Genomic DNA, 110078 nt, shown 5'->3' with positions numbered 1-110078 from the left:
ATCTCGGCCAGGTTCTCCTTCATGATGACGGTGCTCTTGACCAGCAGGCCGGACATGCCGATCGCGTCGGCCCGGTGCTCCTCGGCCGCGTCGAGGATCGCGTTGATCGGCTGCTTGATGCCGATGTTCACCACGTCGTAGCCGTTGTTGGACAGGATGATGTCGACCAGGTTCTTGCCGATGTCGTGCACGTCGCCCTTCACGGTGGCGAGCACGATCCGGCCCTTGCCGTCGTCGTCCGTCTTCTCCATGTGCGGCTCCAGGTAGGCCACCGCGGTCTTCATCACCTCGGCGGACTGGAGCACGAACGGCAACTGCATCTGGCCGGAGCCGAACAGCTCGCCGACCACCTTCATGCCGTCCAGCAGCAGGTCGTTGATGATGGACAGCGGCGTACGCCCCTGCGCCATCGCGGTGTCCAAGTCGGCCTCCAGGCCGTTGCGCTCCCCGTCGATGATCCGCCGCTTGAGCCGCTCGTCCAGCGGCAGCGCGGCCAGTTCCTCGGCGCGCGTGGCCCGCGCCGACGCCGCGTCCACGCCCTCGAACGCCTCGATGAACCGCTGCACCGGGTCGTAGCCCTCGCGGCGGCGGTCGTACACCAGGTCGAGCGCCACCTCGCGCTGCTCGTCCGGGATCCGCGACATCGGCAGGATCTTGCTGGCGTGCACGATCGCCGAGGAGAGCCCGGCCTGGGCGCACTCGTGCAGGAACACCGAGTTGAGCACCTGCCGGGCCGCCGGGTTGAGCCCGAACGACACGTTGGAGATGCCGGCGGTGAAGTTGACGCCCGGGTAGCGCGCGGCGATCTCCCGGATCGCCTCGATCGTCTCGATGCCGTCGCGGCGCGTCTCCTCCTGCCCGGTGGCGATCGGGAACGTCAGCGCGTCGATGAGGATGTCCTCCCGGCGCATCCCCCACCGGCCGGTCAGGTCGTCGATCAGCCGGCCGGCCACCCGTACCTTCCACTCCCGGGTGCGGGCCTGGCCCTCCTCGTCGATGAGCAGCGCCACGACGGCGGCGCCGTGCTCCTTGACCACCGGCATGATCCGCGCGTAGCGGGACTCGGGACCGTCGCCGTCCTCGAAGTTCACCGAGTTGACCACGCACCGGCCGCCGAGCATCTCCAGCCCGGCCTCGATCACGGCCGGCTCGGTGGAGTCCAGCACGATCGGCAGCGTCGAGGCGGTGGCGAACCGGCCGGCCAGCTCGCGCATGTCCTGCGTGCCGTCGCGGCCGACGTAGTCGACGCAGAGGTCCAGCAGGTGCGAGCCGTCCCGGGCCTGACTGCGGGCTACCTCCACGCAGGCCTGCCAGTCCCCGGCGAGCATGGACTCACGGAACGCCTTCGAGCCGTTGGCGTTCGTCCGCTCCCCCACCATCAGGATGCTGGCGTCCTGGGCGAACGGCACGTGGTGGTAGATCGACGAGACCCCGGCCTCCGGCTTCGGCTCCCGCGCCACCGGCGCCCGCCCGCCGAGCCGCTCCACCAGTACGCGGATGTGCTCCGGGGTGGTGCCGCAGCAGCCGCCGATCAGGGCCACGCCGTAGTCGGTGACGAACTGCTCCAGCGCGTCGGCCAGCTCGTCCGGGCTGAGCGGGAAGTACGCCCCGTCGGCGGTCAGCACCGGCAGGCCGGCGTTCGGCATCACCGAGATCGGGATGCGGGAGTGCTGCGCCAGGTAGCGCAGGTGCTCGCCCATCTCCGCCGGGCCGGTGGAGCAGTTCAGCCCGATCAGGTCGACGCCGAGCGGCTCGATCGCGGTCAGCGCGGCGCCGATCTCACTGCCGAGCAGCATGGTGCCGGTGGTCTCCACCGCGACCTGACAGATGATCGGGACGTCCCGGCCGGCCTCGGCGCGCGCCCGCTTCGACCCGACCACCGCCGCCTTGACCTGGAGCAGGTCCTGGCAGGTCTCGATGATCAGCGCGTCCGCGCCGCCGGCGATGAGGCCGGCGGCGTTCTCCTGGTACGCGTCGCGCAGCGAGGCGTAGCTCGCGTGGCCGAGCGTGGGCAGCTTGGTGCCCGGACCCATCGAGCCGAGCACGAACCGGGGATGCTCCTCCGTCGCGTACGCGTCGGCTGCCTCCCGCGCGATCCGCGCGCCCGCCTCGGACAGCTCCCGGATACGGCCGGGGATGCCGTACTCGGCGAGGTTGGGCAGGTTGGCGCCGAACGTGTTGGTCTCCACGCAGTCCGCGCCCGCGGCCAGGTAGGCGTCGTGCACGCCGCGGACCACGTCCGGCCGGGTGACGTTGAGGATCTCGTTGCAGCCTTCGAGGCTGTCGAAGTCGTCGAGGGTGAGGTCGGCGGCTTGGAGCATCGTCCCCATCGCGCCGTCCGCAATCAGGATCCGATCGGCCAGCAGTTCACGCAACGAGGTAGGCACATGCTCCAGGGTAGTGCGCCCGAGTACGGCAGAGTCACCCGAACCGGGCCTTCCCACATGCTGCCCACCGGGCCAGCGTACACCTTTGCGGCGGTTCGCCCGGGTGGTCCGGCCCGGCGACCGGCGCGGCCGACGGGCCGGGCCCGGCGGCGGCACGTAGGCTGACGGACGTGAAGGACAACAGGGGTGCGACAGTGCGACGGGGCGGCGCCGCGCCCGACGAGCAGGGTGAGGTGACGGCGTGACCGAGTTCGACGGGCTGCCGGTACTGCGCTCGCCGGTCGCCATCGCGGCCTTCGAGGGCTGGAACGACGCCGCCGACGCCTCCACCGCCGCCGTGGAACACCTGGAGCAGGTCTGGCAGGCCCGGGAGGTGACCGAGCTGGACCCGGAGGACTTCTACGACTTCCAGGTGAGCCGCCCGACGATCACCATGGCCGACGGGGAGACGCGGCGCGTCGAGTGGCCCACCACTCGGTTCATGGTGGCCAGCCCGGAGGGCACCGAGCGCGACGTGGTGCTGATCCGCGGCATCGAGCCGAGCATGCGCTGGCGGACGTTCTGCGAGCAGGTGCTGGAGATCTGCCACAGTCTGGAGGTCGAGCGGGTGGTGCTGCTCGGCGCGTTGCTGGCCGACGTGCCGTACACCCGGCCGCTGCCGATCAGCGGCAGCGCGTCGGACGCCGACGCGGCCAAGCGCTACCAGCTCACCCCCACCCGGTACGACGGGCCGACAGGCATCGTCGGCGTGCTGCACGACGCCTGCACCCGGGCCGAGGTCGACGCGGTGTCGTTCTGGGTGCACGTGCCGCACTACGCCAACAACCCGCCCTGCCCGAAAGCGACCCTCGCCCTGCTGCACCGGGTCGAGGAGGTGCTCGACCTGCCGGTGCCGATGGCCGACCTGGCCGAGGAGGCAGCCGAGTGGGAGCAGCGGGTGCGCAGCGCCGCCGAACAGGACGCCGAACTCGGCGAGTACGTGCGTGAGCTGGAGGAACGGGTCGGCGACGCCGGCATCACCCCGTTGACCGGGGACGAGATCGCCCAGGAGTTCGAGAAGTACCTGCGCCGCCGCGGTGGTTCCGCCGGGCCGACAGCGGGTTCCTGGTAGCACCTTTCCGTCGGAGCCGGGCTCCCCTGCCGGGGCCCGGCTTCTTCGTGTCCGGGGTGGCGCTGTCACACTCTCTAGGGCATCCTAGGAACCTAGCTGTTCTGAGGAGGCGGGCATGCAGATCAACCCGGGCGCGGCCGAGTTCCCGCACCGGCAGATCGCCGCGCAGCTCAAGGCCCAGGTGCGCCGCGGCGACTGGGGTCCGGGCGAGCGGCTGCCGTCCATCCCGGCCATCGCCGAGATGTTCGGCGTCGCGAAGCAGACCGTGCAGCGCGCCGTCGACCAGCTGCGGGTCGAGGGGATCCTGATCACCAAACCCGGCTCCGGTACGTACGTCCGGGGTACCCGGCGCCGCCTCAACCGCCTGTCCCGGGGCCGGTACGGCGGCTTCCGCGGCTACCACACCGACCTGGCGGCCCGGTACCGGCAGCAACTCGTCTCGGTCGGCCGCTCCCCCGCCCCGGCCGAGGTGGCCGACGCGTTCGGCGTCGCCGACGGCACCGAACTGCTCTGCCGGCGGCACCTGGTACGCACCGACGACTCCCCGGTCGAGGTCGGCGCGTCCTGGTTCCTGCCCGCCGACACCACCGGCACGTCACTGGAGCGCGCCGAGGCGTTCGGCCGTCCGCTCTACCAGGAGGCGGAGGAGGTCACCGGCCGGCGGTACGTGACCGCGACCGACACGATCAGCGCGCGCCAGCCCAGCCGGGAGGAGGCGGAGATCCTCCAGATCCGCCCCGACACCCCGGTGCTTCACCTGCTGCACGTCGCCTACGACGAGCGGCACAAGCCGATCGAGGTCGCCCAGGCCACCTGGCCGGGCCCGATGACCACGCTCACCGAGGAGTACAGGATCCCCGCCCCCGCTCCCGACCAGGACCCCGACCCCGGCCTGGTCCTGGGCTGACCCGCCACCCCGCCACCCCGCCACCCCGCCACCCCGCCACCCCGCCACCCCGCCACCCCGCCACCCCGGCGATCTTGCACTTTCCGCCCCGGCATCGAGGGCATTCACGACATCGCCGGGGCCACAACTGCAAGATCACCGAGGGCTGCGAGAGCCGGGCACACCTGAGTGGAACGCCACGGGTGTCAAACCGCCCTCGACACACCCATCACGTTCCACCCGCGCCACGCCCGCTCCCCCGGATGGCGCGATCTTGCACTTGCCCGCCCTGCGAACCCCACAAAAGGGGCGAAGTTGGGGCCGCAAGTGCAAGATCGACGCGCGAGCGCTGGGCCCGGGGCAGGCGGGCAGGGCAGGGTGGTGCGGACGGGACAGGGCAGGGTTAGAGGGCGATGCCCAGGAGGGCGTCCACCGTGTCGGCGAAGAGGGCCGGAGCGGTCTCGTCCTCGGTCACGCCGGTGAGGACTCCCTCGGCCCAGCGGTCGGCCGCCGCCAGGGCACCCGGCGTGTCCAGGTCGTCGGCCAGGCGCTCGCGTACCTCGGCCAGCAACGCCGCCCCCGACGGCCCGGCCGGCACGGCGGCAGCCCGCCGCCAGCGGTCCAGCCGCTCCTGCGCCTCGGTGAGCAGCTCGTCGGTCCAGGAGCGGTCGCTGCGGTAGTGCCCGCTCATCAGCGCCAGCCGGACCGCCATCGGGTCCACCCTGTCGGCCCGCAGCCGGGACACGAAGACCAGGTTGCCCTGGGACTTCGACATCTTCTCGCCGTTCAGGCCGATCATGCCGGCGTGCACGTAGTGGTCGGCGAACGGCGCCTCGCCGGTCAGCCGCTCGGCGTGCGCGGCGGAGCACTCGTGGTGCGGAAAGAGCAGGTCGTTGCCACCGCCCTGCACGTCGATCCGGTCGCCGAGCAGGTTCAACGCGATGACAGCGCACTCGATGTGCCAGCCGGGACGGCCCGGGCCCAGGTCGCCGCCGGGCCACGACGGCTCGCCCTCGCGGGCGCCGCGCCACAGCAGCGGGTCGAGCGGGTCACGCTTGCCGGCGCGCTCCGGGTCGCCGCCGCGCTCGGCGAACAGCTCGATCATCTGCTCGCGGGACAGGTTCGACTCGTAGCCGAACCGGGGCGCGGCGGCGATGTCGAAGTAGACGTCGCCGGTGCCGTCGTCGAGCCGGTACGCCGCGCCGTCCTTGAGCAGCACCAGCACCTTCTCGGCGATGTCCGGGATCGACTCGACCGCGCCGACGTAGTGCGCCGGCGGGATCATCCGCAGCGCCTCCATGTCCTCGCGGAACAGCGCGGTCTCCCGCATCGCCAGGACCTTCCAGTCCTCGCCGTCGCGCTCGGCGCGCTCCAGCAGCGGATCGTCGATGTCGGTGACGTTCTGCACGTACCGCACGTCGAGGCCGGCGTCGCGCCACATCCGCTGCACCAGGTCGAACGTGATCATGGTGGCGGCGTGTCCGAGGTGCGTCGCGTCGTACGGGGTGATGCCGCAGACGTACATCGAGGCGGCGCCCTCGGGCCGGCTGGGGTGGGCGTCCTGCCGTGCCGAGTCGTACAACCTCAGCGACACGCCCTCACCGGGCAGCCGTGGCACCTCGTGTCCCGCCCAAGACTCCATGACCGCCAGCCTAACGATCCGTCAGACGCTCGGGTGTCGCCCCACGGGTGATCAACGCGACAACGGCTCACATCGGTGGCCAGGGCATCGCCGGCCACTCCTGCGGCGGCAGCGGGAACCGGCCGCTCTCGCCCAGCCGCTCGACCCGTTCCGCCAGCGCGGCCAGCTCACCGATGGTCAGGTGCTCGGCCAGTTCGTCGCCGAGTGGCCCGCGCAACTGCCCGGCCAGGCCGTCGAGCATCTCCACCGCGTCCGGCGGCAGCTCGCGGCCGGCCCAGCCCCACAGGACCGTACGCAGCTTCTCCTCGACGTGGAAGCTCACGCCGTGGTCGACGCCGTAGATCCGGTCGTCCGGGCCGACGAGTACGTGCCCGCCCTTGCGGTCGGCGTTGTTGATGACCGCGTCGAGCACGACGAGCCGGGCCAGGCGGGGGTCGTCGGCGTGCGCCAGCGCGTACGCCGCCCCGTCGTCGTCGCGGGCCGCGGCGACCGGGAACCAGCGCGGCGGGATCTCCCGCGCCGGCACGAAGCCGACCAGCGGCTCGGCGTCGTCCGGCTCGTCGATCCAGAGCTGGCACGACCCCGGACCGAACGGGCCGTCGCGCAGCACGGTCGGGGGCACCAGATCCCAGCCGGTGGCCCGGGACACCAGGTAGGCGGACACCTCCCGGCCGGCGAGCGTTCCGTCCGGGAAGTCCCAGAGCGGGCGCTCACCGCGTACCGGCTTGTAGACACAACGTGCGGTCACGTCCCCGAGCGCGATCACGCCGCGGAGTGTGGTGTTGGAGGCGTCGACGAGCCGCCCCTCCAGGGTCAGCTCACCGTCGGCGAGCAGCCGCAGCGCCTCGGCGCCGTCCTGTCGGGGCTGCAGTTCCGACGAGGTCACCGGTGATAGCCGTTGTGCCGGGGGCAGAGGTGACCGGCCGGGTCGAGCGGCTGGCCGCACAGCGGGCAGGGGGGCCGGCCGGCGTTCACGACGCGCTTGGCCCGTTCGATGAACTCGCGGGTCGCCTCCGGCGTCAGCCGCACCCGGAGACGGTCGAGGTCGTCGTCCGGCTCGTCTGGATCCTCGTCGGCGTCGTCGTCCGCGTCGCCCAGCTCGACCTCGACCTCCGCCTCACCGACGGCGATCGCCTCGATCACCACGGTCGCGGTGTCCACGTCGAAGGCCAGGCCCAGTGTGCCGACCCGGAACTCCTCGTCCACAGGCGTGTCGAGCGGCTCGTTGTCACCGGTCACGGTGGTGACCGGCTCCGGCAGCTTCACGCCGAAGCGGCGCTGCGCCTCGGCGAGCAGCTCCTCGAGCTTCTCGGCGAGCAACGACACCTGGACCTTCTCCAGCGACACGCTGACCAGCCGGCCGCCGCCGCGCGCCTGGAGGAAGAACGTGCGCTCCCCCGGCGGGCCGACCGTACCGGCGACGAACCGCTCCGGCGGCTCGAAGGCGTGCACCTGGTGCGTCATACCCACGACCCTATCCGGCGTGCGGAAGCACCGCGCAGCCCACCGACGCCGAATCCGCCCAGAGCGAACGCGCCGCGTACGCCCGGTTCACCCGGCCGCGCCCGCGCCCCCGCCGACCGCCGCGTCGGACTCGGCCGCCCGCGCCGGGCGCCGGCGCCGCTTGCGCGGCGGCGGGACCAGCGCCGACAGGTCGCCGCCGGTGTCGTTGAGCCGGACCAGGAACGGCCGCAGCGGGGTGTAGCGGATCGCCGTCACCGACGCCGGGTCGGCCACGATCCGCTGGAAAAGATCAAGGTGTACGCCGAGCGCGTCCGCCACGATCGCCTTGATCACATCGCCGTGGCTGCACGCCAGCCAGACCGCCTCCGGCCCGTGCTCGGCGGTGACCCGCGCGTCCCACGCCCGTACCGCGGCGACCGCGCGCGCGGACATCGCCGCCATCGACTCCCCCTGCGGGAACGCGGCCGCGCTCGGGTGCTGCTGGACCACCGGCCAGAGCGGCTCCTTGGCCAGCTTCTTCAGCGACTGCCCCTCCCAGTCGCCGTACCCGCACTCGATCAATCCGTCGTCGGTCACCGGCTCGGCGCCCGGCACCGCCAGCTCCAGGGTCTGCCGGCAGCGGATGAGCGGGCTGGTCACCACCGCCGCCAGCGGCAGTCCGGCGAGGCGCCCGCCGACCGCCGTCGCCTGCGCCCGGCCGGTGTCGTCCAGCTCGACCGGTTGCCGCCCGGCCAGGCCGCCGTCGGCGTTCGCGGTGGTCCGGCCGTGTCGCAGAAGCAGAAGGGTCGCCACGCTGACCACCCTAGGCGGTACGTCCCCCCGATGATCGTCCCGCCACGACACCCGACCGCCTCCCCGCCCCCGCACGCCCGTCCCCGCCCTGCACCCGTCGCCGTCGATCATGAAGTTGGCTCGGACAAACCGGACACCAATGCCAGTCAACCTCATGGTCGACGCCCCGAGGCAGCGGCGGCCCGTGCCACCCCAGGGGGCACGTTCGGCGGCAGGCGGAGATCTTGGAAGGAAAGGGCCCTCATGGGGGCCGCTTCCTTCCAAGATCTCCCGTGGTAGGTGCGCCGGAACCTGCTGAGGTTCGCCGGGGGGCCGGTTGCGCCGACATCCGCCCTGCGCCGATGCTCGTCGCCGCCGCCGGATGGAGACCTTGGTGAGTTCCCGCCCTCATGCGGGCCGTTCCGTACCAAGATCTCCCGCGCACCCGTCAGGCCCGTCCTCGCAGCGTCGATCATGAGGTTGGCGGTGACATACCGGACACGGGATGCCGTCAACCTCATGATCGACGCGGCAGAGGGCGGGGCGGGCGAGCGGGCGGCAGCGGGCGGATGGGGCGGTGTCCGGCGGTGGGGCGGGTGTCGGGTTTCGGGGTGGTCGGGGACACCCGGGTGGCGGAATCGGGGGCGGTGGCGGGGCGTTATACCTGGTGAACGACCGCAGCAGCATCCCCCACGGGCGGGGCGGCAGCCGCCGGGAATGACCCCGCACCCGCGGTCGTTGTCCATGCCTCCGGCGCCCCCTACCACGGGCAGCGAGCCGGACCCCCAAGTCTTCTTGAGCGCCTGACGGTGCTCGCACCCGCACCGAACCCCCTCGGCGCGGGCGTCGACCCCCGAACGGAGCCCTCTCATGAACACGATCCTGCGCAAGAGCATCCTCGGTATCGCCGGTCTGACCGTCGCCGGTGGCCTCGCCGCCGGCCCCCTCAACCACGACACCAGCACCCCGGTGCGCGACACGGCCGTGACCACCACGCAGGCCACCGCGAAGCTGGACAGCGCCGCGCTCATCCCGCACGGCGTGCAGGGCGCCCAGTCCCACATCGACCTCAACGACGAGCAGACCGCCAATGTGAAGGCGATCATCGCCGCCACGAAGAAGGCCGGCATGGACGAACGCGCCGCCGTCGTCTCCATCGCCACCGCCCTGCAGGAGTCGAAGCTGGAGAACCTCGGCCACCTCGGCGACCGCAACGACCACGACTCCCAGGGCCTGTTCCAGCAGCGCCCCTCCAGCGGGTGGGGCACGGTGGAGCAGATCACCGACCCCGAATACTCCACCACCGCGTTCCTCACCGGCCTCAAGCAGGTCGACGGCTGGCGCGACATGCCCCTGACCGTCGCCGCCCAGACCGTCCAGGTCTCCGCCTACCCCGACCACTACGCCCAGTGGGAACAGCAGGCCGCCGACCTCGTCGCCCAGCACTGGAACAGCTGACAAGAAAAAGCTGAAGGCCGGCACCCCGAACCAACGGGGTGCCGGCCTTCTCGCGTGCCAGGAGACAGCGTCAGGTGGCGCTGATCGTGCCGGTGGCGAGCAGGCAGATCACCAGGCTGCCCAGCGCCACCCGGTACAGCACGAAGACGTACAGCGTGTGGTGTGCGACGTAGCGCAGCAGCCAGGCGATGGCCGCGTACCCGACGGCGAACGCGATGAGCGTCGCGATCACCATCTGCGCCACGCTCGGCGCGGCCGTGCCCGGCGCGGACGGCTCGAAGACGTCCGGGAGGCTGAACAGGCCGGAGATCACCACGGCGGGGATGGCCAGCAGGAACGAGTAGCGGGCCGCGGTCTCCCGGGTCAGGTTGAGCAGCAGGCCCGCGGTCAGGGTGCCACCGGACCGGGAGACGCCGGGGACGAGCGCCGCGGCCTGGGCGAAGCCCATGATGACGCCGTCGCGCATCCGGAAGTTCTCCAGCGTACGGGTCTGCCGGCCCCAGTACTCGGCGAAGGCCAGCAGCACCGCGCCGATGATCAGCGTGCAGGAGATCAGCCACAGGTTGCGGCCGGCGGTGCGGATCTGGTCCTTGAAGATCAGCCCGAAGATGCCGATCGGGATGGTGCCGACGATGACGTACCAGCCCATCCGGTAGTCGAGGCTGGACCGCACCGAGCGGTCGACCAGGCCGACGAACCAGGTCCGGACGATCCGCCCGATGTCCTTGGCGAAGTAGATCAGGACGGCGGCCTCGGTGCCGAGCTGGGTCACCGCGGTGAACGACGCGCCCGCGTCCCGGCCGAAGAAGACGGCCGACGTGATCCGCAGGTGCCCCGACGAGGACACCGGAAGGAACTCGGTCAGTCCCTGGACGAGCCCCAGGACGATGGCCTCGATCCAAGTCACTCGCCGACTCCGGACAGCTCCAGCGCCTCGGCGACGGTACGCAGGGTCTGCACCCCGCTCTCCCGGTCGGCCACGAACAGCGACACCGACAGCGTGGTCACGCCCGCGGCGGCGTACTCCCGCATCCGCTCGGCGATGCGCTCCTTCGGGCCGAGCAGCGAGGTGCGGTCGATGAACTCCATCGGCACGGCGGCGGCCGCGTCGCGCTGCCGCTTGGCCAGGTAGAGGTCCTGCACCTCGCGGGCCGCGTCGCCGTAGCCCATCCGGGTGGCGAGCTGGTTGTAGAAGTTCTGCTTGCGGCTGCCCATGCCGCCCACGTACAGCGCGGCGTACCAGCGCACCAGTTCGGCGCAGGTGGCGATGTCGTCGCCGACCACCACCGGCACGGACGGCACCACGTCGAAGCCGGCCAGTTCCTTGCCCGCCGCCGCGCGGCCGGCCCGCACCGAGGCGAGGTGCTCCTCGGCGAACTCCGGGGAGTAGAAGACGGCCAGCCAGCCGTCGGCGATCTCGCCGGCCAACTCCAGGTTCTTCGGGCCGACGGCGGCCAGGTAGATCGGGATGTGCTCGCGCGGCGGATGGAAGCCCAGCCGCAGCGCCTTGCCGGGGCCGTCGGGCAGCGGCAGCGTGTAGTGCTCGCCGTCGTACGCGACCTCCTTGCGGGCCACCGCCAGCTTGACGATGTCGACGTACTCCCGGGTGCGGGCCAGCGGCTTGGCGAACCGCACGCCGTGCCAGCCCTCGGAGACCTGCGGGCCGGACACGCCCAGGCCGAGCCGGAAGCGGCCGCCGGAGATCGTGTCGATGGTCGCGGCGGTCATCGCGGTCATGGCCGGGGTACGGGCCGGGATCTGCATGACCGCGGAGCCCACGTCGATGCGCTCCGTCTGCCCGGCGATCCAGGCCAGCATGCTCGGCGAGTCCGAGCCGTACGCCTCCGCGGCCCACACCACCGAGTAGCCGAGCCGGTCCGCCTCCTGGGCCAACGCCAGGTGGTCGAACGGCGTGCTCCACGCCGTCTGGTATCCGAGGTTGAGCCCGAGTCGCACTGATCCTCCCACCGTCCGCACCACAGGTCGCATCAGGTTACGCAATGAGCGTGGCACCCTCGACGTCCGGCTCGCCCCGAACACGTCACACCGGTGGAGGTCGCGCGGGAAGTTGACTGCGGCGAGGATATCCGTGACGCCGGGTTCCGAAATAAGGTTCACCCATGCAACAGCGACCGCTCGGCCGAAGCGGGCTGGCGGTATCGCGGCTCGCGCTCGGCACCATGACCTGGGGACGGGACACCGATGCCGACGACGCGGCCGCCCAGCTGAAGAGCTACCTCGACGCGGGCGGGAACCTCGTCGACACCGCCGACGTGTACGCCGACGGCGACGCCGAGTCGGTGATCGGCTCGCTGCTGGGCAGCCTGGTGGACCGCGACGAGCTGCTGATCGCCACCAAGGCGGGCCTGCGGCCGGGCAGCCGCCGCCGGGACGGCTCGCGCGGGCACCTGCTGCGCACGCTGGACGCCTCGCTGCGCCGCCTGGGCACCGACCACGTCGATCTGTGGCAGGTGCACGGGTACGACCCGGACACCCCGCTGGAGGAGACGCTCTCGGCCCTGGACCACGCGGTGTCCAGCGGGAAGGCCCGTTACGTGGGTGTGTCGAACTTCTCCGGCTGGCAGACCGCCCGGGCCGCCGCCTGGCAGGCCGCGTGGCCGGGGCGAGCCCCGGTGGTCGCCGCGCAGGTGGAGTACTCACTGCTGGAGCGCGGGGTGGAGCGGGAGGTGCTGCCCGCCTGCGCCGGGATGGGGCTGGGCGTGCTGCCCTGGTCGCCGCTGGGCCGGGGCGTGCTCACCGGCAAGTACCGCAACGGCCGCCCGGCCGACTCGCGGGCGGTGTCGCCGCACTTCGAGCGTTTCGTCGCGACGTACCTGGAGCCGCGCTGCTCCAGCATCGTGGAGGCGGTCGCCATCGCGGCCGGCGGGCTCGGCGTGTCGCCGCTGGAGGTGGCGCTGGCCTGGGTCCGGGACCGGCCGGGCGTGACCGCGCCGATCCTGGGCGCCCGGACCGTCGGGCAGTTGCTCGGCGCGTTGCAGGTGGAGCGGATGACGCTGCCGGCGGAGATCGTCACGGCGCTGGACGACGTGTCGGCGGTCCCGGTGGGCTACCCGGAGCGCGACGGTTGAGCCGCGCCGGGGCGATCCGGGTCACCCGCAGGGGGTGGCGGAGGGCCCGCGACCTGGGCAGCATAGGGGAATGGACTACGAATACGCGCCGCTGCGGTTGCCCTCGAACGTCGATCGGCTGACCGCCGCGGCGCAGCTGGCGATCCAGGCCGAGTTCTCCGGCTGGGAACTGGCCCGGGTGCGGCTCTACCGGGACGGCACGCGGCAGGTGGTGCTGCGGCGCCGCCTGGTCAACCAGCCGCAGCCGGGCCTGTCGTACTGACGGCGGGCCCGTCCCCGGGGCCGCGCGACGCGGCGCCGCCCCGGGGACGCGTACGCCTAGTGCGCGTGGTCGTGCTCCTCGTCGAGCTCCATGAACGGGTGCTCGTCGAGCCGGCCGACCAGCCGGTCGTCGGCGGCCGGCTGGAACGGGCCGACCGGGTCGTCGTCGTCGAACGACTCCAGGTCGACGGGGGTGCCGACCTCGCTGACCATCACCACACCGTCCAGCGGCTCCAGCTCCGGCACGTCGAGCGCGGACAGCGAGCCGTCGCCGCTCTGCAGCAGCTCCAGCACCGCCTCGCCCACGCCCTCCACCGGCGCCGGCTCGTCCTCCTCCGGGGTGCCCTCCCGGCGGGCCGCCTCGGCCGCGCGCAGCAGCGCGGCGACGCTCGGCACCCGGTAGTCGCGCCGCTGCCGCACCGAGATGACCCGCGGGTGCGGGTCGGTGGGCTCGCCGCCCTCGACGGCGCCGAAGCGCTCGTCGGCCTCGTCCGGGTCGATCGACTCCACATCCCAGGGCGTCACCTCGCCGAACGCGTCGAGCAGCTGCTCGTCGTAGGCGAACGAGGCGTTGTTCAACGCGACGTACGCCTGCCAGACGGCGTCGTCGTCGATCCGGCCCTGGGCGGCCCGGACGGCGGCCAGGTGGGTGCGGGCCGCGTCGATCACCCGCTCGAGGGCGGCATCCAGCTCACCGTGCAGGTCGGTCATGTGTGGCAGTCCCTTCGCGATGGGGGGAGGTTCCGCGCCGGCGGCGCCGCGGCGGGCGCGGTCAGCAGGTACGGAGGAAGCGGTCCAGAACCCGCACGCCGAACTGTAGTCCGTCCAGCGGAACCCGCTCGTCGATGCCGTGGAACAGGCCGGAGAAATTGAGGTCGGCGGGCAGCCGCAGCGGCGCGAACCCGAAGCAGCGGATGCCGAGCTGGGAGAACGCCTTGGCGTCGGTGCCGCCGGAGAGCATGTACGGCACCGGGTGCGCGCCCGGGTCCTCAGCGCGCAGCGCCTCCGACATCCGCGCCACCAGGTCGCCGTCGAACGTGGTCTCCAGGGCCGGCTGGCGCTGGACGTACTCGATGGCGATGTCCGGCCCGACCAGCTCGCGCAGCTGCCGTTCCAGCTCCTCGCTCTGGCCCGGCAGGCTGCGGCAGTCGATGGTGGCGGTGGCCCGGCCGGGGATGACGTTGTCCTTGTAGCCGGCGGCGAGCCGGGTCGGGTTGGCGGTGTTGCGGATCGTCGCGCCGATGATGTTGGCGATCGGGCCGAGCTTGGCGATCGCGGTCTCCGGGTCGTCCGGGTCGATCTCGATGCCGAGCACGTCGGCGACCTCGGCCAGGAACGCCCGTACGGTGTCGGTCATCACCACCGGGAAGCGGTGCCGGCCGATCCGTGCGACCGCCTCGGCGAGCGCGGTGACGGCGTTGTCGTCGTGCACCATCGAGCCGTGGCCGGGCCGGCCCCTGGCGTGCAGGCGCAGCCAGTCGATGCCCTTCTCGGCGGTCTCGATCAGGTAGAGGCGGCGCTGCTCGTCGACCGAGTAGGAGAAGCCGCCGACCTCGCCGATCGCCTCGGTGCAGCCGTCGAACAGGTCGCGGTGGTGCCGGGTGAGGAAGTGCGCGCCGTAGTCGCTGCCGGCCTCCTCGTCGGCGGTGAACGCGAGCACGACGTCGCGCCGGGGACGGACGCCGGAGCGCTGCCAGTCACGGACCACCGCCAGCACCATCGCGTCGAAGTCCTTCATGTCGATCGCGCCGCGGCCCCACAGGTAGCCGTCGCGGATCTCGCCGGAGAACGGGTGCACCGACCACTCGTCCGGGTCGGCGGGCACCACGTCGAGGTGCCCGTGCACGAGCAGCGCGTCGCGGCCCGGCTCGGTGCCGGGGATGCGGGCGACCAGGTTGGCGCGGCCGGGCGCCGACTCGTGGATCTCGGCGTCGACGCCGACCTCGGCGAGCTTCTCCGCCACGTACTCGGCGGCGCGCCGCTCCCCCGCGCTCGTGTCGTTGTCGCCGGTGTTCGTGGTGTCGATGCGCAACAGGTCGCGGCAGAGGTCCACGACCTCGTCGGTGGGATCGGGTCGGGCGGGGGCGGCGTCGCTCGTCATCGCTTCCTTATACCAGCAGGTGAGGTGGCCGGGGACCCGCGGTGCTCCGGCGGCGGTTTCGCGGATCGTCCGGCCGGGTACCGCCGGACCGCCCGGACATCGACTCCGGCCGTCACGAGGAGGGCACCATGACCGTCCCCCTGCCGCCGCTGCCGCCCGCCGCCGACGACGCGTACCGGCCGGGTGGGCGCAGCGTCGCCGACCTCGTGGACACCGAGCACCGGGCGCTGCTGGGGCTGGCCGACCGGGTCACCGACCCGGCGCTGGACGCCGCCGGCCGGCGCGAGGTGCTCGACGTCCTGACCGCCGCGGTGTCCCGGCATCTGTCCGCCGAGGAGCAGTACCTGTTCCCGGCGGCCCGCGCCGCGATGCCGGACGCCGCCGAACTGGTCGAGCGGGAGATCGAGGCGGACGCCGGGCTGCTGACCGCGCTCAAGGAGCTGTCCGGCGCGGACGACCCGGCGGTCGCGGACGTGGCCGACCGGGTACGCCGGCACGTCAGCCGCGTCGCGGCGCTGGTCACGCCGCTGCGGGAGGTGGCCAGCGACGCCGAACTGATCCGGCTGGGCAACCGGTGGGAGATCGCGGAGGAGGCGGCGCCGACCCGCCCGCACCCCGGCACGCCGGCCACCCCGCCCTGGAACAAGATCGTCGAACCGGCGGTCGGGGTGCTGGACAAGGTGCGCGACGCGGTCACCGGACGGCGTACCCGGCTCAGCGACCTGGAGCATCGCCGCGAGGGGTGAGCCGATCGCCCCTTCCGCGTATCGGTTCGTGGTCCTACCGTCACGGTATGGATCTGGAGCTGCGACACCTGCGTGTGGTCTGCGCGATCGCGGAGACGGGGAGCGTCACCAAGGCCGCCTCGGCGCTCGGCCTCGCCCAGCCGGCGCTGACCGCCCAGCTTCAGCGGATCGAACGGGCGCTGGGCGGGCCGCTGTTCGAACGGGACCGCCGCGGCGCCCGGCCCACCGCGCTGGGCGAGCTGGTGCTGGACCGGGCCCGGGTGCTGCTGCCGGCGATGAAGGGCCTGCGGGACGAGGCGGCCCGGATGGCCGGTGCGGGCGATCCGCTGCGCCGGTACCGCTTCGGCGGGGTGAACAGCCCGATCCTGGGCCGGCTGGTGCACCGGCTCGCCGCCGAGCGGCCGGACGCGCAGATCACCACGTACGGCTCGTGGTCGGTGGACGAACTGGCGCAGATGGTGGCCGGTGGCCGCCTCGACTTCGCGCTGACCGGCGTGTGCGGCGACTCGACGCCGTCGGCGGGGTTCGGGCTGAGCTGGCGGGAGGTGGCGGTCGAGCCGATCTGCGTGCTGCTGCCGCAGACCCACCCGCTGGCCGACCACGCCGAGGTCGACCTGGTCGGCCTGCGGCGCGAGCGGTGGGTGGCCGCGCCGGGCGACGGCTGCTTCGGCGACTGCTTCGCCGCCGCCTGCGCCCGCTCCGGCTTCACCCCGAAGAAGGTGTACGAGGCGGACGTGCGGGCCGCGCTGGACCTGGTGGACGCGGGCGAGGCGGTGGCGTTGTGCCAGGCCACGTTCCGTCCGGTGGCCGGGCTGGTCACCCGCCGGCTGGCCGGGACGCCGCTGCGCTGGCGGCTGCTGCTGGGCTGGCATCCGGACGTGCCGGCCGCGGCGGTGGCCGAGCCGGTGCTCGCGGCGGCGGTCGCGGCGTACACGGACGCGCTGGCGAACCATCCGGAATACCTGGGCTGGCTGCTGGCGCACCCGGAGTTCGGCGTGCAGCCCAACGGCTCGGGCGGGGTGCGAATCGCCTGAACCCGGGTATCACCGGCGACATGACTGATCTGTATCCGGCCGCCGACCAGCGGGAGCTGCTGCGCCAGGCGGCCACCGCGCACACCACCGCCTCGGCCGAGGTGGAGGCGTTCCTGCGCCGGTTGCCGGAGGTGCCGGGTCCGGCCGACGTGACCGAGTACGCCAACCTGCTCAGCCGCGAGGAACGCGCCCGGGCCGACCGGCAGGCCGCGGCGGACGCGGCCGGGCTGCGGCTGCCCAGCCTGGAGTCGGAGTAGCGGGCGGCGCCCGGGCGGGTGGTCCGCCCGGGCGCCGCCGTACCGGCTCAGCGTTCGACGAGCACGTCGTGCCCGAGGTCGAGCAGGGCGTGCCGCCACTCGTCGTCGGCGTTGCCCCGGCGTGGCCGCTGCGCGGTCAGCTCCCGGATCCGGCTGATCGCCTCCCGCATCACCTCGATGTCCTCCGGTGTGAGGTCCACCTTGCGCTTACGCAGCACGGCGAGGATCTGCCGGCCGGGCTCGGGCAGGTCCAGGTCCGGGCCCGGCCCGAACGCCTCCTCCCCCGAGCCGCGGGTCAGCAGCCACTGCCGCAGCGTCTCGGAGGGCACGTTCACCTCGGCGTGGAAGTCGTCCCAGATCACCTCGACCTCGGGGTCGAGTCGCGCCTCGCGTACCATCACGCCTCCTCTCCCGGCGGCGGCCCGGGTGCCGGCTCGCCCTCGTTGGGTGTGTGCTGCTGCAGGCCCTCCGGCGGCACCCGGACCCGGGACGGGTTCGCCGTCGGGGCCGCCTCGATCGGTTCGCCGGCCCCCGTGTCGTCGCGGGATTCCTCGGGTTCGGTCATGTCCCCCTCCGGTCCTTCGCTGACGCAGTGGTCCGTCCCGGCCGGGACGGACCGGTCATCGGGGATGGGACGTGGTGGCCGGCGCGTAGCCCCGCTCACCGGCGGCGACGTCGAAGACGAGCTTGTCGTCGCGGGTGTCGACGGTGACCTTCTGCCCCGGTGAGACCTCGTGCTCCAGCAGCATCCGGGACAGCCGGTTGTCGACCTCGCGCTGGATCACGCGGCGCAGCGGGCGGGCGCCGAACTCGGGCTGGTAGCCGTGCTCGGCGAGCCAGTCGACGCCGGCGGTGCTGAAGTCGACCTGGATGTCCTGGGCGTGCATGCGGCGGCGGGTCTCCTCCAGCAGCAGGCCGGTGATCTGGCGCAGCTGCTCGGCCTCCAGCCGCTGGAAGATGATCACCTCGTCGATGCGGTTGAGGAACTCCGGGCGGAAGTTCTCCTGGAGGCGGCGCATCAGCCGCTCCCGCAGCTCGTCGCTCTCCTGCTCGCCGGGGGCGCCGGTGGCGAAGCCGACGGTGCGCTGGGTGCCGGTGATCAGCTCCGAGCCGAGGTTGCTGGTCATGATCAGGACGGTGTTCTTGAAGTTCACGGTCCGGCCCTGGCTGTCGGTGAGCCGCCCGTCGTCGAGCACCTGGAGCAGGATGTTGAACACGTCCGGGTGCGCCTTCTCGATCTCGTCCAGCAGCACCACCGCGTACGGGCGGCGGCGGACCGCCTCGGTGAGCTGACCGGCCTCCTCGTAGCCGACGTACCCGGGCGGGGCGCCGACCAGCCGGCTGACCGTGTGCCGCTCCTGGAACTCGCTCATGTCCACCCGGACCATCCGGTCGGCCTCGCCGAACAGCGCCTCGGCCAGCGCGCGGGCCAGCTCCGTCTTGCCGACGCCGGTGGGGCCGAGGAACAGGAAGCTGCCCATCGGCCGGTTCGGGTCGGCCAGTCCGGTACGGGACCGGCGTACCGCCTCGGCGACGGCGCCGACCGCGTCGTCCTGCCCGATCACCTTCTCGTGCAGGTGCCCCTCCAAGCGCAGCAGCCGGTCGCGTTCCTCCTCGGTGAGCTGGGTGACCGGGATGCCGGTGGCCCGGGAGACCACCTCGGCGATCTCCGTCGGCCCCACCTCGGGCACGTGGTTGGGGCCCTCGTCGCCGCGGGCGCGGCGGACCTGGTCCTCCAGTTCGGCGAGCCGGTCACGCAGCGCGGAGGCCCGCTCGTACTGCTCGTCGGAGACCGCCTGCTCCTTGTCCCGGCGCGTCTCGTCGAGCTGCTGCTCCAGCTCGCGCACGTCCTCTGCGGGAGTACGGGTGCGCAGCCGCACCCGGGCGCCGGCCTGGTCGATCAGGTCGATCGCCTTGTCCGGCAGGAACCGGTCGGTGACGTACCGGTCGGACAGCTCAGCCGCGGCGACCAGCGCCTCGTCGGTGAACCGGACCTGGTGGTGCGCCTCGTACCGGTCGCGCAGGCCGCGCAGGATCGAGATGGTGTCGTCGACCGTCGGCTCGGGCACCAGCACCGGCTGGAACCGGCGGGCCAGCGCCGCGTCCTTCTCGATGCTGCGCCGGTACTCGTCGAGCGTGGTCGCGCCGATCACCCGCAGCTCGCCGCGTGCCAGGGCGGGCTTGAGCATGTTGGACGCGTCCATTCCGCCCTCGCTGCCGGCGCCGCCCGCGCCGACCAGCGTGTGGATCTCGTCCAGGAAGATGATCAGCTCCTCGCGGTGGGCGCGGATCTCGTCGATCACCTTCTTCAGGCGCTCCTCGAAGTCGCCCCGGTAGCGGGTGCCGGCGACCAGGCCGGACAGGTCGAGCTGGATCACCCGCTTGCCGATCAGCGTCTGCGGCACGTCGCCGTCGCAGATCCGCTCGGCCAGGCCCTCCACGATCGCGGTCTTGCCGACACCCGCCTCACCGATCAGCACCGGGTTGTTCTTGGTCCGCCGGGACAGGATCTCCACGGCCTGCTCGATCTCGTCGGTCCGGCCGATCACCGGGTCGATCTGGTCCATCCGGGCCAGCTCGGTGAGGTCCTGGCCGTACTGGTCGAGCGTCGGGGTGCCCCGGTCCGGGCGCGGGGCGTTGGACGCGCCGCGCTCGGCGCTGGCCGCCTGCAGCGACTCGGGCTGGATCCGGCCGGCGGCGAGCATCCGGCCGGCCGGCGACTCGGGGTTCAGCGGCAACGCCATCAGGATGTGCTCGGGGCCGATGTAGTTGGCGCCCATCGCGCGGGACAGCTGGTGCGCGTCCAGCAGCGCCCGCTTCGCGGCCGGGGTCAGCGACAGGTTCGGCGGCACCTCGCCCCGCGGCGCGCCCTCACCCGGCCCGCCCAGCGCGCCTAGCAGCGACTCCGGGTCGGCGCCGGCCCGGCGGACCAGGTCACGCAACGGCTCGCGCTGCAACGCCGCCCAGAGCAGGTGGTCGGTGTCCAGGTCGTTGCTGTGCTTCTGGGCGGCACGGCGGGCCGCGTCGGCGAGCATCTCCCGGGCGTCGGCGGTCATCAGGCGCGTGATGTCGACCCGGTGCGCCGGCCGGCGTCCCCCCTCGCCCCGGCCGAAGTATCGGGCCAGGAACTCGTCCCAGGGGTCGTTGCCGAAGTCACCCGGTCCCATCATCTCGTCCTCCGCAGTCAGTCGGCACGACCGGCACCCGGCACGCGCGGCACGGTCGGCGGTGGCTACCCGGCGGTCGGCGCGACAAACGCGACCGGATGGCAGGCTGGGAGCATGGAGAGCAGACCGCTGCTGATCGTGGACGGCGCGAACGTGGTGGGCTCGCGCCCGGACGGCTGGTGGCGGGACCGGGCCGGCGCGGCGGTCCGGCTGCGCGACGCGCTGGCGCCCCTCGGGGAGGCGGGCCTGCCGCCGGAGCTGCCGCCACCGGTGCAGGTGGTGCTGGTGGTGGAGGGCGCGGCCCGGCACGTGCTGGCCGCACCCGGTGTGGAGGTGGTCTCCGCGCCCGGCTCCGGCGACGACACGATGGTCGAGCTGGTCGCCGCCGCGCCGGATCGGCGGCGGGTCGTGGTCACCGCCGACCGGGGGTTGCGCGAGCGGGTGACCGCGCTGGGCGCGGAGGTACGCGGCCCGCGCTGGCTGGTCCGTTAGGTCACCCGGTCCCGCCGGCGGGACCGAGGAATCCGCCGACGGGACCAGCGGCGCGGTCTTCGCGCACGTCAGGGGCGGAACCGGACACCGGGGCCGCAACGCCGCGAGGGTGGATGTTCGCCCACCCGCCGCCATGGGTTGTAATGGAGATCTCTTCCGCCCCCAGGAGGTCCCCGTGGCGAGCGTCGCCGAGCTGAAGGCCGCCATCGATGTCGCTCTCCAGCAGATCGGTGACGGCCAGACAGCGGTGCAGGCAGCCGGCGAGAAGCTGGCCGAGGCGCAGCAGACGCTGGCCGGAGCGCTGGAGGGCAGCGGCCACGAGACGGTCGAGGCGGCCCAGGCCTCGCTGACACAGGCGGGCCAGGAGCTGGAGGAGTGCCTGGCCGCGACACTGGTCGCGGTGGAGCAGGCACAGCTCTACGTCGCGACGCTCTGAGGCCCGGCCGTGTCCATCGTCGAGGACATCGGCGCGCAGGTGCGCGCCGCCGCCGAGGAACTGCCGCTGGCCCAGCTCGCCGCCGCGCTGGAGAAGCTCGGCCAGGCGCAGGAGCGGCTACGCTGGGTGCGCCAGGAGTCGTCCGACCCGATGGGGGTGCCGGAGCTGTCCTCGGCCACCGAGCACGCCGAGACCGCCGGCTACGCGCTGCGCGTGGCGCAGGAGCAGCTCACCGCGTACCTGGCCGCCATCGGGCTGGCCCCCGACGGCGCGCGGCCGGCGCCGCCGGGCGAACGGCCGCCCCGGCACGACACGCCCCGCGGCGAGGAGCCGCCGGCGGAAGGCCCGGCCGCCGAGCCGGGCGAGCAGCCGGCGGTGCGGCGCTGGTGGGCGGTGCGGGTGGCGGAGCTGACCGGCGGCCGGGAGGGGGCCCCGGACGAGCCGGACGAGCGCGTCGAGGACTCCCACGAGCTGCTGCGCCGGGTGGTCGCCGGGATCCGCTCCGGCGACCGGGACCGGCTGCACCGCGAGCTGCGCCGGGCGCACGCCGACGTGGGGCTGGGGCTGGCCGCGATCACCCCGCCGCTGCTGCGCGAGCTGGCCGGTGAGCTGCTCGGTCATCCGCCCCGTGCGGACGACCTGCCCCGGCTGCGCGGCGCGCTGGACTCCCGGGTCCGCGACCTGTTGCCCGGGCTGCCGCGCCCGGTGCTGGACACGCTGCTGACCCGGGTGTGCCGGATGCCCCCGCCGCGCCGCGACGACGACGCCGAGCAGCCGCACGCGGCCGACCCGGCGGTCACCGCGGGCGTGCTCACCGGCGTACTGCTCGACCGGCTCGGCCGGGACCTGCCCAAGGACACCGACGAACGGGAGCCGTCCCGTGGCTGACGTCCGCGCTCGACTGGCGACGCGGGTCCGGGGGATGCTCTCCGAGGCCCTCGGCGCCACCCGTACCCGGCTCACCGCCGCCGAGGCCGAGCTGGCCGCCGGGCGCGACCGGCTGACCCGTACCCGCAAGGCCGCCGCCGCCGTGCCCGCCCGGGTGGGCGCCGCCCGCGACCGGCGCCTGGCCGAGATCGACGCCCGGCACACCACCCGCCTCGCGGAGCTGGCCCGCCGGGCCGCCGCCGCGGCACAGCGGGAGGCGCCGGGCGCGGCGTCCGAGCCCTGGGACCGCTGGCAGGCCACGCCCGCCGGCCGGTCCGAGCCGCCCGGCGCGTTGCGCGTCGGCACGGTACGCCTCGACGGCGCCGAACCGGTGCCGGCGCTGGTCCCGCTCCTGGACTCCGGGCACGCGCACCTGGCCGGCGGCGACCGGGACGGGCTCGCCGCCGTGGTGCCCGCGCTGCTGCTGCGCTCGGTCGGGCGGGCCGACCCGGGCGCGGTGCGGCTGTACGGGTACGACCCGGAGCACCTGGGCGGCGGCCTGGCCGGGTTCGCGCCGCTCGGCACGGCCGGGCTGCTCACGTTCGTCGGGCCGGGCGGACTGGGCCGGCTGCTCGACGACCTGGTGGAGCAGATCCGCCGGATCAACGCCACTGTGCTCGCCGGTGAGCACGGCTCGCTGCGTGAGCTGGCCGCCGCCACCGGACGCCGCCCGGAGCCGTGGCGGGTGGCGGTGCTGCTCGGCGGCGACGAGCTGTCCCGGCACGAGCGCGGCCAGCTCGACCGGGTGGTACGCACCGGAGCGGCCTGCGGCGTGCACCTGGTGGTGCGCGGCATCGAGCTGCCCGACGACCCGACCGTCACCCGGATCACAGTGGAGCCGGACGACGCCCGGGTGGCCGGGCTGCCGGTGGTGCTCGACGCGCCGCCCCCGCCCGCCCTGGTCACCGAGACGTGCCGCACCGTCGCCTCCCGGGTGGCCGCCGGCCCGCCGCCGACCCCGTTCACCGACCTGCTCCCGCCGCCGGAGGAGTACTGGCGGGAGGACTCGGCGCACGGGCTCAGCGCGCCGGTCGGCGAGGGCCCGCACGGGCGGCAGGTGCTGCTCACGCTCGGCGACTACCCGCCGCACGCGTTGATCGGCGGCCCGTCCGGCACCGGCAAGACGAATCTGATCTTCGCCTGGATCGGCGCGCTCGCCGCCCGCTACTCCCCCGCCGAGCTGGAGTTCTATCTGCTGGACTTCAAGGAGGGCGTGTCCTTCGCCCGGTTCGCGCAGGGCCGGCGCGACCCGAGCTGGCTGCCGCACATGCGGCTGGTCGGCATCAACGTCAACACCGACCGGGAGTTCGGGCTGGCGCTGCTGCGCTTCCTCGCCGAGGAGCTGCGCCGGCGCGCCGACGCGGCGAAGAAGCACGAGGTCACCAAGCTGGCCGAGCTGCGCGCGGTGGACCCGGACGGGCACTGGCCGCGCATCGTCGCGGTGGTCGACGAGTTCCAGGCGCTGCTCGCCGGCCGGGACGTGGTCGCCCGGGAGGCGGCCGACCTGCTGGAGGACCTGGCCCGGCGGGGCCGGTCGCAGGGCATCCACCTGGTGCTGGCCTCGCAGGACGTGCGCGGCATCGAGGCGCTGTGGGGGCGGCCCGCGCTCGTCGCCCAGTTCACGCTGCGGATCGCGCTGCCGAAGGCGCTGCGCATCCTGGCCGAGCGCAACGACGCGGCGCAGTCACTGCCCCGCCACCACGCGGTGATCAACGCCGAGTCGGGCCTGGCCGAGGGGAACGAGGTGGCCCGGATCCCGTCGGCGAGCGACTGGGAGACGTGGAGCGAGCTTCAGCACCGGCTGTGGCGGATGCGCCCGCAGGACGCCGCGCCGGCCCGGCTGTTCGACGGCGACGCGATCCCCAGGCTGGCCGACGCACCGGACTTCCGCGCCCTGACCGCGCCGGAGCAGGGCATGCCACGCAGCCCGGTGGCGCTGCTCGGCGAGATCATCGACGTGCAGTCCCGCTCGGCGGCGCTGCGGCTGCCCCGCGCTCCCGGCCGCAACCTGGCGGTGCTGGGCACCCGGGTGGACGAGGCGTGCGCGGTGCTCGACGCCGCCGCACGGTCGCTGGCCCGGCAGTACCGGCCCGGCACCGCCCGGTTCTCCATCGCCTGCCTGGACCCGGACGCCGACCCGGCCGCCCGTGCCCTGTACGAGGACCTGGCCGGCGACGCCTCCTGGTACGACGAGGAGACGGTGCCGGAGCTGATGGCCGAGGCAGGTGACGGACTCGGCGCGCCGGGTGCGGCGCGTACCCCGCACTTCCTGCTGCTGTACGCGGTGGACGCGGCCGCCGCGGCGCTCGCCGGCAAGGCCGGTACGCGCACCGGGCTGGAGCAGTTGCGCCGGATCCTGCACGACGGGCCGGAACGGCGTACGCACGTGCTGGCGTGGTGGCGTGGGGTGGCCCGGATGCGGGTCGACCTGGGCGGCGCGGGCGCGCGCACGGATCAGATCGGCGCCTGGGTGGCGCTGGACGTGCAGGGCGGTGAGCTGGGCTCGTCGCTGTATCCGGGCAGTGGCGGGCCGGACTGGTATCCGCGGCCGTGGCGCGGTCTCTACTTCGACCGGGCGGTGCACCGCACCGGACAGGTGATCATCCCTTATGGTCCCTCCCGATGAACGAACCGGTTGCCAGTGAGACGTACGACGCGCAGATCCGCCGGCTCGCCGAGCTGACCGCCCGGGTGTCCGCCCAGCGGGCCGAGGCGCACACCTGGTACGCCCAGCAGGTGGCCGCCGCCGACCGGGCGGTCGCCGAGGCGGCCGAGCAGGTGCGGCAGGCCGAGGCGGAGGTGGCCGAGGCGTACCGGCTGGTGGAGCGCGTCGACGGCGAGGTCACGCACCTGTGGGCGCAGCTGCGGGCCCGGCTCGGCACGGGCGCCCGGCGGCTGGGTGACCCGCCCGGCCCGGTGCGCGGCACCGCCGGTGACCCGGTTCCGCTGCTGCGGGCGGTCCGGGAGCTGCTGGAGCGCACCGGCGCGCCGGGCGAGCTGCCCGGCTCGGTGAACCCGCTGCTGGTCGCGTGCGGCATCGGCGGGGCGCTGGTGGCGTACGCGCTGGGGGTGGGGGCGCGGGCGCTCGCCGCCGGTTCGAGCGGTGACCTGGCGGTGGGCCTGCCGGTGCTGGCGCTGGTGGTGACGCTGCTCGGCCCGGTGATCGGGCTGGCGCCGGCCCGGCTGCTGGCCGACCGCCGCCACGCGGTCCTGACCCCGCGCCCGATGATCCTGGTGGCCGCCTCCGGCCTGGTCACGACCCTGCTTCTGCTGACCGTGACCTACACCCGCTGACCGCCGCCCTCCCGCCCGCCGGCTCCCCCGGCGTCGATCATGAGGTTGGCGGCGCGACACGCCGTAGCGCAGCCGGTCAACCTCATGATCGCGCAGGTCAGGCGGGGGTCAGGACCGCCTCCTTCAGGAGGCGGCGGGTCAGGGTCAGGCGGTCGGCGTCGTCGTCCAGGCCGGGCAGGTCGCCGACCCTCGTCACCTCGCCGGTGAGCAGCGCGCGCAGCGCCGCCTCGCAGGTGCCGGGCAGGGTGAGCGTCCGGTCGGGCACGCGCAGCGTGACCCGTCCGTCGGCGGCCGGGGCGAGCTGCCAGCGCAGGCCCCCGCGCACCGCGACCTCGCTGTCCGCTGTCAGCCGGGCCAGTGCCTGCGCCTGGGCCAGCGGCCGGATCGGCGCCGGGCGGGAGGCCGGCCAGACCCGGGCACGCAGCCGGCCGGCCACCGCAGCCGGATCGGCCCGCAGCAGCCAGTCGCGCAACGCCTCGACGGTCTCGGTCAGCTCCGGCTCGATCGCGTCCGGGTCGGCCAGGTCGAGCCCGAACGGCAGGCTCGCGCGCAGCCGTGCGTCCTCGGCGGCGAGCGCGAGCAGTTCCTCGACCACGGCGTACCGGGTCAGCGCCCGGATGCCCACGGTCAGGTGCAGCGAGCTGGACTCCTGGGCCTGTGCGCTGTGCAGCCAGCCGCGCGGCAGGTAGAGCGCGTCGCCCGGTTCGAGCACCACGTCCAGCTCGGGCCGGCCCTCGGCGGTCGCGGAGACCTCGTCGGCCCGGCCGCCCCAGGGCTGGCGCTCCAGCGGGTCAGCCAGCACCGGCGGGTGGATCCGCCAGTGCTTGCGCCCGTCCACCTGGAGCACGAACACGTCGTGGGTGTCGTAGTGGGTGGCGAAGCCCTGGCTGCCGGCCGGGGTCAGGTAGGCGTTCACCTGCAACGGCTGGGCCAGCGCGGTGCCCAGGTCGCGGGCGAAGCCGACGATCGCCGGCCAGGTGCGGTGCAGGCCCTGCAGCACCAGCGTCGCGCCGTCGGCGTACAGCGCCAGCACCTTCTCGTCGAGGACCTGGTCGCCGATCTCGGCGCCCGCGCCACCACCGCCGGTGTAGCGCGCCGCCGGCACCAGCTGGCCGTCCTTCGCGACCCGCAGGAACGGGGTACGCAGGCCGCGGCGGCTGAGCAGCTCGTCGGCGTCGGCAGGGCTGAGCAGGTCGGCGAAGCCGTCCGGGTTGGGCAGTTCGGCGGCGCGGGACAGCAGCGGGCTACGCCCCCAGTGGTCGGCGGCGAACTTGGCCGGCTCCACCGCCACGCACCGGGCCAGCGCCTCGGTCGCGGCGAACGGAACCGCCGGGCGGCCGTGGCCACCCGGCGGGTCGACGTGCGTGGTGCTCATGTGTCAGGCGCTGCCGTCGGCGCCGCCGTCGTGCTGACCGGGGGTCGCGCCGCCGTCGGCCGGCCCCTCGGCGCTGCCGTCCGCGCCACCGTCGTGCTGACCCGGGGTCGCACCGCCGTCAGCCGGGCCCTCCGCGCCGCCGTCCGCGCCACCGTCGTGCTGACCCGGGGTCGCACCGCCGTCAGCCGGGCCCTCCGCGCCGCCGTCCGCGCCACCGTCGTGCTGACCCGGGGTCGCACCGCCGTCAGCCGGGCCCTCCGCGCCGCCGTCCGCGCCACCGTCGTGCTGACCCGGGGTCGCACCGCCGTCAGCCGGGCCCTCCAGGCCGCTGCCGCCGCTGCTCTGGATGTCGTCGTCGTTCAATGCCATGGGTGCTCCCTCGGTGTGCCGCCCCGCGTGGTGCCGGGGTCCGTGTGCAGCGGGTGGTACCCCACGCCCGATCTTCTCTAACCACACCGTAGACGCCCGGACGCCGTCGTACGGACGGTTCGCGGGGCAAGCGGCCGGGACTGGTGGATGCCAGGATGACGGGAGGACGAGACGCGAGGAGGCGCACGTGACGCAGCCGGAGCCGCTCACCCCGCTGACCGAGGACTGGCAGCGGGCGCTGGCCGTGGTGGCCCACCCCGACGACCTGGAGTTCGGCGCCGCCGCCGCGGTGGCGCGCTGGACCGGGCAGGGCAAGGAGGTCGTCTACTGCCTGCTCACCAGCGGCGAGGCGGGCATCGACGGGATGCCGCCGGAGCGCGCCCGGGTGGTACGCGAGGAGGAGCAGCGCGCCTCCGCCGCGGTGGTCGGGGTGTCCGCCGTCGAGTTCCTCGGCCTGCCCGACGGGCTGCTGGAGTACGGTGTGCCGCTGCGCCGGGCGATCGCCGAGGTGGTGCGCCGGCACCGGCCGGACGTGGTGCTGACCAACAACTTCCGGGAGACCTGGGACGGCGCGTACGCGCTGAACCAGGCCGACCACATCGCCTGTGGCCGGGCCACGCTGGACGCCGTCCGCGACGCCGGCAACCGGTGGATCTTCCCGGAGCAGCTCACCGACGACACGCAGCCGTGGTCGCGGGTGCGGGAGGTGTGGGCGGCCGGGTCGCCGGTGGCCCGGCACGGGGTGGACGTGACCGACACGTTCGACCGGGGCGTGGCGTCGCTGCGGGCGCACGGGGCGTACCTGAGCGGGCTCGGCGACGGCGGCTTCGACGCCGAGGAGTTCCTGGAGGGCATGGCCCGGCCGGCCGGCAGCCGGCTCGGCGCCCGGTTCGGCGCCGCGTTCGAGGTCTTCCTGATCAACCTCCAGTAGGGCGCGGCGATGTTCCTGGTCGGCACGTCGGGCTGGCAGTACCGGGACTGGCGGGAGCGGTTCTACCCGGCCGGGCTGCCGCAGCGCCGCTGGCTGGAGCACTTCGCCGCACGGTTCGCCACGGTCGAGGTGAACAACGCGTTCTACCGGCTGCCCGAGCGGGACACGTTCTCCGCGTGGCGGGAGCGTACGCCCGGCGACTTCTGCGTGGCGGTGAAGATGAGCCGCTACCTGACCCACGTGAAGCGGCTGCGCGACCCGGCCGAGCCGGTTGCCCGGTTCCTGGACCGGGCGTCCGGGCTGGGTGACCGGCTCGGGCCGGTGCTGGTGCAGCTCCCGCCGACGCTGCGGGCCGACCCGGACGCGCTGGCCGGCGTGCTGCGCCGGTTCCCCGCCGGCGTGCGGGTGGCGGTGGAGCCCCGCCACCGGTCGTGGTGGACCGACGACACCCGCCGCGTGCTGGAACGGCACCGGGCGGCGCTGGTCTGGGCCGACCGGCTCAGCCGGCCGGTCACCCCGCTGTGGCGCACCACCGACTTCGGCTACCTGCGGCTGCACGAGGGCCGAGCACGGCAGTGGCCACGGTACGGGCGGGCCGCGCTGGCCGGCTGGGTGCGCCGGCTCGCCGAGGCGTTCGGCGACGGCGAGCCCGCGTACGTCTACTTCAACAACGACCCGGGCGGCGCGGCGATCGCCGACGCGGTCGCGTTCGCCGGGCTGGCCCGGCGGGCCGGGCGGCCGGTGTCGCGGACGCCCGCGGCCCGCCCCGCCGAGGGGGCGGGACGGGCCGGTCCGGTGCCGGATCAGGGAATCATCTGACGCAGGTCACGTGGCATGGTGGCCTTCACATCCTCCCACTCGCCCTGGGTGACGTGCCGGCGCAGCGTGTCCAGCACGACCTGCACCACCCGCTGCGCGCCGCCCTCGACGTCGTACGGGAAGCCCTGGCGCACCTCGTACAGGAAGTCGTCGCGGTTGAGCTTGATCGGCACGTTCTCCGGCTGCCAGCCGTCGAAGTAGATCCCGCGCACCAGCACCGGCAACTGCTGTGCGAACTCGGCGCTCTCCTGCACCGGCAGCCGGTCCCGCAGCAGGTGCAGGACGGTACGCAGCGCGGCGTAGGACTGGTTACGCTGTTCCTTCGGCCAGCCGTACGCGGACTCGATCTCCTTGAGGATCACGTTCGTCTTGTCCAGCGAGGACTCGAACGCGGACAACAGCTGTTCGGCCATCGGGCTCACCCCCGTGCTTCGGTCTCCCAGCGTCGGTCGTCGGCGCGGCGCGGCGGACCGCTGGGGCCCCGCCACAACCGGGTCGGGCTGAACCGGCCGGGCCGTTCGCCCCGCCGTGGCGCCTCGGAGCTGCCGACCACGTGCAGTACGCCACCGCGGCGCCGGTCCGCCACCACCCGTACCGTCATGACCCACCTCCTCGTCGCGGCGCCCGAGCCGGCGCCCACACTCCATGCTGCGGCGGGGGCGGGTGAGCGGGCCTCACCCGCACCGGGTGAGACGCTCAGGCGTCCAGCAGGCCGGCGAGTGTGGTGGCGTTGCGCTGCGCGTAGTCCTGGTAGCAGTTGTTCATCAGCACGTGCGTCTGCCCGGCCTGGCCGGCCAGCTCGCGCAGCTTCGGCGCCCAGTCGCGCAACTCCCGCTTGGAGTAGTCGTAGCCGAACTTCTCGTGGATGTCCTTGCTGGTCCACTTGTCGCTGTGCCCGTGGAACCGGACCACCGCGAGGTCCGCCGTGGCCGCCAGCACCGGGGGGATGGACGACTTGTGTCCCTGCGGCATGTCCACGCAGACGAACGGCAGCTCGTGCTCGCGCAGGAACCCGAGCGTCTCCTCGGCGTTGTCGCCGTCGAACCAGGAGGCGTGCCGGAACTCGACGACCGGGCGCAGCGGAGCGCACCGCCGCTGCACCTCCAGCAGGTACTGCTTGTTGGCCCGCTTGATGGTGAACCAGGGCGGGAACTGGAACAGCAGCGCGCCCAGCTTGCCGGCCTCGACGAGCGGGTCGAGGGCGGACAGGAACCGGGTCCAGACCTCCTCGTACGCCTGCGCCGGCAGGTCGTCCGGGTAGACGTTGCGCTTGTCCGTCTCCGGGCGCAGGTCCTTGTAGAGCGCGGAGACGCGGGTGGGGTGGCCGGTCAGCAGGCTGAACGCCTTGACGTTGAACGTGAACCCGGCCGGGGTGCGTTCGGCCCACAGCCGGGCCGTCCGCTCGGCCGGTGGCGAGTAGTAGGTGGCGTCCACCTCGACCAGCGGGAACTGGCGGGCGTAGTAGGACAGCCGCTTCTCCGGCGTGTCGGCGCTCGCCGGGTACCAGCCGGAGTCGAGCAGGGTCCGGTCGGTCCACGAGGCGGTGCCCACCTTGATCTCACCCATGGGGACAGTCCACCGCGTCGGAGGGCCGACCGGCAACCGGAACGGCGTCAGGCCGCCCGCCGCTCCCGGGTCTGCTTGCAGGCCACGCACGAGGTGGCGGAGGGGAAGATCTCCAGCCGCTCCACCGGGATGGGCGCGGTGCAGCCCTCGCAGAAGCCGTAGGTGCCCTCGTCCAGGCGGGTCAGCGCGTGCTCGAACTGCGCCCGCCGGTCCAGGATGGTCCGCAGCAGCGACTGCGCGGTGTCCCGCTCGGCGGTCTTGGTGCCGCTGTCGGCCTGGTCGTCGCCGGCGGTGTCGCCGACCTCGACCAGCCGCAGCACCTGGCTCTGCGCCATGGTCTGCTCGTACTCGGCGGTCAGCTCGTCGTACCGCGACCGCAGGGACTGCCGGATCTGGTCGACCTCCGCCTGGGAGCGGCCCGTGGCTGTCGTGTCGTGGACGAGCATCGCTGCCTGCCTTTCCTACGTCCTCATACCGGTCCGGGGCGGCCAGCGCCCCGGACCCGGTCCGACTGTGGATGCGCGGGCGACGAGATCACCCGTGCTCTGTGAGCCGGGCGATTACCCCCGCCCTCGGCGGGTCAAACCGGCTGTTTCCTGAGTGTTTCCGGTGAGTCCGGAACCCCTGGTCAGGCGGCTTCGACGAGCGCCGGACGGCGCGGGTCGTCGGCCCGGACCACCACGTCGGCGAAGGACGCGGGGTCGACCTCGCCGGAGTAGCGGGCGAAGGCGGGCAGGGTCCACCGCAGCGCGGGCTCGGTGCGCCGCGCCAGCGCCGCCGGGGAGAGCACGAGGTGGACGGTGACGTCGAACGGCAGCGCGCCGCCGAGCAGCAGCGCGCCGCTGACCAGGACCACCCCGCCGGGGGGCAGGTCCACGTACGCGGCTCGGCTGGCCCGGTCGGCGCCGGCGTCCCACAGCGACGGCAGCAGCCGGCCGGAGCCGTCCGGGCCGGCCGGGTCGAGCACCTCGCGGCGCAGCCCCGGCTCGTCGAGCCAGCCCTCGTAGTACGCGTCCAGGTTGGTGCGGCCGTGCTCCAGGCGTACCGAGGCGGGACGGAGGAAGTCGTCGGCGCGGACGTGCAGCACCGGCCGGCCGGCGGCGCGCAGCGGGTCGACCAGCGCTTCGGCCAGCGTGTCCAGCGCGGCGGCGGGCGGGCCGTCCACGGCGACCCGCAGCCGGCCGGGCGTCCCGGTGCGGGCCAGACGCGCGGCCAGCTCGGTGACGAGCAGGTCGGGACTGATCGGGCGCACGCGCATCGGACCATCGTGCCGCGCGGGCGGGCGGGTCACCACCTGATCTCCTCCGGGCGGTCGGGGCTCCGTCCGGCGGCGGTCGTCTGGTGGTGGCCCCGGTGGTCAGCCAGTGCGGTCGATGGTGACCCGGGCGTCGTCGGCGAGCCGGTAGCCGACGCCGTAGACGGTGGTGACGAGCGGGACGTCCACACCGACCTTTCCGCGCAGCCGGCGCACGTGCACGTCGACGGTGCGGACGCCGGCGTGCTCGTACCCCCAGACCGCGTTGAGCAGCTGCAGCCGGGTGAACACCCGGCGCGGGTGGGCGACCAGGTGCAGCAGCAGGTCGAACTCCAGGCGGGTCAGCGGCAGCGGCTCGCCGTCCCGCAGCACCGACCGGGACGACGCGAGGATGTGCAGGGCCGGGATGGTCGGGGCGAGCGGGCGGGCCGGAGCGCGGCCGGCCGGGACGGCGTCGGGCCGGCGCTCGGCCGGGACGGTGCCCGCGCTGACCGTCGCGTCGCCGCGTTCGAGCATCTCGCGGGCGGCGTCGAGAAGCCGGCGGGCGGCCGGGGTGAGCGACTCCTCGCAGGCGAGGGGGATGGTGAGGGTGACGGTGAGCATCGGCGCGGCGGCGGTGTTGGCGGGACGGCGCTGGCCGCCGGGGGGACGTCCGGGGACCGCGGGTTGGGACGTATGCCATCCGGCGCGCGACGAGGCGGGGCTGACCGACATGGTCCTCCTTGGGCTGGTCCGGGTATCTCCCCACGGCCCGGGACGCCGCTTCATCGATGCTTCCCGGCGTCTCTGCGAGGGTCAAGGGGCGGCTGCGTTGCATGAATGTGACATTTGACGAACACATCGCAGCCGTGCGCTCGCTCTGCGTGCGAGGCCCGTTGATTACAGCAGAGCACCGATTCGAGATGGTACGGGGGGTCTCCCCGGGGGTTCACAATGGCGGATCAGCCGGGAACGTGAACGTGGCGCACGCCGGGACCGGGTGCGCCGCGCGCCGGTCCGCCGAGGTCAGGCGTCGTGGTCCACGACGATCGCGGCGTCGTCGGCGAGGCGGCAGCCCACGGCGTACACGGTGGTCACCAGCGGCGTGTCCGGCCCGGACCTGGCTCGCAGGCGGCGGACGTGCACGTCGACGGTGCGCGCGACCGCGAGCCTGTTGTTCAGCAGGTGATACCAGTTGCTGAGACGACTGACCGCACTCACCGCCGCACCGGCGGATCCACCCGGTAGCCCGGCACCGACGGCCAGCGGACGGTGAGCACCGTGGACGCCCGCTCGGCGTACCAGGAATGGTCCACGCCCCGCCCCCACACCACGTAGTCACCCGGCTCGCGCAGCACCACCGTCCGGTCCGGCAACTCGATCCGGAAAGCGCCGCTGATCAGCACCAGCAGGGCGGTGCGCCGCTCGCCGGTGGCCCACCGGGACCGGGTCTCCCCCGCCGGGTGCACGCCCCACTTCACCTCGACGTCGGTGCTGTGCCGCACGTCCCCAGCCGGCTTGAAGTGGCCCAGCAGCCAGCCCGCGTCGGCCGCGCCGTCCACCGCCGCGTTGCCCACACCCGTTCGTCCATGCGCGCGCCTCCCGTACCCGGCTGCGCAAGCTACCAGGCGTATCCGGCCACGACGCCATAGCCTGGGCGGATGCCCGACGAACTCGACGACGAGACCATCGCCTTCGCCCACCGGATGTTCGACCTGGCCCGGGCCGGCGCGACCGAGGAGCTGGCGGCCAACGTGGACGCCGGGCTGCCGGTCAACCTCACCAACGCCAAGGGCGACACCCTGCTGATCCTCGCCGCCTACCACGCCCATCCGGACACGGTGGCCGCGCTGCTCGCCCGGGGCGCCGACCCGGCCCGGGTGAACGACAGGGGACAGACCGCGCTCGCCGCGGCGGTGTTCCGGCGCCAGGAGGCGGCGGTCCGCGCGCTGCTCGACGCCGGCGCCGACCCGGACCACGGCGGCCCGTCCGCGGCCGAGACGGCACGGTTCTTCGAGCTGCCCGACATGCTGGCGCTCCTCGGACGCGCGTGAGCGGCGGGCGGTATACAGGGACGGTGGAGGATCCCGTACCCGAGCAGATGCGCACGGCGGCGGCGGCGTTCCTGGCGGCGCTGGACGAGCCGGCCCGCCACGCCGCCCGGCACGCCTTCGACGACGAACCGGCCCGGCGGTGGCTGGAGTACCGGCCCCGGCCCCGGCCCGGCGTCACGCTCGCCGGCCTGGACGTCGACGCCCGCAAGGCCGCGCACCGGCTGCTCGCCACCGCCCTCAGCCCGGCCGCGTACGCGCAGGCCATGGCCGTGATGGCTCTCGAGGAGGTGCTGGACCGGGCCGAGGACTGGCGGCGCGGCCGGCACAGCGGCGACTACTGGGTGGCGGTCTTCGGCGACCCGGCCCGCGACGACGACTGGGCCTGGCGGTTCGAGGGGCACCACCTGTCGGTGAGCATGACCGTCGCCGACGACCGGGTCTCCCCCGCGCCGGTCTTCCTCGGCGCCAACCCGGCCACCGTCCGGCACGCCGGGCGCCCGGTCTCCCGGCCGCTGGGCCCCGAGGAGGATCTGGCCCGTGAGCTGCTCGACGCGCTCGGACCGGGCGGCCGGTCCGCCGCGATCATCGCCGGGGAGGCGCCCGCCGACATCATCAGCGCCACCCGGGCCACCGCACCGGACCGGCTCGACCCGCTCGGCGTACCCCGGGGGCGGCTGCGGCCGACCGGCCGGGCGCTGCTCGACCGGCTCGTCGCGCTCTACCTGGACCGGCTGCCGCCGGAGCTGGCGGCCCGGGAGGCCGACCGGCTCGACGGCGGCGAGCTGCACTTCGCCTGGGCCGGCCCGGTCGAGCCGGGCCGGCGGCACTACTACCGGGTTCAGGGCGACGACCTGCTGATCGAGTACGACAACACCACCGACGACGGCAACCACGCGCACACCGTCCTGCGCCGACCGGCCGGTGACTTCGGCGGCGACGTGCTGGCCGCGCACCACGCCGCGGCGCACCGGCCCGGCCCGGTCAGCCCCGGCGCGCCTCGATGAGGAAACGGCGGGCGTACGCGACGAACGGTCCCTCGGCGCGGATCCGCTCGTCGAGGCGGCGCAGCTCGTCGGTGTAGCGGCCGACGGTGAAGCCGGGCACCGTCCAGACCACCTTGCGCAGGAACCAGACCACCGCGCCGATGTCGTGGAAGACGGTACGCAGCGTGGCCTCGCGCAGGTCGACGACGGTGAGCCCGGCGGCCTGCGCGTCGGCGACTGCCACCTCCGGGTGGCGGTGCTCCGGCGGCGGCAGCGGCCCGAGGATCGCCTCGCTCAGCTCCCGTACCGTGCCGGGGCCGATCTGCTGGGACAGGTAGGTGCCGCCGGGGCGCAGCACCCGGGCCACCTCGTCCCACCAGGTGTGCACCGGATGACGGCTCACGACCAGGTCGAAGGCGGCGTCCCGGAACGGCAGCGGCGGCCGGTCGGCCACCCGCACCACTGTCGCGCCGAGCGGGCGAAGGTTACGCCGGGCCACCGGCACGTTCGGCGGCCACGCCTCGGTGGCGACCAGCAGCGGCGGCGGCACGGGCACCTTGGCGAGCACCTCTCCCCCGCCGGTGTCGACGTCCAGCGCCGCTCTGACGGCGGCCATCCGGTCGCCGACCAGGCGCGCGTACCCCCAGGGCGGGCGCTCCTCGGTGGCCCGGCCGCGCAGCCAGCCGAAGCCCCAGCCCTCGACCGGCGCCGCGTCGGCCTCGGCCACGAGTTCGGAGAACGTGCGGACCATGCCCGCGAGCCTGCCGCCCGGTGGCGGCCGCGGCAACGCATTTCGGCGCAGCCGCCGGTGCGCGCGGCGGACGGCGCTCGCGGTGCCGGCGGGTCAGAACGGGCGCGGGCGGGCGATCTCGACGGTGGACCCGGCGGGCACACCGCCGACCGGCTCGAAACCGGTCGGCTCGGTGGACCGGTCGAACTGCTGCATGAGTCGCGCGCCCAGGGCCACGCCGACCGCGCCGACCGCGAGGGCGACGAGTTCGGCGGCGAGCAGGACGCCCGTCGCGCCCCGCTGCGGCGCGCTCGCCCGGATCAGGCAGGACAGCAGGAACAGCGCCGCCATCACGGCGTTGACGAGGTTGAACGTCAGGACGGTACGGCTGGTGCGCCCGGCGCGGACGTCCCACAGGTCGACCAGACCGGCGACTGTGGTGAGCCCGGCGGCGACGAGCGCGGCCACCGCGGTCCAGTAGCCCACCTCACCGAGGAACGCCGGACCGCCCGCCACGTCGGCCAGGTCGAAGACCGCGGCACAGACGAACAGGCCGAACGGGAACGTGACAAGCATCGGTTGGATGGGATGCCCCTGCACCCGCAGCCGGCTCTGCATCGCTTCCTCCCCAGGTCGGCGCAGCTCACCAGTCCAGAGTGCTACCCGAGGCGCCGCGAGGCGAAACGACTGTCGTTCAGTTGTCCCGGGGCCGGGAGACGGTCAGTACGAGCCGCTCGGCCACCTCGCGCAGCGGGATGTCCAACGAGGAGGCGGCGCTGCGCAGCACCCGCAGCGCCTCCGGGGCGGGACAACCGCGCTGCGTCATGATCACACCGACGGCCTGCCCGATCACCCCCTCGGCCAGCAGCGAGTCGTCCATCTCACCGGCCCGGCTGGCGGCCCGCTCGCGGTCGCGCGCGGCGGCCAGCAGGAGCCCGGCGTGCTCGGCGAGCAGCATCGCGGTGAGCTGGTGCCGAGGGGTGAGCGCGTCGGGCGACCCGGCGTACAGGTTGATCGCGCCGATGACCTGCTCGTCCACGTCGACCGGCGCGGAGATCACCCCGTGCACGCCCAGCGTGCGGGCCCGCTCGCTCCAGGCCGGCCAGCGCGTCTCGCCGGACAGCCCGCCCGCGATGATCATCTCCCGGCGGCGGATCGCTGTCATCGCCGGCGTGTCCGGGCCGTGCCGCAGGTCGTCCAGCTCGGCCCGGTCCGGGTCGGAGGCGGCCACCCCGGCGGGCTCACCGGCGCGCAGCACTGTGAAGCCGCAGCAGTCCACGCCCGGCACGGCGTCGCGGGCGATGCGGACCAGGCGGTCGAGCGCCTCGTCGAACCGGGCCACGCCGATCAGGCCGGCGGTCAGCTCGCGCAGCAGCGCGGCCGTCTCCAGCACGCCGAGGTTGTCGATCATGGGTTGGCGCGTGTCGAGGTTCACCGGGCCGGGGCCTCCCCCGTCCACGCGGTCTCCCCGTCCGGCACCGTTGCCTGTCCCATGTCCGTCCCTCCTGTGGCCGGGCCCCGGCCTACTACCCTCGCAGACCGGGGGCGAAACCGCGCAAAAAGGCCCCTCTCGGTGCCACCGGGAGGGGCCCTTGCGCACGGATCAGCGCGACCCGGAGATGAGCCGCCGGCCCACCGAGGCGATCAGCCGGTCCAGCTCCGAGCCGAACGGGTTGTCGTGCACCAGGTACGTCCAGGTGGCGCTCGGCCGCACCAGCTTCGACGAGTCCGGCTCCCAGCCCTCGTCGAACTCGGTCTCCTCGAACGTGGCCACGGTCCGCGTCTCGATCTCGGGCACCAGCGCGTTGAACGCCGGCACCGCGCTGCGGTGGAACTCGTCGAGCGGGTCGAGCCGGCCCAGCGCCCGCAGGTGCACGCCCTCACGGACCTCGGACAGCTCGGCCAGGTGGTCGGCCCAGAGCCGGTCCAGGTGGTAGAGGGCGATCTTGCGGGCCACGTCGGCGAGCAGGTCCTCGTCCATCTCGCCGGCCTTCTCCGGCACCCGCTCCAGCAGCATCAGCGCGGCGATGTCGCTGGTCAGCAGCCGCTCCCGGCGCTCGGCGAGCGCCTTGCGCTGCTGCTCGATCACCTGGCTGTAGCGCCACGTGTTGCGGTGGATCTCGTGGTTGACGCCCTCGGCGACCCGCTGGGCGTGCTCGACCGCGTAGTCGACCTGCGGGTCGGTGACCAGGCCGTCGGCGTTCATCCGGGGCGAGGCCGGCACGGTGTCGCCGGCGTGCCGGACCACCAGGTCGTCCTCCAGGCTGACGAAGAACACCGACCCGCCCGGGTCGCCCTGCCGGCCGGCCCGGCCGCGCAGCTGGTCGTCGACCCGGCGGCTGTCGTGCCGGCCGCTGCCGATCACGTACAGGCCGCCCAGCTCCGCCACCCGGTCCCGGTCGGCCTGGTCGCTGCCGCCCAGCCGGATGTCCACGCCCCGGCCGGCCATCTGGGTGGAGACCGTCACCGCGCCGTACGCGCCGGCCTCCGCGATGATGCCGGCCTCCTCGTCGTCGTTCTTGGCGTTGAGCACCACGCACGACACCCCGGCCGCGTTGAGCGCGGCGGCCAGTCCCTCGGACTCCTTGACGTCGAGCGTGCCGACCAGCACCGGCCGCCCCGCCTCGTGGCAGCGCGTGATCTCGTCGACCAGCGCCTCCTCCTTCTCGGCGCGGGTGGCGTAGATCCGATCCGGCTCGTCCTCGCGGACGCACGGGGTGTTCGGCGGGATCACCGCGACCTCGAGGCCGAAGAACTCGCGGAGCTGGTCGCCGACGAGCACCGCGGTAGCGGTCATGCCGCAGACCGTCGGGTAGAGCGCGATGTACGCCTGCACGGTGATCGTGCCCAGCACCTCGCCCTCGGCGGTGGCGTCCAGCCCCTCCTTCGCCTCCACGGCGGCCTGGAGCCCGTCCGGCCAGCGGCGGCGCTGGGCGACCCGGCCGCGCATCTCGTCGATCAGCTCGACCGAGTCGTCCCGGACGATGTAGTCCACGTCCCGGTGCAGCAGGGCGTGCGCGTGCAGCGCCACGTTCACCGCGGAGAGCTGCCCGACGTGCTCGGCGTCGTACAGGTCGATGCCGCCGAGCTTGGCCTCGACGGTGGCCAGGCCGACCGAGGTGAAGGCCACGCTGCGGCCGTCCTCGGCGACTGTGTAGTGCTTGCCCTTGCGCAGCCCGCGCACCAGTGCGGCGGCCGCGTGCACCGGATCCTGCTCGCCGCCGACGGCGCCGGCCAGCACCATCGGCACCCGGGCCTCGTCGATCAGGATCGAGTCGGCCTCGTCCACGATCGCGGTCTTCAGCGGCGGCTGCACCCGGTCGGCCAGGTCGGTGACGAGCTGGTCGCGTAGGAAGTCGAAGCCGGCCTCGCTGACCGACACGTAGGTGACGTCGCAGGCGTACGCGGCGCGCCGCTCGTCGGGGGTGGACGCCTCGTTGACCCAGCCGACGGTCAGCCCGAGCAGATCGTAGACGGGGGTCATCCACTCGGCGTCGCGGCGGGCCAGGTAGTCGTTGACGGTGAGCACGTGCACCGGGCCGTTGCCCAGCCGGACGTGCCCGTACGCGGCGACGGTGGCGGTGAGCGTCTTGCCCTCACCGGTGGCCATCTCGGCGACCTTGCCGGACAGCAGCGCCATCGCGCCGAGCAGCTGCACGTCGTAGGGGCGCTGGTCGAGCCCGCGCCGGGCCGCCTCGCGGCCGACCGCGCAGATCTCCTCGTACCCCGACGCCTGTCCGGCGGCCTCGGTCAGCTCGGCGTCGGAGAGCTGCTCCAGGTCCGCCTCGCGCGCCTCGATCGCCGGCAGCAGCTTCTCCAGCGGCGCCAGGTCGACAGTCGTCCCCGGGCGCTGGAGGAACCGGCGGAACCTGGTCTTCAACCGTTGCGACACACCCATGAGCGGCAACGGTACGCGAACCGGAGCCGATTGTGGCCCCCGCCCGCCGCGCGCCTCCCGCCCGCCTCCGCGCGCGCCTCCCGCCCGCTTCCGTCGATCATGAGGTTGACCGGATTCTGTGTCCGATTTGTCGCCGTCAACCTCATGATCGACGCGTTCGGGCGGGGGTCGTCAGGGGGTGAGGACCACCTGCAGCTCGGCGCGGCGGCGGTCGGCCAGGTCGGTCAGCAGGGTGGGGGCCTCGTCCAGGGGGACCACGGCCGAGATCAGGTGCTTGCGGATCACGTCCCCGAACTGGCGCAGCAGCTCGATCGTCTCCGCCGACAGCCGCTCCCGGTCCCAGGTGGGAGCCAGCCCGCGCGGCACCCGGCCGATCTGCGCGCAGCGCAGCGACAGCCCGTTGTGGTGGAACTCCTCGCCGAGCCGGACCGCGTCCGCGCCGGCCTGGTAGAACGCCAGGTCGATCACCGTGCCCTGCGGGCGCAGCAGGCGCAGCGCGAGCTGCAACGCCCAGTCCTGCCCCCGGCACTGGAACACCACGTCGGCGCCCCGGTCCCCGGCGGCGTGGTTCCACCGCGTCTTGAGCACCACCGCCGGGTCGTCCGCGTCCGGGTCGAGCGTGTCCAGGCCGAGCGCCTCGGCGACCTGCCGCCGCGCCGGCGTCGGGTCGACCACGACCACCGAGGCGGCGCCGTGCCGGCGGGCGAACAGGGCGGTCAGCAGCGCCACCACGCCGCCGCCCACCACCGCGACCCGGCGCCCGCGTACGCCGTCGCCGAGCGTGCGCACGTCGCCGCCGCACAGGTCGGCGGCGGCGTGCAGCAGCCCGTTGGCGCAGATCGGGCCCATGTGCGCGACGTACACGCCGAGCATCGGGTCCAGGTCGTCGGGCAGCGGCACGAACCGTTCGGTGAGCGGGTCGGCCACCCAGCCACTGCGGTGGCCGTACGTCATGGCGCCGACCTCGCCCACCGCGACGGCCGGGGTCCGGCTGGCCACCACGCGGCCGACCTGCATGTAGCCGAGCCGGGTCACCGGGTACGGCGTGCTCGCCTCGCCGGGCCGGAACAGCCCGAGCGCGGCGTCCCAGGTGACGTGCAGGTAGGGGTTGGTGCCCTTGACGAAGCTCAGTTCGGTGCCGGCGGACACGCCGCTGTAGAGCGTCTCCACCCGGAAGGTGCCCTCGCGCAGCTCCGGCGCGTCCAGTTCGGCCAGCTCGACCCGGCCGGGGCCGCCGACCACCACCACCCGGTCACGCATCGACGCCCACCTCCGCGTCCGCGACCGGCGCGGTGAGCCGGGACGCCGGCCCGGTCGGCAGCGCCACCGGCCGACCGGTACGCGCCGACTCGGCCACCGCGAGCGCGAGCCGGTGGGTGCGCAGCGCCTCGGCGTACGGCACCCGGACGTCGTCGCCGAGGCCGCACACGGCGTCGACGAACGCCCGGTCGACGGCGACCCGCGCGCCGTCCGGGTCGGCGGGCAGGTGCCGCTCGCCGTCGCCGTCGCGCACGGTCAGGCCGTCCTCGGTCAGCCACAGCGCCAGCCCGTCGGCGAGGATCTCCAGACCCGCCCGGTGCTTCCAGCCGAGCACGCAGGACGCGGCGAGCGTGCCGACCGCGCCGGAGCCGAAGCGCAACGTGGCGGCGGTCACCGAGTCGATGTCGGCGCCGTCGACGGGCGGCGGGTCGCCGTCGCCATACGCGGTCACCTCGACCGCCTCGCCGGCCAGCAGCCGGACCAGGTCCAGCACGTGCGCGGCCTGCTCGACCACCGGACCGCCGGAGCGGTCCCGCCGCGCCCACCAGGCCACCGGCGGCACCTTGTCCAACCAGGCGCCGTTGACCATCCGCACCGGACGGCCGGCGAGCAGTTGACGGGCCTCCTCCACCACGTGCAGGTAGCGCCAGTGGTGCCCGACGCCGGTCAGCAGCCCCCGCTGCTGCACCAGCGCGGCGATGCGCTCGGCGGTCTCCAGGTCCAGCGCCACCGGCTTCTCCACGAACATCGGCACGCGAGCGGCGACCACCGCCTCCTCGACCGGGCCGTGCGCGAACGGCGGCACGCACACGTACACCGCGTCCGGGCCGGCCGCGAGCAGCTCGTCCACGTCGCGGAACACCCGGCCGCCGTACGTGCCGGCGAGCGCCCCGGCCGCGTCCGGCGCGACGTCGGTCACGCCGAGCAGCTCCACGTCCTCGAAGCCCGCGAGCACCCGGGCGTGACGTTGCGCCACCCCACCGGCTCCGACCAGTCCCACCCGGCAGGTACGCATCCGAAACCCTCTCGCCATGACTGGAAGACTGCGGTCACCACTCCCCCCGGTGGCTGCGCGCCAAACGCCGCGCACGTGCGCAACGCAACGTTCATCCGCCCGGAACCGCCCGGTACGCACCTGGTGATCAGGATGTTGGGCAAGATCCGGTTAGCGCGGACGCGGGACTGGGAAAACCATGGTTCGCGATTCCACCACTAATGAGGGGTGCCCGTGCGGGAATCAGATTCGACCGTCTCACCTGTGGTGGAGGCGTGGGCCACGTACCGCACCAGCACCGCCGACGACTGGCCGGCGCGGCGACTGGTACGGGCCAAGGGCGCGAGCCGGGTCAGCGTGGTGCTGCCGGCCCGCAACGAGGAGGCGACTGTCGGCGCGATCGTGTCGACCGTCCGGGAACACCTGATGGACCGCGTACCGCTCGTGGACGAGTTGATCGTGGTGGACTCCCGGTCCACCGACCGAACCGCGCAGGTGGCGCGCGCGGCCGGCGCCGAGGTGGTCAGCCAGGACGCGATGACGCGGGGGCTGCCCCGGCTGGCCGGCAAGGGCGACGCGCTCTGGGCCGGGCTCGCCGCGGCCGAGGGGGACGTTGTCGCGTTCGTCGACGCCGACCTGCGTGAGTTCCGGCCGCACTTCGTGACCGGGCTGCTCGGGCCGCTGCTGACGGATCCGGGCGTGGAGTTCGTGAAGGGCTTCTACCACCGGCCGCTGGTCGGTGCGACGAGTGTGGAGCCCGACGGTGGCGGACGGGTGACGGAGCTGATGGCCCGGCCGCTGCTGAACCTGTTCTGGCCGGAGCTGGCCGGGTTCGTGCAACCGCTGGCGGGCGAGTACGCCGGCCGCCGCGAGGTGCTGGAACGGGTGCCGTTCGTCACCGGGTACGGCGTCGAGACGGCCATGCTGATCGACCTGCTGGAGCTGGTCGGGCTGGACGCGCTGGCCCAGGTCGACCTGGGTGAGCGAAAGCACCGGCACCAGGACACCGCCGCGCTGGGCCGGATGTCCGCGCAGATCATGCTGACCGCCTGGTCGCGGCTGCAACGACGCGGGTGGGCGGCGCCGGGGGTGGCGCCGAGCGCGCTGCTGACCCAGTTCCGCCGGGGCGGCTCGGAGGCGCTGCCCAACCTGGACCGCGAGATCGTGGTCAACGACGTGTCGGTGCAGGAACGCCCGCCGCTGGCGCAGATGCGGCACCGCCTTCCCCGCCGCCGGGTGGCGGCGGCGTGACCGGCCAGAACGTCGGAGAGGACAGCGCATGACGCTCACCGTGCTGATGAACGCCGGGCCGTGGCTGTCCGTGCCGCCGCCGGGCTACGGCGGCATCGAGAACGTGATCGCCACGCTGGTGCCGGAACTGCGCCGACTGGGCGTACGGGTGGTGCTGGCCTCGGTGGAGAGCAGCACGCTGCCGGTTGACGAGCGGATCGCGGTCTTCCCGGACGGCCAGTTCCACGCGTTGCAGCGGCCGTACAACCAGGTCTGCGGCGTCTCCCAGGCGCACCTGGCCGGGGTGGTGCGGGCGCTGCACGCCCGCGACGACATCGATCTGGTGCACGACCACGTGGAGGCGGTCGGGCTGGCCACGCTCGCCGCGATGGGCCCGGACGGCCCGCCGGTGCTGCACACGCTGCACTGGGATCTGGCCAAGCACCCGGAGCTGTACGGCACCCTCGACGGCGGCGACCGGGTACGGGTCAACGGCGTGTCCGCGTCGCAGCTGGCGCGCGCTCCGGAGGCGCTGCGCGCGCACTCGGTGGGGCACGTGCACCTGTCCACCCCGCTCGCGGTCGACGCGGACCGGCACGCGCCGGTGACCAAGGGTGACCACGTGGTGATCCTCGGCCGGATCAACCCGGGCAAGGGGCAGGACCTGGGCGCCCGGCTGGCGCAGGAGGCCGGGTTCCGGCTGGTGCTGGCCGGGCCGGTCGGCCCGTACCACCGGCCGGAGGATCTGGCCGCGGCCGGCGACGAGGCCCGGCAGAACCCGGACGTCCGCTTCTTCTACGACCAGGTCGCGCCGTACGTCGACGGCGACCGGGTGCGCTGGGTCGGCACGGTGGCCGGGCGGGAGCGCGACGACCTGGTCGCCTCGGCGCGGGCGTCGCTGTTCCCGCTGCGCTGGGAGGAGCCGGGCGGCACGGCGGTGGTCGAGTCGCTGTCGCTCGGCACGCCGGTGGTGTCCACCGGCCGGGGCTGCCTGCCGGAGCTGATCGAACACGGCCGTACCGGCCTGCTCACCGGCGACGAGCAGGAGCTGGGTGACCTGGTGCTCGCCGCGGGCGGGCTGGAGCCGGCCGAGTGCCGGCGGGAGGCGGCCCGGCGGTTCACCCCGGCCCGGATGGCACAGCGGTACGTGGAGCTGTACGACCGGGTCCGGGCGGGTGTGACGAAACCGTTGCAGCCCGCCTGAGCGTCACCGGCCGGCCGGCCCGCGCGGCCGGGCCGGCGTTTGCCCCCGCCGGGCGCGGGAAACCGGCGCTTCCCGCGGTGGCGAGGAGGCCGGCGTGACGAACTCGATGGCGCACTCCCGGGCGCGACGCAACCCGGCCGACGGGCGGGCGCCGGTACGCCGGATCGCCTCGGGGTTCGCCGTGCTCCTGCTGCTGCTCGGCGCGCTGGGCTTCGTGCCGGGTGTCACCAGCGACTTCGCGGATCTGCGCTTCGCCGGGCCGGGCTCCGGCGCCCGGCTGTTCGGCGTGTTCCAGGTCTCGGCGGTGCACAACCTGGTGCACCTGGTGCTCGGCCTGGCCGGGCTGGTGCTGGCCCGTACCGCCGCCGGCGCCCGCGCGTTCCTCGTCGGTGCCGGTGCGGTCTATCTGGCGCTGTGGCTCTTCGGTCTGGCGGTCGACAGGCGCGACGCGGCAAACGCGCTCGCGGTCAACCGCGCCGACTCGTGGCTGCACCTGCTGCTGGGCGCCGCCATGCTGGCGCTGGGGCTGGTCGCGGCGCGGCGGGGGGACCGCCGCTGACCTGTGCCCCGGCGGCCCCGGCGCCCGGTTTCGCCGGTCCGGGGCCCGGGTACGTCCGTAGTCCTCCGGTTGCGGGACGGCGGCGATCGCCCCCGGCCGGGCGACCCTCCGCGACGAGAAGGAAACGAGGCGGCGATGGTGACCCGGATCAGGTGCGAGGTCCGCGACGAGTCGCCGGTCACTGTCGTACGGCTGGCCGGTGCACTCGACCTGGGCACGATGCGCGCGGTGCACGAGGTACTCGACAGCTGCCTCGCCGCGCAGCCGGACGCTCTGGTGGTCGACCTGGAGGAGATCGAGGTCGGCGAGCCGCTGGCACTGTCCGTCTTCGCCGCCGCCGCGCGGCGCGCCGCCGACTGGCCCGCGGTCCCGATGGTGCTCGCCGCTCCCTGCGCCGAGACGGCGGCCTGGTTGAACGAGACCACCGCCTGCCGGGTGGTGCCGGTGCGCCGGGACTGCGCCGAGGCGACGGCGCTGGCCGGGGCGGAGGCTGCGCCCCGGCTGCGGGCCCGGCTGGAGCCGGTCGCCAGCGCCTGCCGGCGGGCCCGGGAGCTGGTCACGGAGGCGTGCGGCAGGTGGAACGTGCCGGAGCTGGCCGGCCCGGCGTCGCTGGTGCTCACCGAGCTGGTCGGCAACGTGGTGCGGCACGCCGGCACCCCGATGCACGTGACGCTGACGCTGCGCCGGCCTTACCTGCGGGTTGCGGTGATGGACGGCAGCCCGGTCGACGCCCGCGCCGTGAGCAGCCACGATCCGCGTGCCGAGGGCGGCCGCGGGCTGATGTTGGTGCGCGAGCTGACCCAGCGCTGGGGCAGCACTCCGGTCGGCGCCGGCAAGGTCGTCTGGGCCATGCTCCCGGCGAACTGACCGAATTCTCCGCTCTCGCCTGGTTACATGGGCAGAGGGCCGGGTACGCCCGCCCGTCCTGTCTGTCGTCACACGGGGTGAGATGCCATGCCCAAGCGGGTAGTCACGGAACCGGCACGAGACCGGGGGCCCGCGATTCTCGCGCCGGCCCGGTTCGGGGGGTTCCCCGGGCCCGTTCGGGAGGCGGTGAAGGGCAACGCGCTGTGGCGGCTGCTGCGGACCACCGACGCCAAACAGATCGGCCTGCTCTACCTGGTCACGTCGTTCGGATACTTCATCGTCGGCGGGGTCCTGGCGATGGTCATCCGGGTGGAGCTGGCCCGGCCGGGGATGCAGCTCGTCTCCCCCGAGCAGTACAACCAGATGTTCACCATGCACGGCACGATCATGCTGCTGTTGTTCGCCACCCCGCTGTTCTTCGGGTTCGCCAACTATCTGGTGCCGCTGCAGATCGGCGCCGCCGACGTGGCGTTCCCCCGGCTGAACGCGTTCGCGTACTGGCTCTACTTCCTGGGCGCGCTGATGGTCGTGGGCGGGTTCGCCACCCCGGGCGGCGCGGCGGACTTCGGCTGGACCGCGTACACGCCGCTGAGCACCGCGCCACACTCCCCCGGCGTCGGCGGGAACCTGTGGGTCGTCGGCCTGGCCGTGTCCGGCCTGGGCACGATCCTCGGCGCGGTCAACGTGATCACCACGATCGTGACGCTGCGCGCACCGGGCATGACCATGTTCCGGATGCCGATCTTCACCTGGAACGCGCTGCTCACCAGTGTCCTGGTGATCTTCGTGTTCCCGCTGCTGGCCGCCGCGCTGATGGCGCTCGCGTCGGACCGGATCCTGCACTCGCACGTCTACGACCCGACGACCGCCGGGCCGATGCTCTGGCAGCACCTGTTCTGGTTCTTCGGCCACCCCGAGGTGTACATCGTCGCGCTGCCGTTCTTCGGCATCATCACCGAGATCATTCCGGTGTTCTCCCGCAAGCCGATCTTCGGCTACACCGGCCTGGTGCTGGCCACCATCGCCATCACCGTGCTGTCCATGACGGTCTGGGCGCACCACATGTTCGCCACCGGGCAGGTGCTGCTGCCGTTCTTCAGCATCCTGAGCTACCTGATCGCGGTGCCCACGGGGGTGAAGTTCTTCAACTGGATCGGCACCATGTGGAAGGGACAGCTCACGTTCGAGACGCCGATGCTGTTCGCCATCGGCTTCCTGGTCACGTTCCTGCTCGGCGGCCTGACCGGGGTGCTGCTGGCCAGCCCGCCGGTCGACTTCCACGTCACCGACACGTACTTCGTGGTGGCGCACTTCCACTACGTCATGTTCGGCACCATCGTGTTCGCCGCGTTCGGCGGCCTCTACTTCTGGTTCCCGAAGATGACCGGGCGGCTGCTCGACGAGCGGCTGGGCAAGATGCACTTCTGGACCATGTTCGTCGGCTTCCACGCCACCTTCCTGGTGCAGCACTGGCTGGGCAGCGAGGGCATGCCCCGCCGGTACGCCGACTACCTGCCCGGCGACGGCTTCACCACACTGAACACGATCTCCAGCATCGGGTCGTTCGTGCTCGGCGCGTCCACTCTGTTCGTGATCTGGAACATCTGGAAGTCGTGGCGGTACGGCGCGATGGTCACGGTGGACGACCCGTGGGGCTTCGGCAACTCGCTGGAGTGGGCCACGCCCTGCCCGCCGCCGCTGCGCAACTTCGACCGGATGCCACGCATCCGTTCCGAGCGGCCGGCATTCGACCTCAAGTACGGCCCGCTCGTCTCCGACCTGGGCCGCGACCTGCCGCAGCGCACCACCAAGCCGCCGCAGTCGTTCCGCGAGGAGCTGCACTACGAGCGGCACGTGCCGGAGTCGCCGTCGGCCGGCGGCGCGTACGGCGCCCAGGAGGCGGGGGACTACCAGCCGGCGCCGCAGTCCGGGGCGCGGCCGGTGGAGGTGCCGGAGCCGGAGGAGGTGCGCCGGCCCAGCTTCGAGGAGACCGACGAGCCGGAGGGCAGCGTACTCAACGCCGAGCGCGCCGACCAGCCCAACGACAGGTGGCGGCACCCGCGCGGGCACGGGGACACCCCGGAGAACTGAGACCCGGACGAGGGCGGGCGCCGGGCGGTGCCGGCCCTCTCGTCGTACGTCGCGCGCCGGCTCCCCGTGATGGGGAGCCGGCGCGGTACGTGCCGGCCGGTCAGTCGGCGGCGGGCAGTCCGGCCGCGGTCAGCGAGCGGCGCACCGCCGGCTGCACCCGGGTCAGCCGCAGCGGCACACCGGTACGCGCGGCGGCCTCCCGGCCGGCCATCAGCGCGGCGATCCCGCCGGCGTCGAAGCCACCGGCGCCGACCAGGTCGACCACCACCTCGCGGGGTTGCCCGGTGACCGCCTGGAGCACGGCCCGGCGCAACTGGTCCGCGCCGGCCCGGTCCACCTCGCCGCCGACCTCGACGACCACCCGGTCGCCGTTCTGCTTCACCGAGATCCGCGCCTTGCCCGGCTCGGCCTCGGCCGTGCCGTTCTGCCAGGGCGGCGGCGCGTCGGCGAGCATCGCCTGGCGCAGCCAGGTCAGCGCCCGCGACAGCAGCCGGGACACGTGCATCTGCGAGATGCCGAACCGGGCCGCGATCTCCGCCTGGGTCTGGTTGCCGTAGAAGCGCATCGCCAGGATCCGGCGCTCCCGCCAGGGCAGCCGGTGCAGCAGGCCGCTGACAGTGACCCGGTCGTCCACCGACTCCAGCGCGTGGTCGGACTCGCCGACCAGGTCGCCGAACTCGGCCGAGCTCTCCCCGCCCACCGGCGCGTTGAGCGAGGCCGGGCTGTAGCCGGCGGCCGACTCCAGCGCGGCGAGGATCTCCTCCTCCGGCGTCTCCAGCCGGGCGGACAGCTCGGCCACGGTGGGGGCGCGGGACAGCTCACTGGTCAGTGTCGCCGTCGCCTGTCCCACCTCGAGGATCAGGTCCCGCAGCCGGCGCGGGACGTGGACGCCCCAGGTGCGGTCGCGGAAGTGCCGCTTGATCTCGCCGACGATGGTGATCGCCGCGTACGCGGTGAACGAACCGCGTTCCGGGTCGTACCTGTCGACGGCGTTGACCAGGCCGAGACGGGCCACCTGCTCAAGGTCCTCCAGCGGCTCACCGCGCCCGCGGTAGCGGCGGGCGAGCCGGCCGGCGAACGGCAGCGCGAACCGGACCAGGTCGTCCCGCGCCTCCTGCCGCCGCTCCGGTGGCAGGCCCTCGATGCGGGCCGCGTACGCGAGCGCCGCCGCGTCCAGGTCCTCCAGACCCCGGTCGGTGGTCGGTGGTGTGGCTGTGGTGGTCTGTCCGAACATCCGCGCCCCCTCGCCGAAGAGCCCCCGCCCGGTCGTAACCGGTCGTGCGCGTGGTCGGACCACGCACCGGGTGAGGAAGTTGGGTTACGTGACGGATACGTCGAAAGCGGTGGCTGCCCGCCGCACGGCGTCGTGGGCCGTTTCGCGGCGAGCGGTCTTCCCGCTCCGTAGGTACTCAATCACGGACCGCAGGATCGCGAGGAAGTTTCGCCAGGTTGGCCGGACAGGCGGTCCCGGCGGCGGGTTCAACAGACCAGCAGGCCCTGGTGCGCGCCCGCGTCACGCAGCGCGGTGAGGGCCTCGGCCATCCGCAGCGGCGGCGGCGCGGGCAGGTCGCAGGGCTGGTTGCGCAACACCTCCGTGGCACGTCGGGTCGGTACCGAGGCGACCGGGTAACCGCGTGCGGCGCCCCGGTCCAGGGCCCGCCGGCGGTGCCCGAAGCCGGCCACCGCCAGCCACTGGGGCAGCCCCGCGTACGCGGGCGAGCGCAGGCCGGGCGGCTCGGGCAGCACGTCCACCGAACTGAACGGCTCGCTGCCGGCCAGCCACCACTCCACGCCCGCGACCCGGCGCGCGGTGGCGTTCTCGCACCAGTAGGGCACCAGGCCGGCCCGCAGCACCTGCGCCGGGTCGAGCAGCCGGCCGCACTCCACCACCAGCCGGTTACCGGTCTTGCCGGCCCGCCGCAGCCAGCCCCGGTACAGGTCGGCGGTGACCGCGCTCAGCGCGTCCGGCTGCGGCACGACCACCCGGTGCAGCGGATGCCCGTGCCGGTCGCCCCAGGAGCGGGCGTCGTGCTCGAAACCGGACTCCACGCCGTGTTCGGCGAACGCGCCAGCCACCGTGACCTCCGGCGCCGTCCAGCGCGTCTCCTCACCGCCGGCCGCGCGCAGCACCCGGCCCAGCGCGCGGGCGTCCGGGTGGAAGTCGACCGGGTCCAGGCCGCCGGCCGGGGAGCCGGCCTGGAAGCTGTGCCCGTCGCCGCAGTCGCGTACCGGCCAGGTGCGGGCGTCGTGCAGCAACAGCACCGGCGCGGCCGGTTCCAGCCGGTCGGCCAGGAAGCGCGCGTACGCCTGCGGCAACGTGCGCCAGCGCACCACGAACGTCACCGCCGCGCTCACCGCCGCGCCCCGGCTGGCCGGGCAGTGCACCTGGCGTACGTGCACGCGCGGGTTGGCGTCGAGCAGCCGGGCGGCCAGCATGGCCCCGTGCGCGTACGCGGCGTCCGGGCGGTCCACCGCCCCCCGGGTCCACTGGCCCGCCAGTTCGAACCCGGCCGGGAGCCAGGGCACGCCCAGCGCGGCCGCGAGGTGGGCGGCGGCGCCGTGCGGCGAGCCGAGCACCACCCCGGGCCAGCGCCGGTCCGGGTACTGTCCGGCGAACCATCCGGCCACCCGCTCGGCGTCCACGGCGGCGATCTGGCCGGTGGTGAGCGCCGCCCGCCCGGCGGCCCGGACGGCGGCGGCGCGGCGTACCGGCTCGGGCGCGCCGGTGAGGCGGGACAGCGCGCCCGGGCGGCCGAGGTCGCCGCAGTCGTCGCCGCGCAGCGCCCGGGCGGTCGCGGCGACCAGGACCCGGGCGGCGCTGCCGGCCGCCACCACCCGCTCCGCGGGCAGCCCCGCGCCGCTGACCGGCGTCCGTTCGACTCGTTCGCTCACCACGCGGCCCGGCTTCCCGTCCCTCTGGGGTCTAAACGGGGCATCTGCCCACGGGCCAGGACCAAGGCCCGCCCGGTAGCGGCACCGCCCGCGGCACCCAGGTACGCCGTCGGGCCGCGTGCCCGCCCTCGCGGGCGCAACGGCGCTCGGGTGCGGGTTTGGGCCGGACCGGGACGGGCACTGCACGGCGCATGCCCGACGACGAGAGCACCCCGGCGGCGACCATCACCCCGTACCGGGACGGACCACTGCTGGTACGCGGCGACTTCGCGCTGGTCACACCCGAGGGCACGCCGATCGAGACGCGCCGGGGCACCGTCGCGTTGTGCCGGTGTGGCAAGAGCGCGATCAAGCCGTTCTGCGACGGCACGCACAAGGTGGCGGGCTTCCGCGCCGGTAGCGACCGCGAGGGCTGACCCCCTGCGGCCCCTCCCCCGCGATCTTGCACTTGGGTACTCGGCAAACTTTACAAACCGGGCGACCTGAGGGCCGGAACTGCAAGATCGCGTGGGAAAGAGCGGGGTCAGGCTGCGGCGAGGACCTGGGCGGGCGGGCGCAGTGAGGACTGCCCGGCCGACCAGGCGTCGAGCAGGCGCGCGGCGAACAGGGCGTCCACCGCCAGCGCGGCGGCGGCCCCGAACAGCACGTCGGACGCGAGCGCCGGCTCGGCCCGGACCAGCCCACCGCACATGTCGTACGCGGCGACCTGCTCGTGCACGGCGTCGGCCTCGACGTGCTCGTCGTAGAAGCGGGTGGCGACCGCGTCGAAGCCCAGCCGGCGCAGTCCGTTGCCGTAGCGGCGGTTCGGCAGCGACGAGGTCATCTCGTACGCGGCCAGGTGACCGAGCAGCGCCCCGCGCAGCCGCCGGTGCAGGCCGAACAGCGACATCAGGTTGTTCGTCGCCAGCGTCACCGCCGGCACCCGGTCCAGGTGGGCGGCGTATCCGGTGTCCAGGCCGAGCCGGTCCATCGTGGTGCGGAACAACTCGGCGTGCATCCGGTCCAGCCGGCCGTTGCCGTACTCGTCGGTCTGGATCTCCACGAGGGCGGCCTTCGCCGGCCCGCCGAGCCGGGGCAGCGCCCAGCTGTGCGGGTCGGCCTCGCGCAGGTGGTAGATCGACCGGTGGATGACGAACTCGCGGAACCGGCCGAGGTCGGCGCGGCGTTGCAGCGCGGCGGCGAGCGGCGGGCCGTCGTCGGCGGCCACCAGGTCGGCCAGCGCGCCCGGCACGGCGGCCGGCAGCACCGCCGGCGGCGGGCCGGCCAGCTCGCGCAGCGCCGCCTCGAACGGCCGCTCGGCGCGGGCGCGCAACGCCAGCAGCGACGGCTCCCACTCCCACGCCTCGTCGACGCCGGACCAGCCCCGGTAGTGCAGCTCGTAGCAGAGGAACAGGGTGAGCTGGAGATCCTCGTCGGTCAACGGCCCGGCCACCGCGTCGAACGCGGCGCCCAGCCCGGCCGGCAGCTCCCGGGGAGCGTCGCGCAGCGCGGCCAGCAGTGCGGCGGAGACCGGCCCGCGCGCCGCGGGAAGCGGGGCGGGGCCGTAACGACGGTCGGCGGCGACGGACATGGAACCTCCCGGGACGGTTGTGCCTGGTCGCAGTGCCCCGGAGTGATCCGGCTAAACGACCTCGTCCGCCGCGATGGCCTCGGTCTGGATCACCCGCTCCCGCACCCGGCGGGCGGCGTCCCCGTCGGTCACCAGGCCGCGCAGGTCGGCCAGCGCCGGTTCGGGCGCGTCCAGCGGCACGGCCGGGTCCACCACCGCCTCCAGGACGGCTGGCCGGTCGGCCGCGAGCACCTCGTCCCAGGCGGGCCCGACCAGGTCCGGCCGGTCCACCCGGACGCCGTGCAGCCCGAGCAGGCGGGCCCACCCGGCGTACGGCACCTCGGGCCGCCGCTCCCCCGGTGACCGGCCGCCGCCGACGCCGGACCGGTCCCTGTTGTTCAGCACCAGCACGATCAGCCGGGGATCGCGCCAGGCCGTCCAGTGGTGCGCCACCGTGATCAGCTCGGCCAGGCCGTTGAGCTGCATCGCGCCGTCGCCGAGCAGCGCGAGCACCGGCTCGTCCGGGCGGGCCAGCTTGGCCGCGACCGCGTACGGCAGCGCGCAGCCCATCGAGCCGAGCGTGCCGCACAGCCGGGCCTGCACCCCCGGGGGCAGCTCCAGGTGCCGGGCGTACCAGTAGACGACCGAGCCGACGTCGACGGCCACACCGGCGTGCCGGGGCAGCCGGGTGGACAGCTCGCGGAGCACGAGCCGCGGGTCGACCGGCTCGGCGGGCGTGGCGGTGCGCTCGGCGGCAGCCGCACGCCACCGGTCCACCATCTTCTCCACCATGCCGCGCCACTGGCGGTGGGGATTCTCCGGCACCCGGGTCAGCAGCGCCCGCAGCGTCTCGGCGGCGTCGCCGACCAGCGGCACGTCCACCGGGTAGCGGGTGCCGATGCGGCGGCCGTCGATGTCGATCTGGATGGTCCGCACCTGTCCGGGCATCGGGAACCAGTCGGTCCACGGATCGTTGGTGCCGATCATCAGCAGCGTGTCGCAGGAGCCCATGAGCTGCGCGGCGGCCGTCGTGCCGACCTCGCCGAGCACACCGGTGTGGAACGGCAGCCGCTCGTCGAGCACCGGCTTGCCCAGCAGCGACGTGGCGACGCCCGCGCCGAGCCGGTCGGCGAGCGCGACGATCTCCTCGGCCGCGCCGTGCGCGCCCTGGCCGACGAGCATCGCCACCCGCCGCCCGTTGCCGAGCAGCGAGGCGGCGGCGTCCAGGTCGGCGTCGTGCGGCAGCACCCGGGCCAGCGGCTCGCCGGGCGTCGCGGTGACCACGCCTGCGGTCTGCGGCACCAGATCCGGTACGGCGGTGACCTGCAACACCCGCGGCAGCACCACACAGGTCGGGCTGCGGGTCGCCGCGGCGGTGCGGAACGCCTGGTCCAGCAGCGCGGGCACCTGTTCCGGGCTGCGGCCGTAGCGGACGAACTGGTTGCACACGTCGCCGAACAGCCGGCTCAGCCCGATCTCCTCGTGCGCGCCGCCGAGCGGGCCGGTGACGTCCTCGCCGATGATCGCGACCACCGGCTTGCTGTCCAGCTTGGCGTCGTAGAGCCCGTTGAGCAGGTGCACCGCACTGGGTCCCTGGGTCGCCAGACACACCCCGACGCCGCCGGTGAACTTCGCGTGCCCGGTGGCCATGTACGAGGCGGTCTCCTCGTGCCGGGCGGGGACGAAGGCCGGGTCTCCGCCCGCGTCGTCGAGCGCGCCCACGAGTGGCGCGATCGCCGCGCCCGGACAGCCGAAGACCCGCGGCACCCGCCAGGCCCGCAGGCGTTCGACCACCAGGTCGGCGACGATCCGCTCAGCCATTACCCCGCCCCGGCGTGCTCGCGTCGACGTAGCGCAGCACCGCGCCGACCCCGTCGGTCAGCTCCGGCGCCTCGTCGGGCGCGAGCACGGTGAGGTCCGCGTCGGTGCCGATCAGCGCGCGCAGCAGCGCCGCGTCGGCGCGTACCCGCTGGGGGTCGGCCACCGACATGCCGGCCAGCTGCCCCGGGTCGGTGGCGATCTCGGTCGGCTCGGGGCCCACCCACAGCTCGCCGTCGGCCGACGGGTCGTCCACGATGAGCATGGTGTCGACCTGGTTGCGTTGCAGCGCGGAGACCACGGCGTCGAGTCCGGCGCCGACGTCCTCCTGGACGCCGAAGCGGTCCAGCGCGGCGGCGATCCGCCGGTCGGCGACCTCGGCGACGGTCTGCACCGTGATGTCGTCCATCAGCGTGTCGTCGGCGCCCACGTCGCGGGCGCCCGCGTCGGTGCGCACCAGCACGTCCTGCCAGCGGGTGGGGAGCTGGGCGGCGATCATGCCGGTGGCCCGGACGTCCCCGGCCACCACGACGACGTCCGCGCCGACCCGCTCGGCCAGGTCGGCGGTGGCCGCCGCGGCGTCACCGGCGTTCTGGTGCCACGCCTCCATGGCGGCGCGCTGGTAGCGGGACTGCGACCAGCCGCCCGGCTGCACCCGGCGCAGCTGGCGGCTCTGCCCGCCCTGCACCTGGGCCCGACGGGGCACCCCGCCGGCGCTGACCGCCATGGCGTCCGCGCCGGTACGGTCGGCAAGCACCCGCACCCAGGCCACCTGCTCGCCGCGCTGAGCCACGAGCGGCATGGTGTGCGGCAGCGCCGACCAGCTCGCCAGGTCACGCAGTGGCGGCGCGGAGAGGTACTCGGTGAGCACCACGCGGCCCCGGCTGGCGAACACGGCGATGCCGTAGTCGCCGGGCATCGGCTGGTGCCGGCGCACGACCTCCTCCACCGCCTCGACGGTGACCGGGTCGGCGCCCTGCCCCAGCAGGTCGCCCTTGAGGGCCCGCCAGCGCAGGTCGACCTGCGCTCGCGCGTCCTGGGTGTCGCGGGAGGCGTCCATGTACACCGAGCACCACGGCCCGGGACGGTCGTAGAGCGGGCGCAGGAAGGACAGCTGCATGCTCGACCCCTTTCCGGCTCGGCCGCACGCATACCCGAGGCCCGGCGGAGTTCACCTGCCCGCTCCCCGGGCGTGACCGGTGTTCATTCACGTCGTTCAACCCGAAGGGCCGATACCATCTGTGCACGGAACGGAACTCTCGGTGGTGAACATGGACACGGAGCTGTACACCCGACGCGTCGTCCACCCGACGGAACGCGTCGTCACCGGGCGTCTGGCCCGGATGATGGACGGCTACGCCCGGGAGGTCCGGGTCGGGCAGCCGGCGCTGGTCGCGGTGCTGACCGCCGCGGGGGTGGTGGGGCTGCTGCTGAAGGTGGTGCGCGCGTTGCTCAGCAGTGGCGGCGGCGGGGCCCGGCGCAGCTTCAAGGAACTGAAGAAGGGGCCGGAGTTCCTGGTCACCCCGGTCCGGGTGCGCGACGCCACCGGCCGGCTGGTCGAGGTCGAGCTGCACGGCCACCTGCCGCAGAGCGCGCTGCACCCCGGCGACCACGTCCAGCTCACGCTGCGGCCGCAACGCGACGAGGACCTGCCGCCGCGGATCGAGCGGATCGTCAATCTGACCACCGGTCAGCTGCTCACCCCGCGTACGGCGACGCTCTGGTCGCACCTGGGGCCGGCGCTGCTGCTCCAGGCGATGCTGGGCGCCGTGCTGCTGCTCGGCGTGGCCGCCTGCTCGGCACTGACCTAGGTTTTCCTCCGGGCGACGGCGGGCACCGCTGCGGCCATGTTCGCCGGTTTCACGCTCACCGAGATCGACGTCGGCGCGGTCCGCCTGCGCGTACGCCACGGCGGCTCCGGCCCGCCCGTGGTGCTGCTGCACGGGCACCCGCGTACCCATGCGACCTGGCACCGGGTGGCGCCGCGGCTGGCCGCGCGGCACACGGTGATCTGCCCGGACCTGCGCGGGTACGGCGGCTCGTCGAAGCCGCCGAGCGATCCGGAGCACACGGTCTACTCGAAACGTGCGATGGCCGCCGACGTGGTCGGGCTGCTCGACGCGCTCGGCCACCGCCGGGCCGCTGTGATCGGTCACGACCGCGGCGCGTACGTGGCCATGCGGACCGCCCTGGACCATCCGGACCGGGTGAGCCGTCTCGGCGTGCTGGACGGGGTGCCGATCGGCGAGGCGCTGGCCCGCTGCGACGCCCGGTTCGCCGCCCGCTGGTGGCACTGGTTCTTCCTCGGCCAGCTGGCCAAGCCGGCCGAGCAGGTGATCAACGCCGATCCGGACGCCTGGTACGGCGGATCACCGGAGGAGATGGGCGAGGCGGCGTACGCCGACTACCGGCGCGCCATCGGTGATCCGGCCACGGTGCACGCCATGTGCGAGGACTACCGGGCCGGGCTCGGCCCGGACCGGGCGGCCGACGACGCCGACCGGGCCGCCGGGCGGCGGATCGGCTGTCCGGTGCTGTTCGCCTGGTCCGAGCGCGACGACATGGTCGACCTGTACGGCGACCCGGCGGCGATCTGGCGCGACTGGGCCGACGACGTACGGACCGCGTCGGTTCCGTCCGGGCACCACATGGCCGAGGAGGCGCCGCGGGAGCTGACCGACGTGCTGGCCGGTTTCCTCGCGGAGGACGTCGCCGCGGTCAGCGACCGGCGGGAGTGAGCGGCCGCGGCGCGACAGCCGGGGCGTCGAGCAGGCCGCGGCGGCTCGCCCAGCGCTCGAACAGCACTGTGGCGAACGGCGGCACGGCGGCGACCAGGGCCAGCCCGGTCTGCACGAGCGTCCAGCGGCGCCGCCGGGCCACCACGAGCGCCAGCAGGCCGTAGACCACGAACAGCGCGCCGTGGATCGGGCCGAAGATCTTCACGCCGATCTCGTCACCGGGCGGGCCGTACTTGACCGCCATCCCGGCCAGCAGCGCCGCCCACGAGCAGGCCTCCGCGAACGCCGCCACCACGAACGCCCGGATCCACCCGTCGCGCATCAGCCACTCCCCTTCGCCGTCGGCGGCCATGCTATCCGCCGGGGCCGCGCCGCCCGGACGGAACCCGCCGCCCCGCGACGGGGATCACCGGGGCCGCCACGGGGTACAGAAAAGGGCCTCCGGGCCTTTCCTGACCCGCCACTCCGTGCGAGGTTGGGGAGAACCAACGGTGACAGGGTGGTGACCATGGGCGAGGACGTCGGCGTACGTACCTTCAGCCGGGAGGACCGGGCCCGCTATCGCGAGAAGGTCCGGCGGTGCCTGGACGTGTTCGCCGAGATGCTGCGCGAGTCCCGGTTCGACGTGGAGCGGCCGATGACCGGCCTGGAGATCGAGCTGAACCTGGTCGACGACGGCTTCGACCCGGCCATGCGCAACGCCGACGTGCTGGAGGCGATCGCCGACCCGGCGTTCCAGACCGAGCTGGGCCAGTTCAACGTGGAGATCAACGTCGAGCCGCGACGGCTCGCCGGCACCGGCACGGCGGCGTTCGAGGAGCACGTCCGGGCCAGCCTGAACGCGGCCGAGGAGAAGGCCCGCACGGTCGGCGCGCACATGGTGATGGTCGGGATCCTGCCGACGCTGCGCCCGGAGCACCTGACCGCCGAGACGCTGTCGGCGAACCCCCGGTACGCGCTGCTCAACGAGCAGATCTTCGCCGCCCGCGGCGAGGACCTGCCGATCGCGATCAGCGGGGTGGAGCGGCTGGCCACCAGCGCCGACACCATCACGCCGGAGGCGGCGTGCACCAGCACCCAGTTCCACCTCCAGGTCAGCCCGGCGCAGTTCGCCGACTACTGGAACGCGGCCCAGGCGGTCGCCGGCATCCAGGTGGCGCTCGGCGCGAACTCGCCGCTGTTCTTCGGCCGGGAGTTGTGGCGCGAGACCCGGGTGCCGCTGTTCCAGCAGGCCACCGACACCCGGGCGGAGGAGATCAAGGCCCAGGGCGTACGCCCGCGGGTGTGGTTCGGCGAGCGCTGGATCACCTCGGTGTTCGACCTGTTCGAGGAGAACGTCCGTTACTTCCCGGCGCTGCTGCCGGTCTGCGACCCGGAGGACCCGGCGGCCACGCTGCACAGCGGCGGCGTGCCGAAGCTGGCCGAGCTGCGGTTGCACAACGGCACCATCTACCGGTGGAACCGGCCGGTCTACGACGTGCTCAAGGGCCGGCCGCACCTGCGGGTGGAGAACCGGGTGCTGCCGGCCGGGCCGACCGTGCTGGACACGGTCGCCAACGGCGCGTTCTACTTCGGCCTGGTACGGGCGCTCGCCGAGTCCGACCGTCCGCTGTGGTCGCAGATGTCGTTCAGCGCCGCCGAGGAGAACTTCCACGCCTGCGCCCGGCACGGCATCGACGCCCAGGTGTACTGGCCCGGGCTGGGCTACCTGCCGGTGACCGAGCTGGTGCTGCGCCGGCTGCTGCCGATGGCCCATCACGGGCTGGACCGGTGGGGCCTGGACCCGGCGGAGCGGGACCGACTGCTCGGCATCATCGAGCAGCGCTGCCTGACCGGCCGCAACGGCGCGACATGGCAGGTGGAGACGCTGCACCGGCTGGAGTCGGCCGACCACATGGACCGGCCGGCGGCACTGCGCGAGGTGGTCCGCCACTACGTCGACCTGATGCACAGCAACCGGCCCGTGCACGAGTGGCCGATCCCCTGAGCCGGGCCGGCGCGGTGACCGTGCGTCCGGGCCGGCGGGTCAGCGCGCGACGGCGGCGAATGTGACCGCGCCCGCCGCGGCCAGCGGCAGCGCCACCGCGGCGGCCAGCAGCCGCACCCGGGCGGACCGGCCGATCAGCACCACCAGCAGCACGGCGAGCCCGAGGTCGATCGCCACGTTCCACCACGCCCCGGGATAGGATCCCGACTTCAGCGCGAATCGCAGCGCCTCCTCGACGAACACGGCTGCCGGCAGCGCGGTCCCGACGACGCGCCGCCATCCCTCGGCCCGCGCCCAGATGCCGGCGACGCCGAACACCACGCCCGCCACCACGCCGAACGCCATCCAGACGATCGAGGTGGGTGACCAGATCACGGCGAGGTCGTCGCCCTGGAGCAGCGTCGCTGCGAGGTAGTAGCTGGGCACGGCGACGATCAGCAGGACGCCGGCCGCCACGGCGGCGCGCACCGCGCCCGACCGGATCCACCAGCCCAGCGCGAACGCGGCGACCGCCCACGTGGCGGTGGAGTTGCCGAGTTCGGCGAACGGGAACGGCACCCACTTGATCCAGACGAAGTCGCCGAAGCCGAGCAGGAAGCCGGCGACGGGGACGACAAGCGCGACGGCGCGGCGCGAGGGTGGCATGCGGTGGAGCATACTCAGTATGCCTCCCGGGTCTACCGAGCGACCCTATGAGGCCAGGCGCCGCTCGGACGGCGCGAGACGCACCGCGGCGTCGGACCTGTTGATCTCGGACCACACCTCGTCGAGGGAGAGGCCGAGAACTTCGGCGATGGCCGCGATGGTGGGGAACGCCGGCGTGGCGACCCGGCCGGACTCGATTTTCCGGAGCGTCTCCGGGGAGACGCCCGCGCCGAGCGCGGTGAGCAGCATCGAACGCTCACCCCGGGCTCGCCGCAGGAGCGCCCCGAGGCGCTGCCCGCGTTCGACCTCGGCGGGGGTGAGAGGCAACCTGACCATGCCAGGATTCTAATACCGGGATAACATGACCGGGATACTTATTGGTTCCGCGAGGAAGGCGCCTGCATGATCGAGATCCTGAGCCCCACCGACGTACGGCGGGCGCGGGACACCGGCGCCCTGGTCGCCCACATCCTCCAGACGCTGCGCAGCAGCACCACTGCCGGCACCAACCTGCTCGACATCGACCGGCAGGCGCAGCGCATGATCGTCGAGGCCGGGGCGCAGTCCTGCTACGTCGACTACGAGCCGTCGTTCGGGCGCGGGCCGTTCGGCCACTACATCTGCACCTCGGTCAACGACGCGGTGCTGCACGGGCTGCCGCACGACTACGCGCTCGCCGACGGCGACCTGCTGAGCCTCGACCTGGCCGTCTCGCTGGGCGGGGTGGTGGCCGACTCCGCGATCAGTTTCCTCGTCGGCGACGCCCGGCCCGCGGAGAGCGTCGCGCTCATCGACGCGACCGAGCGGGCGTTGCAGGCCGGGATCGCCGCGGCCGGTCCCGGCGCCCGCGTCGGCGACCTCTCGCACGCCATCGGCTCGGTCCTCACCGAAGCCGGATACTCGGTCAACACCGAGTTCGGCGGCCACGGCGTCGGGTCGACGATGCACCAGGATCCGCACGTGTCGAACACCGGGCGGCCCGGTCGCGGCTACACGCTGCGTCCCGGACTGCTGCTGGCGCTGGAGCCGTGGGTGATGGCGGACACGGCCACGCTGGTGACCGACGCCGACGGGTGGACGCTGCGCAGCGCGACCGGCTGCCGCACCGCGCACAGCGAGCACACCATCGCCGTCACCGACGACGGCGCGGAGATCCTGACGCTGCCGAGGTGACGACCCCGCCGCCCGGGCGTCGTCAGGCGGGCGTGCAGCGCTCCCGCAGCGTCGGCACGCCGGGGCCGGTGAGGTCGTCGCAATAGGCGGCCCGCCCGGCCATCGCCATCATCAACGCGACGGTGGTGCCGCTGACCAGCGGGCCGGCGCCGGCGGTGAACGGCCCGTCGGTCGCCTCCACCCGCAGGCCCTCGATCGCGCTGCGCCCCGCCACCGTGAAGTCCCGGCCGGCGAAGAACCGGGCGACCGGTGTGACGGCCCCGACCGACGGCGTCCGGGTCAGGCCGAGCGGACGCCGGATGTCCTGGGCGTGCACGACCACCTCCCCGAGCCATGCCTCGGTCGGCCCGAACGTCGAGGTGGTGCGGCCGATGATCCGGCGGAACCGGTCGAGCGTCTCCCCCGGGTCGGCGCCCCGGTGCTCGGCCAGCCGGCGGTCGTTGTGCAGATCGAAGTCGAACCGGGCGCCGAGCACGCTGGGGACCCAGCGGACGCGGCCGACGCTCGCCGCCGCCGTCAGGTGCGCGAGCGTCTCCTCCACCGTCCACCGGCCGCACAGCGAGGGCGAGGCCCACTGCGCCGCGTCGAGCCCGGCGAGATCGTCGGCCAGGGCGGCGCGCTCGGCGTGCGCCAGCGCCCACAGCTCGTCACGGGTCGGGCTGTCGGACATGGGAACCTCCAGAGTCGGTCGTCGGAGGTCGGACCCCGCTCCCCCGGCGAACTCACCGCTCCCCTGTCCGCCGATCTTGGAGTTGTGGTGGTTCACCAACCCGGCATCGGCGACATCTGAGGCGCCACAACTCCGAGATCGGCGGCGACAGCCGTGGGCCTGAGCCCTACAGTCGGTCAGAGCGCCACTATCGCGGCGCTCTCCGGCGGCAGCTCGATGCCGTCGCGCATCACCGTCACGCCCTCGGAGGTGGCGAGCAGCACACGGCGTACCACGCCGGGCAGGTTGATCCGCTGTGCCCGGCCGGCCAGGTTCGCCACCACGAGCGTGCCGCCGCGCCGCATCACCAGGAACCGGTCACCGTGGCGTACGTCGACCCGGTCCAGTCGAGGGTCGGACAGGTCGGCCCGGGATCGGCGCAGTGCGATCAGCCGCCGGTACAGGTCGTACGTCTCGCGGTGCTCCGGCTTGTCCAGCTCGGCCCAGTCCAGCCGGGACCGCAGGAACGTCTGCGGGTCCTGCGGGTCGGGCACGTCGTCGGTGGCCCAGCCGTGGTCGGCGAACTCGCGTCTGCGGCCGGTCGCGACCGCCGTCGCCAGTTCCGGCTCCGGGTGGCTGGTGAAGAACTGCCACGGCGTGGCTGCGGCCCACTCCTCTCCCATGAACAGCATCGGCGTGAACGGCGCGGTCATCAGCAGCGTCGCGCCGACCCGCAGCAGGCCGGGCGACAGGGTGGCGGAGATCCGGTCGCCGGTGGCCCGGTTGCCGATCTGGTCGTGGTTCTGCAGGTACGCCACGAAGCGGTGGCCGGGTGTGCGCTGCCGGTCGACCGGTCGGCCGTGGCTGCGGCCGCGGAAGCTGGACCAGGTGCCGGCGTGGAAGAACCCGCCGGTCAGCACGTCGGTGAGGCATTCGAGGGAGCCGAAGTCGCCGTAGTAACCCTGCCGCTCGCCGGTGAGCAGCGTGTGCAGCGCGTGGTGGGCGTCGTCGTTCCACTGGGCGTGCAGGCCGTACCCGCCCGCCTCGCGAGGCGTGATCAGGCGCGGGTCGTTGAGGTCGCTCTCGGCGATCAGCGACAGCGGCCGTCCGAGGTGCGTCGACAGCGCCTCCACCTCGGCGGCGACCTCCTCCAGCCAGTGCACGGCCCGGCCGTCAGGCATGGCGTGCACGGCGTCCAGCCGCAGCCCGTCGACGTGGTAGTCGCGCAGCCAGGTCAGCACGCTGTCGGCGATGTAGCGGCGTACCCCGTCGGAGTGCGGGCCGTCCAGGTTGACGGTGCGGCCCCAGGTGTTGCTCTGCTCGGTGAGGTACGGCGCGAACCGCGGCGCGTAGGCCCCGGAGGGCCCGAAATGGTTGTAGACGACGTCGAGGATCACCCCCAGGCCCCTCGCGTGGGCGGCGTCGACGAACCGTTTCAGGCCGTCCGGGCCGCCGTACGGCTCGTGCGGGGCGTACCAGCAGACGCCGTCGTAGCCCCAGTTGTACTCGCCGTTGAACGCGTTCACCGGCAGCACTTCGACCATGTCGACACCGAGGTCGACCAGGTGGTCCAGCTTGGCGATCGCCCCGTCGAACGTGCCCTCGGGGGTGAACGTGCCGATGTGCAGCTCGTACAGCACGCTGCCGGGCAGTTGCCGGCCGGTCCAGGCGGCGTCGGTCCAGGCGAACGCGGCGTGGTCGTAGAGCCGGCTGGGACCGTGCACCCCGGCCGGCTGCCAGGCCGAGCGGGGGTCGGGCAGCGCCTGGTCGTCGTCGTCGAGCAGGAACGCGTAGTCCGTGCCCGGCCCGGCGTCGGGCACCTCGACCCGCCACCAGCCGTCCGGCCCGGGACGCATCGCGTGGTCGGCGGCGCCGGGCAGGCGCAGCCGCACCCGGGCGGCCTCGGGCGCCCACACCGTGAACTCGGTCATGCGGCGGCCTCCACAGAGTCGGTGGGTGCGAGGAGGGCGACGGGATAGGTGCTCAGCAGATCATCCAGGAGCAGCTCAGAACCACTGTAGACCCGCCCGGTGAACAAGTCGGTGCACTGATGAACGGGAAGTGACACGATCGTGTCCCGCCAGCCGCCGGAACGGGCCAGCCGCAGCGGCAGCCGGGTCGCCACCGCGACCGCGCCGCCCCGGTCGAAGGCCACCGCGTGCGCGGCGGCCGGACCACGCGCCGGCACCGGCCGGTAGCCGCCGAACAGGTCCGGGCGGTCGCGGCGCAGCCGCAGCGTCCGGGACACCACGAGCAGCTTGGCCGCGCCGTCGCCGGCCACCGCGGGCCGCCATCCGGCGTCGAGCCGGGCCAGCATGTCCCGGCGTACGGCGAAGTCGACCGGCCGCCGGTTGTCCGGGTCGACGAGCGAGTTCTCCCACAGCTCGGTGCCCTGGTAGACGTCGGGCACACCGGGCATGGCGAGCTGCACCAGCTTCTGCCCGAGCGCGTTCGACCAGCCGGCCGGGGTGATCTCGGCGGCGAACGCGGTGATCTGGGCGTGCAGTTCCGGGTCGTCGTACATCCGGTCGACCAGCGCGTGCAGCTCGTGTTCGAAGGCCGGGTCCGGGTCGGCCCAGCTCGTGCTGACCGACGCCTCCCGGGCGGCCTTCTCGGCGTACCCGTGCAGTCGCTCCCGTTCGATCGGCCACGCCCCGACGGCGGTCTGCCAGAGCAGGTGGGCCAGCGCGGGGTCGGCCAGCGGCGCCCGCGACATCCAGTCGGCGGCCCGCTCGGCCCAGCGGCCGGGCAGCTCGGCCAGCACCGCGAGCCGGGCGCGCACGTCCTCGCCGCGCTTGGTGTCGTGGGTGGACAGCGCGGTCATGCTCGCCGGCCAGCGCACCTGCCGGGTGGCGGCGAACCGGTGCAGCTCGGCCGGGGGAACGCCGAAGTGGGCCGGGCTGCCGCCGACCTCGTTGAGGGCGACGAACCGGCTCCACCGGTAGTACGCGGTGTCCTCCACGCCCTTCGCCATCACCGCGCCGGTGAGCTGCGGGAACCGGGCGGCCAGCTCGTGGCCGGGATCGCGTAGCCGGGCGGTGACCGCGTCCAGCACGCCGGTCAGGTCGGGACGGCGGCGACCGGCCTCGCTGCGGGCGGCGGCCAGATGACGGGCGCCCTCGGGCGGGTAGCCGCGGTAGACCGGGAAGCAGGCGGCCAGCTCGGCCAGGGCGGCGCGCACCTGCTCACCGGGTAGCTCCGGCACGAGCGCGGCCAGCCGGATCAGCTCGGCGGCGAGCAGCCGGGTGGCGGCCTCCAGCTTGGTGGCGTGCGTCAGGTCGGCCCAGGAGGTGTGCCGCCCGGTCAGCCGGCCGTCCAGCGTGGTGAACTCCGGTTCCGCGTCCGGGTCGACGAACAGCCCGGACACCGCGGCCAGCGCGTCGTAGCCGGTGGTGCCGTCGACCGGCCAGTCCGGAAGGTCCTCGCCGTACTCCAGGATCTTCTCCACCACCAGCCAGCGCTCCGGCGCGGCGGCGCGCAACCGGGCCAGGTAGCCGGCCGGGTCGCGCAGCCCGTCCGGGTGGTCGACGCGGATGCCGTCGACCTCCCCGGCGCCGACCCAGCGCAGGATCTCCGCGTGGGTGGCGTCGAAGACCTCCGGATCCTCCACCCGCAGGCCGGCCAGGTCGGACACGGCGAAGAACCGGCGGTACGTCAGCTCGGCGTCGCCGCGCCGCCAGTTCACCAGCTCGTAGTGCTGCCGGTCGTGCACCTGGCGGGGCGTGCCGTCGCCGGTGCCGTCGGCGACCGGGAAGCGGTGCTCGTGGTAGCGCAGCTCCCCGTCGACGAGCTTCAGGTCGTCGAGCGCGTCGGCGGTGTCGGCGAGCACCGGCAGCAGCAGCCTCCCCCGGTCCCAGTCGATGTCGAACCAGTGCGCGTACGCCGAGTCGCGTCCCCGCCGCAGCACGTCCCACCAGGCCGGGTTGGCCTCCGGCCGGGCCACTCCGGCGTGGTTGGGCACGATGTCCACGACCAGGCCCAGCCCGGCCGCGCGCAGCGCCCGGACCAGCCGCACCCGGGCGGCATCGCCGCCGAGCTGCGGGTTGACCGCGCGGTGGTCGACCACGTCGTAGCCGTGCGCGGAGCCGGGGGTGGCGGTGAGCAGCGGCGCGGTGTAGAGATGGGTGACGCCGAGCGCGGCGAGGTAGCCCACCAGCTCGGCCGTGGCGTCCAGGTCGAAGCCGGGACGCACCTGGACCCGGTAGGTCGAGCGAGGGGTGTCGGGCATCGGTCAGGCCGTCCTCTCCAGGACCAGCAGCGAGCGGTCCGGCACGCAGACCGTGCCGCCCGCCTCGACGAGCGTCGTCTTCTCCGGATCGGGTTCCGCAGTGCTGATCACCAGCTCCCACCGGGTGCCGAACTCCTCGCCGGGCAGCGTGAAGTCCAGCGGCGCGTCGTGCGCGTTGAACAGCAGCAGGAACGAGCTGTCCCGGTGGCGCTGGCCGTACTGGCCGCGTTCGCCGATGCCGTCGCCGTTGACGAACAGCGCCACCGAGCGGCCGAAGTCGTTGCCCCAGTCCTCGCCGGTCATCTCCCGGCCGTCCGGGGTGTACCAGGCCAGGTCCGGCAGCCCCGAGCCGGCGGCGCGGCCGCCCACCGGCAGCCCGGTGAAGAACCGGCGGCGGCGGAACACCTGGTGCCGGTTGCGGAACTCGGTGAGCCGGCGGACGAAGTCCACCAGATCGTCGTCGGCCCGCTCCCAGTCGACCCAGGCGATCTCGCTGTCCTGGCAGTAGGCGTTGTTGTTGCCGCGCTGGGTGCGGCCCATCTCGTCGCCGTGGCCGAGCATCGGCACGCCCTGGGACAGGATCAGCGTGGCCAGGAAGTTGCGCCGCTGCCGGGCGCGCAGCGCCCGCACGCCCGGGTCGTCGGTGTCCCCCTCGATGCCGCAGTTCCAGGACCGGTTGTGGCTCTCCCCGTCCCGGTTGTCCTCGCCGTTGGCGTCGTTGTGCTTGTCGTTGTAGGAGACCAGGTCGGTGAGCGTGAACCCGTCGTGGCAGGTGACGAAGTTGATGCTGTGGAACGGGCGGCGTCCGTCGTCCTGGTAGAGGTCGGCGGAGCCGGAGATGCGGGAGGCGAACTCGGCGAGCGTGGCCGGCTCGCCGCGCCAGAAGTCGCGTACGGTGTCGCGGTACTTGCCGTTCCACTCGGTCCACTGCGGCGGGAAGTTGCCGACCTGGTAGCCGCCGGGACCGACGTCCCACGGCTCGGCGATGAGCTTCACCCGGCCGACGACCGGGTCCTGCTGCACCACCTCGAAGAACGTGGACAGCCGGTCCACCTCGTAGAACTCGCGGGCGAGCGTGGCCGCCAGGTCGAACCGGAAGCCGTCGACGTGCATCTCGGTGACCCAGTAGCGCAGCGAATCCATGATCAGTTGCAGCGAGTGCGGGCTGCGCACGTTGAGGCTGTTGCCGGTGCCGGTGTAGTCGACGAAGTAGCGCCGGTCTTCCTCCGACAGCCGGTAGTAGCTCGGGGTGTCGATGCCCTTGAAGCTCAGCGACGGCCCGAGGTGGTTGCCCTCGGCGGTGTGGTTGTAGACCACGTCGAGGATGACCTCGATGCCGGCCGCGTGCAGCGCCTTGACCATGCCCCGGAACTCCTGCACCTGCTGGCCCAGGCGGCCCAGCGCGGAGTAGCCGTGGTGCGGGGCGAAGAACCCGATGGTGTTGTAGCCCCAGTAGTTGCGCAGCCCCAGGTCGGCCAAGCGATGGTCGTGCACGAACTCGTGCACCGGCATCAGCTCCACCGCCGTCACGCCGAGCCGCTTGAAGTGCTCGATCATCACCGGGGAGGCGATCGCCGCGTACGTGCCGCGCAACTCCTCCGGGATGCCCGGGTGGCGCATGGTCAGGCCGCGGACGTGCGCCTCGTAGATCACCGAGTGGTGGTACGGGGTGCGCGGCGGCCGGTCGTTGCCCCAGTCGAAGTACGGGTTCACCACCACCGACTTCGGCATGTACGGCGCCGAGTCGGCGGTGTTCATCCGGTCCGGGTCGCCGCCCACCTCGTAGTCGTAGACCGACGGGTGCCAGGTGACCTCCCCGTCGACCGCCTTCGCGTACGGGTCGAGCAGCAGCTTGTGCGGGTTGCAGCGCAGCCCCTCGGCCGGGTTCCACGGCCCGTGCACCCGGTAGCCGTAGCGCTGGCCGGGCTCGACGCCGGGGATGTAGGCGTGCCAGACGTACGCGTCGACCTCGCGCAGCTCCACCCGGCGCTCGGTGCCGATGTCCCACTCGTCGAACAGGCACAGCTCGATCCTCTCCGCCACCTCGGAGAAGATCGCGAAGTTGGTGCCCATCCCGTCGTACGTGGCGCCGAGGGGGTAGCTCTCGCCCGGCCAGACCTGCATGTCGCTCCTTCGGCCCATGATCGTGAGCGCACCTGACAGGGGAACCGCCGATACGCACGCCGGTGATGCCCCGTCGTACCCCCCGTCAATCCACCCGTTCGGACCGTAACCGAATCCGCCCTGCTGAGTCCGGACAGCCGTTCGGGTGTCATCCGTCACGATCGCCCTTTTCGAGATGCGGACCGGCGGCGGATGGACTTTCCTGGATCCGGGCCCGCGCGCGCGGGCCCGCCCGGCCGTTCGGCCACCCCTCACCACCACCGCTCGTCGCCGCCACCGAAGCCGGCGTGTCTCACCATGCATGGACGGAGATCGACGTGACCACTCTGCGGGTCGGCGCCCAGCCCGCCGCCGCGACGGACCGGCTCCACCGGCCCACTCTCACCTCCCGCCCGACCCCGCCGTCGCCGGCCGGGGCCGCGCCCCGGACGCGGCGCATCCTGATGCTGTCGTGGGAGTACCCGCCGGTGCTCGTCGGCGGGCTCGGCCGCCACGTCCACGCGCTGTCGGTCGCCCTGGCCTCCGCCGGGCACGAGGTCACAGTCGTCACCCGCCACGCCGAGGGCGCTCCCCTGGAGGAGTACGCCGACGGCGTCCGCGTCGTCCGCGCCGCCGAGGATCCGGTCACGTTTCCCCTGGCGACCGGTTCGCTGCTGGCCTGGACCATGGCGTTCAACCACACGCTGACCCGGGCCGCGCTGCGTGCCACCGAATCCGGCGCCTACGACGTGATCCACGCCCACGACTGGCTCGTCGCGCACACCGCGATGACGCTGCGCGAGCACCTCGACGTGCCGCTGGTGACCACCATCCACGCCACCGAGGCGGGCCGGCACCAGGGCTGGCTGCCGGAGGAGATGAACCGGACCATCCACGGCGTCGAGCACTGGCTCGCCGGCGAGTCCGGGCGCGTGATCGTCTGCTCCGGCTACATGCGCGACGAGGTGGGCGCGCTGTTCGGCGTGGACGCCGCCCGCGTCGACGTCGTCCCCAACGGCGTCGAGCCGCACCGCTGGCGGGTGCCCGCGTCGGCGGTCGCCGCCGCCCGGGCCCGGTTCGCCGCCGACGGACCGCTGGTCACGTTCGCCGGCCGCCTGGTGTACGAGAAGGGCGTGCAGCACCTGCTGGCCGGGCTGCCCCGGCTGCGCGACCGGCACCCCGGGCTTCGCGCGGTGATCGTCGGCGACGGGCCGTACAAGGCGGACCTGGAGGCCGAGGTGCACCGCCTCGGGCTGGGCGCCACCGTGAGCATGCCCGGGTTCCTGGGCGGCACCGATCTGCCCGCGGTGATGGCCGCCTCGGACTGCTTCGCGGTGCCGAGCATCTACGAGCCGTTCGGCATGGTGGCGCTGGAGGGAGCCGCCGCCGGCGCGCCGCTGGCGGTCGCCCGCACCGGCGGGCTGGCCGAGATCGTCGAGCCGGGCGTCACCGGGATGACGTTCGCCCCGCACGACCCGGACGGGCTGGCCGAGGCGGTGCACACGCTGCTGTCCGACCGGGACCGGGCCCGCGCGCTCGCCCGGCGGGCCCGCGCCATGGTGCACGAGCAGTACGGCTGGGCCGCCATCGCGTCCCGCACGGCCGCCGCGTACGCCGCCGCCATCGCCGGCGACCCCGCGTTCACCGCGGCCCGCGCCGAGCAGCGGATGGCGGCCGGCCGCACGCTGCCCGCCCTCCCCCAGGGCAACCTGCTAGCCGCCGCCGGCCTGCGGTAAGGAGGGGCCCCCTATTAACGCCTCAGGTAGAGGAAGGGCCCCCTCTTAACACCCCCGCACCCCCGCAGCCTCCGCATCCCGCTGCGCGCACGAGAAAGGCCGCCGACCCGGGCCGGGTCGGCGGCCTTTCCTCGTCAACGTGTTAAGAAGGGGCCCCGCCTCTACCAGAGGCGTTAACAGGGGGCCCTTCCTTACACCCTCAGCGCTTGTCGGCGGGGACGTAGTCCCGCTCGGTGGCGCCGGTGTAGATCTGCCGCGGACGGCCGATCTTGGTCTCCGGGTCGTTGATCATCTCGCGCCACTGGGCGATCCAGCCGGGCAGCCGGCCCAGCGCGAACAGCACCGTGAACATCTTCGTCGGGAAGCCCATGGCCTTGTAGATCAGGCCGGTGTAGAAGTCCACGTTCGGGTAGAGCCGCCGGGACACGAAGAAGTCGTCGGCGAGGGCGATCTCCTCCAGCTGCATGGCGAGGTCCAGCAGCGGGTCCGGCTTGGCCATCCGGCCGAGCACGTCCTGGGCGGCCTTCTTCACGATGGCGGCGCGCGGGTCGTAGTTCTTGTAGACCCGGTGGCCGAAGCCCATCAGCTTCACGCCGTCCTGCTTGTCCTTGACCTTCTGCACGAAGGTACGGACGTCACCGCCGTCGGCCTGGATCTTCTGGAGCATCTCCAGCACGGCCTGGTTGGCACCGCCGTGCAGCGGGCCGAACAGCGCGTTCACGCCGGCCGAGACCGAGGCGAACAGGTTGGCGTTGCTGGAGCCGACCAGCCGCACGGTCGAGGTGGAGCAGTTCTGCTCGTGGTCGGCGTGCAGGATGAACAGCATGTCCAGCACCCGGGCCACCACCGGGTCGACCTCGTACGGCTCGGCCGGCACGCCGAACGTCATCCGCAGGAAGTTCTCGACGTAGCCCAGCGAGTTGTCCGGGTACAGCAGCGGCTGCCCGATCGACTTCTTGTACGCGTACGAGGCGATGGTCGGGACCTTCGCCATCAGGCGCACCGTGGACATCTCCACGTGCTCGGAGTCGAACGGGTCCAGGCTGTCCTGGTAGAAGGTGGAGATGGCGCTGACGGCCGAGGAGAGCACGGCCATCGGGTGCGCCTCACGGGGGAAGCCGTCGAAGAAGCGGCGCATCTCCTCGTGCAGCAGCGAGTGCCGCCGGATCCGCTCGCTGAAATCGGTGAGCTGCGCCTGGGTCGGCAGCTCGCCGTAGATCAGCAGGTAGGAGACCTCCAGGAAGGAGGACTTCTCGGCCAGCTGGTCGATCGGGTAACCCCGGTACCGCAGGATGCCGGCATCACCGTCGATGTAGGTGATGGCGGACGAGCAGGACGCGGTGTTCACGAAACCGGGGTCGTACGTGGTCATCCCGGTTTCCTTGAGCAGCTTGCTCACCCCGATCCCGGCGGGGCCCTCAACCGCGGACTGCACCGGCATCGACAGCTGCCCACCGGGGTGGTCGAGCTTGACTTCCGTCATCTGTTCCTCGCTTCGCCGGCAAGATCTTCGTTGAATTGCCTTCGCTTCTACCGTAATCACGGCGCGGAGAACACCGCTCGTCATGGTTTCGGGGTGAGGTGTGCGTCACCTGTTTCCCGGCCAGCCGGTCCGGAAACCGGATGGGAGCGCGGCCATGGACACGTTCGGGAGGTCGTCACGACAGCGTGAGCCGCCGCAGCGTCCCGTCGTCACCGACCCGGTAGACGTCGAGCCGGTTGGCGCCGGCGGCGAACAGCCGGTCGTCGGCGAGCAGCGCCGCGAACCGCCGCCCACCGGCGTCCGGCGGCACCACGGGCACCACCGCGCCGACCGTCCCGTTGACCGCCACGGCGAGCCGGGTGCCGTCGGGCACGTCGTGCGGCACGGTGCCCCAGACCAGCGCGGGCAGCCCGCCGCCGGCCGGGTCGACCGCGTCGAACGCGTCCCGGTTCGCCACCGTGGCGGACCCGTCCGCCGGTACGTCACCGGCCCGGGTGCCGACGAGCGGGTCGACCGGAACCGGCGGGAGCGGGGCGGGCACGTCGCCGCTGATCGTGACCGGCTGGCCGGGGCGGTCGTAGAACCGTTTACCGGTCCGCTCGCGCGGCGCCGCTTTCGCCGACCGGCCGTCCATCCGCCAGGGCACCCGCATGTGCGTCTCGTCGGCGATCGTGGGCAGCAGGTCGACGTGCTCCCAGTTGCGGTCGTCCACCCGTCCGGCGCGCTGGCCGGGCTCCTTGACGAACATCGGCACCCAGGCCACCTCGTTCGCGGCGTGGTCGATGGCGTCCATCCCCCGGCCCTGCCAGTCCCGGCGGAAGCTGACGCCGTGGTCGGCGGTGGCCACCACCAGCGCCTTGTCGTAGAGGCCGGTGGCGCGCAGCGTCCGCAGTGTCTCGCCGATCAGCCGGTCGGTGTAGCCGAGCTGGGCCAGGTGCCGGGCGCGGGCCAGGTCGACCCAGCCGGCTCCGTCGCTGGGCAGGTCGTCCGGCGCCGCGTAGTGCGCCCCGGACGGCAGGTACGCCCACGGCGAGTGCGGCATCAGCAGGTGCAGGAAGTGCAGCGTGGGCCGGGTGTCGGGGCGCAGACCGGCGAGGAACGAGGTGAACCGGGCCGGCTGGTTGTCGTCCAGGGTGTCCCAGCGGAACTTCGGGTCGTCCGGCACCGGCTCGGCGGCGTCCAGCCCGGCCTCGGCCGCGGTCCGCTCGCGGTAGGAGTCCTCCGGGTCGATCCGGCTGTCCACCGGCGCGGCGATCCGCCCGAGCAGCCGGCCGCTCTCCCGGACCAGCACCCCGAGCCCCTGTTCCGGGGTGGTCGCCTGTTCGCAGCGGCTCGGCGGGCAGAGCCGGGTGATGCTCTCCTCGGCCTTGATCCGGTAGAGGCCGCCGAGCGCGGTGAACAGGTTGTCCGGGTACTGCGAGTAGTGCGGCGCCACCCCCCGCTCCGGGTAGCGCCCGGTGAGCATCGCCGGCAGCGCGTAGGGCGTCCAGCCGCTGACGCCGGTGGCGTTGCGGTACCACGTCGACCCGCCGGCCAGCGCCGCGAAGTTCGGGTAGCGGGCGGCGTCGATCCGGCCGTCCGGGCCGAGCAGGGAGACCAGCGGCAGTTCGTCGAGCACGATCATGACCACCGGCGGGTGCGCACCCGCGCCGGCCACACCGGCCGCGCCGCCCTCACCGCGCGGCAGCACCACCGCCGACGCGGGCGAGGCGAACAGGAACAACCCGACGAACACCAGCGGCCCGGCGGCGGCGACCCGCAGCACCCGCCGGGGCGCCCGCCACCGCCGGTGCGCGGCCGCGCCCGCGGCTCCGGCCGCACCGGCGACGACGAGCAGAGGTACGCCCCGGAGCGGCGTGACGTGCCGGCCGACCTGAACCGCCAGCGCGGCGAGCAGCAGTCCCACGAACGCGGTGTGCGCGACGGACCGGGTGAGGCGTCCGGCGGGCAGCGCGAGCGCGCCGAGCAGCGCGAACAGCACTGTCGGCGTGAGCGCGATCAGGGCGACCAGCAGCAGCACGTCGGCCCGGGAGGCGCGGTGGAACAGGAAGAAGTCGGGGCTGCGGCCGAGCACGTCGAGCAGCGGCTGGGTGACCACCAGCCCGATCAGCGCGGCGACCTCGGCCAGCCGGGCCGCCTCGGCCCGCCACCAGGGCCGGCGCTCCCGGCGGTCCGGTCCGGCCGCGCGTTCCCGGGGTGGTGCGAGGGTGTCCTCAGCCACCCACCACCACCTGGTAGAGCGTGCGGGTGCCGGACGGCAGCTCGGTCCGGGCGACGATCCGGCCCCGGCGGGCCAGCAGCGCCTCGAAGGCGTCCCGCCGGTAGTCCGGGAACAGGCCGTCGGGCTTGTTCGCCAGCAGCCGGCGCGCCATCGGGTCGTCCGGGTGGACGAACTCCACCACGAGGCTGCCGCCGGTGGCGGTGAGCGCGGTCAGCTGGTCGAGCACCTCGGGTAGCGGTACGTTGCGCCCGATCGCCAGGTGGTGCACCACGGCCAGGGCCAGGACGGTGTCCGCGCGGGCCCGGTCGGCGAAGGCGGCCCGCTCGACGCCGCGCCAGCCGCCGCCCGGGGACGGGTCGGCCAGGTCCATCACCAGCGGCAGGATCCGCGTCTCGCCGTCGTCGCGCAGCGCGCGGTAGAGCGTGTCGACCACTGCCGGGTCCTGCTCGACGGCGACGACGTGCGTGGCGTGCCGGGCGGCGATGCGGGCGTACCGGCCGTCGTTCGCGCCCAGGTCCAGCGCCGATCCGCCTCCGGTGGCGGCCACCGCCCGGTCGACGAACTCCTCCTTGGCCTGCCGGTCCGGCACCGAGTACGCGCAGGTGCGCTGGTAGTCCGACCAGTGGCTGTCGCCGGGCCGGTGGTCGAGCCGGCGGACCAGTTTCGCCAGCCCGCGTACCGTGGCCAGGGCCAGCTCGCGGGAGAACCCGGCGGCGCGCAACTGGGCGCGGACGTCGGTGGTGCTCGCGGCGGAGTTGCGGGCCTGCATGGCGCCGTGCAGGTGCACGTGGGTGGGCACGCCGGCCCGCCAGCGCCGGGTGCCGCCGAACAGCCGGCGCATCTGGTCCGGCTCGACGCCGTCGACGCGGGCGCGCAGGAACGGCTGGAAGTCCAGGCCGAGGTGGGCCTGGATCAGCAGCGGGTAGAGCAGCGTCTGGCAGAACTGCCGGTAGCCGGCCCAGGGTTCGCCGTCGCGCAGCGCTTCGAACGAGCCGACGTCGATGAAGACCGGCCGGGCGCCGCGCCACTGCACGTTGTAGGCCGAGCCGTCCTTGGTGGTGAAGCCCGCTTCGAGGGCGGCCCGCAGCACGTCCAGGTGCAGCAGCGCGGCGTCGCGCAGCATCGCGGACGACCACTCGTACGGGTGCGAGACGAACGGGATCCGCTCGTGCCGCAGCACCGCCGTCCAGGGCGCGTCGACCGGGGTGGGGGTCAGCTCCTCGGTGCCGACGATCTGCCCGCGGGCGGTGGCCTGCCGGAAGAAGTCGGTCACCGACAACGCCCGCCAGTCGCGGGCGGAGCGCTCGTCGAGCCCGCGCAGCACCTCCTCGCCCCGGTGGAACACCCGGTTACCGGGGTCGCGGAAGGAGGCGGGTTCGACGCGGACGCCGGTGTCGGGGATCGTCACGCCACCGGGCCCTGGTCGGTGGGCTGACGCCGGAAGCGGGACACCAGGCGGCGCCAGTAGAGCTTGGCGGCCACGGCCACCCCGGCCACCCCGCCGACCACCGCCTGCACGATGAGGCTGCCGGATCCCGCGTCCAGGTAGGCCAGATGCGTCACGGCTGTTCTTCCTTCCGTCACCGGGTCATCGAAGCACGCCCGGAATGAGAGCTTTATTGCTCCAAGCCGGACTTGTCCCACCGTAACGTCTCGGTGACCGCATGCGCGGCCACACCGGCCACTCGTCCCCCGTCCGATCCGTTCAAGACGGACCCGGCCGGTCGCGCCTACCGTGGCCGGCATGACACCGCAGTTCGATCTGATCGGGGCCGTGGTCACCGACATGGCCCGCACGCTCGACTTCTACCGGCGGCTCGGCCTGCCGATCCCGGACGGCGCCGAGACGGAGGGGCACGTCGAGGTCACCCTGCCGAACGGCGTGCGGCTGGCCTGGGACACGGTCGAGACGATCCGCAGCTTCCACCCCGGCTACGAGCCGGCCGGCAACAACCGGATGAGCCTCGCCTTCCGGTGCGCCGACCCGGCCGAGGTGGACCGTTGGTACGCCGAGCTCACCGGCGCCGGACACCACGGCGAGTTGCCGCCGTGGGACGCGTTCTGGGGCCAGCGGTACGCGGTCCTGCACGATCCGGACGGCAACGGCGTGGACCTGTTCGCCCCGCTGCCCACGGCCGGGTAGCGGACCCGCTCCCGGCCGATCAGCCCGCTCGCGGGCGGCTGCGGGCGGGGGCGAGCAGCCGGGTCGGCGGTACCCCGGCCAGGTCCCGTACCTCGCGGGTCAGGTGGGCCTGGTCGGCGTACCCGCTGCGCGCCGCCACCTCGGCGAGCGGCGCGCCGGTGCGGGCCAGGTCCAGCGCGCGGCGCATCCGCAGGATGCGGGCCAGCGTCTTCGGGCCGTACCCGAACAGGGCCCGGCTGCGCCGGTGCAGGGCGCGCTCGCCGAGGCCGACCTCGGCGGCGGTCGCGGCGACCGAGGCCCCGGCGGCCAGACGGGCGGCGACATGCGCGGCGATCGGGTCGGGGCCGCCGGCCACGCGCAGCCGGTCGCGGGCGATCCGGATGAGCACCGCGGCGGCGGTCCCGGCACCCGGCGCGGCCAGCGCCGCCTCGACCCGCTCGGTCACCTCGGCGGCGGCGCGGCCCCACAGGTCGGCCAGCGGTACGCGGCGGTCCCGCAGATCCTCGGCCGGCACCCCGAACACGGCCGGGCCGGTCCCCGGGGGCAGGCGCAGCCCGATCCACCGGTCCCCCGGTGCCGACCGCGACAGGTGCGCGGTGCGGTCGGGACCGGCGACCAGCAGCCCGATCCGGCTGGACCAGAGCAGGTCCAGACACCCGTCGGGCAGCACGCGCGTCTCACTCCCGCCCGAGACGCTGCTCCACACCACAGCGCCCGGGACGTCCCGCGCATCCCACTCCCGGTACACGCTCCCCACCCTGCCACCTCCCCGTCGATCATGAAGTCGACGGCACCGGCACCCGGCGTGTCGCGCCGCCAACCTCATGATCGACGGGGTGGTCGGAGTGGGTCAGGGGCGGTGGTGCATGGCCAGGCGGAGCAGCAGGAAACGCAGCGCCGTCGCGGCCAGGTTGGCCGTTACCAGGACGGTCAGCTCCAACGCGCGGTTCGGGGTCGAGGTGGCGTGCAGCACGGCCAGGGAACCGCTGGTCAGGGCCAGGCCGAGCGCGAACGCGAGCAGCCCCTGGAGGTGGTGGCGGCCGGCGTGCCGGCGCCCGGTCACCCCGAACGTGAGCCGCCGGTTGGCCGCCGTGTTGGCCACCGCCGTGAGCAGCAACGCCAGCAGGTTCGCCGGTTGCGCCCCGAGCGGGCCGCGGGCCAGCACGAACAACAGCAGGTACGCGAGCGTGCTCGCCACCCCCACCGCGGCGAACCGGGCGAGCTGGCGGGGCAATCCGATCGGCACCTGCGCCGGCGGGGCGGGCAGCGGCCCTCGGCCGAGCCGGGCGCGCAACTGCGCCAGCGGCAGCGCCCCGGTCACCAGCGCCCCTCCCAGCCGCCCGATGCCGCGCAGGTCGGCCAGTGCGGTGGCGACGATGTCGACGCGGCTGTCCGGGTCGTCCGCCCAGTCCACCGGCACCTCGTGGATACGCAGCCCGGCCCGTTGCGCCAGGACCAGCAGCTCGGTGTCGAAGAACCAGCCGGTGTCGCGGACCAGCGGCAGCAGCTCGGCGGCGACGTCTGCACGGATCGCCTTGAACCCGCACTGGGCGTCGGAGAAACGCACCGCCAGCGCACCGCGCAGCAGCAGGTTGTAGCCGCGCGAGATCACCTCCCGCTTGGTGCCCCGGACCACCCGGCTGGTCCGCGCCAGCCGGGTGCCGATGGCCCGGTCCGAGTGCCCGGAGATCAGCGGCGCGACCAGTGGCAGCAGCGCGGCCAGGTCGGTGGACAGGTCCACGTCCATGTACGCGAGCACCGGCGCGGGCGAGGCCGACCAGGCGGCACGCAGCGCCCGCCCGCGTCCCTTCTCGTCCAGGCGCAGCACCCCCACCTCGGGCAGCTCGTCGGCGAGCACCCGCGCCACCGCCGGGGTGCCGTCCACGCTGGCGTTGTCGGCCACCGTGATCCGGAACGGGTACGGAAACTGCGCGGTCAGGTGCGCGTGCAGCCGCCGGACGCAGGGGCCCAGGTCGGCCCCAGCGTGGCGGCCAGGACCAGTGTGGCGACGAGCGCCCGCCGCCGGCCCGGGGCCGCGACGACCGAGGCACCCGCGACGACCGGTGCGTCCGCCACAGCGGGAACCGGAGCCGCCGCGTCTGCCGCGACCGGCGCCGAGCGGGCGCGCCACAGCAGGGTGGTCCCGATGCCGGCCAGCGCGCCGACCGCCGGGGCCAGGGCGACCGTGTAGTACGCGTGGAAGATCCCGGACATGAAGCTGAAGATCAGACCGGTGACCAGCAGCCAGCCGCCCCACAGCAGCAGACCGGCCCGGGTGCGGTCGGTACGCGGCGCCCGCCCAGCCAGCCACAGCCCCGCCACCAGCAGGATCAGCGCGGCCGGCAGTAGCCAGGAGACCTGCCCGCCGACCTCGGTGTCGAACATCCGCAGCAGCCCGGTCCGGCCGGAGAACGGCCCGCCGCCTCCCCCACCGGGCCGTCCGCCGCCGCCGACGCTGCCCACCTCGTCGCCGGTGATGCGGCCCAGGCCGTTGTAGCCGAGGGTCAGCTCCAGGATGCTGTTCTTCTGCGACCCGCCGATGTAGGGGCGGGCGCCCGCCGGCACCAGTTCGACGATCGCCACCCACCAGCCGGCGGCCACGACCACTGCCAGCCCGGCCAGCAGGAGCTGGCGGATCCGCCGTCCGGGGCCGGTCGGCGCGGCCAGCAGGTAGACCCCGGCGAAGACCGGGATCACCAGGAACGCCTGGAGCATCTTGGTGAGGAAGCCGAGGCCGACGAGCACGCCGGTCAGCGCGATCCACCGGGTGCTCGCCGTCTCGACCGCGCGCACCGTCGCGTACGCGGCGGCGACGAGCAGGAACACCAGCAGCGCGTCCGGGTTGTTGAACCGGAACATCAGCGTCGCCACCGGGGTGAGCGCGAGCACCGCCCCGGCGAGCAGGCCGGCGGCCGGGCCGTACCAGCGGCGGACGGTCGCGTACAGCACGCCGACCGAGGCGACGCCGAGCAGCGCCTGCGGCACCAGGATCGACCAGCCGTTCAGGCCGAAGATCCGCACGGAGAGCGCCATCAGCCACAGCGACGCCGGGGTCTTGTCCACAGTGATCGAGTTGGCCGCGTCCGAGGAACCGTAGAAGAACGCCGTCCAACTCTGCGACCCGGCCTGCACGGCGGCCGAGTAGAACGCGTTGGCCCAGCCGGAGGCACCCAGCCCCCACAGGTAGAGCAGCGCGGTCACGCACAGCAGACCGACGAGGGCGGGACGGGCCCAGCCCGGGTCGCGGCCGGTACGGGTCGCCAGGAGGGCCGGCTCGGTGCCGGGTGGACCGGCAGTGGGCGCGGTCGGCGGGCTCTCGGTTCTGTCCATGCCGGCAAGCCTCGGCGGGCCCGCTGGCCCGCTCCCGTGAGCGGCCTATGCGTCGGCTGTGGATCCCGGCAGCCACACCGTGAACACGGTGTGGCCGGGCCGGCTGGCCACGCCGACCCGCCCGTGGTGCGCCTCCACCACGGCGGCGACGATGGCCAGTCCGAGGCCGGTGCTGCCCTGCGTGCGGGACCGGGAGCTGTCGCCGCGCGCGAACCGCTCGAAGACCTCCGGCTGCAACTGCTCCGGGATGCCCGGCCCGTCGTCGGTGACGCGCAGCTCGACACCGCCGGGCGCGGGCGCGAGCCGGACGGTGACCGTGGTGCCGGCCGGGGTGTGCACCCGCGCGTTCGCCAGCAGGTTCGCCAGCACCTGGTGCAGCCGGTGGGCGTCGCCGGTGACGGTGAGCGGCTCGTCCGGCAGGTCGAGTTGCCAGCGGTGGTCCGGCCCGGCGACGTGCGCGTCGCTGACCGCGTTCACCGCCATGGCGGTCAGGTCGACCGGCTCGGCGGCGAGCGGGCGGCCGGAGTCCAGCCGGGCCAGCAGCAGCAGGTCGTCGACGAGGCTCGTCATCCGGGTGCTCTCCGACTCGACGCGGCGCAGCGCGTGCGCGACGTCGGGCGGCACCTCCTGGCGTCCCCGGCGGGCCACCTCGGCGTACCCGCGGATGGCGGCCAGGGGGGTGCGCAGCTCGTGGCTGGCGTCGGCGACGAACTGGCGTACCCGGGTCTCGCTCGCCTGCCGGGCGGCGAGCGCGGCGGCGACGTGGCCGAGCATCCGGTTGAGCGCGCCGCCGACCTGCCCGACCTCCGTGCGGGGGTCGGTGTCGGCGGCCGGCACCCGCACGGACAGGGCGACCTCGCCGCGGTCCAGCGGCAGCTCGGTGACCCGGGCGGCGGTGGCGGCGACGCGGTTGAGCGGGCGCAGCGTGACCCGGACGATGAGCAGGCCGAGGGCTCCGGCGATGACCAGGCCGGCGCCGATCACCCCGGCCTGCGCGACGAGCATCCACATGACCGTGTCGTCGACCTGGGCCAGCGGGATCGCGAGGACCAGCACGTCGCCGTCGCCGCGCGGCGAGGGCAGCGCGACGGCCCGGAAGTCGCCCCGGTCGCCGACGACGACGGTACGCGGGCGTTCGCCGGCGGACACGCGGGCCAGCGCGGTCAGGTCGGCGGCGGGCACCTCCTCGCTTCCGCCGCTCCCGGACCGGACCCGGCCGACGGGTTCGGCGGTGGCGGGCACCCGGACCGCGATCGAGCCCGGCGGGAAGCCGCCAGGGGGGTCGGGCGCCACCTCGTCGGAGTCCGGCGGGGTGGGCCGTAGGTCCGGGCGCGGCGGGTCCATCCCGCGGCGGGCCCAGCGTTCGAAGTCGGCGGGCCGCCGGTCGCCGAAGGTGAGCTGGTTGTCGATCTGATCGATCAGGAAGTGCCGCAGCGCGACCGTGGTCAGGCCGCCGATGCCGACGCTGACCAGCGCGAGCAGCGCCACCACGGAGAGCACCAGGCGGCGGCGCAGCGACCAGCCGGCCAGGCGGCGGCGCAGTCGGCCGCCCCTGTCACTCGGCGGGCTTGAGGACATAGCCCGCCCCGCGCAGCGTGTGGATCATGGGCGCGCGGCCCGCGTCGATCTTCTTGCGCAGGTACGAGATGTACAGCTCGACCACGTTCGCCTGGCCGCCGAAGTCGTAGTTCCACACCCGGTCGAGGATCTGCGCCTTGCTGAGCACGCGGCGCGGGTTGCGCATGAGGTAGCGCAGCAGCTCGAACTCGGTGGCGGTGAGCGTGACCAGGTCGTCGCCGCGGCGTACCTCGTGGCTGTCCTCGTCGAGGGTGAGGTCGCCGACGGTGAGCACCGCCTCCTGGCGGGCGGCGACCGCGAAGCCGGAGCGGCGCAGCAGCGCACGCAGCCGGGCGATCACCTCCTCCAGGCTGAACGGCTTGGTGACGTAGTCGTCGCCGCCGACGGTGAGCCCGGCGACGCGTTCCTCCACGGCGTCGCGGGCGGTGAGGAACAGCACCGGCACGCTCGGGAACTGTTCGCGCAGGCGGCGCAGCACCTGGAAGCCGTCCAGGTCGGGCAGCATCACGTCGAGCACCACGGCGTCCGGGCGGAACTGGCGGGCGGTGGTGACCGCCGCCATCCCGCTGCCGGCGGTGGCGACCTGCCAGCCCTCGTACCGCAGGGCCATCGAGAGCAGGTCGGTGAGCGTCGGCTCGTCGTCGACGACGAGCACCCGCACCGGTTCGCCGTCCGGTCGGCGCAGCTCGATGCGGCCCTGCGCGGACTGCGCGTTCATGACCATGCCCCCATCGTGGGCGGACCCGCTGTCGGCGGGCTGTCCCGATCCTGTGTACCAGCTGTGCGCACCGCCCGACGGCGATCCGGGCAGGCCCGGGGCGGGTCTTCCACACTCGGGCTACCCGGTGGTAACTTCCCGGCATGTCCATCGACGGTCGTGTTTCCGGCCGGTTGGCCGGCAAGGTGGTGCTGGTGACCGGCGCCGCCCGGGGCATCGGCGAGCACACCGCCCGCCTCGCCGCGGCCCGCGGCGCCCGGTTGTCCCTCGTCGGGCTGGAACCCGACCGGCTCGCCGCGCTCGCCGCCGAGCTGGGCCCCGGGCACGTCTGGTTCGCCGCCGACGTCACCGACCAGGACGCCCTCGCGGCGGCGGTCGACGGGACACGGGCGGCGCTGGGCGGGATCGACGCGGTGGTCGCCAACGCCGGGGTCGCCAACCGCGGCACGATCGCCGTCGGCGACGTCGAGGCGCTGGTGCGTACCGTCGAGGTCAACCTGATCGGGGTGATGCGCACCGCCGCGGCGACGGTTCCGGCGCTCGTCGACCGGGGTGGCTACCTGCTCATCGTCTCCTCGGCCGCGGCGTTCGCCGCGCTACCCGGCATGGCTGCCTACTGCGCCTCCAAGGCCGGCGTCGAGCAGTTCGGCAACGCGGTCCGGCTGGAGCTGGCACACCGGGGCGTGGCGGTCGGCACCGCCCATCCGTCGTGGGTGGACACCGACCTGGTCCGCGAGGCGCGCGCCGACCTGCCCGCCTTCGAAACGGCGCTGGCCAGGCTGCCCTGGCCGCTGCGACGTACCACCACGGTGGCCGAGTGCGCCGGGGCGTTCGTCCGGGCGATCGAGCGCCGCAGCCGCCGGGTGTACGTGCCGCGCGCCGTGGCCGGCGTGCAGGCCGTACGGTCGGTGCTGGTCAGCCCACTGGCCGACCGGCTGGTGGGCCGCACCGCCCGGGCCACCGTCCCGCTCATCGAGGAGCAGTCCCGGGCACTGGGCCGGGGCTTCGGCGCCAGCACGCCGCAGGGGCGGCCGTGACCGCGCCGGTGGACGTCGTCTACGAGCGGCGCGGCGCCGGGCCCGCGCTGGTGCTGCTGCACGGCATCGGTCACCACTGGGCCGCCTGGCGTCCGGTGCTGGACCGGCTCGCCGAGGCGCACGACGTGATCGCCGTCGACCTGCCGGGCTTCGGCCGCTCCCCGGTGCCCGCCGCCGGGCTGCCCGCCGACATGCCCGGCCTCGCCGTGGCCATGGTCGAGTTGTTCGCCGCGTTCGGACTGGAGCGCCCGCACGTCGCGGGCAACAGCCTCGGCGGCGCGATCGCCCTCGAACTGGCCGCGCTCGGCGCGGTCTCGTCGGCCACCGCGCTGTCGCCGGCCGGGTTCTGCACCGCGCGCGAGCTGCGCTGGGCGCTGACCGTGCTCTCCCTGCACCGCAACGCGGCCCGGCTGCCCGAACCGGTGCTGCGCCGCCTGTTCGCCGCGCCCGCCCTGCGGATGCTGGCGATGGGCATGATCCTGGCCCGGCCCGACCGGATGGCACTGGACGACGCGGTCGCCGACGCCCGCGCGCTGCGCCGGGCGCGGGCGTTCCGCGCCGTCGCCCGTGCCGGGCGGGGGTACGCCTACGCGGGCGCGCCGACCGTGCCGGTGACGATCGCCTGGGGCACGCGGGACCGGATCCTGCCGTACCGGCAGGCCGCGCTGGCGCGTACCCGGCTACCCGGCGCCCGGCACCTGGACCTGCCCGGCTGCGGGCACGTACCGATGCACGACGACCCGGAGCTGGTCGCCTCGGTCATCCTCGGCACGACCGGCGTGCGGCCGGCCTGACGCCTCGCGGAGACCTCACTCGGTCGCGCCGAACGGGAACGTGTGCACGTACCGCATCGTCCAGCCGCCGAGGGAGGCGTGGTCCTCGCGCTCGTAGAGGTGGTCGGCCACCCCCTGGGCCGGTTCCTCCGGATGGCGCAGCACCCACCGGGGCGGCGGCGCGCCGTCCGGCCCGGCGGGCAGATCCCGGGTCAGCTCGTCGGCCGGCCCGCCGACGAACCGTACGCGCACCGCGGCCACCGCTGCCCTCCGTCCGTCGACGCCCTCGCCGCGAAGCTACCCCGCCGGAGTGCGAACCCTCGGCGGTTTGCACAGCTCGGGGGCCGGGTAGCGGACCGGAGGGCACCGGACGAGGCGAGGAGTGGGCGATGAGGACGCTGGGCGGGCGGTACGAGCTCGAACAGCGGGCCGGCCTGGGTGGCATGTCGGAGGTGTGGCGCGCACACGACCGCGTGCTGGACCGGACCGTCGCGGTGAAGCTCATCTCGCCCGCGCTGGACGACGACGCCGGCTCGGTGGACCGCATCCGGGCCGAGGCGCGTTCGGCGGCGCGGCTGGTGCACCCGAACGTCGCCAGCGTGCACGACTTCGGCACTGCGACACTGCCGGACGGGCGGCCGGTGCCGTACATCGTGATGGAGCTGGCCGAGGGCGAGACGCTCGCCGAGCACCTGCGCACCGGGCCGCTGGACTGGCGGATCGCGGTGCGGGTCTGCGCCGAGGTGTGCGCCGCACTGGCCGCCGCGCACGCGCACGGCATCGTCCACCGGGACGTGAAGCCCGCGAACGTGATCCTCACCCCGTGCGGGGTGAAGGTGCTCGACTTCGGCATCGCCACCCCGGCCGGCGCGACCGACCACACACCGGACGGCGTCGTGGTGGGCACCCCTGCGTACCTGGCGCCGGAGCAGCTCGACCGCCGACCCGCCACTCCGGCCGCCGACATGTATGCCCTGGGCGTGCTGCTCTACTACTGCCTCACCGGCGAGCTGCCGTACGAGGCGGGCAGCACCACCCAGCTGCTCGGGTCGCGCCGCCGCCGGCCGCCCCGCCCGCTGCCCGAGGTTCCCGGCCTGCCGGGCGAGGTGGCCGAGCTCGTCCGCCGCTGCCTCGACGCCGACCCGTGCGCCCGGCCGACCAGCCCGATGGCCGCGCTGCTGCTGGCCGAGGCCGTGGACGCCCGGGTCTACGTGCCGATGACCGCGATGCCGCCCCGGCAGCGCGCGCCGCAGGTCTCGCCGTGGACCAGCCGGGCCGCCGCCGAGGTCACCGAGGCGATGGCCGTCGACGCCGCGCCGAGCGGCCGGGTCGGCTGAGCAAGCGTACTGGCTGCCCGGGCACGGTTTCGCCGCTCGGGGTCCGGGAACGCGGCCCGGTGAGTGACGGGAGGAACGCGATGCCGGATCCGAGTTCCTGGCTGGCCGAGACGGCCACGGCGACCGCGGCGGGCGGTCACGTACGCACCGACGACGGCGGGCTCTCCTCCGCCCTGGCGTCCCCGCTGGCGCCGCACTGCAACGGCCTGACGCCGGAACAGCTTCTGGCCGCGGCATTCGCCTCCTGCCTGCACCACGCGGCGGTGGAGGCGGCCGGGGAGATCACCGACGAGGCGCACACAGTGCAGGTGACCGCCGAGGCGAAGCTGGGCCGCGACGACGACGGCCGGTACCGGGCCGACGTGCACGCCGAGATCTCCTCGGCGGGACTGACCCGGGACCAGCTGGCCGACCTGGTCGCGTACGCCGACCGGCTCTGGCCGTTCTCCAGCGGCGACCCGAGCCGGCACCGCCTCACCGTGACCCCGGCGGAGAACGGCCGGCACTGAGCCGTCACCAGCGGAAGCCGGCGGTCACCGCCCGGTGGTCGCTGTCCGGGGTGCGCAGCACCCCGGCGGTGGTCGGCGTCAGTCCCCGATAGAGGACGTGGTCCGGGCGGGTGACCGGCAGCTCCGCCGGCCAGGTGAACCCGAATCCCTGCCCGGCCTCGGCCTGGGCGTCGCCGAGCAGCCGGGTCAGCGGGTCGAAGACCCGGTCGGTGGTGGCGGTGTTCAGGTCGCCGAGCACCACCAGCCGGTCGGCCGGGTCGGCACGCACGGCGTCGGCCAGCGCGGCGACGGTCTGGTCCCGGGTGGCGGTGTGCCCGGCCCGCGCGGAGCCGAGGTGGACCACGTACACGGTCAGGTCGCCCCGAGGCGCGGCGACCACGGCCCGCAGCGCGCGGTCCCAGCCCAGCCCGGTGTCGACGCCGCGCGCCTCCCGGACCGGCCACCGGCTCCACAGCGCGACGGTCGACACCACCGCCCGGTGCGGGTAGCGCTCGGCCAGCACGGGCGCCACCCGGTCGCCGTCGGCGACCTCCTGGAGCCCGATCAGGTCCGGGGCGCCGCCGGTGAGCGCGCCGACGGTGGCTGCCGGATCCGGGTTGCCCACGCGCAGGTTCTGACTGACCACGCGGACCGCGGCGCCGTCCGCGCCGGCGGCCGGGGGCAGCCACGCGCGGCCGTAGAGCCCGGCCCAGACCAGCGCCGGCAGCAGCACCGCCAGCAGCGCCGGCCGGGAGCGGCGCAGCAGCGCCGCGAGCGCGAGCAGCGGTACGGCGATCCCGAGCAGCGGGGTGACGCTGTCCACCAGGCTGCCCAGGCCGTGCACGTTCGGCACCAGCCGGTGCCCGGCCAGCAGCAGCGTGAGCAGCATGGCGCAGGCGATGACGATCGTGCCGCGCCGGCCGGGAGGGCCGGGCGGGCGCTGGTCGGCCGTCTGCTGCGTCACCGCCGGAATCGTATCGAGCACCCGGGCCGCCGTGCGGCGGCCTCGTCATGATCCACAGATCCCGGCGGGTCGGCGTTCCGCCGCCGGGCGAGGACCGGCCGACCAGGGCACCCTCGGCCGAACGGCGGACCCCGGCACGGGCCGCCGTCCACCGGGCCGACCGCCCGTTTCACACCGCCGAAACCGACATAGGCATTCTTCCGGGTACGCGTGGTTAGCGGTCTTCATGATCCGCCACACCGAATGCCGTCCACGAATCCGGCAGATTGTGGCGCATGCCACCAATCACCCCGATGGCAAAGTGCGTGAAGCTCTCTAGCCTCGGCGGGTGCACCCCGACCACCCCGATCATCAGCCGCTACCCACCAACCGCCCGGTTCGCCGAACGATTGACCCGGCATCAGCCGAACGGAGGGTGGGACGTCACCGCGCCCCGGAGCCGCCACGACGCGGCCCGGCCCGGTCCGTACCCGGCCGGATCGCGGTGGCCACCGGCGTCACCTGCTGCCTCGGCCTGATCGGCGTGGCAGGAGTCGGCGAGAGCAGCCCGGCGCACCTGGAGGTACGCGAGGCGGTCGCCGACCGCGCCGCCGCCGACCAGCGCGCCTCCCGCGACTTCACCCGGCTCCCGCCACCGGCCGCGGCCGCCCTGCCGCCGCCGGCTCCCACACCCGGCGCCACCCCGGCGACGAAGAAGCCGCCGCGCAAGCCCGTCCGGCCCGAACGCCCTCGCCCGGTCGCCGGCCTCGACCAGCGGCAGATGGACAACGCCAAGGCGATCGTCGACGTGGGGCGGGAGATGAAGATGCCCCGCCGGGCCCTGGTCGTCGCGGTGGCCACCGCCATGCAGGAGAGCAACCTCTACAACCTGGCCAGCGACGTGCTGCCGGAGTCCTTCGACCACCCGCACCAGGGCAGCGGCTCCGACCACGACTCGGTCGGGCTGTTCCAGCAGCGCCCCAGCAGCGGCTGGGGCACCGTCGCCCAGCTCATGCGGCCGGCGTACGCGGCCCGGGCCTTCTACGCCGCGCTGCGCGAGGTGCCGGGCTGGGAGGACATGAGCGTCACCGCCGCCGCCCAGGCGGTGCAGGTGTCCGCCTACCCCGACGCGTACGCCCGGCACGAGAAGCGCGCCACGACTGTGGTGGCGGCGCTGGTCTGACCCGGCGCGGGTCAGGCGGCGCTGCGCCCGGCACCACCGGGCCGTACGCTCGCCGCGGCGGTGGGGGTGTCCACCGCCACCCGCTCACCACGTGTCCCGGCCAGGATCTCGTCGACCCGGGACTCCCGGCGGCGGCGCGCCAGCAGGGCCGCCTCGAACTCGCGGCGTGCCCGCACGGCCTCGGCGTACGCCTCCTCCCGCACCCGGCGGGCCTCCTCGCGCGCGGCCTCCAGCTCGGCGCGGGCCTGCGCCAGCAGTTCGGCGGCCTCCCGTTCGGCCGCCGACGGGCGGGACGCGTCCCCTTCGACCGGAGCGGTGCGGCGACGCAGGAAGTCGCACAGGTGCAGGGCGTCCGACCGGATCTGGTCCCACTCCCGGCCGGCCCCGGCGGCGCCCTCCGCACGCGCCGCCAGCCGCCCCAGCCGCAGGCCCAGCTCGTCCAGGCAGGCGTCGACCTGTCGCCTGTCGTAGCCGGCCTCCACCACCGAGAACCTCATGCGTCGCCCCCCAGGCAGCCGGTGTGCGTCCTCACCTGCCGATCCTGCGGCCCGGGCGATCCCGGGCGCGGCCGTTCCCGCAAAATGTTCAGGATGCGGAGGCCCGGACTTCCCGCCCCTACTGGTGCTTCGGGAGCACGACCACCCGTCCGAAGAACTCGTCGATGCGACGCACCACGTCGTTGAAGTCGTCCAGGTCGATCGGCTTCGTCACGTACGCGTTGGCCTGCAACGTGTAGCTGCTGACCACGTCGGTGTCGGCGTTGGAGGTGGTGAGCACGACGATCGGGATGGTCCGCAGGCTCTCGTCACCCTTGACCTCGCCGAGCACCTGCCGCCCGTCCATCCGGGGCATGTTCAGGTCGAGCAGGATCACGTCCGGGCGCTGCGCCTCGGTGTGCCGGCCCTCGCGGCGGAGGAACTCCATCGCCTCCTGGCCGTCGGCGACCACGTCGATGACCTTGTCGACGTCGGAGTCGGCGAGCGCCTCCTCGATCATCAGAACGTCGCCCGGGTCGTCGTCCACCACCAGGATGCGGACAGGGCTGGGACTGGTCTGACCCATCGGTTTACCTGCTTCGTGGTGAGGAGGGCGTCCGGCCCTGCGGCCGGCTGCTGGCGGGGAAATGTACCGGATCAGGGGGCGGCCGGCGCGGCCGGGTCGGCGGTGTCGCGGCCGTGGTGGAGCACCTCGGCCAGCCCGGTCACCTGGAGCACCCGGGCGACCCGCCCGGTCGCCCCGGTCAGGCGCAGCCAGCCGCCGCCGGCGGCGGCGAGGTTGTCCCCCCGGACGAAGGCCGCGATACCGGTGGAGTCGCAGAATGTCAGGTCGGTGAGATCGAGAAGCAGCTCGCGCCGCCCCTCGGCGACCAGCCGGTCGATCGTCGAGTTGAGCTCGCCGGCCGTGCTGAGGTCGAGTTCGCCGGCCAGCCGGACGCAGGTGCCGCCCCCGTCCCGCTGGGCGTACGTGACGGTGAACGTCACACTGGCCCCCCTCGCTCCCACCGCAGGCGAATCCTTGCAGTGGTGCAAGTATATGTGACGGCCGGTCGGAAGCCCGTCAGCGGCCCGCCGCCGTCAGCCCGCCCACCAGAGCACGGCCCCGGTCGAGGAAGGCGGCAGCACGCGGGAAGTCGCGCAGCTGCTGTCCATAGTGCTCCAGCGTCGACCCGACCGCGCCCGCCGGCACACCCCGGCTGACCAGTATCTCCATCAGCCACTCGACGAACCCGGTGAACAGCGTCGCGTCGTCCACGTAGAGCGCGGCGGCCAGGAAGTCCACGATGTAGCCGAGGTCGCTGATGGTGGAGTCGAGCTGCGCCGGGGTGTAGCCGGCCGTCGACGGCACCCGCTCCCGCAGGTCGGCCAGGGCGCTGTCGATCAGCTCGCCGCGCCGCTTGACCAGGCTGGCGTACTCGTCGTCGGCCAGGTGGTCCAGCCGCGCGGGCGGCGTCTCGCGCAACGCCCGCTCGTCGGCGACGAGGTCCGCCGCCGCGGCGGCGTCGGGCGCCCACGGCACACCGAGCACCCGGGCCCAGCGGCCGTCGTCGCCGAAGCCCCGGCCGCCGACCAGCACCGGCACGTCGGAGCGGCGGCACGCCTCCACCATCCGGTGGGCGTGCGGCAGCCGCATCGGCAGGGCGCAGGCGAGCGCCACCGCCTCCGCGTCGTAGCGGTGCAGGTAGGACACCAGGTGCGCGGCCGGGACGCTGGCCCCGAGGAAGACGACCTGCCAGCCGCGCAGCCGCAGCACCTCGGCCACCAGCCGGGCCGGCAGCGCGTGCCACTCACCGTCCATGCAGGCCATCACGATCCGCCCCCGGGTCGGGCGGGGATCGGCGTACGCGGCCACCGCGGCCACCACCCGCTCGCTGATGTGGGTGGCGGCGTGCTCCTCGGCGACGCTCCACTCGTTGCGGGCCCAGCGTTCGCCCACCTCGGCCTGGGCCGGGGCGACCAGATCCAGCAGCACCCGCTCGGCCGGCACACCCGCCTCCAGCAGCCCTCGGGCCGTCGCCACGGCGGCGGACTCGTCGGCGTCGGCCAGGCACTCCAGGTAGTGGGTGAAGGCGTGGCCCGGGTCGGCATCGACGGTCGGCACGGTCACGCGGACAACTCCCTCGATCGCTCGGCCACGGCCGGATCCGGCACCGCGTGCAGGTGCCGCGGCGCCCGCCCCGCCGGGCCGGTGGCCCGCAGCGCCAGCACGGCGATGTCGTCGTGGTCGCCGTGGGCGAGCCAGTCGCAGGTCACCTGCTCGACCCGCTCGGCGAGCGCCGGCGCGGGCATCCGGTGGCAGCCGGTCACCGCGGTGAGCAGCCGCTCGGCGCCGAACTGCTCGTCACCACGCCGGCCGCCGCGAGCCTCGGTCACCCCGTCGCTGTAGAACAGGCAGGTCTCCCCCGGCGCCAGGTGTACCGTCTCCTCGCCGATGCGGGGATCGGGCACCACGCCGATCAGCATGCCGCGCAGCGGCACCACCTCGACCTCGCCGGACTCCCGCAGCACCAGCGGCGGCAGGTGCCCGCCGCCGGCCAGGGTCAGCGTCAGGCCGCCGTCGCGGTGCGGCCGGGCCACGCCGAGCACCATGGTGGCGAACCGGCCCTGCCCGTGCGCCTGCGTGGTCTCCAGCAACGCGTCGTTGAGCAACTTCAGCAGCCGCCCCGGCTGGGTCTCGACCCGGTGCAACGCCTGGAGGCACTGGCGCAGCTGGCCGGTGAACACGGCCGCCTCCACGCCCTTGCCGGACACGTCACCGAGAAAGAAGACGGACCCGCCGTCGGCGAGCCGGTGCGAGCCGTAGAAGTCGCCGCCGATGCGCAGACCGGCCTGCGCCGGCCGGTACGCGGTGCCCCACTGCACGCCCGTCGCCGAGGCCGGCTCGACCGGCAGCAGACTGGCCTGCAAGGTGTCGGCGACCTCGGCCTGGTCGCGGTAGAGCATGGCGGTGGTCAGCGCCGCGCCCGCCCGGGCCGCGAACGCGCGGACCAGGTCCACGTCGGCCTCGTCGTACCAGCGGTCGGCGCGCCGGGCCACCAGCAGCGCACCGGCCGGCGCCTCCCGGCCGGGCAGCGGCACCACCCGCGCGGTGGCGCCGGAGGCGTCCAGGCCGGGCAGCCAGCCCGCTTCGGCGGCCTGCTCGACCAGCCAGTCCAGCTCGTGCGGCTCGGCGCCGGCCAGGCCGGCCTCGATGGCCGCGGGAAGCGCCGTGGCGGGCAGCACCCCGCTGTCCACCACCGGCGGCCGGTCGTCCGCGCGTACCGCCCGCCACCAGCGGGCGCGGCCGGAGCGGGGGGCGAGGACGAGGACCGCCACGTCGGCCGCCGCGGGTACGGCCAGCCGCACGACGGCGGCGGCGGCCCGGTCCGGGTGCAGCGGGTTGCCGAGCTTCTCGCCGACCACGGCGAGGAACGCCGAGCGGGCCCGCTCGGCGAGCAGCGCGTCGGCCCGGCTGACGCTCTCGGTGACGTCGTCGACGTACCAGCAGCGCCGGCGGTGGGACAACGCGACCGGGCGTACGCGCAGCCGCCGCCCGTGGTGGGTGAACTCGGCCGGGCCGTCGCCGCGCAGCGGGACCGAGCCGGCGGCGGCCAGCACCTCGCCGGGCGTCACCTCGGGGACCAGCCGCTCCGCGACCGGGCTCACGTGCTGGACGACACCGTCGGCGTCGCACACGACCAGGCCCTCGCGGAAGTGCTCGACCACCTCGGACCAGTTTCCGACGGCGAGGTCGCGGTCGGCTGCCAGCGGCGGCAGGGCGGACGACATCGGCGCGACGGCGGACCACGCCGGAGCCCGTGCGGCACTCGGTGTGGAGATCCGTCCGTCGCCCGGGTCGGCATCCCTGACGTCGGCAGAAGTCACCAGCTGAGCCCCACTCTCCTCGTCGACACCCGGGGGCACCCGGTACGGCGCCTGTGGTCACGTCTCGACGTCCACCCTACGCCGGTGTGCCGCGACCGCCACCCCACGGCGCTGCCGGCCGGATCGCGCGTCCGGCGATGTGATGGCGCTGTTGTTACGATCCTGTCATCCCGGCCCGACCGGCAACCTCGCGGAAAGGCGTGACGTGGTCCCTCAACGGAGAAGGCCCGAGGCGAGTCCGCTGAGCATCTCCGTGGATCGATCCGACCCGGCCGTCCCGGTGGTCGCCGTCGGCGGTGACCTGGCGTACGCCACAGCGGGCCCGCTGCGCGCCGAGATCGACCGGCTGCTCGCCGGGTACCCGACGACGCTCGTGTTCGACTTCGGTGACCTGCAGTTCATGGACAGCACCGGCCTGTCCGTGATCGTGCACGCCTGGCGGGAGGGCCAGCAGGCCGGCACCGCCATCGAGCTGCGCGCGGTCCCGCGCTTCCTGGAGACCATCCTCGACCTGACCGGCGTCACCGGTCTGCTCGACCGCTCGCCGGTCGACGACGCCGCCGGCCAGCCCGTGCCGGGTTCGACCGCGTCCGCGTGACCCCGGGGGTTTCCCGGCCGTGCCCGGCTGGGAACATGGAGGCGTGCCCGCCCAGATGCTGACCATCGAGGTGGACCGGCTCGACGCCGGTTCCGCCCGGGTCCGGCTGGCCGGGGAGCTGGACTTCGACACCGCGCCGGAACTCGTCGAGGCCGTGGCCGACCTGCGCCGCGCCGGCTGTCAGGAGCTGGAACTCGACTTCGCCGGGGTGAACCTCTGCGACTCCTCCGGGCTGAGTGCGCTCGTGGTGATCCACCGGGCCGGCACCGGGGCGATCCGCCTGCTGAACCTGAACCCACAGGTGCGGCACCTGCTGGACCGCACCGGCCTGGCCGAGCTGCTGGCCGCGCCGCCGCGCGACCTGACCGGCGAGGCCCGCGAGGTGGGCTGACCCGTCCCACGGCGCCCGCGAGGCGGGCTGACCCGACCGGCGGACAGGGGTGGCCCCCGACCCTGGGACCAGGGGCCGGGGGCCGGGAGGATGGCTCAGGCGGTGGGCGCGGTCTGCCGGTGCGGCGCCTCGTCGCGCGACCGCCCCGCGAGCGGAGGCTCGACGTCCTCCGGCGCGCCGGAATCGGGCGTCAGGAACAGATAACGGACGAAGTCCCCGCTCATGTCGTCGTCGTCCGCCCCGGGCCACTGCCCGACACAGTCGACGCCGACCACCTCGCGTCCGCTGCCGTCGTGGTGCTCGAGCAGGGCCCAGAGGGTCACCGGGTAGGAGCGGGTGGCGTCCGGGCCGATCCGCCAACGGGCGTACCAGCCGGGACGGGCGGGGACGATCTCCACGATCCGTTTCATGTCGACCTGCCCTTCCGCGTGCGTCGGAAGTTGTCCGGTCCGTCCGAGCCTGCCGCCCGCCGGGGTGAGCGCTCCTCACCCGCAGCGAATGAAGCGTCCGACGGGCGGTCCGCCGTTACCTTCCCGGCAGCGCCGGGAACGCGGTCGGCGCAAGCGCAAACCGACCCAGGAACGAGGTGCGACGATGCGCAAGCAGATGGAGGGCGACAACCAGCGCCGCCGGTCCCTGGCCCGCGAGGCCCGTGAGCGAGGGCTGCGGCCGAGTCAGATCGGCGCCAGCCTGAGCGCGTCCAAGCAGGTCACCTCGCTGGACGAGCACGACCGGTCCGGCCCGCCGCCGGCCGGACGGCACAAGCCGGACAGCACTCGGGGTGGCCCCGCGCCGCCGCCGGTCGCCGTCGCGGAGCGCCCGCGCCCGCTGCCGGACCCGACGCCGTCACCCGGGGTCTCGATGGGCTACCGGGATCTCGTCAACGACGTGAGCCGGCGCGCCGGGGTGGACTTCGCCTCGGCCAAGGTCGCGGCGGAGGGCACCGTGCTGGCCCTGGCCTGCGCGCTGGACGAGGCGGAACGGGAGCGGCTGCTGGAGGCGGTGCCGCTGACCCTGCACGACGTGGTGCCGGTGTACGGCCTGGAACGCCGCCGCGACCTGCCCGGCTTCCTGGCCGAGGTCGGCCGGTACAGCCGCCTCACCCCGGAACAGGCGCGGTATCAGGCCGAGGCGACGCTCGCCGCGCTCGCCGAGGCCGACGCGGAACTGGTCGAGTCGCTGCGCGTACCCGACGAGTTGCGTGACCTGCTCGGGCCGACCGACTTCGGCGGCGGCCTGGTGGGCGCGTCCTCGGCCACCGCGCCGCTGACCGAGGCGGAGCTTCGCGAGGCGCTCGCGACGCTGCCCTACTGGTCCAGCGACCGGCGCTCGCTCGTGCGCACGATCGAGCTGCCCGGCGGCAACCTGGACCGGGTGCTCGACCGGCTGGACCGGCTCAAGTCCGACGTCGGACGCTCGCCGCAGATCGGGCGGCCGGACCCGGACAACGCCGTGCTGACGGTCCGGACCCAGCAGGTCGACGGCGTGACGGCGGCGGACGTGGACCTCGCGCACCGGGTGGACGCGGCAGTCGACGAGGCCGGTGCCGGGATGGCGGCCGGCTGACCCGGCGGCGGAGCGGCCCCGGTCCCACGCGGGCCGGGGCCGCCCGTGGCCCCGCGGTACCGTGTCCCGCCGTGGATCACGACGACACCGAGACCCTGGAGATCGTGGTGGACCCGGCCCGCCCGTCCGGACGCACGCTGCTCGCGGACGGGGTCGAGCAGTCGTACGTGGACGTGGCCGACGCCCGCTACCTGCACTTCGAGTACGTGCGGCGGATCGCCGACGCGATCGACCTGGCCGCCCCGCGCGGCGCGGCGCTGACCGCCCTGCACCTCGGCGGTGGCGCCCTCACGCTGCCGCGCTGGCTCGCGAGCACCCGGCCCGGTTCGGCGCAGCGGGTGATCGAGCGCGATCCGGGCGTGGTCGAGCTGGTCCGGCGGAAGCTGCCGCGGCTGCCGCCGGAGGTGGTGGTGGAGCTCGGCGACGCCCGGCAGACGGTCGCCGAGGAGCCGTCCGGGGCGTACGGCGTGGTGGTGGCCGACGTGTACCGGGCCGCCCGGATGCCGCCGCACGTGGCGGCGGTGGAGTTCGCGGCGCAGGTGGCGCGGGTGCTGCGCCCGGACGGCCTCTATCTGATCAACCTCACCGACCTTCCGCCGCTGGCGCACACCCGGGCCCAGGTGGCCACGCTGCGCGCGGTGTTCGCCGACGTGTGCCTGGTCGCCGACCGGCGGATGCTGCGCGGCCGCCGGTACGGCAACGTGGTGCTCGCCGCGTCTCCCGCGCCGGACCGGTTGCCGGTACGCCGGCTCGCCGCCCGGGTCGCCGCGGACCCGGTGCCCGGGACCGTGCTGCACGCCGCGCCGCTCGACGCGTTCGCCGCGGGCGCCCACCCGGTCACCGACGCCGACCTGGGCTGACCCGGGTTTCGTGTCCCCGGCGCGGGTGGCGGCGCCGGACGAGCGCCGCCGAGGACCGGTCGACGGCGCGCCGGACGCTGATCGTGATCGGTCTGGTCCTCGCCACCGTGGTCGGACTGGCGCTGGTCTGGACCACCCGGCGGGTGCTGGTGTGGGGGCTGGTGGCGGTGTTCTTCGCCGTCGCCCTCAAACCGCTCGTGGACCGTCTCGAACGTCGGGTACGCCGCCGCGCGCTCGCCACGCTGCTGGTGTTCCTGGCCGCGTTCGCGCTGTTCGCCGCGATCGGCGCGCTGATCGTGCTGCCGCTGGTGGACGAGGTGGGCCGGTTCGCCGACCGGGCGCCGGACCTCGTACGCGAGGCGCAGGCCGGGCAGGGTCCGCTCGGGCGGCTGCTGGACCGCTTCGGCCTGCTCCGGTTCGCCGAACCCGGTCGGCTCCGCCGCTACGGCGCCCGGCTCGGCGACCCGACGGTCGGGGTGGTCCGCAGCGTGGTCCAGGCGGTCGCCGCGCTGGTGACAGTGGTGGTGCTGGCGTACCTGATGGTCCTGGAGGCGCCGAAGATCGTGGCCGCCGCGCTGCGGCTCACCGGCGACGGCCCGGCGGCGCGGCTGCGGCGCATCGGGCGCGACTCGTCCCGGATCGTCACCGGATACCTGAGCGGCAACCTGCTGATCAGCGTGATCTGCGGCGGTCTGACGTTCGTCGTGCTGTTCCTGCTCGGTGTGCCGTTCGCCGCGGTGATCGCGCTGACGGTCGCCGTGTTCGACCTGATCCCGCTCGTCGGGGCCACGCTCGGTGCGATCGCCGCGGCCGGCGCGGCGTTCCTGCACTCCCCCACCGCCGGGATCGTGGTGCTGGTCTTCTTCGTCGTCTACCAGCAGGTGGAGAACCATCTGCTGCAACCGGTCATCATGGCCCGCGCGGTCCGGTTGAACCCGTTGACGGTGCTGGTCAGCGTGCTGCTGTCGGTCGAGCTGGCCGGGCTGGTGGGTGCGCTTCTGGCGATCCCGGCGGCCGGCATCGCGCAGGTGCTGCTGCGCGAGTTCGTCCCGGCCGGGCGGCAGGCCCTGCCCCAGCCCGCCGACGGCGGACCGGCGCACCGGCCGCCGGCCGGTGGATGAGAGCCGGCCGGCGGGCGCGTGCGGTGGGGTGCTCAGCGGCGGCGGGCCAGCTCCGGCGACTCGCTCTCCAGCGGCACCGCGTTGGCGGGGACCAGGCCGAGCTGCACGGCGGGCCGGGGCAGCGTCGCGTCCAGCGCCCAGTCGGCCGCGACCCGGGGACGGTTACCGGGCATGGCCAGCAGGTGGTAGCCACGGGTGACGGCCTTGGCCGGCAGCCCGGAAAGCGGCACCTTGAGCGGGTTCGCCGCGGCGTCCTTGCCGCCCAGGTCCACGACCCAGCCCAGGTCGTGGTGCTTGTACGACTTGCGCACGCCCTGGCCGTAGGATGCGGCGATGTTGTGCGCGGCCAGCTTGCCCTGCCGCTGGGCGTGCTGCGCGGTCATCGCGCACACCTGCCCGGGCCGGGTCGGGTCGGGCACGGCGGCGGCGTCGCCGCAGGCGAACACCTCCGGATAGCCGGGGACGTTGAGGAACTCGTCGACCACGAGCCGGCCCTTCTCGGTCCGCAGGCCCAGCTCGGCCACGAACGGGTCGGGACGTACGCCGACGCACCAGATGAGGCTGCACGTCGGGACGTACTCGCCGTCGGTGAGCATCACCCCGTCCGGGGTGGCCTCGGCGACCGAGGTGCCCATCCGCACGTCCACGCCCCGTTTGCGCAGCACCCGGTCGGCGGTGACGGACATCCGCCGGTCCAGTTCGGGCAGCACCCGGGGCGCCACGTCCAGCAGCATCCAGCGCGGCCGGACCTTCAGGTGCGGGCGCTGGGCCATCAGCCGGTCGGTGAACAGCTGTCCGTGCGCGGCCACCTCGGTGCCGGTGTAGCCGGCGCCGACCACCACGAACGTGGTGCGGGCCCGCTGCTCGGCCGGGTCGTCGGTCAGCTCGGCCAGCTCCACCTGCCGGACCACGTGGTCGTGCAGGAACAGCGCCTCGGGCAGGCCGCGGAAGCCGTGGGCGTACTCGGTCACGCCGGGGATCGGCAGCAGCTTGTTGACGCTGCCGACGCTGAGCACCAGCCGGTCGTACGCGAGCTGCCCGTGGTCGCCCTCGATCGAGCGGTAGCCGACCCACCGGTTCTGCAGGTCGACCCGGTCGGCCTCGCCGACCACCACACGCACGCCGTCGAGCGTGCCGGCGAGCGGCACCGCGATCCGGGTCGGCTCCACCACGCCGGCCGCCACCTCGGGCAGCAGCGGCAGGTAGAGGAAGTAGTCGGTCGTGTTCAGCAGGACGATCTCGGCCCGGTCGCGGGCCAGTCGGCGCAACGTCTTGGCCGCGTGGTACCCGGCGAACCCGGCCCCCACGATCACCACCCGTGGTTTCGTCATGCCTTCTGCCGTTCCCGGGCAGACCTGCGACAAACGTGCCCAGGATTCATCCATCAGCAGCTATATGGACATTCCTCGTGATCGGCGCGAGGATGCCGGGATGGGAAACCACGAGACCGCCGAGGGTCGGCCCACGAGGTCCAGCCGGCGTACCTTCCTCACCGCCTCCGCCGCGGCCACCGCCGCCGCCGTCGCCACCCCGCTCACCGCCGCCCCGCTCACCGCCGCCCCGGCCGCCGCCGCGACCGGCGCACCCCCGGGCCCGGGCCGTCCGGCCCGGCCGCAGCGGCCCGGCCGTGAGCTGACCGCGCTGCTGCGCGAGATCGACAGCCGCCGAATCCAGGCCGTCGTGCGCCGGCTCGCCGCGTTCGGCACCCGCCACACCCTGTCCAGCCAGACCGATCCGGTACGCGGCATCGGCGCCGCCCGCGACTGGATCCACGCCCAGCTCTCCGGGTACGCGGCCGCGTCCGGCGGCCGGATGAGCGTCGAACTCCAGTCGTACGTGCAGCAGCCCGCCTCCCGCATCCCCGTCCCGACCACCGTCACCAACGTGGTGGCGACCCTGCGCGGCGACGTCACGCCCGAGCGGGTGTACGTCATCACCGGCCACTACGACTCCCGGGCGACCGACGTGATGGACGCGGTCAGCGACGCGCCCGGAGCCGACGACGACGCCTCCGGTGTGGCGGTCGTGATGGAGCTGGCCCGAGTGCTGGCCACCCGCCGCACCTAGGCCACCATCGTGCTCGCCGCCGTGGCGGCCGAGGAGCAGGGGCTGTACGGCTCGGCGTACCTGGCGTCACAGCTGAAGGCGGCCAGCGCCGACGTGCAGGCGATGTTCAGCAACGACATCGTCGGGTCCAGCACCGCCGACGACGGCACGCGCGACCCGCGTACCGTGCGGGTTGTTCGCCGAGGGCGTGCCGACCGCCGAGACGCCGGCCGAGGCGAGCGTGCGGCAGTCCGTCGGCGGCGAGAACGACTCCCCGTCGCGGCAGCTCGCCCGGTTCGTCACCGACGTGGCCGAGAACGCCGCCACCGGCATGGACGTGCGGGTCATCTACCGGCGGGACCGCTACCTGCGCGGCAGCGACCACATCTCGTTCCTGCGCGAGGGATGGCCGGCCGGCCGGTTCACCGAGCCGAACGAGGACTTCGCCCACCAGCACCAGGACGTGCGGGTCGTCGACGGGGTGCAGTACGGCGACCTGCCGGAGTTCTGCGACTTCGGCTACATCACCCGGGTGGCGCGGGTGAACGCCGCGACGCTGTGGTCGCTGGCCCAGGCGCCGGGCACGCCCAAGGGCGTCACAGTGGTGACCACGAACCTCACGAACGACACCACCCTGCGGTGGCAGCGCGGATCCGAGCCGGACCTGGCCGGTTACGAGGTGGTGTGGCGGGAGACCACCGCCGACCAGTGGCAGAAGGTGCTGCCGGTCGGCGACGTCACCGAGGTGACGATCGACCTGTCCAAGGACAACGTGTTCTTCGGCGTACGGGCGGTGGACCGGGCCGGGCACCGCAGCCCGGCCGCCTTCCCGTAGCCCGGCAGCTGATCGTTGCATGCTGTCGCCCCGGTGCCGGGGCGGCTCAGCCCGGCGCCGGGGCGGCTCAGCCCGGTGCCGAGGCGGTGATCGCCCAGCGTTCGTGGTCGCGCCACGCGCCGTCGATGAACAGGTAGTCCGGGGAGAACCCTTCGAGGCGGAAGCCGAGCCGGCGCGCCAGCCGCTTCGACGGCTCGTTGCCGGGCTGGATGTTCGCCTCCAACCGGTGCAGACCGAGCGGCCCGAACGCGTACTCGATCACCAGCCGCACCCCGGCCGAGGCGTGCCCGGTGCCCGCATACGGACGGAACACCGCATATCCGAGATAGCCGCCCTGCAGCGCGCCCAGCACGATGCCGCTGATGTTCGCGTATCCGGCGATCTGTCCGGTGGCCCGGTCGCAGAACAGGAACCCGGAGCTGTCCCGCCCCCGGATCTTGCGCAGGTACGCCGCGTACCGCTGCGCGTCATCAGGCGCGGATAGCCACGGATGGTGCAGGTCACGGCTGCGCCGGGCGGCGGCGACGAACTCCGCCTCGTCGGCCGGACGGGACGGCGGATCGCGACGCGTCCGTCACTGCGCAGATATCGCACGCTCCCACTCTCACCCACCACTTCCACGCCGGCCCACCCGGGGCCCCCGCACGACGTCCCCGCCCCGGCTTACGCGATCTTGCACTTCGGGCCCCCAGGATGCCCGCTTTGCGGCGGCTTGCCGGGCACCGAACTGCAAGATCGCGCGCTGCTGAGAGCGGGGGCGCGATCTTGCGGCTTGGTGCCCGGCGAACCTCGCGAAACGGGCATCCGGCGGGCGGCAGGCGCAAGATCGCGCGAGAGGGCGGTTGGCCCTCCCGGGAGGCGGGATGGTGGTTTCGCCCATCGGGACCGGACCCGTGGCTGGAACGCCATGGGTGTCAAACGCGGGCGGAGACACCCATGGCGTTCCACCCGGCACGGGTCGGCGGTGATGTGCCGGCAGGCCGGACAGTGCACGTTCGACGGCACACGCCGGACAGCAGGCGCGACCGGCCGGCAGCGGACGAGCCCGGGGTGGGTCGTTCGCGGGGCATCGGCGGGAGTTCTGGGGCGTGTGCCCGGTTCCGTGCCACGTTGTGGTGATAGGTGCCATCGTCAGGGCGGAATCGGTGGCGGGCGCGGGGCGTTGTACATGGCTGACCGCCGAGGCACCGGGTCGACCACCGGCCCACCAGCCGTGAGCAGGTCAGGGAATGGCCCCGGCCCGGCCGTCGTTACATCCCCGAGCCGCGGAGCAGGCCCCCAGGGCCGCCCGCGCGCCAGCCCTCGACGGGCACCCCCAAGACTTTCCCCCTTTCGCGGCACCCCCGCCGCGTCATCCCCCATTTCAGGGAGGCAACCATCATGGCTACCACTCTGCTGCGCAAGACCGTTCTGACCGCTGCCGGTATCGCCGCCACCGCCGGTGGTATCGCCGGCCCCGCGATCGCCGCCCACGCCGCCCCCGCCCAGAAGACCACCACCATTGCGGTGGCCGACCGCAATGGCCACGGCGAGCGGGAACTCGACGTGCGCTACGAGGCCCAGCCCAACTTCTACTTCTGCGGCCCCGCCGCCGCCCGCAACGCCCTGTCCGTGCAGGGCAAGAACATCGACGTGCACGCCATGGCCCGCGAGATGGGCACCACCGAGGCCGGCACCAACAGCATCAACGACATCACCCCCGTGCTGAACAAGGAGACCGGCGCCACCGACGCCTACAAGTCCGTCGAGATCAGCACCCCCAAGGCCGACGACAAGCAGACCGACACCCTCCGCGCCGACGTGGTCAAGACCGTCGACGCCGGCCGGGCCGTCGTCGCCAACATCGCCGGCACCGCCACCGACACCGACGGCACCACCCACTCCTTCGAAGGCGGCCACTACATCAGCGTCATCGGCTACCGCGACAACGGTGACACCGTGACCATCGCCGACAGCGCCGACCCGAACACCGCCACCTACCGGATGAGCATCGACAACCTCGCCGACTGGATCGCCACCCGCGGCTACAGCACCAGCTGACCACCGCCGCACCAACGGCTTGCAGAGCAAGAGCATCGCAGCCAGCGAGGCGAAGCACGCATCGAAGGGCCCGACCCCACCACAGGGGCCGGGCCCTTCGCGCGTATCCAACGGCTGCCTGCCTGTCACCTCGCCGTCACGCCGGTGTCGTCACCCGGACGGCTCGCTCCACCACGCTGGGTCGCGCCGGATCGTCCGGGCGACCGTGAAGGAGCAGCTGTGGCAGCCGAGGAGGCGACGCACCGCCCACCGACCACGCACCGCCCGGCCGCGACGAGCCGCCCCGACGTGAGCGTCGTCGTGCCGGTCTACAACACGCTGCGCTACCTGCGGTCCTGCCTCGACTCGGTGCTGCGGCAGACGATCGGCCCGGACCGGATGGAGATCGTGGCGGTGGACGACGGGTCCACCGACGGCAGCGGCCGCCTGCTGGACCGGTACGCCGCGAGGCATCCCGGCACGGTGCGGGTGGTGCACCAGGCCAACTCCGGTGGCCCGGCGGCGCCCTGCAACAGAGGACTCGACCTGGCCACCGGCCGGTACGTCTTCTTCCTCGGCTCGGACGACCGGCTCGGCCCGGAGGCCCTCGAACGTCTGGTCGCCGCCGCCGACCGGTACGGCTCGGACGTGGTGCTCGGCAAGGTGGTCGGCGTCAACGGCCGGCACGTCTTCTCCGACGTGTTCGCCGGCGGCAACGCGGTCGACGTGAGCCTGTTCGACTCGGCGCTGCCCTGGTCGCTGGCGAACACGAAGCTGTTCCGGCGCGACCTCGTGGACCGGCTGGGGCTGCGGTTCCCGGAGGACATGCCGGTGCTCAGCGACCAGCCGTTCACGCTCGCCGCCTGCTACCACGCCCGGCGGATCTCGGTGCTCGCCGATCACGACTACTACCACGCGGTACGCCGGCTGGACGCCCGCAACATCACCTACCACAGCCGGATCGAGCAGCGACTGGTCAGCGTGGAGCGGCTGTTCGCGCACGTGGCCGACCTGATCCCCGCCGGAGCGCGCCGGGACGCGGTGCTGCGCCGTCACGTCGGGCTGGAGCTGGCGAACCTGGTCGGCGACGACTTCCGGCACCTGGACCGGGCCGCGCAGGAGCGGGTGCACGCGACAGTCGCGCGGCTGGTGCGGCGGCACGTCACCGACAGTCTGCGGGACGGGCTCGACATCGAGGCCCGGCTGCGCCTGGGCGCCGTGACGGCGGGCGGGGTCGACGACCTGCTGGCCGTCATCGAGCAGGACAGCGGCCGGGGCGTGCCGGCGACGGTGTTCGCCGGTGACCGCTGGCACGCGGGCTATCCGGGCGCCCCGGCCCGCTGGACCGACGTCACCGACGTGCGCGCCGACTGGCTGGCGCGGCTGGACACCGTCGACGTCAGCTGGGCCGACGGGCACACGCTGACGGTGACCACGCGTAGCCCGTACCCCCGGTTCGCCACGGAGGCCGGGCCGGTGCGGATGCTGGCCGGTCCGGTCGTCGGCGCCACCCGGATGGACGCCGGTGATCCGACCGGCCGCACGCTCCGCACGGACTTCGCCCTCGACCGGCTCCTGGCCGCCGGCTCCGCCAGCGGGCAGCGCCACCCGGTCCGCGCCGAGGTGGACGGCGGTCACGGGCGCGGCCGCGCCGCGGTGCGCGCGCCTCGGCTCGCCGCCGGGCGGCCCCGGCTGCTGCGGCACGGCGCCCGGCTGTACGGGGTGGCGGCGACCGTCGACCCGCGCAACGGCCAGCTCGTGCTGTCGGTGGTGCCGGTGACGGTGGGTCAGCTCGTCGGGCGGCTGCGCCGGCGCGGCGCGGCCCGCGCGCGGGTGTCAGCGCGCGGGCCGGAAGCCCGGCTCGGCCGCCATGGGCACCTGGAGGTACGTGGTGCCGCGCAGGTCCAGCCAGGCCCGCTGCGGCGCGCGGACCAGCCGCACCATGACCCCGGAGCAGGCAGGGCAGCGCCCGACCAGGCCCGGGGCGTGCGAGTAGACGTGTAGCCCGGCCATCGGGCCGGTCGTCCCGCAGGTGTCGCAGCGGCCGGTGGTGGCGCTCAGGTCGACGGCGAACAACTCGCGCAGCGGTCCGTCGAGCATGTTGCCATCCAGGTAGGACAGGTCGGTCATACGCCCTCCTCGGGTCTCAGCCGGTCGGGCCGAACCGTTCGGTCCGCACGCGCCGGGTCGGGTGACCCAGCCCCACCAGCAGGTCGGCCACGGTCTCCACGAATCCGGTGGGGCCGCACACGTAGCACAGCGGCTCCAGGTCGGGCGGCCAGCCGTGGCTGTTCACGTCGGCCAGGCCGATCCGGTGCGGCTCGCCACGCCAGCCCTCGGGCGCGGACCGGGTGTAGACGTACGCGACGTCCAGGCCCTGGTCGTCGCGCGCGCGGCGGCGCAACTCGTCGGCGTAGATGACGTCGTCCGGGGTGCGCACCGAGTAGACGAGCCGGAACGGGGTGCGACTGCCCGCGGCGCGGCGTGCGCGGACCATCGCCATCAGCGGCACCACGCCGGATCCGCCGCCGACCAGCAGCACCGGCGCGGTGTCGTCGGTACGCCAGACGAACCAGCCGCCGACCGGCCCGCGTACCTCCAGCGGGTCGCCCTCGGCGTAGGTGTCGGTCAGGTACGGCGACACCTCGCCGTCGGGCACCCGCTGCACCGTCACCTCGATCCGCTCGCCGTCGGCGGGGCCGGCCAGCGAGTACGACCGGGCGGCCTGGTAGCCGTCCTCGGCGGTCAGGCGCAGGTCGACGTGCTGCCCGGGCAGGTGCCCGGGCCAGCCGGGCACGTCCAGCACCAGCGTCTGCGCGGTGGGCGTCTCGATCCGCCGCTCGACGAGCCGGGCGACCCGCCACATCAGCGGCGCGACGCGGCGGCCCTGCGCCTGCGCCGTCATCTCAGTCGCCCTGGTAGCGCTGCTCGCGCCACGGGTCGCCGTAGTCGTGGTACCCGGCGGTCTCCCAGAAGCCGGGCCGGTCGTCGACGAGCAGCCGGATGCCGTGCACCCACTTCGCCGACTTCCACAGGTACAGGTGCGGTACGAGCAGCCGCGCCGGCCCACCGTGCTCGGCCGGCAGCGGCCCCCCGTCGTACGTGTGCACCACCCACGCCCGGCCGCCGCGCAGGTCGTCCAGGGGCAGGTTCGTGGTGTAGCCGCCGTAGGAGTGCGCCAGCGCGTACCGCGCGCCGGTGTCGACGCCGTCGAGCAGCGTGTCCAGGGAGACGCCCTGCCAGGTGGTGCCGAATTTGGACCAGCGGGTGACGCAGTGCAGGTCCACCGTCGGGGTGTCCTGCGGCAGGCCCATCAGCTCGTCCCAGGACCAGCGGTACTCCGCGCCGGTCTCACTGGTCAGCACGAACTCCCAGGTGTCCAGCGGAACCCGCGGCGTCGGGCCGGCGGAGAGCACTGGGAAGTCCTCGGTGAGGTACTGCCCCGGCGGCAGGTCGGAGGCGGACGAACGGGGCCGGCCCTGGAAGCCCGGCGAGACGATTCCCACTCGTCAGTCGTACCACCGCCGGGCACGCCGGGGCAGCGGTTCCCACCGAGTCAGGACGAGCCGCCGCCCGACACCTCCTGCACCACCGTGCGCTTGCCGTCGCCACTGTCCCGGGTGGCCCGGAGGCTGGTGATGGTGACGATCACCAGGACGCCGACGATCACGCCGAGCGAGGCCAGCGTCGGGATCTCCGGCACACCCTCCCAGATGCCGTGCGCCCAGTGCAGGCCGAGCTTGAGGCCGATGAACGCCAGGATGACGGCCAGACCGTAGCTGAGGTGCACCAGCCGGCTCAGCGCGGCGTGCAGCACGAAGTAGAGCGCACGCAGACCCAGCAGCGCGAAGGCGTTCGTGGCGAAGACCAGGTACGGATCCTCGGTGATGCCGTAGACGGCGGGCACCGAGTCGACGGCGAACACGATGTCGGTGGCCAGCACGGCGACCACGACGAGCGCGAACGGGGTGAGCGCCCGGCGGCCGCCCTGCCGGATCGTCATCCGGGTGCCGTGGTACTCGTGGACGACCGGCATGAACTTGCGCAGCAGACGCACCGACCGCATCTTGTTGATGTCGACCTCCTGCTCGTGCCCGGAGAGGGCGTCGCGCAGCAGCTTCACCGCGGTGGCGATGAGGATGAGCGCGAAGAGCAGGAAGGCGAAGTCGAGCGTCTGGAGCGCGGCGGCGCCGAGCGCGATGAACACGCCGCGCAGCACCAGGGCGCCCGCGATGCCGTAGAGCAGCACCCGCTGGGCCAGTACGGAGGGCACCGCGAACGCGGCGAGCAGCAGCATGAAGACGAACAGGTTGTCGACCGACAGCGACTTCTCGACCAGGTAACCGGTGAGGTACTCGATGCCCTGCCGGCTGCCCCAGCGGGACCAGATCCAGGCGCCGAAGGCCAGCGGCAGGGCGATGTAGAAGGCCGACCAGCCCAGCGCCTCACGGATGGAGACCTCGTGCGGCCTACGGGTGACCAGGAAATCCAGCACCAGCAGCACGAGCACGCCGACGATCGTCACCGCCCACAGCGTGGGCGTACCGACCGACGACAGCTCGGACGCAGCCAGGGGGGACAATTCGGGCATGGAACCTCCTCGAACACCGTGTCATGTTCGAGGTCTCCTTCACCCACTTTTCGTGGGCAACCACCCGGGGCTCGCCTCGGCGGCTCGCCGTACTGACCGGAATGATTCGTGGGAAGTACTCCCCTCGCCTGCACAAGGCTAGGTCACCGCCGGACCGGACGCCAAGTCGGGACACGGATGCTTGCCCTGGTCAACCAACTGTGCGCCCGCGGAGGGCGTGGCGCGAGGTCACCCGGCCCCCTATGGTGACGCGGGTGACCAACCAGGGACCGTTGACCGGCGTACGGGTGATCGAACTGGCCGGCATCGGCCCCGGTCCGTTCGCGTCGATGATGCTGGCCGACCTCGGCGCCGACGTGGTGCGCGTCGACCGGCCCGGCGGCGGCGGGTTCGGCGCCTTCCCCGGCGACCTGCTGAACCGCAACCGCCGCTCGATCGCGGTGGACCTGAAGCAGCCCGCGGGGCGTGACCTGGTGCTCACCCTGGCCGCCGGCGCGGACGCGCTGGTGGAGGGATTCCGGCCCGGGGTGACCGAACGGCTCGGCCTCGGCCCGGACGACTGCCTCGCCGCCAACCCCCGCCTGGTGTACGGGCGGATGACCGGCTGGGGGCAGCACGGGCCGCTGGCGCAGCGCGCCGGGCACGACATCGACTATCTGGCGCTGACCGGCGCGCTGCACGGGGTGGGCCGGGCCGGGGAACGCCCGGTGCCGCCGATGAACCTGCTCGGCGACTACGGCGGCGGGGGCATGATGCTGGCGCTCGGCGTGGTCGCGGCGCTGTACGCGGTGCGTGGCGGCGCGCCCGGCCAGGTGGTCGACGCGGCCATCGTGGACGGCGTGTCGGTGCTGGCCACCCAGATCCACGCGCTGCGCGGCATCGGCCTGTGGCAGGACCAGCGCGGGGTGAACCTGCTCGACGGCGGCGCGCCGTTCTACGACACGTACGAGTGCGCCGACGGGCGGTACGTCGCGGTGGGCGCGCTGGAGCCGCAGTTCTACGCCGAACTGGTCCGGCTCACCGGCTTCCCGCTCGACGCGTCCGAGTCGGCCGGCGCGGACGTGCCGGACGACGCGCTGGACCGGGACGACCCGGCGAACTGGCCGGCGCTGCGGGCCGCCTGGGCGCGGCTGTTCCGCACCCGGAGCCGGGACGAGTGGACGGAGCTGCTGGCCGGCACCGACGCCTGCGTGGCCCCGGTGCTCGACTGGGCCGAGGCCCCGGCGCATCCGCACCTGCGCGCCCGGGACGTCTTCGTGGCGCCCGACGGCGTCACCCAGCCCGCTCCCGCGCCGCGCTTCTCGGCCACCCCGACCTCCGTCCGGCGCCCGCCGCCGTCACCGGGCGAGCACACCGACGAGGTGCTGGCCGACGCCGGGATCGACACCGGCCGGATCGCCGCGCTGCGCGCCGCAGGTGTGATCGGCTGACCGCCCGCTCACCGGCGGTTCGCGGCCGCCGGGGCGAGGGCCGGTTCCACCATGTCCCGGTAGTCGCGGGGGAACTGGACCACGACCTCCTGGAACTCCCCGCCGCGGATCGCCTCGCGCATCGTGACGAACACCGCGCGTACGGCGTCCCGGGCGGTGTTCTCGTCGCAGTCGGCCCGGCGGGCGACCCGGGCGACGAACTCCGCCGCGCCGAACCGTTCCGCAGCCTCGTCGCGCGGATACGGGCTGAGCAGCCCCTGCAGCGGTTTCGGCAGCTGCGCGGCCAGGTCCAGCACCTCGCCGCCGGTCAGCCGCTCGGCGAACGTCTCCAGCGTGGCCCGGGTGAGCGTGGCGGCCCGGTCCTCGCCGGTGCCGGTGAGCCGGGCGACCCGGCTCACGAAGGTCAGGTAGTGCATGCGTGGTTCCCCCTTCGGTGCGCCCACCGCGGCTACCCGCGACGGCGCGCCGGAAACGGCGCGGGTCACCGGCGCGAGGCGGCGCAGGATTTCCGCGCTCGGGGGCGTGAGGGGCGACGCGACGGGTAACCGCCGCCCGGTCATGACCCCGACTACTGCCACGAGGAGCCCGACCCATGGCGAGTTACACGGATGTCCTTGACTACCTGTCCGCGCTGGACTATCCGGCCGGCAAGGACGACGTCATCCGCGAGGCGGAACGGGAGGGCGCGCCCCCGGACGTGTTGCGGGCGCTGCGCGCGCTGCCCCCGGTGGACTACGCCAACGGCACCGAGGTGGCCCGGTCGGCCGGCATCGACGCGGCTCCCGAGGTGAGCAGGTCGCAGCGCGCGGCGCAGGCGCGGGACAACCACCCGCGCGTGTCGCAGCACCTGCGCGGCATCTGAGCACGACGGCGGGCCGGCGGGCGACACGGCCGCCGGCCTCCGCGCGTGCCGCAGCCCCGGCGTGCGACAGTCCCGGATGGGCGGTCGTGCGTACCGGCGTGTGGGAGGGTCCGTCTGCTCCTGGACAGGCGAGCGCCCCGGGTCACGAACCGCGACCTGGGGCGCCACGCAGCACCTGTCCTCCGCGATTCACGCCCGAACCGGGTCGCGACCGCGCAGCGGTGAGATGTTCGCCCGAACCGGGCGGGCATCGCTGCCACGATCATCATACGACGCAGCATCAGCCGAACGGGTGAGAATCGCGGAATTGTGGCCGGGCGCACGCCGACGCTCAGGCGGTCACCTCGGCGTACCGCCGCTCCAGGTCCACTCGCGCCAGCGCTCCGACCAGCCACGACAGCTGCTCCGACTCGCCGCTTCCGGTCAGTCCGGCGAGGTCACGCGCGGTGCGGCCCAGCCCGAGCCGCCGGGCCGCCGCGAGCGCCCGCCGGTCGGCCACCGGCGCCGCCTCGCGCCACAACGCCTGCGCCTCGCGCAGGAACAGGTCGCACACCTCGTCGTCCACTCCGGGCAGCGCGGTCAGCAGCCGTCGTTCCTCGCCCGGGTCCTGGTGCGCGGCGGTCCGCAGCCGGCGCAGGTCGCCCCGGTACGTCTCGACGACGGTGCGGGCCAGGTCGCCGAGGGTGTCGGCGATCGCGGCCAGGTCACCGCGCAGCCCGGCGGCGCGCAGCACGCGTACCCGGTCCTCGTGCCGGGAGCGGGCCATCCGGGCTGCGGTGTCCCAGCCCGCGTCGCGCAGCGCGGTGGCCGCGTCGACGGCCCGGTGGAAGTCACCCCGGCGGGCCAGCAGGACGGCCAGGTACAGCACCTGGAACAACTGGGCCGGGTTGTTCGTCACCCGGAACCCGAAGCACTCGGCGAACCCGCGGCCGTCTCCGGCGAGCCGGCGGGCGAGCCGCTTCCTGTCCGCGACGTCGCGCGGGGCGTTCTGTGTCGGCATGCCGCCGACTACCCCGGCGACGGCGCGGCATTCGGGTACGGCGGTCAGCCGCGCACGTCGCCGCTGCGGTCCCGGGCCTTGAGCCGGGTGGTGGGCAGCGCGGGCGCGGGCAGCGGCGGCGCCGCGTCGTCGGCGACCACGCCGAAGCGGCGGCCGGCCATCCAGTCCTCCCGGGCGGTCACCACCTCCTCGTGCGAGCGGCCGACGAAGTTCCACCACATCACCAGCGGCTCCTCGAACGGGGTGCCGCCGAGCAGCAGCAGCCGGGTGCCCGGCTCGGCGCGCAGCGTCAGCGCTCTCCGCCCGAGGCCCAGGTAGAGCAGCGCGCCGGGAGCCAGCGCCGTGCCGTCGCACTCGGCGGCCCCGGACATGGCCAGCAGCCCGTACTCGAAGTCCGGACGCAGCGGCAGCGCGGCCGGCACCGGCCCGCGGACCTCGATCTGCGCGCCGACCAGCGGGGTGTGCACGACCGCAGGCGAGCGTTCCCCGCCGAGCTCGCCGACGAGCAGCGTGACGTCCAGGTCGCCGTCGCGGAAGCGGGGCAGGTCGGCGTGGTGGGTGAAGGCCGGGTCACCGGTGCGGGCCGGGTCGGGCAGCGCCACCCACAGCTGCACGCCGTGCATCAGCGGCGGGTGCACCAGCGGGGAGCGCTCGGAGTGGGCGATGCCGCGCCCGGAGGTCATCACGTTGAGCTGGCCCGGCCGGATGGGCTGCACGTTGCCGAGGCTGTCTCGGTGCAGGATCTCCCCGTCGAGCAGCCACGTGACGGTCTGGAGCCCGGTGTGCGGGTGCGGCGGCACCTCCATGCCGGGCCGGTCGGCCACGTCGTCGGGCCCGAAGTGGTCGACGAAGCACCAGGCGCCGACCATCCGGCGCTGCCGCTGCGGCAGCAGCCGGCGCACCGTGGTGAAGCGGCCGAGCGGGACGTCGTGGCCGGGCAGCAGCACGCTTCCCGGGTCGGTCGGGCCGGTGCCCGGTGGGAGCGTCTGCGCGGGCAGGGATTCGGTGCGGTCCACCGCCCCGACTGTACGCTCACTCCGCGGTGACGCTCACCGCGTTCGCGCCTCCGACCAGGTCGAGGTAGAGCCGATCGGCGGCCCGGTCCCAACCCGGTGAGCTGACCAGGTCACCGGCGGCGATCCCGCCGCGGCGCTCGTCGTACAGGGTCAGGGAACCGGCACCGGAGGCCACCCGCACCCGGACCGGCGGCGCGCCCGGCACGGTGACTGTGAGTTCGCTGACGCCGCCGGTCATCCGGACGGTGAGCGAGCCGTCGAGCCGCGGCAGCAGCAGCCGGGTACGCGCCGCGCCGCCGACCAGGTCGACCCCGGCGAGCCGGGCCTCGCCCAGGTCGAGGCGCTGCTCGCTGACGCCGCCGATCAACCGCAGCCGCCAGGTGACCCGGGAGTTGAGCACCACCTCGGCGGCGGCCGGGCCGGGTCGGCCGTTCTCCTCGATCCGCAGCCGGACCCGGTCGCCCTGAAGCTGCGGGCGCGGCGTCACACCCGAGCCGTCCGGCGCGCCGATCCGGTAGAGGTCGTCACCGAGGTCGGCGGCCCGCAGCGTGAACCGGCTCAGCCCGTCGACCAGCTCGAACCACGCGCGTTGCCGGTCGCCGCGAGGCGCGGTGAGCGTCTGGGCACCGGCCACCTCGGCGGCGCCCGCCCCGCCCGAGCCGCCGCTCCCGGTGACCGGTGACGGCGGCGCGCCGCCGGAGAAGACCACACCGAGACGAGCCGGGTTGGACAGCGTCACCGCCACCGCCACCGCGCCGAGCACCACCACCAGCACCGCGGCGGCGGCCAGCAGCCGGGCTCCGCCGGACCAGCGGGGCCGGGTCAGGTCGGGGTCGTCCTCGGATGCGGTCATGGTCGTCCCCTCTCGCCGGTCCCCACCGGGTCATACGTCCGCGTCGGCGTCTCGGTTCATTCCCCCTCCGGTACGCGAGCGCACCTTGCC

General features: G+C 74.1%; 109 protein-coding genes and 4 pseudogenes (2 of these 113 only partly in view). 45 read left to right on the top strand and 68 right to left on the bottom strand.

Translation table 11 applies throughout. The features are described 5' to 3' along the window. Nucleotides 1-2387, bottom strand: partial view of a methionine synthase gene (gene metH, locus KSK32_RS26280; protein ID WP_216933620.1) — the 5' portion only. 1129 nt of this gene lie to the left of the window's left edge; only the first 2387 of its 3516 coding nucleotides appear in the window; the start codon lies at nucleotides 2385-2387; its stop codon lies beyond the left edge, outside the window. 241 nt (nucleotides 2388-2628) lie between these two features. On the opposite strand from metH, the gene KSK32_RS26275 reads away from it, so the two are divergent. Then, complete coding sequence (locus tag KSK32_RS26275) at nucleotides 2629-3498, top strand: PAC2 family protein (protein ID WP_013286081.1); 870 nt, start codon at nucleotides 2629-2631, stop codon at nucleotides 3496-3498. A gap of 115 nt (nucleotides 3499-3613) precedes the next feature. After that, a complete protein-coding gene (locus KSK32_RS26270) occupies nucleotides 3614-4405 on the top strand; it encodes a GntR family transcriptional regulator (protein WP_216933619.1) in 792 nt (263 codons plus the stop codon). 382 nt (nucleotides 4406-4787) lie between these two features. Here the strand turns inward: KSK32_RS26270 and mshC are convergent, their stop codons facing one another. From mshC to KSK32_RS26250, 4 genes are all read right to left on the bottom strand, one after another. Beyond that, nucleotides 4788-6026, bottom strand: a complete 1239-nt coding sequence (gene mshC / locus KSK32_RS26265) for a cysteine--1-D-myo-inosityl 2-amino-2-deoxy-alpha-D-glucopyranoside ligase (RefSeq protein ID WP_216933618.1) — start codon at nucleotides 6024-6026, stop codon at nucleotides 4788-4790. A gap of 67 nt (nucleotides 6027-6093) precedes the next feature. Beyond that, complete coding sequence (locus tag KSK32_RS26260; RefSeq protein WP_216933617.1) at nucleotides 6094-6912, bottom strand: SCO1664 family protein; 819 nt, start codon at nucleotides 6910-6912, stop codon at nucleotides 6094-6096. Then, entirely contained in the window at nucleotides 6909-7490 is a 582-nt protein-coding gene (locus tag KSK32_RS26255; protein WP_013286077.1) for a DUF3090 domain-containing protein, read from the bottom strand. Before KSK32_RS26255 ends, KSK32_RS26260 begins: the two co-directional genes overlap by 4 nt. Nucleotides 7491-7577: 87 nt before the next feature. Beyond that, the gene (locus KSK32_RS26250; protein ID WP_216933616.1) at nucleotides 7578-8291 is read right to left on the bottom strand and encodes a histidine phosphatase family protein; all 714 of its coding nucleotides are present in this window, start codon (nucleotides 8289-8291) and stop codon (nucleotides 7578-7580) included. 840 nt (nucleotides 8292-9131) lie between these two features. On the opposite strand from KSK32_RS26250, the gene KSK32_RS26245 reads away from it, so the two are divergent. Then, the gene (locus KSK32_RS26245) at nucleotides 9132-9719 is read left to right on the top strand and encodes a hypothetical protein (RefSeq protein WP_216933615.1); all 588 of its coding nucleotides are present in this window, start codon (nucleotides 9132-9134) and stop codon (nucleotides 9717-9719) included. Nucleotides 9720-9789: 70 nt separating this feature from the next. Here KSK32_RS26245 and KSK32_RS26240 read toward each other — a convergent pair whose 3' ends face one another. Together KSK32_RS26240 and KSK32_RS26235 are read right to left on the bottom strand one after the other, a co-directional pair. Beyond that, nucleotides 9790-10626, bottom strand: a complete 837-nt coding sequence (locus KSK32_RS26240) for an undecaprenyl-diphosphate phosphatase (RefSeq protein WP_216933614.1) — start codon at nucleotides 10624-10626, stop codon at nucleotides 9790-9792. Further along, the gene (locus tag KSK32_RS26235; RefSeq protein WP_216933613.1) at nucleotides 10623-11675 is read right to left on the bottom strand and encodes an LLM class F420-dependent oxidoreductase; all 1053 of its coding nucleotides are present in this window, start codon (nucleotides 11673-11675) and stop codon (nucleotides 10623-10625) included. The genes KSK32_RS26240 and KSK32_RS26235 overlap by 4 nt, the downstream gene beginning before the upstream one ends. A gap of 164 nt (nucleotides 11676-11839) precedes the next feature. On the opposite strand from KSK32_RS26235, the gene KSK32_RS26230 reads away from it, so the two are divergent. Then, nucleotides 11840-12808 (top strand): aldo/keto reductase, encoded by a 969-nt coding sequence (locus tag KSK32_RS26230; RefSeq protein ID WP_216933612.1) that lies wholly within the window; start codon nucleotides 11840-11842, stop codon nucleotides 12806-12808. A gap of 70 nt (nucleotides 12809-12878) precedes the next feature. Continuing rightward, nucleotides 12879-13070, top strand: a complete 192-nt coding sequence (locus KSK32_RS26225; RefSeq protein ID WP_216933611.1) for a DUF5703 family protein — start codon at nucleotides 12879-12881, stop codon at nucleotides 13068-13070. A gap of 56 nt (nucleotides 13071-13126) precedes the next feature. On the opposite strand, the gene KSK32_RS26220 is transcribed toward KSK32_RS26225, so the two are convergent. Next, the gene (locus KSK32_RS26220) at nucleotides 13127-13780 is read right to left on the bottom strand and encodes a hypothetical protein (protein ID WP_216933610.1); all 654 of its coding nucleotides are present in this window, start codon (nucleotides 13778-13780) and stop codon (nucleotides 13127-13129) included. 61 nt (nucleotides 13781-13841) lie between these two features. Then, complete coding sequence (locus tag KSK32_RS26215) at nucleotides 13842-15170, bottom strand: M20/M25/M40 family metallo-hydrolase (RefSeq protein WP_216933609.1); 1329 nt, start codon at nucleotides 15168-15170, stop codon at nucleotides 13842-13844. Nucleotides 15171-15298: 128 nt separating this feature from the next. Here KSK32_RS26215 and KSK32_RS26210 point away from each other — a divergent pair, with 128 nt between their 5' ends. Genes KSK32_RS26210 through KSK32_RS26200 form a run of 3 tightly spaced genes read left to right on the top strand, consistent with a single transcriptional unit; the run spans nucleotide 15299 to nucleotide 17207 of the window. Then, nucleotides 15299-15916, top strand: coding sequence for a hemerythrin domain-containing protein (locus KSK32_RS26210; RefSeq protein WP_216933608.1), 618 nt, complete (start codon nucleotides 15299-15301; stop codon nucleotides 15914-15916). A gap of 47 nt (nucleotides 15917-15963) precedes the next feature. Continuing rightward, nucleotides 15964-16950, top strand: a complete 987-nt coding sequence (locus tag KSK32_RS26205) for a LysR family transcriptional regulator (protein ID WP_216933607.1) — start codon at nucleotides 15964-15966, stop codon at nucleotides 16948-16950. 20 nt (nucleotides 16951-16970) lie between these two features. Beyond that, a complete protein-coding gene (locus KSK32_RS26200) occupies nucleotides 16971-17207 on the top strand; it encodes a hypothetical protein (RefSeq protein WP_013476980.1) in 237 nt (78 codons plus the stop codon). A gap of 47 nt (nucleotides 17208-17254) precedes the next feature. On the opposite strand, the gene KSK32_RS26195 is transcribed toward KSK32_RS26200, so the two are convergent. Genes KSK32_RS26195 through KSK32_RS26185 form a run of 3 tightly spaced genes read right to left on the bottom strand, consistent with a single transcriptional unit; the run spans nucleotide 17255 to nucleotide 20377 of the window. Further along, nucleotides 17255-17605: a DUF3140 domain-containing protein gene (locus tag KSK32_RS26195; protein ID WP_018788399.1), complete on the bottom strand. Its 351-nt coding sequence runs from the start codon at nucleotides 17603-17605 to the stop codon at nucleotides 17255-17257. Beyond that, on the bottom strand, nucleotides 17605-17772 hold the full coding sequence (locus tag KSK32_RS26190) for a hypothetical protein (RefSeq protein WP_216933606.1): 168 nt from the start codon (nucleotides 17770-17772) through the stop codon (nucleotides 17605-17607). Before KSK32_RS26190 ends, KSK32_RS26195 begins: the two co-directional genes overlap by 1 nt. A 55-nt stretch (nucleotides 17773-17827) precedes the next feature. Then, on the bottom strand, nucleotides 17828-20377 hold the full coding sequence (locus KSK32_RS26185; protein WP_216933605.1) for an ATP-dependent Clp protease ATP-binding subunit: 2550 nt from the start codon (nucleotides 20375-20377) through the stop codon (nucleotides 17828-17830). Nucleotides 20378-20488: 111 nt separating this feature from the next. Here KSK32_RS26185 and KSK32_RS26180 point away from each other — a divergent pair, with 111 nt between their 5' ends. The 5 genes from KSK32_RS26180 (at nucleotide 20489) to KSK32_RS26160 (ending at nucleotide 25523) form a co-directional block, all read left to right on the top strand. After that, nucleotides 20489-20866, top strand: a complete 378-nt coding sequence (locus KSK32_RS26180; RefSeq protein WP_216933604.1) for a hypothetical protein — start codon at nucleotides 20489-20491, stop codon at nucleotides 20864-20866. A gap of 175 nt (nucleotides 20867-21041) precedes the next feature. After that, nucleotides 21042-21302, top strand: coding sequence for a hypothetical protein (locus tag KSK32_RS26175; RefSeq protein ID WP_013286060.1), 261 nt, complete (start codon nucleotides 21042-21044; stop codon nucleotides 21300-21302). Between the two features lie 9 nt (nucleotides 21303-21311). Further along, nucleotides 21312-22190, top strand: coding sequence for an FUSC family protein (locus KSK32_RS26170; protein WP_216933603.1), 879 nt, complete (start codon nucleotides 21312-21314; stop codon nucleotides 22188-22190). Next, entirely contained in the window at nucleotides 22183-24855 is a 2673-nt protein-coding gene (locus KSK32_RS26165; protein WP_216933602.1) for an FtsK/SpoIIIE domain-containing protein, read from the top strand. Before KSK32_RS26170 ends, KSK32_RS26165 begins: the two co-directional genes overlap by 8 nt. Further along, a complete protein-coding gene (locus KSK32_RS26160; RefSeq protein WP_216933601.1) occupies nucleotides 24852-25523 on the top strand; it encodes a hypothetical protein in 672 nt (223 codons plus the stop codon). The genes KSK32_RS26165 and KSK32_RS26160 overlap by 4 nt, the downstream gene beginning before the upstream one ends. Nucleotides 25524-25620: 97 nt before the next feature. Here the strand turns inward: KSK32_RS26160 and KSK32_RS26155 are convergent, their stop codons facing one another. After that, nucleotides 25621-26898, bottom strand: a complete 1278-nt coding sequence (locus KSK32_RS26155) for a cupin domain-containing protein (protein WP_216933600.1) — start codon at nucleotides 26896-26898, stop codon at nucleotides 25621-25623. Between the two features lie 69 nt (nucleotides 26899-26967). Then, nucleotides 26968-27267, bottom strand: a pseudogene (locus KSK32_RS26150) (hypothetical protein); the annotation flags it as partial. 187 nt (nucleotides 27268-27454) lie between these two features. On the opposite strand from KSK32_RS26150, the gene KSK32_RS26145 reads away from it, so the two are divergent. Continuing rightward, the gene (locus KSK32_RS26145) at nucleotides 27455-28198 is read left to right on the top strand and encodes a PIG-L deacetylase family protein (RefSeq protein ID WP_216933598.1); all 744 of its coding nucleotides are present in this window, start codon (nucleotides 27455-27457) and stop codon (nucleotides 28196-28198) included. 9 nt (nucleotides 28199-28207) lie between these two features. Continuing rightward, nucleotides 28208-29017 carry a DUF72 domain-containing protein gene (locus tag KSK32_RS26140; protein WP_216933597.1) on the top strand — a complete coding sequence of 270 codons (810 nt, stop codon included), beginning with the start codon at nucleotides 28208-28210 and terminating at the stop codon, nucleotides 29015-29017. Here KSK32_RS26140 and KSK32_RS26135 read toward each other — a convergent pair. The 8 genes and pseudogenes from KSK32_RS26135 to KSK32_RS26100 form a co-directional block, all read right to left on the bottom strand. Next, a complete protein-coding gene (locus tag KSK32_RS26135) occupies nucleotides 29002-29430 on the bottom strand; it encodes a DUF2267 domain-containing protein (RefSeq protein WP_216933596.1) in 429 nt (142 codons plus the stop codon). The genes KSK32_RS26140 and KSK32_RS26135 overlap by 16 nt on opposite strands. Nucleotides 29431-29435: 5 nt before the next feature. Next, nucleotides 29436-29618 carry a hypothetical protein gene (locus KSK32_RS26130; protein ID WP_013286051.1) on the bottom strand — a complete coding sequence of 61 codons (183 nt, stop codon included), beginning with the start codon at nucleotides 29616-29618 and terminating at the stop codon, nucleotides 29436-29438. 95 nt (nucleotides 29619-29713) lie between these two features. Beyond that, complete coding sequence (locus tag KSK32_RS26125) at nucleotides 29714-30583, bottom strand: DUF72 domain-containing protein (protein ID WP_216933595.1); 870 nt, start codon at nucleotides 30581-30583, stop codon at nucleotides 29714-29716. A gap of 47 nt (nucleotides 30584-30630) precedes the next feature. Further along, a complete protein-coding gene (locus KSK32_RS26120) occupies nucleotides 30631-31029 on the bottom strand; it encodes a TraR/DksA C4-type zinc finger protein (RefSeq protein ID WP_018788410.1) in 399 nt (132 codons plus the stop codon). 182 nt (nucleotides 31030-31211) lie between these two features. After that, on the bottom strand, nucleotides 31212-31841 hold the full coding sequence (locus KSK32_RS26115; protein WP_216933594.1) for a uridine kinase: 630 nt from the start codon (nucleotides 31839-31841) through the stop codon (nucleotides 31212-31214). Between the two features lie 99 nt (nucleotides 31842-31940). Then, on the bottom strand, nucleotides 31941-32552 hold the full coding sequence (locus tag KSK32_RS26110; protein ID WP_216933593.1) for a winged helix-turn-helix domain-containing protein: 612 nt from the start codon (nucleotides 32550-32552) through the stop codon (nucleotides 31941-31943). A gap of 291 nt (nucleotides 32553-32843) precedes the next feature. Continuing rightward, nucleotides 32844-32984, bottom strand: a pseudogene (locus tag KSK32_RS26105) (helix-turn-helix domain-containing protein); the annotation flags it as partial. Between the two features lie 50 nt (nucleotides 32985-33034). Beyond that, complete coding sequence (locus KSK32_RS26100; RefSeq protein WP_216933592.1) at nucleotides 33035-33394, bottom strand: signal peptidase I; 360 nt, start codon at nucleotides 33392-33394, stop codon at nucleotides 33035-33037. A gap of 84 nt (nucleotides 33395-33478) precedes the next feature. Between KSK32_RS26100 and KSK32_RS26095 the strand changes: the two genes are divergently transcribed. Further along, nucleotides 33479-33871: an ankyrin repeat domain-containing protein gene (locus KSK32_RS26095; protein ID WP_216933591.1), complete on the top strand. Its 393-nt coding sequence runs from the start codon at nucleotides 33479-33481 to the stop codon at nucleotides 33869-33871. Between the two features lie 23 nt (nucleotides 33872-33894). After that, entirely contained in the window at nucleotides 33895-34875 is a 981-nt protein-coding gene (locus KSK32_RS26090; protein ID WP_216933590.1) for a DUF3500 domain-containing protein, read from the top strand. On the opposite strand, the gene KSK32_RS26085 is transcribed toward KSK32_RS26090, so the two are convergent. The 6 genes from KSK32_RS26085 to KSK32_RS26060 all read right to left on the bottom strand — a co-directional run bounded on the left by KSK32_RS26085 (nucleotide 34853) and on the right by KSK32_RS26060 (nucleotide 41757). Then, entirely contained in the window at nucleotides 34853-35605 is a 753-nt protein-coding gene (locus tag KSK32_RS26085) for a class I SAM-dependent methyltransferase (RefSeq protein ID WP_216933589.1), read from the bottom strand. The genes KSK32_RS26090 and KSK32_RS26085 overlap by 23 nt on opposite strands. A gap of 93 nt (nucleotides 35606-35698) precedes the next feature. Next, nucleotides 35699-36202, bottom strand: a complete 504-nt coding sequence (locus KSK32_RS26080; RefSeq protein WP_216933588.1) for a DUF2231 domain-containing protein — start codon at nucleotides 36200-36202, stop codon at nucleotides 35699-35701. Between the two features lie 76 nt (nucleotides 36203-36278). Then, nucleotides 36279-37019 carry a GAF and ANTAR domain-containing protein gene (locus tag KSK32_RS26075; protein ID WP_216933587.1) on the bottom strand — a complete coding sequence of 247 codons (741 nt, stop codon included), beginning with the start codon at nucleotides 37017-37019 and terminating at the stop codon, nucleotides 36279-36281. A gap of 168 nt (nucleotides 37020-37187) precedes the next feature. Then, nucleotides 37188-39482 carry an accessory Sec system translocase SecA2 gene (secA2, locus tag KSK32_RS26070; RefSeq protein ID WP_216933586.1) on the bottom strand — a complete coding sequence of 765 codons (2295 nt, stop codon included), beginning with the start codon at nucleotides 39480-39482 and terminating at the stop codon, nucleotides 37188-37190. A gap of 171 nt (nucleotides 39483-39653) precedes the next feature. Then, a complete protein-coding gene (locus tag KSK32_RS26065; protein WP_216933585.1) occupies nucleotides 39654-40742 on the bottom strand; it encodes a zinc-binding alcohol dehydrogenase in 1089 nt (362 codons plus the stop codon). After that, nucleotides 40735-41757, bottom strand: coding sequence for a Gfo/Idh/MocA family protein (locus KSK32_RS26060; protein WP_216936364.1), 1023 nt, complete (start codon nucleotides 41755-41757; stop codon nucleotides 40735-40737). The genes KSK32_RS26065 and KSK32_RS26060 overlap by 8 nt, the downstream gene beginning before the upstream one ends. Nucleotides 41758-42003: 246 nt before the next feature. Between KSK32_RS26060 and KSK32_RS26055 the strand changes: the two genes are divergently transcribed. The 5 genes from KSK32_RS26055 (at nucleotide 42004) to ctaD (ending at nucleotide 47687) form a co-directional block, all read left to right on the top strand. Then, the gene (locus tag KSK32_RS26055; protein ID WP_289256177.1) at nucleotides 42004-42987 is read left to right on the top strand and encodes a glucosyl-3-phosphoglycerate synthase; all 984 of its coding nucleotides are present in this window, start codon (nucleotides 42004-42006) and stop codon (nucleotides 42985-42987) included. Nucleotides 42988-43015: 28 nt separating this feature from the next. Continuing rightward, nucleotides 43016-44170 carry a glycosyltransferase gene (locus tag KSK32_RS26050; protein WP_216933583.1) on the top strand — a complete coding sequence of 385 codons (1155 nt, stop codon included), beginning with the start codon at nucleotides 43016-43018 and terminating at the stop codon, nucleotides 44168-44170. Nucleotides 44171-44276: 106 nt separating this feature from the next. After that, nucleotides 44277-44729 (top strand): DUF4383 domain-containing protein, encoded by a 453-nt coding sequence (locus tag KSK32_RS26045; RefSeq protein ID WP_216936363.1) that lies wholly within the window; start codon nucleotides 44277-44279, stop codon nucleotides 44727-44729. Nucleotides 44730-44864: 135 nt separating this feature from the next. Continuing rightward, a complete protein-coding gene (locus KSK32_RS26040; RefSeq protein ID WP_216933582.1) occupies nucleotides 44865-45596 on the top strand; it encodes an ATP-binding protein in 732 nt (243 codons plus the stop codon). Between the two features lie 87 nt (nucleotides 45597-45683). Further along, nucleotides 45684-47687: a cytochrome c oxidase subunit I gene (ctaD, locus tag KSK32_RS26035; RefSeq protein ID WP_216933581.1), complete on the top strand. Its 2004-nt coding sequence runs from the start codon at nucleotides 45684-45686 to the stop codon at nucleotides 47685-47687. A gap of 100 nt (nucleotides 47688-47787) precedes the next feature. On the opposite strand, the gene KSK32_RS26030 is transcribed toward ctaD, so the two are convergent. Continuing rightward, a complete protein-coding gene (locus tag KSK32_RS26030) occupies nucleotides 47788-48921 on the bottom strand; it encodes a SigB/SigF/SigG family RNA polymerase sigma factor (protein ID WP_216933580.1) in 1134 nt (377 codons plus the stop codon). A 245-nt stretch (nucleotides 48922-49166) separates the two neighbouring features. Continuing rightward, nucleotides 49167-50582, bottom strand: coding sequence for a hypothetical protein (locus KSK32_RS26025; protein WP_216933579.1), 1416 nt, complete (start codon nucleotides 50580-50582; stop codon nucleotides 49167-49169). 188 nt (nucleotides 50583-50770) lie between these two features. On the opposite strand from KSK32_RS26025, the gene KSK32_RS26020 reads away from it, so the two are divergent. Further along, on the top strand, nucleotides 50771-50995 hold the full coding sequence (locus tag KSK32_RS26020) for a CDGSH iron-sulfur domain-containing protein (protein ID WP_216933578.1): 225 nt from the start codon (nucleotides 50771-50773) through the stop codon (nucleotides 50993-50995). Nucleotides 50996-51102: 107 nt separating this feature from the next. On the opposite strand, the gene KSK32_RS26015 is transcribed toward KSK32_RS26020, so the two are convergent. The 3 genes from KSK32_RS26015 to KSK32_RS26005 are packed head-to-tail and all read right to left on the bottom strand — an operon-like array spanning nucleotide 51103 to nucleotide 55066. Beyond that, nucleotides 51103-52149 carry an iron-containing redox enzyme family protein gene (locus KSK32_RS26015; RefSeq protein ID WP_216933577.1) on the bottom strand — a complete coding sequence of 349 codons (1047 nt, stop codon included), beginning with the start codon at nucleotides 52147-52149 and terminating at the stop codon, nucleotides 51103-51105. 51 nt (nucleotides 52150-52200) lie between these two features. After that, entirely contained in the window at nucleotides 52201-53949 is a 1749-nt protein-coding gene (locus KSK32_RS26010) for a thiamine pyrophosphate-binding protein (protein WP_216933576.1), read from the bottom strand. Continuing rightward, on the bottom strand, nucleotides 53942-55066 hold the full coding sequence (locus tag KSK32_RS26005) for a Vms1/Ankzf1 family peptidyl-tRNA hydrolase (RefSeq protein WP_216933575.1): 1125 nt from the start codon (nucleotides 55064-55066) through the stop codon (nucleotides 53942-53944). The genes KSK32_RS26010 and KSK32_RS26005 overlap by 8 nt, the downstream gene beginning before the upstream one ends. 151 nt (nucleotides 55067-55217) lie before the next feature. On the opposite strand from KSK32_RS26005, the gene KSK32_RS26000 reads away from it, so the two are divergent. Together KSK32_RS26000 and KSK32_RS25995 are read left to right on the top strand one after the other, a co-directional pair. Beyond that, entirely contained in the window at nucleotides 55218-55757 is a 540-nt protein-coding gene (locus KSK32_RS26000) for a hypothetical protein (RefSeq protein WP_254187192.1), read from the top strand. 36 nt (nucleotides 55758-55793) lie between these two features. Beyond that, nucleotides 55794-56684: an alpha/beta fold hydrolase gene (locus KSK32_RS25995; RefSeq protein WP_216933573.1), complete on the top strand. Its 891-nt coding sequence runs from the start codon at nucleotides 55794-55796 to the stop codon at nucleotides 56682-56684. Here the strand turns inward: KSK32_RS25995 and KSK32_RS25990 are convergent. Next, complete coding sequence (locus KSK32_RS25990; RefSeq protein WP_216933572.1) at nucleotides 56665-57036, bottom strand: DUF3817 domain-containing protein; 372 nt, start codon at nucleotides 57034-57036, stop codon at nucleotides 56665-56667. The genes KSK32_RS25995 and KSK32_RS25990 overlap by 20 nt on opposite strands. A gap of 156 nt (nucleotides 57037-57192) precedes the next feature. On the opposite strand from KSK32_RS25990, the gene KSK32_RS25985 reads away from it, so the two are divergent. Next, nucleotides 57193-58671 carry a glutamate--cysteine ligase gene (locus KSK32_RS25985; protein ID WP_216933571.1) on the top strand — a complete coding sequence of 493 codons (1479 nt, stop codon included), beginning with the start codon at nucleotides 57193-57195 and terminating at the stop codon, nucleotides 58669-58671. A gap of 39 nt (nucleotides 58672-58710) precedes the next feature. Here KSK32_RS25985 and KSK32_RS25980 read toward each other — a convergent pair whose 3' ends face one another. Together KSK32_RS25980 and KSK32_RS25975 are read right to left on the bottom strand one after the other, a co-directional pair. Continuing rightward, complete coding sequence (locus tag KSK32_RS25980) at nucleotides 58711-59316, bottom strand: DUF6518 family protein (RefSeq protein WP_254187191.1); 606 nt, start codon at nucleotides 59314-59316, stop codon at nucleotides 58711-58713. Between the two features lie 45 nt (nucleotides 59317-59361). Continuing rightward, entirely contained in the window at nucleotides 59362-59652 is a 291-nt protein-coding gene (locus tag KSK32_RS25975; RefSeq protein WP_216933569.1) for a helix-turn-helix domain-containing protein, read from the bottom strand. 66 nt (nucleotides 59653-59718) lie between these two features. Between KSK32_RS25975 and map the strand changes: the two genes are divergently transcribed. Next, nucleotides 59719-60489: a type I methionyl aminopeptidase gene (gene map, locus KSK32_RS25970; protein WP_216933568.1), complete on the top strand. Its 771-nt coding sequence runs from the start codon at nucleotides 59719-59721 to the stop codon at nucleotides 60487-60489. Between the two features lie 22 nt (nucleotides 60490-60511). Here map and KSK32_RS25965 read toward each other — a convergent pair whose 3' ends face one another. The 4 genes from KSK32_RS25965 to glgX form a co-directional block, all read right to left on the bottom strand. Beyond that, nucleotides 60512-61159 carry a maleylpyruvate isomerase family mycothiol-dependent enzyme gene (locus KSK32_RS25965; protein WP_216933567.1) on the bottom strand — a complete coding sequence of 216 codons (648 nt, stop codon included), beginning with the start codon at nucleotides 61157-61159 and terminating at the stop codon, nucleotides 60512-60514. Nucleotides 61160-61335: 176 nt separating this feature from the next. Beyond that, entirely contained in the window at nucleotides 61336-63069 is a 1734-nt protein-coding gene (treZ, locus tag KSK32_RS25960) for a malto-oligosyltrehalose trehalohydrolase (protein WP_216933566.1), read from the bottom strand. Next, the gene (treY, locus tag KSK32_RS25955) at nucleotides 63066-65366 is read right to left on the bottom strand and encodes a malto-oligosyltrehalose synthase (protein WP_216933565.1); all 2301 of its coding nucleotides are present in this window, start codon (nucleotides 65364-65366) and stop codon (nucleotides 63066-63068) included. Before treY ends, treZ begins: the two co-directional genes overlap by 4 nt. Nucleotides 65367-65369: 3 nt before the next feature. Next, nucleotides 65370-67490: a glycogen debranching protein GlgX gene (gene glgX / locus KSK32_RS25950; protein WP_216933564.1), complete on the bottom strand. Its 2121-nt coding sequence runs from the start codon at nucleotides 67488-67490 to the stop codon at nucleotides 65370-65372. Between the two features lie 317 nt (nucleotides 67491-67807). Between glgX and KSK32_RS25945 the strand changes: the two genes are divergently transcribed. Further along, nucleotides 67808-69205: a glycosyltransferase family 4 protein gene (locus KSK32_RS25945; protein ID WP_216933563.1), complete on the top strand. Its 1398-nt coding sequence runs from the start codon at nucleotides 67808-67810 to the stop codon at nucleotides 69203-69205. Between the two features lie 199 nt (nucleotides 69206-69404). Here KSK32_RS25945 and KSK32_RS25940 read toward each other — a convergent pair whose 3' ends face one another. The 4 genes from KSK32_RS25940 to KSK32_RS25925 form a co-directional block, all read right to left on the bottom strand. Then, nucleotides 69405-70688, bottom strand: coding sequence for a citrate synthase (locus tag KSK32_RS25940; protein ID WP_216933562.1), 1284 nt, complete (start codon nucleotides 70686-70688; stop codon nucleotides 69405-69407). A 175-nt stretch (nucleotides 70689-70863) separates the two neighbouring features. Continuing rightward, complete coding sequence (locus tag KSK32_RS25935) at nucleotides 70864-72909, bottom strand: sulfatase-like hydrolase/transferase (protein ID WP_216933561.1); 2046 nt, start codon at nucleotides 72907-72909, stop codon at nucleotides 70864-70866. Continuing rightward, entirely contained in the window at nucleotides 72902-74317 is a 1416-nt protein-coding gene (locus tag KSK32_RS25930; protein ID WP_216933560.1) for a bifunctional 2-polyprenyl-6-hydroxyphenol methylase/3-demethylubiquinol 3-O-methyltransferase UbiG, read from the bottom strand. Before KSK32_RS25930 ends, KSK32_RS25935 begins: the two co-directional genes overlap by 8 nt. Then, nucleotides 74314-74472 (bottom strand): hypothetical protein, encoded by a 159-nt coding sequence (locus KSK32_RS25925; RefSeq protein WP_216933559.1) that lies wholly within the window; start codon nucleotides 74470-74472, stop codon nucleotides 74314-74316. Before KSK32_RS25925 ends, KSK32_RS25930 begins: the two co-directional genes overlap by 4 nt. 181 nt (nucleotides 74473-74653) lie before the next feature. On the opposite strand from KSK32_RS25925, the gene KSK32_RS25920 reads away from it, so the two are divergent. Beyond that, a complete protein-coding gene (locus KSK32_RS25920; protein ID WP_216933558.1) occupies nucleotides 74654-75052 on the top strand; it encodes a VOC family protein in 399 nt (132 codons plus the stop codon). 19 nt (nucleotides 75053-75071) lie between these two features. Here KSK32_RS25920 and KSK32_RS25915 read toward each other — a convergent pair whose 3' ends face one another. From KSK32_RS25915 to KSK32_RS25895, 5 genes are all read right to left on the bottom strand, one after another. Beyond that, a complete protein-coding gene (locus KSK32_RS25915; RefSeq protein WP_216936362.1) occupies nucleotides 75072-75800 on the bottom strand; it encodes a helix-turn-helix transcriptional regulator in 729 nt (242 codons plus the stop codon). A gap of 102 nt (nucleotides 75801-75902) precedes the next feature. Next, complete coding sequence (locus KSK32_RS25910) at nucleotides 75903-77024, bottom strand: dolichyl-phosphate beta-glucosyltransferase (protein ID WP_216936360.1); 1122 nt, start codon at nucleotides 77022-77024, stop codon at nucleotides 75903-75905. Beyond that, nucleotides 76988-78382 (bottom strand): ArnT family glycosyltransferase, encoded by a 1395-nt coding sequence (locus KSK32_RS25905; protein WP_374226727.1) that lies wholly within the window; start codon nucleotides 78380-78382, stop codon nucleotides 76988-76990. The genes KSK32_RS25910 and KSK32_RS25905 overlap by 37 nt, the downstream gene beginning before the upstream one ends. 45 nt (nucleotides 78383-78427) lie before the next feature. Then, the gene (locus tag KSK32_RS25900; RefSeq protein ID WP_216933557.1) at nucleotides 78428-79960 is read right to left on the bottom strand and encodes a cell wall metabolism sensor histidine kinase WalK; all 1533 of its coding nucleotides are present in this window, start codon (nucleotides 79958-79960) and stop codon (nucleotides 78428-78430) included. Beyond that, complete coding sequence (locus tag KSK32_RS25895) at nucleotides 79938-80684, bottom strand: response regulator transcription factor (protein WP_374226726.1); 747 nt, start codon at nucleotides 80682-80684, stop codon at nucleotides 79938-79940. The genes KSK32_RS25900 and KSK32_RS25895 overlap by 23 nt, the downstream gene beginning before the upstream one ends. Nucleotides 80685-80821: 137 nt before the next feature. On the opposite strand from KSK32_RS25895, the gene KSK32_RS25890 reads away from it, so the two are divergent. Next, entirely contained in the window at nucleotides 80822-81715 is an 894-nt protein-coding gene (locus KSK32_RS25890) for an SDR family oxidoreductase (RefSeq protein ID WP_216933556.1), read from the top strand. Then, nucleotides 81712-82509: an alpha/beta fold hydrolase gene (locus tag KSK32_RS25885; RefSeq protein ID WP_216933555.1), complete on the top strand. Its 798-nt coding sequence runs from the start codon at nucleotides 81712-81714 to the stop codon at nucleotides 82507-82509. Before KSK32_RS25890 ends, KSK32_RS25885 begins: the two co-directional genes overlap by 4 nt. Nucleotides 82510-82524: 15 nt before the next feature. Here the strand turns inward: KSK32_RS25885 and KSK32_RS25880 are convergent, their stop codons facing one another. Then, entirely contained in the window at nucleotides 82525-82749 is a 225-nt protein-coding gene (locus tag KSK32_RS25880) for a hypothetical protein (RefSeq protein WP_216933554.1), read from the bottom strand. A 128-nt stretch (nucleotides 82750-82877) separates the two neighbouring features. Between KSK32_RS25880 and KSK32_RS25875 the strand changes: the two genes are divergently transcribed. Further along, a complete protein-coding gene (locus KSK32_RS25875) occupies nucleotides 82878-83825 on the top strand; it encodes a serine/threonine-protein kinase (protein ID WP_216933553.1) in 948 nt (315 codons plus the stop codon). Nucleotides 83826-83905: 80 nt separating this feature from the next. Then, nucleotides 83906-84334, top strand: coding sequence for an OsmC family protein (locus tag KSK32_RS25870; protein WP_216933552.1), 429 nt, complete (start codon nucleotides 83906-83908; stop codon nucleotides 84332-84334). 4 nt (nucleotides 84335-84338) lie between these two features. On the opposite strand, the gene KSK32_RS25865 is transcribed toward KSK32_RS25870, so the two are convergent. Then, nucleotides 84339-85277 (bottom strand): endonuclease/exonuclease/phosphatase family protein, encoded by a 939-nt coding sequence (locus KSK32_RS25865; protein WP_216933551.1) that lies wholly within the window; start codon nucleotides 85275-85277, stop codon nucleotides 84339-84341. Nucleotides 85278-85605: 328 nt separating this feature from the next. Between KSK32_RS25865 and KSK32_RS25860 the strand changes: the two genes are divergently transcribed. Then, nucleotides 85606-86439, top strand: coding sequence for a hypothetical protein (locus tag KSK32_RS25860; RefSeq protein ID WP_216933550.1), 834 nt, complete (start codon nucleotides 85606-85608; stop codon nucleotides 86437-86439). Between the two features lie 11 nt (nucleotides 86440-86450). Here the strand turns inward: KSK32_RS25860 and KSK32_RS25855 are convergent, their stop codons facing one another. From KSK32_RS25855 to KSK32_RS25835, 5 genes are all read right to left on the bottom strand, one after another. Next, a complete protein-coding gene (locus KSK32_RS25855) occupies nucleotides 86451-86936 on the bottom strand; it encodes an ATPase (protein WP_216933549.1) in 486 nt (161 codons plus the stop codon). A 118-nt stretch (nucleotides 86937-87054) separates the two neighbouring features. Continuing rightward, complete coding sequence (locus tag KSK32_RS25850; RefSeq protein WP_120570165.1) at nucleotides 87055-87501, bottom strand: response regulator; 447 nt, start codon at nucleotides 87499-87501, stop codon at nucleotides 87055-87057. Nucleotides 87502-87572: 71 nt separating this feature from the next. After that, the gene (locus tag KSK32_RS25845; RefSeq protein ID WP_216933548.1) at nucleotides 87573-87920 is read right to left on the bottom strand and encodes an STAS domain-containing protein; all 348 of its coding nucleotides are present in this window, start codon (nucleotides 87918-87920) and stop codon (nucleotides 87573-87575) included. A 76-nt stretch (nucleotides 87921-87996) separates the two neighbouring features. Continuing rightward, nucleotides 87997-89043 (bottom strand): B12-binding domain-containing protein, encoded by a 1047-nt coding sequence (locus KSK32_RS25840; RefSeq protein WP_216933547.1) that lies wholly within the window; start codon nucleotides 89041-89043, stop codon nucleotides 87997-87999. Then, the gene (locus tag KSK32_RS25835) at nucleotides 89040-90704 is read right to left on the bottom strand and encodes a PP2C family protein-serine/threonine phosphatase (RefSeq protein ID WP_254187189.1); all 1665 of its coding nucleotides are present in this window, start codon (nucleotides 90702-90704) and stop codon (nucleotides 89040-89042) included. Before KSK32_RS25835 ends, KSK32_RS25840 begins: the two co-directional genes overlap by 4 nt. A gap of 349 nt (nucleotides 90705-91053) precedes the next feature. Here KSK32_RS25835 and KSK32_RS25830 point away from each other — a divergent pair, with 349 nt between their 5' ends. Further along, the gene (locus KSK32_RS25830) at nucleotides 91054-91398 is read left to right on the top strand and encodes an STAS domain-containing protein (protein ID WP_216933545.1); all 345 of its coding nucleotides are present in this window, start codon (nucleotides 91054-91056) and stop codon (nucleotides 91396-91398) included. A gap of 43 nt (nucleotides 91399-91441) precedes the next feature. Continuing rightward, nucleotides 91442-91789, top strand: a complete 348-nt coding sequence (locus KSK32_RS25825; RefSeq protein WP_289256396.1) for an STAS domain-containing protein — start codon at nucleotides 91442-91444, stop codon at nucleotides 91787-91789. Between the two features lie 95 nt (nucleotides 91790-91884). Here KSK32_RS25825 and KSK32_RS25820 read toward each other — a convergent pair whose 3' ends face one another. Continuing rightward, nucleotides 91885-92199 carry a hypothetical protein gene (locus tag KSK32_RS25820; protein ID WP_216933543.1) on the bottom strand — a complete coding sequence of 105 codons (315 nt, stop codon included), beginning with the start codon at nucleotides 92197-92199 and terminating at the stop codon, nucleotides 91885-91887. 184 nt (nucleotides 92200-92383) lie between these two features. Here KSK32_RS25820 and KSK32_RS25815 point away from each other — a divergent pair, with 184 nt between their 5' ends. From KSK32_RS25815 to KSK32_RS25805, 3 genes are all read left to right on the top strand, one after another. After that, the gene (locus KSK32_RS25815; RefSeq protein ID WP_216933542.1) at nucleotides 92384-93355 is read left to right on the top strand and encodes a DUF2267 domain-containing protein; all 972 of its coding nucleotides are present in this window, start codon (nucleotides 92384-92386) and stop codon (nucleotides 93353-93355) included. A 71-nt stretch (nucleotides 93356-93426) separates the two neighbouring features. Then, nucleotides 93427-94215 (top strand): spermidine synthase, encoded by a 789-nt coding sequence (locus KSK32_RS25810; protein WP_216933541.1) that lies wholly within the window; start codon nucleotides 93427-93429, stop codon nucleotides 94213-94215. A gap of 83 nt (nucleotides 94216-94298) precedes the next feature. Further along, a complete protein-coding gene (locus tag KSK32_RS25805) occupies nucleotides 94299-95336 on the top strand; it encodes an AI-2E family transporter (protein WP_289256395.1) in 1038 nt (345 codons plus the stop codon). Nucleotides 95337-95368: 32 nt separating this feature from the next. Here the strand turns inward: KSK32_RS25805 and KSK32_RS25800 are convergent, their stop codons facing one another. Beyond that, complete coding sequence (locus tag KSK32_RS25800) at nucleotides 95369-96667, bottom strand: NAD(P)/FAD-dependent oxidoreductase (RefSeq protein ID WP_216933540.1); 1299 nt, start codon at nucleotides 96665-96667, stop codon at nucleotides 95369-95371. Here KSK32_RS25800 and KSK32_RS34660 point away from each other — a divergent pair. Both KSK32_RS34660 and KSK32_RS33615 read left to right on the top strand, forming a co-directional pair. Beyond that, nucleotides 96666-97481 (top strand): annotated as a pseudogene (locus tag KSK32_RS34660) (M28 family peptidase); the annotation flags it as partial. The gene KSK32_RS25800 and the pseudogene KSK32_RS34660 overlap by 2 nt on opposite strands. Before the next feature lie 94 nt (nucleotides 97482-97575). Then, nucleotides 97576-98217: a hypothetical protein gene (locus KSK32_RS33615; RefSeq protein ID WP_254187188.1), complete on the top strand. Its 642-nt coding sequence runs from the start codon at nucleotides 97576-97578 to the stop codon at nucleotides 98215-98217. A gap of 67 nt (nucleotides 98218-98284) precedes the next feature. Here KSK32_RS33615 and KSK32_RS25790 read toward each other — a convergent pair whose 3' ends face one another. Next, the gene (locus KSK32_RS25790; RefSeq protein WP_254188598.1) at nucleotides 98285-98716 is read right to left on the bottom strand and encodes a GNAT family N-acetyltransferase; all 432 of its coding nucleotides are present in this window, start codon (nucleotides 98714-98716) and stop codon (nucleotides 98285-98287) included. Between the two features lie 881 nt (nucleotides 98717-99597). Between KSK32_RS25790 and KSK32_RS25785 the strand changes: the two genes are divergently transcribed. Beyond that, on the top strand, nucleotides 99598-100257 hold the full coding sequence (locus tag KSK32_RS25785) for a C39 family peptidase (RefSeq protein ID WP_216933539.1): 660 nt from the start codon (nucleotides 99598-99600) through the stop codon (nucleotides 100255-100257). A 219-nt stretch (nucleotides 100258-100476) separates the two neighbouring features. Beyond that, the gene (locus KSK32_RS25780) at nucleotides 100477-102240 is read left to right on the top strand and encodes a glycosyltransferase (protein WP_216933538.1); all 1764 of its coding nucleotides are present in this window, start codon (nucleotides 100477-100479) and stop codon (nucleotides 102238-102240) included. Here KSK32_RS25780 and KSK32_RS34655 read toward each other — a convergent pair. The 4 genes and pseudogenes from KSK32_RS34655 to KSK32_RS25765 all read right to left on the bottom strand — a co-directional run. Next, nucleotides 102166-102336: pseudogene (locus tag KSK32_RS34655) on the bottom strand (DUF6510 family protein); the annotation flags it as partial. The gene KSK32_RS25780 and the pseudogene KSK32_RS34655 sit on opposite strands and share 75 nt — an antisense overlap. A 46-nt stretch (nucleotides 102337-102382) precedes the next feature. Then, nucleotides 102383-103141: a ferredoxin reductase gene (locus KSK32_RS25775; RefSeq protein ID WP_216933537.1), complete on the bottom strand. Its 759-nt coding sequence runs from the start codon at nucleotides 103139-103141 to the stop codon at nucleotides 102383-102385. A 1-nt stretch (nucleotide 103142) separates the two neighbouring features. Further along, nucleotides 103143-103742: a sulfite oxidase-like oxidoreductase gene (locus tag KSK32_RS25770; RefSeq protein ID WP_216933536.1), complete on the bottom strand. Its 600-nt coding sequence runs from the start codon at nucleotides 103740-103742 to the stop codon at nucleotides 103143-103145. Between the two features lie 50 nt (nucleotides 103743-103792). Beyond that, nucleotides 103793-104827: a TerC/Alx family metal homeostasis membrane protein gene (locus tag KSK32_RS25765; protein WP_216933535.1), complete on the bottom strand. Its 1035-nt coding sequence runs from the start codon at nucleotides 104825-104827 to the stop codon at nucleotides 103793-103795. A gap of 242 nt (nucleotides 104828-105069) precedes the next feature. Between KSK32_RS25765 and KSK32_RS25760 the strand changes: the two genes are divergently transcribed. Continuing rightward, nucleotides 105070-106257 carry a CaiB/BaiF CoA-transferase family protein gene (locus KSK32_RS25760; protein ID WP_216933534.1) on the top strand — a complete coding sequence of 396 codons (1188 nt, stop codon included), beginning with the start codon at nucleotides 105070-105072 and terminating at the stop codon, nucleotides 106255-106257. An 8-nt stretch (nucleotides 106258-106265) separates the two neighbouring features. Here the strand turns inward: KSK32_RS25760 and KSK32_RS25755 are convergent, their stop codons facing one another. After that, nucleotides 106266-106673 carry a DUF2267 domain-containing protein gene (locus KSK32_RS25755; RefSeq protein WP_216933533.1) on the bottom strand — a complete coding sequence of 136 codons (408 nt, stop codon included), beginning with the start codon at nucleotides 106671-106673 and terminating at the stop codon, nucleotides 106266-106268. Between the two features lie 176 nt (nucleotides 106674-106849). Between KSK32_RS25755 and KSK32_RS25750 the strand changes: the two genes are divergently transcribed. Then, entirely contained in the window at nucleotides 106850-107119 is a 270-nt protein-coding gene (locus tag KSK32_RS25750) for a DUF2795 domain-containing protein (protein WP_013285970.1), read from the top strand. A 331-nt stretch (nucleotides 107120-107450) separates the two neighbouring features. On the opposite strand, the gene KSK32_RS25745 is transcribed toward KSK32_RS25750, so the two are convergent. The 4 genes in view from KSK32_RS25745 to KSK32_RS25730 are tightly spaced (at most 44 nt apart) and all read right to left on the bottom strand, a layout consistent with a single transcriptional unit that may run on beyond the window. Continuing rightward, complete coding sequence (locus KSK32_RS25745; protein WP_216933532.1) at nucleotides 107451-108119, bottom strand: hypothetical protein; 669 nt, start codon at nucleotides 108117-108119, stop codon at nucleotides 107451-107453. A 44-nt stretch (nucleotides 108120-108163) separates the two neighbouring features. Next, nucleotides 108164-109135: a pirin family protein gene (locus KSK32_RS25740; protein ID WP_216933531.1), complete on the bottom strand. Its 972-nt coding sequence runs from the start codon at nucleotides 109133-109135 to the stop codon at nucleotides 108164-108166. A 16-nt stretch (nucleotides 109136-109151) separates the two neighbouring features. Next, on the bottom strand, nucleotides 109152-109988 hold the full coding sequence (locus KSK32_RS25735) for a hypothetical protein (protein ID WP_216933530.1): 837 nt from the start codon (nucleotides 109986-109988) through the stop codon (nucleotides 109152-109154). Between the two features lie 30 nt (nucleotides 109989-110018). Next, nucleotides 110019-110078, bottom strand: partial view of a MazG-like family protein gene (locus tag KSK32_RS25730; RefSeq protein ID WP_216933529.1) — the 3' end only. The gene runs 282 nt beyond the window's last position; only the last 60 of its 342 coding nucleotides appear in the window; its start codon lies beyond the right edge, outside the window — the gene reads right to left on this strand; it ends in the stop codon at nucleotides 110019-110021.

Source organism: Micromonospora sp. WMMB482, from assembly GCF_019038635.1.
GTDB lineage: Bacteria > Actinomycetota > Actinomycetes > Mycobacteriales > Micromonosporaceae > Micromonospora > Micromonospora marina.
This window is presented reverse-complemented; position numbering and strand designations above follow the sequence as displayed.

Excerpts from the sequence above, each read along its gene's own strand:
- KSK32_RS26030 (WP_216933580.1), bottom strand. The coding sequence starts at position 48,921 with ATGTTCGGACAGACCACCACAGCCACACCACCGACCACCGACCGGGGT.
- KSK32_RS25775 (WP_216933537.1), bottom strand. The coding sequence starts at position 103,141 with ATGACGGCGCAGGCGCAGGGCCGCCGCGTCGCGCCGCTGATGTGGCGG.
- KSK32_RS25850 (WP_120570165.1), bottom strand. The coding sequence starts at position 87,501 with ATGGGTCAGACCAGTCCCAGCCCTGTCCGCATCCTGGTGGTGGACGAC.
- KSK32_RS25965 (WP_216933567.1), bottom strand. The coding sequence starts at position 61,159 with ATGTCCGACAGCCCGACCCGTGACGAGCTGTGGGCGCTGGCGCACGCC.
- KSK32_RS25785 (WP_216933539.1), top strand. The coding sequence starts at position 99,598 with ATGGCTACCACTCTGCTGCGCAAGACCGTTCTGACCGCTGCCGGTATC.
- KSK32_RS25980 (WP_254187191.1), bottom strand. The coding sequence starts at position 59,316 with ATGCCACCCTCGCGCCGCGCCGTCGCGCTTGTCGTCCCCGTCGCCGGC.
- treZ (WP_216933566.1), bottom strand. The coding sequence starts at position 63,069 with ATGACCGAGTTCACGGTGTGGGCGCCCGAGGCCGCCCGGGTGCGGCTG.
- KSK32_RS26125 (WP_216933595.1), bottom strand. The coding sequence starts at position 30,583 with ATGGGTGAGATCAAGGTGGGCACCGCCTCGTGGACCGACCGGACCCTG.
- KSK32_RS25985 (WP_216933571.1), top strand. The coding sequence starts at position 57,193 with ATGGGCGAGGACGTCGGCGTACGTACCTTCAGCCGGGAGGACCGGGCC.
- KSK32_RS26060 (WP_216936364.1), bottom strand. The coding sequence starts at position 41,757 with ATGCGTACCTGCCGGGTGGGACTGGTCGGAGCCGGTGGGGTGGCGCAA.
- KSK32_RS25900 (WP_216933557.1), bottom strand. The coding sequence starts at position 79,960 with ATGTCCTCAAGCCCGCCGAGTGACAGGGGCGGCCGACTGCGCCGCCGC.
- KSK32_RS26270 (WP_216933619.1), top strand. The coding sequence starts at position 3,614 with ATGCAGATCAACCCGGGCGCGGCCGAGTTCCCGCACCGGCAGATCGCC.
- KSK32_RS25975 (WP_216933569.1), bottom strand. The coding sequence starts at position 59,652 with ATGGTCAGGTTGCCTCTCACCCCCGCCGAGGTCGAACGCGGGCAGCGC.
- KSK32_RS26015 (WP_216933577.1), bottom strand. The coding sequence starts at position 52,149 with ATGTCCGTCGCCGCCGACCGTCGTTACGGCCCCGCCCCGCTTCCCGCG.
- KSK32_RS26005 (WP_216933575.1), bottom strand. The coding sequence starts at position 55,066 with ATGCAGCTGTCCTTCCTGCGCCCGCTCTACGACCGTCCCGGGCCGTGG.
- glgX (WP_216933564.1), bottom strand. The coding sequence starts at position 67,490 with ATGCAGGTCTGGCCGGGCGAGAGCTACCCCCTCGGCGCCACGTACGAC.
- KSK32_RS25745 (WP_216933532.1), bottom strand. The coding sequence starts at position 108,119 with ATGCCGACACAGAACGCCCCGCGCGACGTCGCGGACAGGAAGCGGCTC.
- KSK32_RS26210 (WP_216933608.1), top strand. The coding sequence starts at position 15,299 with ATGACCGTCCCCCTGCCGCCGCTGCCGCCCGCCGCCGACGACGCGTAC.
- KSK32_RS26120 (WP_018788410.1), bottom strand. The coding sequence starts at position 31,029 with ATGCTCGTCCACGACACGACAGCCACGGGCCGCTCCCAGGCGGAGGTC.
- KSK32_RS26205 (WP_216933607.1), top strand. The coding sequence starts at position 15,964 with ATGGATCTGGAGCTGCGACACCTGCGTGTGGTCTGCGCGATCGCGGAG.
- KSK32_RS26220 (WP_216933610.1), bottom strand. The coding sequence starts at position 13,780 with ATGACCGACCTGCACGGTGAGCTGGATGCCGCCCTCGAGCGGGTGATC.
- KSK32_RS25940 (WP_216933562.1), bottom strand. The coding sequence starts at position 70,688 with ATGACGGAAGTCAAGCTCGACCACCCCGGTGGGCAGCTGTCGATGCCG.
- KSK32_RS26195 (WP_018788399.1), bottom strand. The coding sequence starts at position 17,605 with ATGGTACGCGAGGCGCGACTCGACCCCGAGGTCGAGGTGATCTGGGAC.
- KSK32_RS26130 (WP_013286051.1), bottom strand. The coding sequence starts at position 29,618 with ATGACGGTACGGGTGGTGGCGGACCGGCGCCGCGGTGGCGTACTGCAC.
- KSK32_RS25815 (WP_216933542.1), top strand. The coding sequence starts at position 92,384 with ATGCGCAAGCAGATGGAGGGCGACAACCAGCGCCGCCGGTCCCTGGCC.
- KSK32_RS26065 (WP_216933585.1), bottom strand. The coding sequence starts at position 40,742 with ATGCGTGACCGGGTGGTGGTGGTCGGCGGCCCCGGCCGGGTCGAGCTG.
- KSK32_RS25755 (WP_216933533.1), bottom strand. The coding sequence starts at position 106,673 with ATGCACTACCTGACCTTCGTGAGCCGGGTCGCCCGGCTCACCGGCACC.
- KSK32_RS25890 (WP_216933556.1), top strand. The coding sequence starts at position 80,822 with ATGTCCATCGACGGTCGTGTTTCCGGCCGGTTGGCCGGCAAGGTGGTG.
- secA2 (WP_216933586.1), bottom strand. The coding sequence starts at position 39,482 with ATGGGTGTGTCGCAACGGTTGAAGACCAGGTTCCGCCGGTTCCTCCAG.
- KSK32_RS26190 (WP_216933606.1), bottom strand. The coding sequence starts at position 17,772 with ATGACCGAACCCGAGGAATCCCGCGACGACACGGGGGCCGGCGAACCG.
- ctaD (WP_216933581.1), top strand. The coding sequence starts at position 45,684 with ATGCCCAAGCGGGTAGTCACGGAACCGGCACGAGACCGGGGGCCCGCG.
- KSK32_RS26135 (WP_216933596.1), bottom strand. The coding sequence starts at position 29,430 with ATGGCCGAACAGCTGTTGTCCGCGTTCGAGTCCTCGCTGGACAAGACG.
- KSK32_RS25855 (WP_216933549.1), bottom strand. The coding sequence starts at position 86,936 with ATGAGGTTCTCGGTGGTGGAGGCCGGCTACGACAGGCGACAGGTCGAC.
- KSK32_RS26085 (WP_216933589.1), bottom strand. The coding sequence starts at position 35,605 with ATGGTCCGCACGTTCTCCGAACTCGTGGCCGAGGCCGACGCGGCGCCG.
- KSK32_RS25835 (WP_254187189.1), bottom strand. The coding sequence starts at position 90,704 with ATGTCGTCCGCCCTGCCGCCGCTGGCAGCCGACCGCGACCTCGCCGTC.
- KSK32_RS26180 (WP_216933604.1), top strand. The coding sequence starts at position 20,489 with ATGGAGAGCAGACCGCTGCTGATCGTGGACGGCGCGAACGTGGTGGGC.
- KSK32_RS26225 (WP_216933611.1), top strand. The coding sequence starts at position 12,879 with ATGGACTACGAATACGCGCCGCTGCGGTTGCCCTCGAACGTCGATCGG.
- KSK32_RS26080 (WP_216933588.1), bottom strand. The coding sequence starts at position 36,202 with ATGCAGAGCCGGCTGCGGGTGCAGGGGCATCCCATCCAACCGATGCTT.
- KSK32_RS26160 (WP_216933601.1), top strand. The coding sequence starts at position 24,852 with ATGAACGAACCGGTTGCCAGTGAGACGTACGACGCGCAGATCCGCCGG.
- KSK32_RS25870 (WP_216933552.1), top strand. The coding sequence starts at position 83,906 with ATGCCGGATCCGAGTTCCTGGCTGGCCGAGACGGCCACGGCGACCGCG.
- KSK32_RS25735 (WP_216933530.1), bottom strand. The coding sequence starts at position 109,988 with ATGACCGCATCCGAGGACGACCCCGACCTGACCCGGCCCCGCTGGTCC.
- KSK32_RS26200 (WP_013476980.1), top strand. The coding sequence starts at position 16,971 with ATGACTGATCTGTATCCGGCCGCCGACCAGCGGGAGCTGCTGCGCCAG.
- KSK32_RS25995 (WP_216933573.1), top strand. The coding sequence starts at position 55,794 with ATGTTCGCCGGTTTCACGCTCACCGAGATCGACGTCGGCGCGGTCCGC.
- KSK32_RS26255 (WP_013286077.1), bottom strand. The coding sequence starts at position 7,490 with ATGACGCACCAGGTGCACGCCTTCGAGCCGCCGGAGCGGTTCGTCGCC.
- KSK32_RS26110 (WP_216933593.1), bottom strand. The coding sequence starts at position 32,552 with ATGTCGGTCAGCCCCGCCTCGTCGCGCGCCGGATGGCATACGTCCCAA.
- KSK32_RS25895 (WP_374226726.1), bottom strand. The coding sequence starts at position 80,684 with ATGGTCATGAACGCGCAGTCCGCGCAGGGCCGCATCGAGCTGCGCCGA.
- KSK32_RS26155 (WP_216933600.1), bottom strand. The coding sequence starts at position 26,898 with ATGAGCACCACGCACGTCGACCCGCCGGGTGGCCACGGCCGCCCGGCG.
- KSK32_RS26185 (WP_216933605.1), bottom strand. The coding sequence starts at position 20,377 with ATGATGGGACCGGGTGACTTCGGCAACGACCCCTGGGACGAGTTCCTG.
- treY (WP_216933565.1), bottom strand. The coding sequence starts at position 65,366 with ATGCCCGACACCCCTCGCTCGACCTACCGGGTCCAGGTGCGTCCCGGC.
- KSK32_RS26050 (WP_216933583.1), top strand. The coding sequence starts at position 43,016 with ATGACGCTCACCGTGCTGATGAACGCCGGGCCGTGGCTGTCCGTGCCG.
- KSK32_RS25920 (WP_216933558.1), top strand. The coding sequence starts at position 74,654 with ATGACACCGCAGTTCGATCTGATCGGGGCCGTGGTCACCGACATGGCC.
- KSK32_RS26230 (WP_216933612.1), top strand. The coding sequence starts at position 11,840 with ATGCAACAGCGACCGCTCGGCCGAAGCGGGCTGGCGGTATCGCGGCTC.
- KSK32_RS25820 (WP_216933543.1), bottom strand. The coding sequence starts at position 92,199 with ATGAAACGGATCGTGGAGATCGTCCCCGCCCGTCCCGGCTGGTACGCC.
- map (WP_216933568.1), top strand. The coding sequence starts at position 59,719 with ATGATCGAGATCCTGAGCCCCACCGACGTACGGCGGGCGCGGGACACC.
- KSK32_RS26245 (WP_216933615.1), top strand. The coding sequence starts at position 9,132 with ATGAACACGATCCTGCGCAAGAGCATCCTCGGTATCGCCGGTCTGACC.
- KSK32_RS26140 (WP_216933597.1), top strand. The coding sequence starts at position 28,208 with ATGTTCCTGGTCGGCACGTCGGGCTGGCAGTACCGGGACTGGCGGGAG.
- KSK32_RS26045 (WP_216936363.1), top strand. The coding sequence starts at position 44,277 with ATGGCGCACTCCCGGGCGCGACGCAACCCGGCCGACGGGCGGGCGCCG.
- KSK32_RS26095 (WP_216933591.1), top strand. The coding sequence starts at position 33,479 with ATGCCCGACGAACTCGACGACGAGACCATCGCCTTCGCCCACCGGATG.
- KSK32_RS26020 (WP_216933578.1), top strand. The coding sequence starts at position 50,771 with ATGCCCGACGACGAGAGCACCCCGGCGGCGACCATCACCCCGTACCGG.
- KSK32_RS25750 (WP_013285970.1), top strand. The coding sequence starts at position 106,850 with ATGGCGAGTTACACGGATGTCCTTGACTACCTGTCCGCGCTGGACTAT.
- KSK32_RS25905 (WP_374226727.1), bottom strand. The coding sequence starts at position 78,382 with ATGGACAGAACCGAGAGCCCGCCGACCGCGCCCACTGCCGGTCCACCC.
- KSK32_RS25875 (WP_216933553.1), top strand. The coding sequence starts at position 82,878 with ATGAGGACGCTGGGCGGGCGGTACGAGCTCGAACAGCGGGCCGGCCTG.
- KSK32_RS26115 (WP_216933594.1), bottom strand. The coding sequence starts at position 31,841 with ATGCGCGTGCGCCCGATCAGTCCCGACCTGCTCGTCACCGAGCTGGCC.
- KSK32_RS26010 (WP_216933576.1), bottom strand. The coding sequence starts at position 53,949 with ATGGCTGAGCGGATCGTCGCCGACCTGGTGGTCGAACGCCTGCGGGCC.
- KSK32_RS25765 (WP_216933535.1), bottom strand. The coding sequence starts at position 104,827 with ATGCCCGAATTGTCCCCCCTGGCTGCGTCCGAGCTGTCGTCGGTCGGT.
- KSK32_RS26000 (WP_254187192.1), top strand. The coding sequence starts at position 55,218 with ATGGACACGGAGCTGTACACCCGACGCGTCGTCCACCCGACGGAACGC.
- KSK32_RS25990 (WP_216933572.1), bottom strand. The coding sequence starts at position 57,036 with ATGGCCGCCGACGGCGAAGGGGAGTGGCTGATGCGCGACGGGTGGATC.
- KSK32_RS25800 (WP_216933540.1), bottom strand. The coding sequence starts at position 96,667 with ATGACGAAACCACGGGTGGTGATCGTGGGGGCCGGGTTCGCCGGGTAC.
- KSK32_RS26215 (WP_216933609.1), bottom strand. The coding sequence starts at position 15,170 with ATGACGAGCGACGCCGCCCCCGCCCGACCCGATCCCACCGACGAGGTC.
- KSK32_RS26040 (WP_216933582.1), top strand. The coding sequence starts at position 44,865 with ATGGTGACCCGGATCAGGTGCGAGGTCCGCGACGAGTCGCCGGTCACT.
- KSK32_RS25760 (WP_216933534.1), top strand. The coding sequence starts at position 105,070 with ATGGTGACGCGGGTGACCAACCAGGGACCGTTGACCGGCGTACGGGTG.
- mshC (WP_216933618.1), bottom strand. The coding sequence starts at position 6,026 with ATGGAGTCTTGGGCGGGACACGAGGTGCCACGGCTGCCCGGTGAGGGC.